The sequence below is a fragment of the Pedobacter sp. BG31 genome, assembly GCF_042464845.1.
GTDB classification, from domain to species: domain Bacteria; phylum Bacteroidota; class Bacteroidia; order Sphingobacteriales; family Sphingobacteriaceae; genus Pedobacter; species Pedobacter suwonensis.
Genome location: NZ_JBHNZK010000017.1, coordinates 1 through 115343, shown reverse-complemented (window position 1 = coordinate 115343; position 115343 = coordinate 1). Strand labels below are relative to the sequence as shown.

At 39.5% G+C, this 115343-nt stretch carries 102 protein-coding genes (1 of these 102 running past the window's edge); 54 read left to right on the top strand and 48 right to left on the bottom strand.

The window, feature by feature from the left end; all coding sequences use genetic code 11:
* The 3 genes from ACFE6N_RS18705 to ACFE6N_RS18695 form a co-directional block, all read left to right on the top strand.
* Nucleotides 1-791, top strand: partial view of a hypothetical protein gene (locus tag ACFE6N_RS18705; RefSeq protein WP_378938937.1) — the 3' portion only. It extends 217 nt beyond the left edge of the window; the window shows 791 of its 1008 coding nt (coding positions 218-1008); the start codon falls outside the window, past its left edge; its stop codon occupies nt 789-791.
* A 21-nt stretch (nt 792-812) separates the two neighbouring features.
* The gene (locus ACFE6N_RS18700; RefSeq protein WP_378938935.1) at nt 813-2342 is read left to right on the top strand and encodes an OmpP1/FadL family transporter; all 1530 of its coding nucleotides are present in this window, start codon (nt 813-815) and stop codon (nt 2340-2342) included.
* Nucleotides 2343-2513: 171 nt separating this feature from the next.
* The gene (locus ACFE6N_RS18695) at nt 2514-4154 is read left to right on the top strand and encodes a hypothetical protein (protein WP_378938933.1); all 1641 of its coding nucleotides are present in this window, start codon (nt 2514-2516) and stop codon (nt 4152-4154) included.
* 210 nt (nt 4155-4364) lie between these two features.
* Here the strand turns inward: ACFE6N_RS18695 and ACFE6N_RS18690 are convergent, their stop codons facing one another.
* From ACFE6N_RS18690 to ACFE6N_RS18670, 5 genes are all read right to left on the bottom strand, one after another.
* On the bottom strand, nt 4365-6779 hold the full coding sequence (locus ACFE6N_RS18690; protein ID WP_378938931.1) for a hypothetical protein: 2415 nt from the start codon (nt 6777-6779) through the stop codon (nt 4365-4367).
* Nucleotides 6780-6924: 145 nt separating this feature from the next.
* Nucleotides 6925-7584, bottom strand: a complete 660-nt coding sequence (locus ACFE6N_RS18685) for a response regulator (protein ID WP_378938929.1) — start codon at nt 7582-7584, stop codon at nt 6925-6927.
* Nucleotides 7577-8362: a sensor histidine kinase gene (locus ACFE6N_RS18680; protein ID WP_378938927.1), complete on the bottom strand. Its 786-nt coding sequence runs from the start codon at nt 8360-8362 to the stop codon at nt 7577-7579. The genes ACFE6N_RS18685 and ACFE6N_RS18680 overlap by 8 nt, the downstream gene beginning before the upstream one ends.
* Nucleotides 8326-8919 carry a hypothetical protein gene (locus ACFE6N_RS18675; RefSeq protein ID WP_378938925.1) on the bottom strand — a complete coding sequence of 198 codons (594 nt, stop codon included), beginning with the start codon at nt 8917-8919 and terminating at the stop codon, nt 8326-8328. The genes ACFE6N_RS18680 and ACFE6N_RS18675 overlap by 37 nt, the downstream gene beginning before the upstream one ends.
* 96 nt (nt 8920-9015) lie before the next feature.
* On the bottom strand, nt 9016-9846 hold the full coding sequence (locus tag ACFE6N_RS18670) for a hypothetical protein (RefSeq protein WP_378938922.1): 831 nt from the start codon (nt 9844-9846) through the stop codon (nt 9016-9018).
* A 351-nt stretch (nt 9847-10197) separates the two neighbouring features.
* Between ACFE6N_RS18670 and ACFE6N_RS18665 the strand changes: the two genes are divergently transcribed.
* Both ACFE6N_RS18665 and ACFE6N_RS18660 read left to right on the top strand, forming a co-directional pair.
* A complete protein-coding gene (locus ACFE6N_RS18665) occupies nt 10198-10422 on the top strand; it encodes a hypothetical protein (protein WP_378938920.1) in 225 nt (74 codons plus the stop codon).
* Between the two features lie 105 nt (nt 10423-10527).
* Nucleotides 10528-10671, top strand: a complete 144-nt coding sequence (locus ACFE6N_RS18660; RefSeq protein ID WP_378938918.1) for a hypothetical protein — start codon at nt 10528-10530, stop codon at nt 10669-10671.
* Between the two features lie 80 nt (nt 10672-10751).
* Here ACFE6N_RS18660 and ACFE6N_RS18655 read toward each other — a convergent pair whose 3' ends face one another.
* The gene (locus tag ACFE6N_RS18655) at nt 10752-12587 is read right to left on the bottom strand and encodes a UbiD family decarboxylase (RefSeq protein ID WP_378938916.1); all 1836 of its coding nucleotides are present in this window, start codon (nt 12585-12587) and stop codon (nt 10752-10754) included.
* A 106-nt stretch (nt 12588-12693) separates the two neighbouring features.
* Nucleotides 12694-13173 carry a Dps family protein gene (locus tag ACFE6N_RS18650; protein WP_090987034.1) on the bottom strand — a complete coding sequence of 160 codons (480 nt, stop codon included), beginning with the start codon at nt 13171-13173 and terminating at the stop codon, nt 12694-12696.
* 282 nt (nt 13174-13455) lie between these two features.
* On the opposite strand from ACFE6N_RS18650, the gene ACFE6N_RS18645 reads away from it, so the two are divergent.
* The gene (locus ACFE6N_RS18645; protein ID WP_378938912.1) at nt 13456-14985 is read left to right on the top strand and encodes a LysM peptidoglycan-binding domain-containing protein; all 1530 of its coding nucleotides are present in this window, start codon (nt 13456-13458) and stop codon (nt 14983-14985) included.
* Nucleotides 14982-15632 carry a uridine kinase gene (locus ACFE6N_RS18640; RefSeq protein ID WP_378938910.1) on the top strand — a complete coding sequence of 217 codons (651 nt, stop codon included), beginning with the start codon at nt 14982-14984 and terminating at the stop codon, nt 15630-15632. Before ACFE6N_RS18645 ends, ACFE6N_RS18640 begins: the two co-directional genes overlap by 4 nt.
* A 172-nt stretch (nt 15633-15804) precedes the next feature.
* Here ACFE6N_RS18640 and ACFE6N_RS18635 read toward each other — a convergent pair whose 3' ends face one another.
* The 6 genes from ACFE6N_RS18635 to ACFE6N_RS18610 all read right to left on the bottom strand — a co-directional run bounded on the left by ACFE6N_RS18635 (nt 15805) and on the right by ACFE6N_RS18610 (nt 22022).
* Complete coding sequence (locus tag ACFE6N_RS18635; RefSeq protein WP_378938908.1) at nt 15805-16467, bottom strand: CoA transferase subunit B; 663 nt, start codon at nt 16465-16467, stop codon at nt 15805-15807.
* Nucleotides 16467-16823 carry a DUF4260 domain-containing protein gene (locus ACFE6N_RS18630; protein WP_378938906.1) on the bottom strand — a complete coding sequence of 119 codons (357 nt, stop codon included), beginning with the start codon at nt 16821-16823 and terminating at the stop codon, nt 16467-16469. The genes ACFE6N_RS18635 and ACFE6N_RS18630 overlap by 1 nt, the downstream gene beginning before the upstream one ends.
* Nucleotides 16823-17524 (bottom strand): CoA transferase subunit A, encoded by a 702-nt coding sequence (locus ACFE6N_RS18625; RefSeq protein WP_378938904.1) that lies wholly within the window; start codon nt 17522-17524, stop codon nt 16823-16825. Before ACFE6N_RS18625 ends, ACFE6N_RS18630 begins: the two co-directional genes overlap by 1 nt.
* A gap of 296 nt (nt 17525-17820) precedes the next feature.
* Complete coding sequence (locus ACFE6N_RS18620; RefSeq protein WP_378938902.1) at nt 17821-18909, bottom strand: PQQ-dependent sugar dehydrogenase; 1089 nt, start codon at nt 18907-18909, stop codon at nt 17821-17823.
* Between the two features lie 199 nt (nt 18910-19108).
* Nucleotides 19109-21487, bottom strand: coding sequence for an endonuclease MutS2 (locus tag ACFE6N_RS18615; RefSeq protein WP_378938900.1), 2379 nt, complete (start codon nt 21485-21487; stop codon nt 19109-19111).
* Nucleotide 21488: 1 nt separating this feature from the next.
* Nucleotides 21489-22022, bottom strand: coding sequence for a DUF4296 domain-containing protein (locus ACFE6N_RS18610; protein ID WP_378938898.1), 534 nt, complete (start codon nt 22020-22022; stop codon nt 21489-21491).
* Between the two features lie 93 nt (nt 22023-22115).
* On the opposite strand from ACFE6N_RS18610, the gene ACFE6N_RS18605 reads away from it, so the two are divergent.
* The 4 genes from ACFE6N_RS18605 to ACFE6N_RS18590 all read left to right on the top strand — a co-directional run bounded on the left by ACFE6N_RS18605 (nt 22116) and on the right by ACFE6N_RS18590 (nt 25828).
* A complete protein-coding gene (locus ACFE6N_RS18605; RefSeq protein ID WP_134203759.1) occupies nt 22116-22817 on the top strand; it encodes a YggS family pyridoxal phosphate-dependent enzyme in 702 nt (233 codons plus the stop codon).
* A 1-nt stretch (nt 22818) separates the two neighbouring features.
* Nucleotides 22819-23286 carry a GNAT family N-acetyltransferase gene (locus tag ACFE6N_RS18600; RefSeq protein ID WP_378938896.1) on the top strand — a complete coding sequence of 156 codons (468 nt, stop codon included), beginning with the start codon at nt 22819-22821 and terminating at the stop codon, nt 23284-23286.
* Between the two features lies 1 nt (nt 23287).
* Nucleotides 23288-24562 (top strand): aspartate kinase, encoded by a 1275-nt coding sequence (locus tag ACFE6N_RS18595; protein ID WP_378938893.1) that lies wholly within the window; start codon nt 23288-23290, stop codon nt 24560-24562.
* Between the two features lie 78 nt (nt 24563-24640).
* Nucleotides 24641-25828 carry a class I SAM-dependent methyltransferase gene (locus ACFE6N_RS18590; protein ID WP_378938891.1) on the top strand — a complete coding sequence of 396 codons (1188 nt, stop codon included), beginning with the start codon at nt 24641-24643 and terminating at the stop codon, nt 25826-25828.
* Nucleotides 25829-26097: 269 nt separating this feature from the next.
* Here the strand turns inward: ACFE6N_RS18590 and argS are convergent, their stop codons facing one another.
* On the bottom strand, nt 26098-27870 hold the full coding sequence (argS, locus tag ACFE6N_RS18585; RefSeq protein ID WP_378938889.1) for an arginine--tRNA ligase: 1773 nt from the start codon (nt 27868-27870) through the stop codon (nt 26098-26100).
* Between the two features lie 344 nt (nt 27871-28214).
* Here argS and ACFE6N_RS18580 point away from each other — a divergent pair, with 344 nt between their 5' ends.
* From ACFE6N_RS18580 to kdsB, 9 genes are all read left to right on the top strand, one after another.
* Entirely contained in the window at nt 28215-29660 is a 1446-nt protein-coding gene (locus tag ACFE6N_RS18580; protein WP_378938887.1) for an arginine deiminase family protein, read from the top strand.
* 82 nt (nt 29661-29742) lie between these two features.
* Nucleotides 29743-30654, top strand: a complete 912-nt coding sequence (ctlX, locus tag ACFE6N_RS18575) for a citrulline utilization hydrolase CtlX (protein WP_378938885.1) — start codon at nt 29743-29745, stop codon at nt 30652-30654.
* A gap of 199 nt (nt 30655-30853) precedes the next feature.
* Complete coding sequence (locus ACFE6N_RS18570) at nt 30854-31432, top strand: PhnA domain-containing protein (RefSeq protein WP_378938883.1); 579 nt, start codon at nt 30854-30856, stop codon at nt 31430-31432.
* Between the two features lie 1180 nt (nt 31433-32612).
* Entirely contained in the window at nt 32613-34001 is a 1389-nt protein-coding gene (locus tag ACFE6N_RS18565) for an arginine decarboxylase (RefSeq protein WP_090496099.1), read from the top strand.
* Between the two features lie 177 nt (nt 34002-34178).
* Nucleotides 34179-35084 carry a DUF72 domain-containing protein gene (locus tag ACFE6N_RS18560; protein ID WP_378938881.1) on the top strand — a complete coding sequence of 302 codons (906 nt, stop codon included), beginning with the start codon at nt 34179-34181 and terminating at the stop codon, nt 35082-35084.
* Between the two features lie 225 nt (nt 35085-35309).
* On the top strand, nt 35310-36308 hold the full coding sequence (gene trpS, locus ACFE6N_RS18555) for a tryptophan--tRNA ligase (protein WP_145855179.1): 999 nt from the start codon (nt 35310-35312) through the stop codon (nt 36306-36308).
* A 97-nt stretch (nt 36309-36405) separates the two neighbouring features.
* Nucleotides 36406-37020 (top strand): deoxynucleoside kinase, encoded by a 615-nt coding sequence (locus ACFE6N_RS18550; protein ID WP_145855181.1) that lies wholly within the window; start codon nt 36406-36408, stop codon nt 37018-37020.
* A gap of 61 nt (nt 37021-37081) precedes the next feature.
* The gene (locus ACFE6N_RS18545) at nt 37082-37285 is read left to right on the top strand and encodes a DUF5808 domain-containing protein (RefSeq protein WP_378938878.1); all 204 of its coding nucleotides are present in this window, start codon (nt 37082-37084) and stop codon (nt 37283-37285) included.
* A complete protein-coding gene (gene kdsB / locus ACFE6N_RS18540; protein WP_378938876.1) occupies nt 37282-38070 on the top strand; it encodes a 3-deoxy-manno-octulosonate cytidylyltransferase in 789 nt (262 codons plus the stop codon). Before ACFE6N_RS18545 ends, kdsB begins: the two co-directional genes overlap by 4 nt.
* A gap of 98 nt (nt 38071-38168) precedes the next feature.
* On the opposite strand, the gene ACFE6N_RS18535 is transcribed toward kdsB, so the two are convergent.
* Nucleotides 38169-39122 carry a GNAT family N-acetyltransferase gene (locus ACFE6N_RS18535; protein WP_378938874.1) on the bottom strand — a complete coding sequence of 318 codons (954 nt, stop codon included), beginning with the start codon at nt 39120-39122 and terminating at the stop codon, nt 38169-38171.
* Between the two features lie 132 nt (nt 39123-39254).
* Between ACFE6N_RS18535 and ACFE6N_RS18530 the strand changes: the two genes are divergently transcribed.
* The 8 genes from ACFE6N_RS18530 (at nt 39255) to ACFE6N_RS18495 (ending at nt 52195) form a co-directional block, all read left to right on the top strand.
* Nucleotides 39255-39797: a hypothetical protein gene (locus tag ACFE6N_RS18530; protein ID WP_378938872.1), complete on the top strand. Its 543-nt coding sequence runs from the start codon at nt 39255-39257 to the stop codon at nt 39795-39797.
* Between the two features lie 28 nt (nt 39798-39825).
* The gene (locus tag ACFE6N_RS18525) at nt 39826-40293 is read left to right on the top strand and encodes a DinB family protein (RefSeq protein WP_378938870.1); all 468 of its coding nucleotides are present in this window, start codon (nt 39826-39828) and stop codon (nt 40291-40293) included.
* Between the two features lie 129 nt (nt 40294-40422).
* Nucleotides 40423-43197: an outer membrane beta-barrel protein gene (locus ACFE6N_RS18520; protein WP_378938868.1), complete on the top strand. Its 2775-nt coding sequence runs from the start codon at nt 40423-40425 to the stop codon at nt 43195-43197.
* Nucleotides 43184-43957: a GLPGLI family protein gene (locus tag ACFE6N_RS18515; protein ID WP_378938866.1), complete on the top strand. Its 774-nt coding sequence runs from the start codon at nt 43184-43186 to the stop codon at nt 43955-43957. The genes ACFE6N_RS18520 and ACFE6N_RS18515 overlap by 14 nt, the downstream gene beginning before the upstream one ends.
* A gap of 162 nt (nt 43958-44119) precedes the next feature.
* Nucleotides 44120-45736: a CTP synthase gene (locus ACFE6N_RS18510; RefSeq protein WP_378938864.1), complete on the top strand. Its 1617-nt coding sequence runs from the start codon at nt 44120-44122 to the stop codon at nt 45734-45736.
* 20 nt (nt 45737-45756) lie between these two features.
* Nucleotides 45757-47556 carry a membrane protein insertase YidC gene (gene yidC, locus ACFE6N_RS18505; RefSeq protein WP_378938862.1) on the top strand — a complete coding sequence of 600 codons (1800 nt, stop codon included), beginning with the start codon at nt 45757-45759 and terminating at the stop codon, nt 47554-47556.
* A gap of 241 nt (nt 47557-47797) precedes the next feature.
* Entirely contained in the window at nt 47798-50650 is a 2853-nt protein-coding gene (locus ACFE6N_RS18500) for a prolyl oligopeptidase family serine peptidase (RefSeq protein WP_378938860.1), read from the top strand.
* A gap of 273 nt (nt 50651-50923) precedes the next feature.
* Nucleotides 50924-52195 (top strand): nucleoside recognition domain-containing protein, encoded by a 1272-nt coding sequence (locus ACFE6N_RS18495; RefSeq protein WP_090985612.1) that lies wholly within the window; start codon nt 50924-50926, stop codon nt 52193-52195.
* Nucleotides 52196-52466: 271 nt separating this feature from the next.
* Here the strand turns inward: ACFE6N_RS18495 and ACFE6N_RS18490 are convergent, their stop codons facing one another.
* From ACFE6N_RS18490 to ACFE6N_RS18480, 3 genes are all read right to left on the bottom strand, one after another.
* Nucleotides 52467-52706, bottom strand: coding sequence for a hypothetical protein (locus tag ACFE6N_RS18490; RefSeq protein ID WP_090985610.1), 240 nt, complete (start codon nt 52704-52706; stop codon nt 52467-52469).
* Nucleotides 52707-52806: 100 nt separating this feature from the next.
* A complete protein-coding gene (locus ACFE6N_RS18485) occupies nt 52807-53247 on the bottom strand; it encodes a PaaI family thioesterase (RefSeq protein WP_378938857.1) in 441 nt (146 codons plus the stop codon).
* 798 nt (nt 53248-54045) lie between these two features.
* Nucleotides 54046-56502: a TonB-dependent receptor domain-containing protein gene (locus tag ACFE6N_RS18480; RefSeq protein ID WP_378938855.1), complete on the bottom strand. Its 2457-nt coding sequence runs from the start codon at nt 56500-56502 to the stop codon at nt 54046-54048.
* Nucleotides 56503-56880: 378 nt separating this feature from the next.
* On the opposite strand from ACFE6N_RS18480, the gene ACFE6N_RS18475 reads away from it, so the two are divergent.
* Together ACFE6N_RS18475 and ACFE6N_RS18470 are read left to right on the top strand one after the other, a co-directional pair.
* Nucleotides 56881-57339 carry a MaoC family dehydratase gene (locus tag ACFE6N_RS18475; RefSeq protein ID WP_378938853.1) on the top strand — a complete coding sequence of 153 codons (459 nt, stop codon included), beginning with the start codon at nt 56881-56883 and terminating at the stop codon, nt 57337-57339.
* A 158-nt stretch (nt 57340-57497) separates the two neighbouring features.
* Nucleotides 57498-57731, top strand: a complete 234-nt coding sequence (locus ACFE6N_RS18470; protein ID WP_378938851.1) for a hypothetical protein — start codon at nt 57498-57500, stop codon at nt 57729-57731.
* 306 nt (nt 57732-58037) lie between these two features.
* Here ACFE6N_RS18470 and ACFE6N_RS18465 read toward each other — a convergent pair whose 3' ends face one another.
* The 6 genes from ACFE6N_RS18465 to ACFE6N_RS18440 form a co-directional block, all read right to left on the bottom strand.
* A complete protein-coding gene (locus tag ACFE6N_RS18465; RefSeq protein ID WP_378938849.1) occupies nt 58038-58424 on the bottom strand; it encodes a hypothetical protein in 387 nt (128 codons plus the stop codon).
* A gap of 228 nt (nt 58425-58652) precedes the next feature.
* Nucleotides 58653-59369: a DUF92 domain-containing protein gene (locus ACFE6N_RS18460; RefSeq protein WP_378938847.1), complete on the bottom strand. Its 717-nt coding sequence runs from the start codon at nt 59367-59369 to the stop codon at nt 58653-58655.
* Between the two features lie 44 nt (nt 59370-59413).
* Nucleotides 59414-60112, bottom strand: a complete 699-nt coding sequence (locus ACFE6N_RS18455) for a DUF1826 domain-containing protein (RefSeq protein WP_378938845.1) — start codon at nt 60110-60112, stop codon at nt 59414-59416.
* A gap of 198 nt (nt 60113-60310) precedes the next feature.
* Nucleotides 60311-60913 carry a DNA alkylation repair protein gene (locus ACFE6N_RS18450; protein WP_378938843.1) on the bottom strand — a complete coding sequence of 201 codons (603 nt, stop codon included), beginning with the start codon at nt 60911-60913 and terminating at the stop codon, nt 60311-60313.
* A 307-nt stretch (nt 60914-61220) separates the two neighbouring features.
* Entirely contained in the window at nt 61221-61580 is a 360-nt protein-coding gene (locus ACFE6N_RS18445) for a response regulator transcription factor (protein ID WP_378938841.1), read from the bottom strand.
* Nucleotides 61581-61758: 178 nt separating this feature from the next.
* On the bottom strand, nt 61759-62097 hold the full coding sequence (locus ACFE6N_RS18440; protein WP_378938839.1) for a DUF3253 domain-containing protein: 339 nt from the start codon (nt 62095-62097) through the stop codon (nt 61759-61761).
* A gap of 111 nt (nt 62098-62208) precedes the next feature.
* On the opposite strand from ACFE6N_RS18440, the gene ACFE6N_RS18435 reads away from it, so the two are divergent.
* Both ACFE6N_RS18435 and ACFE6N_RS18430 read left to right on the top strand, forming a co-directional pair.
* Entirely contained in the window at nt 62209-63279 is a 1071-nt protein-coding gene (locus ACFE6N_RS18435; RefSeq protein ID WP_378938837.1) for a glycosyltransferase family 4 protein, read from the top strand.
* Nucleotide 63280: 1 nt separating this feature from the next.
* Nucleotides 63281-64327 carry a glycosyltransferase gene (locus ACFE6N_RS18430; RefSeq protein WP_378938835.1) on the top strand — a complete coding sequence of 349 codons (1047 nt, stop codon included), beginning with the start codon at nt 63281-63283 and terminating at the stop codon, nt 64325-64327.
* Here the strand turns inward: ACFE6N_RS18430 and ACFE6N_RS18425 are convergent.
* Complete coding sequence (locus ACFE6N_RS18425; protein WP_378938833.1) at nt 64324-65145, bottom strand: glycosyltransferase family 2 protein; 822 nt, start codon at nt 65143-65145, stop codon at nt 64324-64326. The genes ACFE6N_RS18430 and ACFE6N_RS18425 overlap by 4 nt on opposite strands.
* 237 nt (nt 65146-65382) lie before the next feature.
* On the opposite strand from ACFE6N_RS18425, the gene ACFE6N_RS18420 reads away from it, so the two are divergent.
* The gene (locus ACFE6N_RS18420; protein WP_378938831.1) at nt 65383-66177 is read left to right on the top strand and encodes a murein L,D-transpeptidase catalytic domain family protein; all 795 of its coding nucleotides are present in this window, start codon (nt 65383-65385) and stop codon (nt 66175-66177) included.
* Here the strand turns inward: ACFE6N_RS18420 and ACFE6N_RS18415 are convergent.
* Both ACFE6N_RS18415 and ACFE6N_RS18410 read right to left on the bottom strand, forming a co-directional pair.
* The gene (locus ACFE6N_RS18415) at nt 66174-67703 is read right to left on the bottom strand and encodes a L,D-transpeptidase family protein (protein WP_378938829.1); all 1530 of its coding nucleotides are present in this window, start codon (nt 67701-67703) and stop codon (nt 66174-66176) included. The two genes, ACFE6N_RS18420 and ACFE6N_RS18415, sit on opposite strands and share 4 nt — an antisense overlap.
* Nucleotides 67704-68128: 425 nt before the next feature.
* Entirely contained in the window at nt 68129-69028 is a 900-nt protein-coding gene (locus ACFE6N_RS18410) for an SDR family oxidoreductase (RefSeq protein WP_378938826.1), read from the bottom strand.
* Between the two features lie 91 nt (nt 69029-69119).
* On the opposite strand from ACFE6N_RS18410, the gene ACFE6N_RS18405 reads away from it, so the two are divergent.
* Nucleotides 69120-69245, top strand: a complete 126-nt coding sequence (locus ACFE6N_RS18405; RefSeq protein WP_378938824.1) for a hypothetical protein — start codon at nt 69120-69122, stop codon at nt 69243-69245.
* 163 nt (nt 69246-69408) lie between these two features.
* Here ACFE6N_RS18405 and ACFE6N_RS18400 read toward each other — a convergent pair whose 3' ends face one another.
* The gene (locus ACFE6N_RS18400; protein ID WP_378938822.1) at nt 69409-71079 is read right to left on the bottom strand and encodes an alpha/beta fold hydrolase; all 1671 of its coding nucleotides are present in this window, start codon (nt 71077-71079) and stop codon (nt 69409-69411) included.
* Between the two features lie 154 nt (nt 71080-71233).
* Here ACFE6N_RS18400 and ACFE6N_RS18395 point away from each other — a divergent pair, with 154 nt between their 5' ends.
* Both ACFE6N_RS18395 and ACFE6N_RS18390 read left to right on the top strand, forming a co-directional pair.
* Entirely contained in the window at nt 71234-72091 is an 858-nt protein-coding gene (locus ACFE6N_RS18395; protein WP_378938820.1) for a helix-turn-helix domain-containing protein, read from the top strand.
* Nucleotides 72092-72164: 73 nt separating this feature from the next.
* Entirely contained in the window at nt 72165-73355 is a 1191-nt protein-coding gene (locus tag ACFE6N_RS18390) for an FAD-dependent oxidoreductase (RefSeq protein ID WP_378938818.1), read from the top strand.
* A 181-nt stretch (nt 73356-73536) separates the two neighbouring features.
* Here the strand turns inward: ACFE6N_RS18390 and ACFE6N_RS18385 are convergent, their stop codons facing one another.
* Both ACFE6N_RS18385 and ACFE6N_RS18380 read right to left on the bottom strand, forming a co-directional pair.
* Nucleotides 73537-74238, bottom strand: coding sequence for a type 1 glutamine amidotransferase domain-containing protein (locus tag ACFE6N_RS18385; protein WP_378938816.1), 702 nt, complete (start codon nt 74236-74238; stop codon nt 73537-73539).
* A gap of 7 nt (nt 74239-74245) precedes the next feature.
* The gene (locus ACFE6N_RS18380; protein ID WP_378938814.1) at nt 74246-74389 is read right to left on the bottom strand and encodes a hypothetical protein; all 144 of its coding nucleotides are present in this window, start codon (nt 74387-74389) and stop codon (nt 74246-74248) included.
* A 153-nt stretch (nt 74390-74542) separates the two neighbouring features.
* Here ACFE6N_RS18380 and ACFE6N_RS18375 point away from each other — a divergent pair, with 153 nt between their 5' ends.
* Nucleotides 74543-75433: a GNAT family N-acetyltransferase gene (locus ACFE6N_RS18375; RefSeq protein WP_378938812.1), complete on the top strand. Its 891-nt coding sequence runs from the start codon at nt 74543-74545 to the stop codon at nt 75431-75433.
* A gap of 97 nt (nt 75434-75530) precedes the next feature.
* Here ACFE6N_RS18375 and ACFE6N_RS18370 read toward each other — a convergent pair whose 3' ends face one another.
* The 9 genes from ACFE6N_RS18370 to ACFE6N_RS18330 form a co-directional block, all read right to left on the bottom strand.
* On the bottom strand, nt 75531-76184 hold the full coding sequence (locus tag ACFE6N_RS18370; RefSeq protein WP_378938810.1) for a hypothetical protein: 654 nt from the start codon (nt 76182-76184) through the stop codon (nt 75531-75533).
* Between the two features lie 65 nt (nt 76185-76249).
* Complete coding sequence (locus ACFE6N_RS18365; protein WP_378938808.1) at nt 76250-76414, bottom strand: hypothetical protein; 165 nt, start codon at nt 76412-76414, stop codon at nt 76250-76252.
* A gap of 2 nt (nt 76415-76416) precedes the next feature.
* On the bottom strand, nt 76417-76833 hold the full coding sequence (locus ACFE6N_RS18360; RefSeq protein ID WP_378938806.1) for a Crp/Fnr family transcriptional regulator: 417 nt from the start codon (nt 76831-76833) through the stop codon (nt 76417-76419).
* Nucleotides 76834-77009: 176 nt separating this feature from the next.
* Nucleotides 77010-77543 carry a DUF3347 domain-containing protein gene (locus tag ACFE6N_RS18355; protein WP_378938804.1) on the bottom strand — a complete coding sequence of 178 codons (534 nt, stop codon included), beginning with the start codon at nt 77541-77543 and terminating at the stop codon, nt 77010-77012.
* A 1-nt stretch (nt 77544) separates the two neighbouring features.
* The gene (locus tag ACFE6N_RS18350) at nt 77545-79992 is read right to left on the bottom strand and encodes a zinc-dependent metalloprotease (RefSeq protein WP_378938802.1); all 2448 of its coding nucleotides are present in this window, start codon (nt 79990-79992) and stop codon (nt 77545-77547) included.
* 1 nt (nt 79993) lies between these two features.
* Complete coding sequence (locus ACFE6N_RS18345; RefSeq protein ID WP_378938800.1) at nt 79994-81424, bottom strand: RagB/SusD family nutrient uptake outer membrane protein; 1431 nt, start codon at nt 81422-81424, stop codon at nt 79994-79996.
* Nucleotides 81425-81428: 4 nt separating this feature from the next.
* Nucleotides 81429-85034: a SusC/RagA family TonB-linked outer membrane protein gene (locus ACFE6N_RS18340; protein ID WP_378938798.1), complete on the bottom strand. Its 3606-nt coding sequence runs from the start codon at nt 85032-85034 to the stop codon at nt 81429-81431.
* 47 nt (nt 85035-85081) lie between these two features.
* A complete protein-coding gene (locus ACFE6N_RS18335; protein WP_378938796.1) occupies nt 85082-86230 on the bottom strand; it encodes a FecR family protein in 1149 nt (382 codons plus the stop codon).
* A gap of 59 nt (nt 86231-86289) precedes the next feature.
* Nucleotides 86290-87066 carry an RNA polymerase sigma factor gene (locus ACFE6N_RS18330; RefSeq protein ID WP_378938794.1) on the bottom strand — a complete coding sequence of 259 codons (777 nt, stop codon included), beginning with the start codon at nt 87064-87066 and terminating at the stop codon, nt 86290-86292.
* Between the two features lie 8 nt (nt 87067-87074).
* Here ACFE6N_RS18330 and ACFE6N_RS18325 point away from each other — a divergent pair, with 8 nt between their 5' ends.
* The 3 genes from ACFE6N_RS18325 (at nt 87075) to ACFE6N_RS18315 (ending at nt 91512) form a co-directional block, all read left to right on the top strand.
* On the top strand, nt 87075-88484 hold the full coding sequence (locus ACFE6N_RS18325; RefSeq protein ID WP_378938792.1) for a serine hydrolase domain-containing protein: 1410 nt from the start codon (nt 87075-87077) through the stop codon (nt 88482-88484).
* A 412-nt stretch (nt 88485-88896) separates the two neighbouring features.
* Nucleotides 88897-90051: a M23 family metallopeptidase gene (locus ACFE6N_RS18320; RefSeq protein ID WP_378938790.1), complete on the top strand. Its 1155-nt coding sequence runs from the start codon at nt 88897-88899 to the stop codon at nt 90049-90051.
* Nucleotides 90052-90204: 153 nt separating this feature from the next.
* Nucleotides 90205-91512 carry a DUF2268 domain-containing putative Zn-dependent protease gene (locus tag ACFE6N_RS18315; RefSeq protein WP_378938788.1) on the top strand — a complete coding sequence of 436 codons (1308 nt, stop codon included), beginning with the start codon at nt 90205-90207 and terminating at the stop codon, nt 91510-91512.
* Between the two features lie 345 nt (nt 91513-91857).
* Here the strand turns inward: ACFE6N_RS18315 and ACFE6N_RS18310 are convergent, their stop codons facing one another.
* The 4 genes from ACFE6N_RS18310 to ACFE6N_RS18295 form a co-directional block, all read right to left on the bottom strand.
* The gene (locus ACFE6N_RS18310; protein ID WP_293742990.1) at nt 91858-92055 is read right to left on the bottom strand and encodes a cold-shock protein; all 198 of its coding nucleotides are present in this window, start codon (nt 92053-92055) and stop codon (nt 91858-91860) included.
* A gap of 200 nt (nt 92056-92255) precedes the next feature.
* Nucleotides 92256-92891 (bottom strand): peroxiredoxin, encoded by a 636-nt coding sequence (locus ACFE6N_RS18305; protein ID WP_090985540.1) that lies wholly within the window; start codon nt 92889-92891, stop codon nt 92256-92258.
* A gap of 162 nt (nt 92892-93053) precedes the next feature.
* Complete coding sequence (locus ACFE6N_RS18300; protein ID WP_378938786.1) at nt 93054-94148, bottom strand: trypsin-like peptidase domain-containing protein; 1095 nt, start codon at nt 94146-94148, stop codon at nt 93054-93056.
* Nucleotides 94149-94154: 6 nt separating this feature from the next.
* The gene (locus ACFE6N_RS18295; RefSeq protein ID WP_090985536.1) at nt 94155-94721 is read right to left on the bottom strand and encodes an RNA polymerase sigma factor; all 567 of its coding nucleotides are present in this window, start codon (nt 94719-94721) and stop codon (nt 94155-94157) included.
* Between the two features lie 202 nt (nt 94722-94923).
* Here ACFE6N_RS18295 and ACFE6N_RS18290 point away from each other — a divergent pair, with 202 nt between their 5' ends.
* From ACFE6N_RS18290 to ACFE6N_RS18260, 7 genes are all read left to right on the top strand, one after another.
* Nucleotides 94924-95142: a hypothetical protein gene (locus ACFE6N_RS18290; protein WP_090985534.1), complete on the top strand. Its 219-nt coding sequence runs from the start codon at nt 94924-94926 to the stop codon at nt 95140-95142.
* 147 nt (nt 95143-95289) lie between these two features.
* Nucleotides 95290-95508 (top strand): hypothetical protein, encoded by a 219-nt coding sequence (locus tag ACFE6N_RS18285; protein ID WP_121283151.1) that lies wholly within the window; start codon nt 95290-95292, stop codon nt 95506-95508.
* Nucleotides 95509-95641: 133 nt separating this feature from the next.
* The gene (locus ACFE6N_RS18280; RefSeq protein ID WP_293742993.1) at nt 95642-95863 is read left to right on the top strand and encodes a hypothetical protein; all 222 of its coding nucleotides are present in this window, start codon (nt 95642-95644) and stop codon (nt 95861-95863) included.
* A gap of 136 nt (nt 95864-95999) precedes the next feature.
* Complete coding sequence (locus ACFE6N_RS18275) at nt 96000-96197, top strand: hypothetical protein (RefSeq protein ID WP_378938783.1); 198 nt, start codon at nt 96000-96002, stop codon at nt 96195-96197.
* Between the two features lie 213 nt (nt 96198-96410).
* Entirely contained in the window at nt 96411-97757 is a 1347-nt protein-coding gene (purB, locus tag ACFE6N_RS18270; protein ID WP_378938781.1) for an adenylosuccinate lyase, read from the top strand.
* Between the two features lie 86 nt (nt 97758-97843).
* On the top strand, nt 97844-98395 hold the full coding sequence (locus ACFE6N_RS18265) for a NifU family protein (protein WP_090985525.1): 552 nt from the start codon (nt 97844-97846) through the stop codon (nt 98393-98395).
* 757 nt (nt 98396-99152) lie between these two features.
* Nucleotides 99153-99749, top strand: coding sequence for a hypothetical protein (locus ACFE6N_RS18260; RefSeq protein ID WP_378938779.1), 597 nt, complete (start codon nt 99153-99155; stop codon nt 99747-99749).
* Nucleotides 99750-100167: 418 nt separating this feature from the next.
* On the opposite strand, the gene abc-f is transcribed toward ACFE6N_RS18260, so the two are convergent.
* Complete coding sequence (abc-f, locus tag ACFE6N_RS18255) at nt 100168-101802, bottom strand: ribosomal protection-like ABC-F family protein (RefSeq protein WP_378938777.1); 1635 nt, start codon at nt 101800-101802, stop codon at nt 100168-100170.
* 367 nt (nt 101803-102169) lie between these two features.
* Between abc-f and ACFE6N_RS18250 the strand changes: the two genes are divergently transcribed.
* Nucleotides 102170-103504 (top strand): putative sensor domain DACNV-containing protein, encoded by a 1335-nt coding sequence (locus ACFE6N_RS18250; protein ID WP_378938775.1) that lies wholly within the window; start codon nt 102170-102172, stop codon nt 103502-103504.
* Between the two features lie 34 nt (nt 103505-103538).
* Nucleotides 103539-104756, top strand: a complete 1218-nt coding sequence (locus ACFE6N_RS18245; protein ID WP_378938773.1) for an ATP-binding protein — start codon at nt 103539-103541, stop codon at nt 104754-104756.
* A 153-nt stretch (nt 104757-104909) separates the two neighbouring features.
* Here the strand turns inward: ACFE6N_RS18245 and ACFE6N_RS18240 are convergent, their stop codons facing one another.
* The 4 genes from ACFE6N_RS18240 to ACFE6N_RS18225 all read right to left on the bottom strand — a co-directional run bounded on the left by ACFE6N_RS18240 (nt 104910) and on the right by ACFE6N_RS18225 (nt 108748).
* Complete coding sequence (locus tag ACFE6N_RS18240; protein ID WP_378938771.1) at nt 104910-105677, bottom strand: hypothetical protein; 768 nt, start codon at nt 105675-105677, stop codon at nt 104910-104912.
* 402 nt (nt 105678-106079) lie between these two features.
* Nucleotides 106080-107480: an MFS transporter gene (locus ACFE6N_RS18235; protein ID WP_378938769.1), complete on the bottom strand. Its 1401-nt coding sequence runs from the start codon at nt 107478-107480 to the stop codon at nt 106080-106082.
* Between the two features lie 153 nt (nt 107481-107633).
* On the bottom strand, nt 107634-108275 hold the full coding sequence (locus ACFE6N_RS18230) for an alpha-ketoglutarate-dependent dioxygenase AlkB family protein (protein WP_378938767.1): 642 nt from the start codon (nt 108273-108275) through the stop codon (nt 107634-107636).
* Nucleotides 108254-108748 (bottom strand): hypothetical protein, encoded by a 495-nt coding sequence (locus ACFE6N_RS18225; protein WP_378938765.1) that lies wholly within the window; start codon nt 108746-108748, stop codon nt 108254-108256. Before ACFE6N_RS18225 ends, ACFE6N_RS18230 begins: the two co-directional genes overlap by 22 nt.
* A 214-nt stretch (nt 108749-108962) precedes the next feature.
* On the opposite strand from ACFE6N_RS18225, the gene ACFE6N_RS18220 reads away from it, so the two are divergent.
* The 5 genes from ACFE6N_RS18220 to ACFE6N_RS18200 all read left to right on the top strand — a co-directional run.
* A complete protein-coding gene (locus ACFE6N_RS18220; RefSeq protein ID WP_378938763.1) occupies nt 108963-109691 on the top strand; it encodes an ImuA family protein in 729 nt (242 codons plus the stop codon).
* On the top strand, nt 109688-111193 hold the full coding sequence (locus ACFE6N_RS18215) for a Y-family DNA polymerase (RefSeq protein WP_378938761.1): 1506 nt from the start codon (nt 109688-109690) through the stop codon (nt 111191-111193). The genes ACFE6N_RS18220 and ACFE6N_RS18215 overlap by 4 nt, the downstream gene beginning before the upstream one ends.
* A gap of 4 nt (nt 111194-111197) precedes the next feature.
* The gene (locus tag ACFE6N_RS18210) at nt 111198-114425 is read left to right on the top strand and encodes an error-prone DNA polymerase (RefSeq protein ID WP_378938759.1); all 3228 of its coding nucleotides are present in this window, start codon (nt 111198-111200) and stop codon (nt 114423-114425) included.
* 48 nt (nt 114426-114473) lie between these two features.
* A complete protein-coding gene (locus tag ACFE6N_RS18205) occupies nt 114474-114968 on the top strand; it encodes a nucleoside deaminase (protein WP_378938757.1) in 495 nt (164 codons plus the stop codon).
* A gap of 203 nt (nt 114969-115171) precedes the next feature.
* The coding region (locus ACFE6N_RS18200; protein ID WP_378938977.1) for a helix-turn-helix domain-containing protein at nt 115172-115343 on the top strand (172 nt) is incomplete at its 3' end.

The following is a 115343-nucleotide window of genomic DNA, read 5'->3' as shown; positions in this document are numbered from 1 at the left end:
GCAATCCATATTACGACATGGATTATGCTTCCAGGATCAACCGTTTTCATAACGGATACAGCTTTCAGGGCTATTATGACCCGTATTTCGATAACTACTATTATGGCAACAGTTATGGCCCTTCCAACTATTTAGGTTTTGGTTTGGGCTGGAACAGCGGTTATGGTTTAGGCGGCTGGGGCTTTGGTGGCGGCTGGGGCTGGGGCAGTATCTGGAACAACCCCTTCTATTATGGCAACTATGGTTACGGCTGGAATAACCCCTGGGCATGGAACGCCTGGGGACCTTACTCCTATTATGACCGTTTTGGCTGGGGCGGTGGATACTACGGCGGAGGCTGGGGTATCGGCGGCGGATATTATGGTGGCGGTGTATATACCAACAACAATTTCAGACCAAGGCCAGGAAGTAATGACAGAGGTACCCCTAGATATGGCAATGGAAATGGTGGTAACTTAGGAAGGCCAAGCAGAAGTGGTATCGTGAATCAGAACGGAGGCGTATCTTACGCACCAAACAACAATGCCGGCAGGCCGGTTAGAAACCAGGGTAGCTATAGCCAAAATGACGGCATGCAAAGCGGCAGACCAACCAGAAACAGTAATTATTCACCTCAGCAAGGTTCACAAAGTGGCAGACCTACCAGAAATGAAGGTTATACCCCTCCTGCAAGAACCGAAAGCAGACCAACTTATTCTCCTCCACCATCATCATATGGCGGCGGCGGCGGTGGCTCTACTGGTGGTGGCGGCGGTGGTGGCTCAAGACCATCAAGAGCTGGAAGAGGTTAATTATAAAATCTAAACACACAAATGAAAAAAATAATCCTGGCTTCTCTAGTAGCTACAGTAGCTGCTATGGGAACAACATATGCCCAAAGTTATGCACCTGATGCATTCCGTTTCTCTCAAACCAATTATGGTAGCTCTGCCCGTTTTAAAGGAATGGGCGGCGCGCAAATCGGCGTTGGTGGAGACATCGGTTCTATTAATGCCAACCCTGCCGGATTAGGCTTATTTACCAAATCGGAATTTAGCATCACACCCGAATTTAATTCAGTTTCTAATAACAGTGCTTATCTTGGAAACAACACGAAAGCCAACAAGAACCAGATAAATCTGAATAATATTGGCGTGGTTTTTTACAGCCCCGCAGCTAAAATGAAAGGATCTGCTGTAGATAAAGGTTTAGTAAGTACGGTATTTGGCTTAAGCTATACCCGCAACAATGATTTTTTGAATAACATCAATTACAATGGTTTAAATACCAATAGCTCCATCAGGGATTCTTACGTAGATCAGGCCAATAATTTCGGTGTATCAAACAGCATTGCTGGTGATGCCTACAACAGTTTCCTGATTAATAAAAACACCCCTACTTATCCGAACCGATATTCTGCCGAGCCTTATAATAATGCCAGTTTCCAACAGAACTGGAACGAATCGAGGTTAGGTTCCACTTCGGAATTTAACGTGGCTGGTGCACTTAATTTTGGCAATAAGGTATACATTGGTGCTACAGCAAGTTTTGTTAATGTAAGGTACACCAGCGACGCGGCATTTACTGAGTCAGGTATTGTTAATTCTTATAATGATGGCGACGCTGTACCTACCTACAACGGAAATGAAAATTATACCCTTAACCATTTCAGGAACCAGGAAACCAAAGGCGGTGGATTTAACTTGAAATTAGGTGCTATTTTCAGACCGGTTAGCGAATTAAGAATCGGTTTAAATTTCCAGACACCAACCTGGATGAACATTGAAGATAATACCAGTGAGACTTTGCAAGCTACCACTGCAGGAAATGCGAATACAGGACCAACCAAATCTAACAATCCAACTCAATATTATGCATTCACATATAACCTACGTACACCACTTAAAGCTTCAGCTGGTATCAGTTATGTTATTGCAGGTACTGCCTTAATATCAGCTGATGTGGATTATGTAGATTATTCTTCTATGCGTTTCTCTGATGCTAACGGCTCAGATATTTCAACCATCAATGCCAACAATTCTTTTATCAAAAATAATTATAAAGAAACTATCAACTATAGAGCCGGCGCTGAGGTAAAAGTAACTAATGAATTAAGTCTACGTGCAGGTTATGGAGTAAATGGAAGTGGTATTAAAGATGGTGACAACAATTTCTTTAAAGGTCAATACTACACGGGTGGTATCGGATATCGTATAGATAATTATTATTTCGATGTTGCATATCAAAACTACAAAAATAATTTTTACTCAAGTCCATACGAACTAAACGATGGAACTGAACCCCTGGCAGAGGTAAAAAGTAACAGAAATAATGTATACTTCACTTTTGGGGTAAGATTTTAATTATAATTTTTAAATTCGCTAAAGCCATAAGACTTACGTTTTATGGCTTTTTTTCATTGAACACACCTTTATATTAAACTGCAAAATTTGTAAATATAAATTATGTAATAATGTATAACAATACACATATCATGTATTTTAACTATCATTACAGTTAAATATAAATTCGATATGAAATACAAAATCTGTTATTTAATAATGCTTGCACTATTATTTTCATGCAAGAAAGAAAAAAATCAAGAACGATCGACTCTTAATACAGAGCCTAGTAAAAAACAGAGTGCAAAAGTTATTTTCTCAAGAGTTTTAGCTATAGCACTAGAGAAAGAACCTAACTTAAGATTATTTATAAGAAATGAAGCTTTAAAGCAATTTGACATGGATAATGATGTTCTGTTTCAAATGGTAAAAGATGAAAAAATCACAAAAAACCAAACCTTTTATCAGATAATGTCTAAATATTCTGAATCAAAAACAACATTAGATTCAGTAATAAACAGCTTACCAACTTTGACCATTATGGTTCCCGAATTACCCAATTTTACCCCTATTAATTGGAAAACAGAATCTGAGATACCCCAAGTAGCAATTTCGCCAGAAAACAAGAATTTCAGGGATATTGATTTATATAATTCAAAAGGCGAAATAACTAAAATTGCCTATGGTGCCATACCGAACTTTCCTGTAGTAGTTGTAAAAGAAAATGAAAGGGTTAACGTTAGCATTAACAATATTGATAAGTCACCAATATCGTCTACCCTATTAAGAACATCTGTTGAATCTAATCCATCAAACTTTCTTTCGAAAGATAATATGAGCTTTAGTTTTAGCAATGAGGCATTCAATGGAATGGAAAAATCGTCCTTAAGTAAGTCCAGCTTATCCAACGCTAATAAACTGGCTTTAACTAACGAAAATAAAATCAGCAGGGTTGTGAATGTAAATTTAACAAATCAACCCAACGCACTAGATCCTTCAGTTATAGAGGCATTTAATATTAATCTAGATTGGCACCGGGATTATATATACTATGGTTTAAATCCTAACCTTGGTATCGATAAAGGAAAATTCAACAATAGGATGATTGAGCATATTGTATCAATCCGAATGAAAGATGGCAACTACACTAGAATAAGTGATCAGGCCGAAGATCCAACCGTTAGCGAGCAGTGGGTACAACCTAGACCTGAGCGAGGAGGTTATGTAACAAATTGGACTGATGGATATTTTGATATAAGAATTTCTATTTTAATCAATGCCAAAAATGGCGCAGGTACTCAATTGAATAAAGTAATATCTGCAAGAGGTTCTGACTTATATGATATCAAATATAGAACTGAAGGTGTGCCAGGACGTCCGGGAAGTACGCAACTTAGATTTGATGGACTGACACCAAAAGACTATATTCTGAATGAGCCTATAGTTGCTTGGAATCTTGAAAATTATGGAGCAGCATGGAAATTTATTGTTAGTGAATATGATCCGTCAGAAGAAATTATAACAACCTTTAATGAATCAACAAAATTTGCAACAAATTTTAACTATGAGATAGGCTTTGGAGAAAAAGTTAAGGTAGGCTATAAATTTGGTATAACTCAAGAAACAACTTCAAGCTCAACATATCAATATAAAACAACAAGAGGATCCGATGAACTTGGGGAAGGTATTTTAGAGTTTGGATCTCCAATAATCTTAAGAAAGGAGCAATATACATACACAGGTAGAAATGGCACTGTTATTGGATACAATTACATTACAAATGAAGTTAGCTGTGGAGCTATTTACCTTGCAATTGAGCCTCGAAAAATATAAATTCATCATTTAAAAATCGTAAGAATCTAGTTATCTGGTATTGATCGCATATACATTTTTGCACTACCGAGTTTTCTTTAATCCAAAATTTTCTAGTAAAAATGATAATGAATGGAAAAGAGTTAACTCCCATGAATTCTATTCTAGTCGATAAAAATGAAGTTTAGAAACGATATAAAAACGGCTTCAGCTTAAAAACTGAAGCTGTTTTTATTTACTCTTCACCAAAATCTCTTGCTCCCCATACACCACACCCCCATCCGTTACCCCCTGTACAACAATTTTAAATGCCCCGGTTAAATCGCCTGTGTTAAAGCTGACAGGTGTTTTTCCTGTATTGCTCAATTTTACTTGCTGGTTCCAATAAATAGTTGTTGCATTTATGGGTTCATCCATATTTGAAACATCGTATTTATAAAACTTTTTTGGCATTTGAATACCCTTTATGATAGAAATATTGGCATCCACCTCCTTTATTTGGCAACCAAAATAGGTAACCAGATTACCATCCTGATCACGATATCTACCGTTAGGTTTTGCTGGTCTGTTCCGAGAATCTCCAGCATGATTAACGCAATTTAAAATATTAGACTCGCATACGTAGTCGCCACACCGGTTCACTCTGGGTTGATTGGAAAAAACTCCCGTGTTGAAATTGTCTTTTTTCTTTGCAATAACAACCTCTTTCAAATTTATTCCCGCAGATACCTTTATCGCTGCATCTTGTATCATCCCCGAAACAGGTTTGTCTGGATTTCCGAAAGAAGTCTGTTGCAACTGGGTTTTGATCTGCGCTAATGGATCATCAATCTTTATCGAAAATATTGCGGGGTTTCGGGCATTCATGCTTAGCCAAACATCACTTTTATCATCGATAATGAGATTTGAAAACGGAATGGTAAACTTTCCGCTGCTATCGGTACTAAAGGAATTGATATTGGTTTTGGCAATAGTATGTAATTCCATCGGCGATTTAATCGTACTTTTTCCTTTTGACACCCAACCTTTAACTTCACTACTTGAGAAAACAATTGAGTCGTTAATTGGTGTCTGTTGCCATTGGTAGCCACGCCATCCCTTTATTAAAAAAACCTTATTTAAATAGGCTTTGTCTTTGATTTTTACAGAAGAAAAATCATAAGGCAACGTAGCTAACTCCTTTTCCAGATATACATAATCGACAATATTTTTATTATTTACACTGGAAAAGCGATTGGATTGTGCACATGAAATGGATACAAATCCATTTATACTATCTAATCCTTTTCTATGATAGTCGAGCGTTAGTTTTACGCTATCTCTTTTTTCATAAAGACTCTTATCTGTTTTCAAATTGAGACTAACCAATTGATCATGATGCGCAAAAAAGAGACGCTCAGCCAAGGGCTTAAATCCGGCGTCTAAAATCGTAATTTTGTTTAAGCCGGGTTTCACAGAATCAAGATTAAATCGTAGTTTCTGAATAAGTCCACCGCTAAGCCCGAGCTCACTTTGCAGAGATATTTCATTACCGTTGTGGATTACGGCATAAATCTTTGTGTCGTGATTTGCAAGTAAGCTTATCCTGAGATCACGATCTACTACCGCATCAGCGGCTGTCATTACCAAACCTCGATTAAGAATATTGGGAAGTTCATACTGATTTTGGTCATTTGATGAAATCAATCGAAGGGAATATCTATATCCAACCTTGGGCAAAATGCTAAATATACCTACTCCGGAAAAATCTGTAGAAAAGCTGTCAACGGGTAGGTCATTTTCAAATAAATAAGCCTTGAGCTGAGCAGGAGCATTTTTTAAATCCCGAACTTCATACCCTACCCTGCTGGGCAATCCGTTAACAAGATACCCACCCTCGGGGTAAAAGTTAACCTTATATCTGCTAATCTCAGGCGAAGGTAAATCATATTTAATATGCCTTTTATCTTTATTCTTTTTGATAGATACAGATAATATATTATTGGTGCTATCTATCTTTACAGTTGGATAAGGAATAACTGCCTCGCCTATGTTATTGGTTTTTATATGGCCATGTGATATTACTTTTGACTTTCCGAAAGCATAACCAATTTCTGCATTTTCAACAAAATGATGGTCACTGGTCAACACTTTAAGCAGCACATTATCAGCAGCGGCATGAATGCCCTTCTTTATTAAACTAAAATGCGGAACCATCATATTTACTGTATTAGATATGATGGATACAGGCTGTATAAACATAGCTTCAATCTTCCCATTAGCCTGAATATTTGTATTAACGACAAAGTTATAGGATCCGCTTAAAAGTGAATCGGGCAAATTAAAGCTCCCAAATGAAAATCCATCCTGTATCAGAAATCTTTCCTGTAATACAACAGTACTGTCTATGCTATTTACTAAAGAAATGTAAAGTGTATGATGGTTATCTAGAGGTAGCACTGATTTCAACAAATAACCCGTAAACCAAACCTGTTCACTATTGGTATAAATGTTTTTATCAAAATGTACAAACAGGCTAGATTGGAGATTACTCAAACCATAACTATTCAGGTTTGTAGCCACACTATCGAGTTGATGATTTTGTGCCTTTGCTGAAACATGAAACAACACTGATAAAAAAAGAATTAGCAAAGGTTTTAAAAGCATAATATTAGTATGCTTAAAAATCAGCTTTTTATTTTAATTATTCAAATAAATCCAAATTGGTAAACTTGATTGCTATAATTGGTGAAGATAATTAGCACACAGATATTTAAATTGTTTTGCTTTACTATGCAACATATCACTCTTTCTAAATTTTAACTATTCCATGCTTTACCGCATACAAAGCCAATCCTGTACGGCTTTTGAGCTGCAGTTTTTCACAAAGTGAATTCCTATACCCATCAATGGTACGCGGACTCACAAACATTTCTGCTGCAATTTCATTATAGGTCTTTTCTGTACAGGTATGTTTTAAAAATTCCATCTCCCGTTCAGTTAATTTTACAAAACCTGATAGCTTTGAACCAGGTGATAAAGCACTCAACGATTGCATGACCTTTCGGGTAACCAGATCATTGTAAAAGTAGCCTTTGCTTAATACCTCATCAAAAGCCATTTTAAGTTCTTCAGGTTCAGCATCTTTCAGCACATAACCTTTAGCACCATTGGTAATCATCTTAATGATGGCCGTTTCGGCATCCATTGTACTTAACGCAAGTATATTTACCTCGGGATGATTCCTGTGCAACCATGAAGCCGTGCTATAGCCATCCATTTCAGGCATATTGATATCTAACAACGCAATGTCTGGTACACCATATATTTCTAACTGTCTGATAAAATCCTGGCCGTTGGCGGCCTCAAATAAGATATTATAGCCCTGAAAATAGCTGATCAATGCGGCCAATCCTTTTCTAAATAATACATGATCATCAACCAAGGCTATCTGTTTAATCTGGTCAGACATAAGGTATAGTTAAGGTAATTTTTGTTCCATTATTAATCACACTGTCGATTGTCGCTTCTCCCATAATCAATTTAGCGCGCTTTACAATATTCAAAAGACCTAATCCGGTATCAATTTTGGCTTTTTCAACGGTGCTAAAACCGACACCGTTATCTGCAATCGTGATGTTTAGCTGTTCTGAAAAATCAAATCCGACCTCTATTTTGGTGGCCTGGGCATGCTTTAAAATATTTTGCAAACTTTCCTGTACAATCCTGAAAGTGATTATTTTCTTCTGTTCGGTAATGTGCTGCTCTTTACCGGTTACCTCAACTTTGCTTACAATTGCCCCTGCCCTGCTTATGCGTTGCAGCTCCTGCTCAATGGCCTGCACCAGGCTTAACTCCTGGATGCGGCTCGTACTCAAACTTTTCGCAATATCACGTAAATCGTTTAGCGCATTGCCCACATTCCCTTTAATCTCGGTGACCAAAACTTTATCGCTTACTTCTTTTTTTTCCAGCAAACTTAACTGCAGTTTAGCCAAGCTAAGTAACTGTCCAACATTATCATGTATTTCCTGACTTATGGTATCAAATGTCTGCTCCTGCATTTCCAAACGCGATTGCAGCAACTGCTCGCCGTACTGTTTTTCCAGTTCTCCTTTTTCTTTTGCATACTGAAATTTCTTTTTCTGAAAATAGAGCATAAAGAAAACAATCGCACTACTCAGTGCGAAAAAAATAATGATGCTGGGAATAATTACGAAGAGTACTTCTCTGTCTTGATCGTTTTGCATAAAAAAGCGTAAGCAAACAATAAATACATGATGATATTGGTGATTAGATTTAATTTTTTCAGCTTGACCGCTAACTGCTCATAATTTGCGGTTAAATAATGGAACATTCCCATATAGGGTACAACGCAGGTATAATACACAATCAAGCCGATAGCAACCCAGAATCCACCTTCGTTTAAAAGTGAAGTTGTTTCGTTTGATGTTAATTTCTCGTAGCAGTAGATAAGCGCAAAAAAAATAATCGTTGTTCCGCCAAACACAAAAGAATAGCTACTCCACTGCAAGATATTAAAGCAATAAAAACTAAATATATACCAGAGCACCGGGAATATAAACAAGAATAGGTTTATTGCTTTTAGCACGTAGGTATTTTTGACAATCTGCCTGAAGAAATAAGCATAGAACATAAATTCCACCAGAATAAAAAAATTATACTGGGGTAATATATTTCCCTGATAACCAAAATTTTGCCTGAATAAAAACACACTCAATTCCAGCAAAAAAGTATAAGTGCATAACAAAGCAACTGTTTTGAGTTGCCTTGTTATTTTGTTCATTTGGTAAATACCTGTGATGGCGGATACCCCCAGCGAGATAAGATATAGATATTTGAGATACATAAAATTTAAATACATATCTAAAATAAGTATTTCCTATTGATCTGAGACATCAAGTGCTGCCATATTATCATTTGATGGCGGTGGTGTGGGATCTCCGGTATCAAAAGTATCGCCAATAAATCTATTTACAGTTAATTCATACCTATAATTAAACTCTTCACTATCAATATCTTCAATACCAATATCCCTGTTCTTGCTCATAAAGGTAAAACCGATTGTTAGACGCTGTCTTCTATCTTCTGCGCCTGATACCGGTTTAGGAAAAGAATAGGCCAGGTTCGTGTATGATACAAAACGGATACCGAACCCAGTTACCATACTTCCCGCCTTACCTTTTTGGTATATCATTTCATCACGAGTTTGTATCATCTGCTCCGAACTAAACCACACGTGCTTTGTTTCATGGATAAAATAAGTTCGGTCATTGTCTGATAGGGTTTCAAAAAGAATTTTAAGTTTTATGTTTTGATAATTATGAACCCAAAGTCTGGCTTGATCCTCCTCAATCTTATCGAAGGTTTTTCCATTGAAAGCGTAATAAGTTTTATCATCAAGATGATTTACGCCATTGGTTTTGACAAAAATGAGTGTAAGTACGCCACATTTATCTTTATATACATTTCCATCTCTTGATGGAGAGGCAAAATATACTCTCACTCCATCATCTTTTTTAAGCCCTTCGGTTAATTTGGTAAAAAAATCAATTGCTGCATCTATATTCACAAAATCAATCTTTCTGGTTTCCTGTTCACCTTCCTGCAAAGATGTAATGACATTCAGTATTGGATACTTGTAATTATTGAACCATAGTTCTCGATAATTACTTTCCTGTTTGGTAACAAATGTTTTTGGTAATGGTTCCATAGCTTTTAATTTAGTTTGAGGTTTATAAATAACTTATACCTAAATATACAGGATGAAAATTTGAAATTGAAAATTCTCCAACCATACCCCACTCAGACAAACAGCATTTCAACGCCTTAAAAATCAAGCCATAACGCATTTAAATTGAGTATCACATTCTTTAAACCTCTTCTATTTATTTTAAAATACAGCGATTTTACGGTAGTGCATTGCGTTTTTCACGCGTACAGATTCGAGCGCTTTCACGCTTGATTTAGATATGGTTTCTATGGTAGTTTTGAATGAGCAATTGGTTTAATGGGGAAGCTGAAAACCAAAAAGAGTAGGCACTAGAATTAAAAGAATTTAAAAATGAGTTCACTTGGAGAATTAAATCAAAAATTTGACTTAGATGTATTATCAGAACAGTTAAAGGCAACTGTTGACTCAAAAGATCCGGTAGGATATATGCGAAGCAACATTAACTGGGAAATTGATAAAGATTTAGACGACAAACCGAATTTGGATATGGTTGCAAATATGATGAGCGTATCATATTCATCAAATATTGGCTATGAAATGTGGAATCCATTTTGAAGGTTCCTTGAATGGCTGGGCAGAAATAAAACGGCAAGCCAGATAAAAAAAATTCTTTGTAAAATCTATGCTGAAATACAAAAACTGATTGACGAAGAAGCGGGATTGAAAAAAATATTAACTGTTGCATTATCAGCAATAGCGGCTACAATCGGGATAGGTGCCATCAATCCGATGATCCTCACTTTGGTTGTAGGTTTTCTCGCAACAATGATTTTAAAAGGTGCAGCCAATTTTTGTGGTATTTAATTTTTATTTTATTACATCAATAGTAATAAACAACTCTTAAAACCATGTCTTATACTCGCATAATTAGTAGGATTTTCAGGTTATATCATTCCAAATAACCTTGCACCCTCTTTACCCATCTCATCTATTTTAGCCTCAACCATTGCATCTTTAATCAATTCTGGTGCGTGGTGGGGCTTTTTTCGTGCATCAATAACCAATGGTCCTTTACAGCCCCAGTGTTTATTAATGGTAAAATCATTAATGCCGTAAATATCTGCTGCAGGGTTGCTTCTTGTAAAAGTTACCCAAACAAAATTATTAACCGTTGCAGCGGTAAACAATGCGTCATCAGCCAGAATAATTAATGGTAGGCCCGATAAATCCTGATTCATTAGTGCCATGTTTAACATGGCCATTTCAGCAGCCGTTTTCTCAGCATTTTTATACTTATTGCCTTGCAGGACTAAAATCCCTGGCATCGCTATTTTTGGTTGATTAAAATCGTGACTCAGCCTTAGTCCTTCAGGAATTTTATCCCACAATTCGCGTTTTTTTTCCCCTGCTGCAGCAATAACAACCTTCGATCCACTATTTAATCCGTCGCCACTGTAATCAAGGGTATCAATGGTGGTATTAGTGTAAAAATGAATGTCTCTGCTAAAATCTACCCGTTCCAGTACGTGTTTTATAAAATCGTCGATATGGTGCGTACTTAAATGCTGATCATCTTCCTGAGCTGCAATAAAAAGATATTTAGCCAGGCTCAACTGGTTTTTACCTAAAATATGATTTGCTATGGTTAAAATCTCCTGCGGCCTTCTTTCTTTTAAATAAGGTGTATAACGCTCACTACCTATGGCAAAAAGCAAGGGATGTACACCTGCCGCATCTACTGCATGTACTTCTTTTAAACCATGTATTTCCTGCGGAATGGCCGAACCTGTAATCTCATGAATCAGTGCGCCAAAGCTGGTATCTTCCTGCGGCGGACGACCAACCACCGTAAATGACCATATGGCATCTTTTTTATGGTACACGTTGTGTACTTTCATTAAAGGAAACGGATGCGTTAAGCTATAATATCCCAAATGATCTCCAAAAGGCCCCTCCGGCTTATTTTCATTGGGATATACGGTTCCTGTGATGATGAAATCAGCATCTGCAGAAATGCAAAAACCTTCATCATCATAAAAATAACGGAAGCACCTGTTGCCAAGTGCGCCGGCAAAAGTCATTTCAGACAATCCCTCTGGCAAGGGCATTACAGCGGCCAGCGGGTGTGATGGCGGGCCGCCGACAAAAATACTCACCTTTAGGGGTTGCCCCAGCGCATTGGCTTTCGATTGATGCACGCCTATGCCCCTATGAATCTGATAGTGTAAACCGATCTCTTTGTCACGAATATAATCGTTTCCAGCCAGCTGGATCCGGTACATACCTAAATTGGCATTCATTACGCCAGGCTTTTCTATGTCTTCAGTATATACCTGCGGCATGGTAACAAAAGGTCCTCCATCCATAGGCCAGTTCACAATCTGTGGTAACTGACTGATGCTGGTTTTGATAAACTTATTTTTAGCAGAAGGTGTTTTTAGCGGCAGTGCAGATAAAGCTGACATTGCAGAACCGACATATTTGAAAGGATTTTTTAACGCCTTCATGGGGTCGTTCCTCAAGGCAACCAACTGTTGCACTTTGGGTAAGGTATCTCTGAAAATGAACTTTGATCTCTCTAAAGTTCCAAATAAATTGGAAACGGCAGGAAACGGGCTTCCTTTCACTTTTTCAAATAGAATAGCCGGACCTTTATTTTCGTAAACCCGTAAATGGATCGCGGCCATTTCCAAATAAGGATCTACTTGTTCTTTTATCCTGATCAAATGACCATGTTTTTCGAGATCTGAAACACATGCTGCTAAACTTTTGTATGCCATGTTCAAAGATAAATATTTAGACTTTCTATAAAACAAAAAAGCCTTATATAAGCATATTTTACAATAAATCTACTTATATAAGGCCAATAACCTACTATTTGTAATACTATCTCTTACCAGCGAAAGAACGTAACATCCAGGTATTTTTTTCTTTAAACTGCATAAACTTGTTTACCATGTCATTGGTTCCGTCGTCACCAGCCTGTTCAGATGCTTCCATTACTTCACGTTCCAACTCGATCAGTGTGGCCATATCGTCTAAAATGGCTTCAACCATATCTAAATCTTTCATGCCAATGGTATCCACTTCCTTAATTTTCGATTCCTTAATGTAATCGGCAAAGCGACTGTGAGGTGGCTTACCTAATGTTAATACACGTTCCGCAATCTCATCAATGGTCAACTGCGCATTAGAATATAATTCTTCGAACTTTACATGAAGCGTAAAAAAATTCTGCCCTTTAATGTTCCAGTGGCAGCCTCTTAATTTTTGATAATGAATATGGTAATTAGCCAGATAATCGTTTAACAGATCTACAACTGGTTTAACTTCTTTTTCATTCAAGCTTATTTCTTTCGCGTCCATTTTATTATGATTTATATTGTTTTTGATGTGAACGTAACAAACGGAATTTATAAAAGTTTGCTCAATTTTGTCTTTTGAACAATACGTTATTTATTCAATCGTTTAATAGCTAATAAATAGCAAAACGAAGATATTACAAATATTTGTAAATGAACAATATAACATTATTGAAAGATTAAAATCATCCTGTTATTAATCGCAAGCCAACCGTTCGACTTAAGATGTTTAGCAATATTATTCGTATAATTGCGCTCCTTGATTTAGAAATTTATATAGAAATAAATGCATAAAATATATTTATCTGCTGTTGTATTATTTGCCTTAAATATTGCAAATGCAAAAGCCAATACAGCGAGAGACTCTATCGGTGTAGAAAACAATAATGGAAAAAAACTCATCGTTCACCAGACTGTAGCAAAAGACACCTATTATTCTATTGGAAGAAGATACAATGTATCTCCGAAGGATATCATGGCTTTTAACAACAATAAATATTTACAGGTTGGGGCGATTATCAAAGTACCTACCAATATTCCTTTTACGGCTAGCGGATCATCGAATACGGAAACAACTTCTGCAACAACCGGCAACGTAATTGAACACACTATTAAGCCGAAAGAAAACCTGAACATGCTGGCCGAAAAATATGGCACCACCATCAATGAAATTAAGGCATTAAATCAGTTAAAAAGCAATAATTTAAGTATTGGGCAGGTTTTAAAAATACCGGCAAAAAACGGAACGCAGGTTACAGAAGCCGAACCGCCAGTGAGCCAGCCTGCGACAACCAATACAGCATCAACGGTAAGCAACACGCCTCCGTCCGATCAAACCATGATTGAACACACCGTTGCAGCAAAAGAGTTTTTAGGAAAAATTGCGGAGAAATATGGCACTACGGTTGAAGAAATAAAAAGGGCCAACAATTTGTCAGGCAATAACCTCCGGATTGGGCAGAAGCTTAAAATTCCCGCCACTAAAAATGTTGATGAAAATAAAGTAGTAGCGACTGCTGATGAGAAACCGGTACAGGAAAGCAAACCTACCGAGGCAGCAGGCACCCATACTGTTTTAAGAAACGAAACGATTTTTACCATTGCCAAGCAGTATGGCGTTACGGCCTACCAACTCAGAAAAATGAACAATCTTCCTGATAATGCCATTACCATCGGACAGGTTTTGAAGGTACCTGGAGGAATTATTACAGATGTTCAGGTACCAAAAGAAAAACAGGCTGAAACAACAGCAACAAAAGAAGTTCCTGCAGCCAGCAAGGAAGAAAGTTTTATCCACACGGTAGCTACTGGTGAAAACATTTTTTCCATTGCTAAAAAATATAACCTGACTGCCTATCAGATCAGAACGGCAAATAAACTGGATGACAATAATATCAAAGTTGATCAGAAACTGATTATTCCTAAGCCGCCACAGCCAAGATCGGTAAATGATTTATCAAAAGAAGAACAGGAAAATGAGCCAGATAGTACCATGGTTAAAGATCCTAAACTCCGCCGCGACCCGAGCGTATACGGCTTAAGCCAGATTGAAGAAAAAGGAACTGCAGTATGGATTGCAGACCAGGATTTAGACGGAACGAAAATGTTGGTTTTACACCGCACAGCACCTGTAGGAAGGGTAATTAAGATTACCAACCCTATGACCAACCGTACTACCTTTGCAAAAGTTGTTGGTAAATTTACAGAGAACGAATCTACAAAAGATGTTATTATTGTGATGACTAAAGCAGTAGCCGATTCGTTGGGAGCTTTAGACAAACGTTTTTTCTGCAATTTAACTTATAGTGCTCAATGAGTGTAAACAAAAAACCATTTATAATTGGTATTGCCGGTGGAAGCGGATCGGGCAAAACATTTTTCTTAAACTGCTTTCTCCATCATTTTAAACAGGATGAAGTAACCCTTGTATCGCAGGATGATTATTACATTCCGGCTGGCGATATGACACAGGAAGAAAACAAATTGTACAATTTTGACCTACCCTCAACCATTGATAGCGAACAGTTTTTAAAAGACATTAAACAGCTGATCAACGGCGAAGTGGTTTATAAAAAGGAATACAACTTCAACAATCCATTGGCTGTTGTTAAAATCCTGGAAATCAAATCAGCCCCTATCATTATTGTAGAGGGCCTTTTTATTCTTCACTTCAAAGAAATTGCAGCATTATTGGATCATACTATTTTTGTTGATGCGGATGAGCATATTGCTTTAGACCGCCGTATTAAACGTGATGGTTTAGAACGTGGTTACCCTGAAGATGATGTACTTTATAAATGGCATAACCACGTGGTGCCGGCTTATAAAGAATACCTGTTACCCTACCGCGACGAGTGCAATAAGGTAGTGATGAACAATACCAACGAACCCGATGAAATCATTGCCATCACAGAAGATATTTCAAATAATTTAAGAAATAGCGTTCTGGTTGATATACAGTAAATCAAAAAGGAGTCAGGTTTAAGAGCCTGACTCCTTTTTGATTATTATAGCTTTTGTCAGCCCGAGCGGAGTTGAAAACTTGCTGTAATATAATTGAAAGCGTTTCGGCCTGCCCCAACCTGACAAAATGGAAATCACAATCGCCGTAGCTTGTGTCTCTGCCAGCCACTAATTAATCCAGTCTCATTTCAGGGATTTCGCCCTCCACGATTAATCTTCCAGCTGTAGATTGTTGTATAAACCCGATACTTACCCCTGGTGCACGCTCTAAAAGTTTAAAACCACCTTCAGGTAAAATATCCAGCACAGCCAGTTCAGTTACAATTTTTTTGATACATTTTACCCCGGTTAAAGGCAAAGTACACTTTGGCAACAACTTGCTTTCTCCGGCCTTATTAATATGCTGCATGGCTACAATAATATTTTTGGCTGATGCCACTAAATCCATTGCTCCCCCCATTCCCTTCACCATTTTACCGGGAATTTTCCAATTGGCGATATCTCCATTTTCTGATACTTCCATGGCACCTAAAATGGTCAAGTCTACTTTTTGTGCGCGGATCATCCCGAAACTCATGGCAGAATCAAAAATAGACGACCCCGGCAAGGTAGTAATGGTTTGTTTTCCTGCATTAATTAAATCGGCATCTTCTTCCCCTTCAAAAGGGAATGGTCCCATACCCAATAAGCCGTTTTCTGATTGCAATACGACGTTAATTCCCTTTGGAATATAATTGGCCACAAGCGTAGGTATGCCGATGCCCAGGTTAACATAGTATCCGTCTTTTATTTCTTTAGCGATGCGCTGTGCGATCTCTTCTTTTGAAAATGCCATTATTTATTTTTTCCGATTAAGCCTAAATGTGTGTGATTAAATGCATCGCTATATTTTAAACCATAGCCCAGCGCCCTATCCATATTGGAATGAGCAAACAATATGATGCCCGATAACTGCAATGCCGGCACCTTATAATAAAATCCGATCAGGAAAGTTAGAATTGCAATTGTTTTATGATGAAATAAATTATAACACCACGCACCTACTTTTGAACCTGCCAGATACCCCAACATACTTAAATCGGGGACAAGTAAGAGTGCCGGAAATACCCACCATTGAAAGGATAGCTTTGAAAAGGCAAATACTGCCAGCAGAAACATGCCGATTTCTTCAATTGCAATGATTTTTTTCATTACGATTTTGCTCTTACAGTTCGTTGTTCAATTCTTTTCTCATAATCCCTACCCTGAAAAATGCGATGTACATAAATTCCAGGGGTATGAATATAATCAGGATCCAACTCACCTGCTTCTACCAGTTCTTCCACCTCAGCGATGGTAATCTTACCTGCCATAGCCATTACCGGATTAAAATTGCGGCTGGTAGATCTGAAGATCAGATTCCCTGCGGTATCTCCTTTCCAGGCTTTTACGATAGCAAAATCCGCATCAAATGCATATTCCATTAAATAATCCTTGCCATCAAAATTACGGACTTCCTTACCTTCTGCCACTTCTGTGCCTACACCTGCAGGGGTAAAAATTGCGGGCATCCCGTATCCTGCGGCCAGGCAACGGGTAGCCAAAGTACCTTGTGGAATAAGCTCTACCTCTAGTTCACCACTCAACAATTGACGTTCAAATTCTGCATTTTCGCCTACATAAGATGAAATCATTTTTTTAACCTGCCGTTGTTTCAGCATCAAACCAATACCAAAATCGTCAACACCAGCATTGTTAGAAATACAAGTGAGGTTTTTTACCTGCTTGTTTACCAGCGCCTGAATACAATTTTCCGGAATCCCACAAAGCCCGAAACCACCGAGCATAAGGGTTGTACCATCTGATATATCTTTGATAGCCTCTTCAGCACCAGATACCACTTTATTTATCATTTTATGAATTTTTGGTTAGTTCGCTAAATTACAAATTGCCATCAAAAATGTAGCATTTAAAAATTTTAAATCAATCAGGAATGCAAATTGATTGGAATTAATCTAAATAACCCTTAACTTTGTATTGAAATGATTGACGAGAGAGAAGAAAATACATTCATATTGCCCACCGACCCTGAATTTCAAAAGGGAATGGGTTTTATTTTCAGTTGCACTGCTGAGCATAAAAAATGTTGCGAAAAATTTAAAAAAGGTAAACGTTGTAAGAAGTGTCCCGGCAACAAAAAGAAATAGGTTTATTTCGCTATTTCTACAATCTTATCATCACTTCCATTACTGGTGCAGATGTAAAGTTTTCCTTCCGGTGATTGACAAACAGCCCTTACCCTGCCATAGGTGTTAACGTAAAAATCTTTAGTTTCAATAATTTTAGCCTGCGCATCATCTAATTTCAATTGCATTAATTTTGTGCCCTTTAATACCGCCAACAATAAAGAGTTTTTAAACTGCGGGATATAGTTGTTATTATAATAGGTTAAGCCACTTGGCGCAATAGTTGGTGTCCAATTGATTAACGGTTCTGCTACGTTATTAGAGCTGCAAAAAGACTGCTCTCCGCTTTCGTTACAGAATCCCTTTATATTAGGCCATCCGTAATTTCTTCCTTTTTCAATAACATTAATTTCGTCATCAGAATCAGGTCCATGTTCAGAAGAGAAAATTTTATTACCTACCTGGGTCAGTCCCTGCGGATTTCTGTGGCCTAAAGACCAAACCGGATTATTTGGATAAGGATTATCGGCGGGAATAGAGCCATCTAAATTTATTCTTAAAATTTTACCTGCTAAAGAATTAATGTTTTGGGGAAGATTAGTATCAGCAGCGTCACCCGTACTGATATACAGTTTACCTCCGCTGATCAACAAACGGGAACCGTTATGGATAGAAGCAGCAGGAATCCGATCCAGTAGAACCTGTGGACTCGTTAAATTTCCCCCGGCATAGGTATAGCGCACTACTTTAGCGCTATAGGTACTTCCATAACCATAAATTACATAAACAAAAGGATTGTTTGCAAAATCGGGATGCAATGTCATGCCAAGCAAACCGCCTTCTCCATTGGTGCGTACTTCGGTTATGGTTAGCAAAGCTGTTACCTGGCCTGTAACAGGATTTAACCGGCTGATTTTACCTGCTTTTTCCGTAAACCAGATAAAATTATCGGGACCATACACCATTTCCCAGGGCAGGTTCAGTCCTGATACAATTACCTTTGATTTTAATTCTGCATCCGGCAGGTTACCTTGATCTTCATTACCATTGTCCGTTTTCTTGCAAGTTGCGGTAAGCAATACCACAAAAAGGCAGAGTAATACTTTTTTCATAAGCGTAACATTTTAAAAACAACACAGTTACAGCTATAAAGTTTTGTGTGCTGTCAGGTGTTTTCATCTGACAGGCTAAACTGAAGAGCGAATATGACAATAATTTAGAAAGACATTGGCAAACAGGTTTTTTCCCAGTGTCGGATGGTAACATCCAACACCACTATTATCCATTTTACATCTTACATTACCCATCCAATCAATTCAAATACACATAGGTAATGCCATCACCACCCCTGTCTGCATGCTCATCTTCCATCCTGTTTACCTGGCTATACTTGCGTAAATATTCCCTGATCATTTTTCTCAAAATTCCGTCACCTTTTCCATGTATTAGTTTAATAGACGGAAAGCCGAGCATAATTGCTTTGTCTAGATACTTTTCTACTTCGAATAACGCATCTTCGGTACGTTTTCCACGAAGATCCAATTCGGCCCTGAAGCCAGAAACCGCATCATTCATCCGCCCGGCGAAAGAACTGGCGCTACTTTGAATTACTTTTTTAGCTTCGCGGTTGCTTACTTTTTGTACACGGTTCTTTTTCACCGTCGACCGTAAATCGCCAATAGCCAACACCAGTTCATTGCGGTTTATTTCCAGCACCTGACCAATGGTTTCACTATCGTTAAATTTCACCAAATCACCAATTTCAATTTCACCGCCAACTACTACAGGCAAAGGTTTAGGGCGTTCTTTTGGTAATGTATTTTTAACCAGTTCTTTTTGTAAATTCTGGCGGAGTTCTTTAGTCACCTCTTTATCAGCTTGCTTTTCCTTGATCTCGGCAATTGTATTTTCAACCAGTTTATTGGCATTTTTTATGATATTCTGGGCCTCTTGTTTGGCCTCCCTAATCAATACCTTTCTATTTTCCTCTAAAAAGCTTTTTAACTTTTCATTTTCAGCAACTAGATTTTTTGCTTTATTCTGCTGGTTGGCCAAACTTACTTTGGCATCATAAACATTTTTCTTTTCACGCTCCAGATCAACAAGCATCGTATCTATCCTATTCTGGTTTGAACCTGTCTTCTCTTTCGCAAGCTCAATAACCTCTTTAGGCAAACCAATGTTCTGTGCAATTTCAAATGCATAAGAACTGCCCGGCTTACCCATTTCGAGGACATACAGTGGTTTCATTTTGGCATTATCAAAAAGCATGGAGGCATTTTCCAAGCCTGCTGTATTCCCTGCAAACAGTTTTAAATTAGAATAATGCGTGGTGATTACTCCCCGAACCTTTTTATTATTTAACACTTCCAAAACAGCCTCAGCCATTGGTCCGCCAAATTGCGGATCGGTACCCGTACCAAATTCATCAATCAGCACCATTGTTTTCGGCGAGGCATGTTCTACGAAATAGCGCATCTTCTTTAAATGTGCGCTATAAGTACTTAGATCGCTTTCAATGGACTGATCATCGCCTATATCTGCAAAAATATTCTCAAAAATCCCTACTTCACTATTGGCGTCAACCGGAATTAACAGACCAGTTTGCAACATAATCTGTAAAAGGCCAACCGTTTTCATACAAACCGATTTACCACCGGCATTTGGCCCCGAAACCAGCACCACACGTGTTTCGGCATCTATATGAATATTTAAAGGAGTAACCGTCTTCTTTTCAGCAGCAAATGAGATGGATAGCAAAGGGTGCCTTGCGTTAATCAGCTTGGTTTTAGGCTCTTTTAAGAGACCCGGCATTTCGGCTTCAATATCCATCGCAAATAATGCTTTTGCCCGAACAAAATCCAGCTTGGTTAAAAAACCATGGTAGGAAAGCAATAATGGCGAATAAGGCCGCAGATCATCCGTTAAGGCAATTAAAATCTTAATAATTTCACGGCGTTTATCAAATTCTAAATCGCGCAGTTTATTATTTAATGTAAAAACTTCTTCAGGTTCAATATAAACCGTTTGCCCGGTTGCCGATTCATCATGCACAAAGCCTTTCAGCTTGCGTTTATTTTCTGCTAAAACCGGAATACACATCCTTCCATCACGAATGGTCAAACTACCGTCGGCAACCCAATTATTGGCTATTGCCTGCTTATAAATAGCATCCATGCGCTTACGCACATCCTGTTCTGCCTTCGAAATGGCCGAAGTAATTTCCTGCAATTCTTTTGATGCATTGGGTTTAATCTTTCCTTTTGCATCGATTACGGTTTCTATTTTCCGGAGAATGTTTTTTTCAATCGGGAGGTGTTCAAATAAAGCCTCAAGTGTAGGGTATACTTCTGCACGTTCTTCAAAAAAACGGAGTACAGAAAAAACAGTCTGCAATGAAGTGTATACCTGAAACCACTCCTCTTCTAAAAGGTACGTGCCTTCAACCCTGATTTTTTCAACCAGCGATTTAATATCAAAAAAGGTATTGATCTGTAAAGGCTCCTGATTTTGCAGGATGCTCTTAAACTCCTTGGTTTGACGTAAGAATTTATCAATTTGATCAAAACGGTTCATCACCTGCATCTTTTCCACCATTGCCTGGCCCATCGGACTCAAACAATGTTTGCTGATCAGTTGCCTGATTTCTACAAAACCTAAACGTTCTAAACAATTATCGGGATATAACATATTATTGTACTGCAACTGGTGTGGGCAATGTACTTACCACTCCGGCTTTTTTTATATTAATGAGTGAATCGGCCTCTTTTTTCTTTTTGGCAATTGCTGCCACCGCTTTAACCTTTGATAAAGAATCGGGTTTCATTTTTTTTCTGATCGCAAGAGAATCGGCCTTAAATTTCTTTGCTATCACCAACGAATCAGTTTTAAACTGTTTTTTTCTGATCATTAAATCGGCTAACTCCGTTCCTTTTTTTTGTTTAGCCAACATTTTCTGTACGTTTTTATACACGGTTTCCAATTCAACAGGGTTGGTATTATACCAGAGTAAACTTTTATTATACTGGGCAGAATCTGTTCCGAATTTTTTATAAATCCCCTTGTAATAAGCTGCGGCAACCTTTTTTGCCGAATCTACCATATAGATACTGGAAAGGTATCCGTCTACAATGTGCATATCGTATAAAATCTTTTCCATTTTATCAGGTTTGATAATGTCGTCAGGTATGCCTGGCTTACAGCCAAACCATAATATAGCTGTCATTAAAACCCATATTAATCTCTTCATCCTTAATTTAAGTATTATTTTTTGCCCAAATTGCGGCAAGGTTATTAATTTTACCAAAAATAGTTATAAATGAGCATAGCTGATAATCTTAAACAATATAAAAGCGAAGTTGAATCAGAGGGGATTAAACTCATTGCAGTTTCGAAGACACAACCGATAGCATCAATTTTAGAAGCATACAACGCCGGACAACGCATTTTTGGAGAAAACCACGTACAGGAAATGGTTGAAAAAGAGGCGCAACTTCCGAAAGATATCGAATGGCATTTGATTGGTCATTTACAGAGCAATAAGGTAAAATATATCGCTCCTTTCGTTAAACTTATCCATGGTGTTGACAGCCTTAAATTGCTGCAGGAAATCAACAAACAAGCGGCCAAAAACAAACGCATCATTGATTGCTTATTACAGGTTTATATTGCTGATGAAGACACCAAATTCGGACTTGGTTTTGACGAAGTAATCGAACTGTTACGCGCGGAAGAGTTAGCCGAATTGAAAAACATCCGTATTGTAGGTTTAATGGGAATTGCCACCAATACGAAGAACGAAAAGCAGATTGCAACAGAGTTTAACGAATTGAAAGTGTTTTTTGATGGCATTAAAGTAAGTTTTTTCCGCAAAGATGAAGCTTTTAAAGAAATATCAACCGGAATGAGTGCCGATTATAAAATCGCCATTGAAGAAGGAAGTACGATGGTGCGCATTGGTAGCAGTATTTTTGGAAAAAGGATAATCAAACATTTTAAAACAGATATTTCGGCAAATTAATATGGAGTTTAACATCAGATTTGCAACAGCACAAGATTGTCCGAGAATATTAGAGCTCATTAATGAACTGGCTGTTTATGAGCGGGCTCCTGAGGAAGTTACCGTTACTTTAGATCATTTCATAGACGCCGGTTTCGGTAAGAATCCGGTATGGAAAGCTTATGTAGCTGAGGTTGATCATACCATCGTCGGATTCGCATTATATTACACACGCTATTCTACCTGGAAAGGATGCAGGTTATATCTTGAAGATTTTATCGTTACGGAAGAATTCAGAGGAAAGGGATTAGGCAAGATATTATTTGAAAAAGTAATAGAAGAGGCAAAAAACGGCAACTATAGCGGCATGGTTTGGCAAGTTTTAGACTGGAACGAACCTGCAATAAATTTCTATCATAAATATAAAGCACAGTTGGAAAGCGGATGGATCAACGCATCGCTATCTAAAGAAAAGATCAAGGCATTTTAATATGGATATTTTTAAGTTTGGAGGTGCCTCGGTAAAAGATGCAGCAGGTGTAAAAAACCTGGCCAATATTGTACACGATTATAAAAAAGGAAATCTGCTGATCGTTATTTCTGCCATGGGCAAAATCACCAACAGATTGGAAGATCTTACCTATGCATACCTGTCGCAAAATGACGAAGCACATGCCATTTTTGAAGAAATTAAACATTTCCATTTCAGCATTATCGATGAACTTTTTCAGGGACAACACCACCCTGTTTATGATGATGTATCCAACACCTTTGTTGAAATAGAATGGTTGATTGAGGATGAGCCAGATCATAATGCCGATTATATCTACGATCAGATTGTATCTATCGGCGAGATCGTTTCTACTAAAATTGTAGCGGCCTGGTTAAATGAAACGGGCAATAAAACCCTTTGGGCAGATGCGCGCAACTATATCCAAACGGATAATACGTATAAAGAAGGTAAAGTTGACTGGGTTAAGACCAACCAAATCATACAGAAAGACCTAAAACCATTGTTAACAGACAATATCGTTGTAACACAAGGGTTTATTGGTGGAACGAGCGAAAATTATACTACAACACTGGGTCGCGAAGGCTCTGATTATTCGGCAGCAATATTTGCTTCCTGTTTAGATGCCGCGGCCTTAACCATCTGGAAGGATGTTCCGGGGGTATTAAATGCAGATCCGAAGTGGTTTGATGAAACGGAATTGATTGCACAACTTTCTTATCATGATGCGATAGAACTTACCTACTATGGCGCAACAGTAATTCACCCAAAAACCATAAAACCCCTTCAAAACAAGGGTATTCCACTTTTCGTGAGGTCCTTTATCCAGCCGGAAGGTTCAGGAACAGCCATTACCAAAGAAAATAATCCATTGCCTGTTCCATCTTTTATCTTTAAGGTAAACCAGGCGCTGATTTCTATTTTCCCAAAAGACTATTCTTTTATTATTGAAGAAAACCTGAGCAATATTTTCGAGCTATTCCATACACATAAGATCAAAATTAATACGATGCTTAACTCGGCCATTAGTTTTTCAGTGAGTATTGATGATCATCCGGTACAGATCGAAAAACTGATCAAAGATCTGTCGGAAGAGTTTACCGTAAAATATAACAAAGGACTTGAACTGGTAACCATCCGTTATTATAATCAGCAAACCATTGATCGGGTAACCATTGACAAAGATATTTTGTTGGAAGTAAAGAGTCGGCACACCTGCCAGATGGTGATGAAGAATAAAAGTAGTAGCAAGTAATCAGTATTAAAAATCAAGATCGGATACTCCCCTTAATACTTGCTGCTCGCTACCTATTACTTGATACTGTTATAAACAATGAACAATAAACTTTTAGCTCAAGCCGTACAAGATTACATCGTTGCAAATTTAAGCGCTGATGTAAACCAGATTGCTTTAGCAAAAAGTCCGTTCGAAGGTATAAGCCCTGCAGAGTTAGCTACACAAATTACCGCAAAAAAGAAATCAGAAAAGAAATTACCTTCCTGGTTTAAAACCGAAAACATTTATTATCCGCCGGTACTATCCATCGAACAAACCTCTTCTGAAGTTACTGCAGCATACAAATCAAAACTGGCTAAAGGTGATACGTTGATTGATATTACCGGAGGCTTCGGAATAGACAGTTATTACTTTTCACAAAAGGTAAAAACCGTAACGCACTGCGAAATCAATCCTGAACTATCTGCAATAGCACAGCATAATGCACAGGCTTTACATGCAATGAATATAGAATTTCAGGCAGAAGATGGCATTGCTTATATCAAAGATAAGGATGCATGTTTTGATACCATCTATGTTGATCCTGCGCGAAGAGCTGAAAAAGGCAAAGTTTTTATGCTCAAAGACTGCACGCCCGATGTGGTAAGCAATCTTGACCTATTACTGGAAAAATCTTCACGAATAATCATAAAAACTGCCCCGTTACTCGATATTTCTGCCGGATTATCAGCGTTGAGACACGTAAGCGAAATCCATATCGTAAGCGTAAGAAATGAGTGCAAAGAACTTTTATGGATAATAGATAAAGGTTACAAAAACGATATAAAAATCAAGGCCGTAACCTTAAATAATGAGATTGAAAAGGATTTTTCCTTTTACAAATCATCATCAAATGCTTCAGTGCATTTTACAGACCGTTTGAACATTGGCGAATACCTGTACGAGCCTGATGCTGCCTTATTAAAATCGGGTGCTTTTAATTTAATCGGCGCAACCTACGGGCTCTTAAAATTACATCCTCAAACGCAGCTGTTTAGTGCTGATAGCATAAAAACAGATTTCCCCGGCCGCATTTTTAAAATTGAAGCCATCCTGAACACCGGCGAACTGAAAAAAGATACCAGATTAAAAGGTAACGTTATTGTACGCAACTATCCTGCAAAGCCCGAAGATTTGGTCAGGAAATATAAAATTAAAGCCGATCAGAATCAGTTTTTAGTTTTTACCAAAATTGCAAATGGAGAAAATGTGATTCTGAAAGGATCGATTATACAATATTATTGATCGCAATACCTTTCACAGGACTAATCAATCCATCATATAGCCGATAACCAAATCAGAAACAGCTGACATTAAACCTAAATTAGATAAGCGAAATGGCGGAAGCTTACAACCCCCGCCATTTTTAATAGTATTTATCAATCTGTTAAAAAGAATCAGTTAACAAGAATCATCAAACAAAGTAAAACCAGTTCAATTGCCATACTGTTCTCATCAACGCCTCATCCATCCTACATTCTACATCATCCATCAAACCTCTTCCATCTACCATTTTACATTCTTTCCGGAGAAGTAATTCCTAAAATCAGCATGCCGGCATAAATAATATCGGCCGTTTTTTTACAAAGATTTAAGCGGAATTGTTTTAAGTCACCTTCCTCTGTTTTCACAATTGGTGGTACCTCGTGATAAAATTTGTTGAACAGCTTGGCCAGTTCATATAGATAGTTGGCTAAACTTGCCGGACTAAATGCCTTAGCCGCAATTTCTATCTCTGCAGGGTATTTGGCCAATTGTAGAATCATTTCCAATTCCACATCACTAATACCGCCAAACGCCAAACTCCCAACACCAAACCTGTAGTCAGATTTACTTAACAATGATTTGATCCTGGCGTGGGTATACTGAATAAACGGGCCGGTATTGCCTTGAAAATCGATACTCTCTGCCGGATTGAACAATAAACGTTTTTTAGGCTCTACTTTTAACAAGAAATATTTTAAAGCACCCAAGCCAATGTTTTTATAAAGTTCATCTTTATCTTCCTGAGGGAAATCGTTGGTTTTACCCAATTCTTCTGTTTTCTCCCGCGCAGTGGTAATCATGCTTTCAATCAGTTCATCAGCATCCACAACAGTTCCTTCACGGCTCTTCATCTTTCCGTTAGGCAAATCTACCATCCCGTACGACAGGTGATATAAACCTTTCGCCCAGCTTTTGCCCAGTTTCTCTAAAATGAGGAATAATACTTTAAAATGGTAATCCTGCTCGTTACCCACCACATAAATCGACTCATCCATATTGAAATCCTCGTGTTTCATTTCGGCAGTACCTAAATCCTGGGTAATGTAAACGGAAGTGCCATCTGCACGCAATACCAGTTTCTGGTCTAAGCCATCGGCGGTCAAATCAATCCAAACTGAACCATCTTCTTTTTTAAAGAAAACACCTTTGGCAAGTCCTTCGTCAACCGTACCTTTTCCCAAAAGATAGGTATTGCTTTCGTAATAGAACTTATCAAAATCTACACCCAGATTTTTATAGGTAATATTAAAACCTGCGTATACCCACTCGTTCATCGTTTTCCAAAGCGAAACCACTTCCTCATCACCCTGCTCCCATTTTAAAAGCATTTGTTGAGCTTCCTTAATCAATGGTGCATTTTTCTTGGCCTCTTCTTCCGTTTGCCCCGCTGCTTTTAAAGCATCAATCTCTTTTTTATATTCTTTATCAAATATGACGTAGTATCGGCCAACCAAATGGTCTCCCTTTTCGCCCGTACTTTCCGGGGTTTCGCCATTGCCCCATTTTTGCCAGGCCAGCATCGATTTGCAGATGTGGATACCGCGGTCGTTAACCAGGTTTACTTTTACCACATCATAGCCATAAGCTTTAAGCAATTCGGAAACAGAATAACCCAATAAATTATTACGCACATGGCCCAAATGAAGCGGTTTGTTGGTATTTGGAGATGAATATTCTACCATTACCTTTTTTCCGTTTGAGGGAAAAATACCGAAATCAGGCGCCAAAATTTCTTCGTTAAACTGCTTCAAGAAATAACTTTCAGCAATGCTGAGGTTCAAAAAGCCTTTAACTACATTAAATTTTGTAATATCTTCTACGTGAGCAACTAAATATTCACCAATTTCGGTTGCAGTTTGCTCAGGCGATTTTTTAGAGATTTTCGTGATCGGAAAAACTACGATTGTAGCCTGACCTTCAAATTCTTTACGGGTTTCCTGTATATTGATTACACTTTCAGCTATTTCTTCTTTATAAAGCTCCAAAATGGCTTTCTGTGTCTCGGTAATAATAAAATTCATGGCGTAAAAATATGTAAAAAAGGTGGAAGGTGAAAGGTTTAAGCTGGAAGGTTTTTAAGCTCCTATATGCCTGGAAAGGTGCTGTAGTGCCTGTCAGCGCCGATAGTCCTTCTTTCCGCTATAGTCCCCGTTGAAAAAACCGGGAGCTGCCGCTACAATAAGGTTTATTGATATTGGTTCTTTGCTGTAAAAAATAGGAATGTTTTTTTTTAATGGTATCAAAACATCTGACCTCTGACACCCGACTTACTGAATATAAAAGAATGTCATATCCTAACTCAAATCTATCATCCCCATTCTCATATCTGATTTTTTCTGATAGCTTTGTAACAACTAATTTATTTATGAGCGAGCAGAATCTAAACTTTAAAGTGAATGTAAACACCGAAATCGGCAGGTTACGCAAATTGTTAATTCATAGCCCGGATAGCGGTTTGGGCAAAGTGGTACCATCTAAAGCGCAAGACTGGCTTTTCGAAGATATTGTTCATTTAGATACCATCCGTAAGGGTGAATATGACTATTACATCAAACTGTTGATGTACTTTTTAGATCCGGATAAGATAAAGGGCAAACTGGCTGAAATTGATTCTGAAGAGGCCACCCGAAATTTCTATAAGCCCAATCATCCTGATTTTCACAACTCGACAGCAGTAATCGAAATACAGAATTTATTGAGCGAGATGCTGGAGGATGAATCCATCAGAAAGAAACTGGTAGCCGCAGTTTGTGCCATTGAGGGCTGTACTTATAAAGTTCAGATCGAACTTACTCAAACCCCGGCTAAAGAACTGGCAGAGATTTTTATTTCAGGCACCCTGGCCAACGATACGATGATCTTTGCGCCAATTCCAAATCTCATTTTTACCCGTGATGTGGGCACCACGATCAATAACCATATTCTCTTAAATAAGCCAGCAAAAAAAGCACGTGTACGCGAAACGCTTTTAATGCGCTATATCTTTTTTAACCACCCATTATTTGAAAGTTACCGCAACAACATCCTCGAAATTCCGGATGTTACCATGCACTTTTTACGGCCTGGTGATGAGCCTGCTTTCAGCACCACGCTTGAGGGCGGAGATGTGATGATGGTTAGTCCTAACCACGTATTGATCGGGTGTAGCGAAAGAACATCAGAACATGGTGCCAATGAAGCCATTAAACTCTTATTTGATCAAAATGTGGTAGAAAAGGTAACGGTAGTCAAAATACCGAATAAACGCGACTATATGCACCTGGATACTGTTTTCACTCAGGTTAAACGCAATACCTGGGTGATCCTAAACTCGATTGCGCACTCGCCGAAATATAATCCTTACGAGCCGATCAATTTCTTAAAAGAGCCCGAAAAACTCGAAGCCACAACTGCCATTCAGTTTACCAAAGCCAATCCACAGGAACCAAAGCATTTCGAGCATGTAGAAGCCTTGCTGAACGACATTAGCCAGAATGATTTAAAGAGTACCGAACCGACCAAAATTATTTATAGCGGAAACAATACCTTTCCTTACGATTCAAGAGAGCAATGGACCGATTCGTGCAACCTGTTGGCCATTAAAGAAGGTGTTGTTTTAGGTTACGACAGGAATGATAAAACGGTTGAAGCCTTTAAAGCGGCAGGTTTTGACGTGGTTGATGTAAAAGATTTAATCCAGGACCTGGAAAGTGGCAAGGTAAATACCGAAACCATAACCGATACATTGATTTTAATGCCATCAGCAGAACTATCGCGGGCCCGAGGAGGTTTCCATTGTATGAGTTTACCTATTTTAAGAGATAATTTATAGATATAACGTCATGCTGAATTTATTTCAGCATCTAATCAGAAAGATCCTGAAATGAATTCAGGATGACGAATAGAAAAAGAAAATGCAAACCACCAACCATATCCTCATGATCCGCCCGGTTGATTTTAAATTCAACGAGCAAACGGCAGGAAATAATAAGTTCCAGGTTGCCTCTACCGAAATCGATGTACAAACAGAAGCCTTAAAAGAGTTTGATGGTTTTGTTGAACTGTTAAGGAAAAATGATATTGATGTTACTGTAGTTGATGATACCCTGCAACCAGAAACCCCCGACTCCATTTTTCCGAATAACTGGGTATCTTTTCACGAAGATGGCTCGGTTTATCTATATCCCATGTTTTCTGAAAACCGCCGTTTAGAGCGCAGGAAGGAAATACTTGAAAGCATGAAAACCAGGTTTGAGGTAAACCATGTAAGCGACCTGAGTTTTTATGAAATGCAATATGCTTTTTTGGAAGGAACAGGGAGCATGGTGCTGGATCGTACCAATAAAATTGCCTATGCCTGCTTAAGTGTACGGACTGACGAAGAGGTCTTAAATAACTTTTGCATGCTTACCGGATACGAACCTGTGGTTTTTCAGGCGGTAGATGGCGATAATTTCCCGATTTACCACACCAACGTGATGATGTGTATTGGAGATCGTTTCGCAGTAATTTGTCTTGATTCGATCAGAAATGCTGAAGAACGTATGCAGGTGAGCATCAGTTTAAAAGGTAGCGGAAAAGAAATTATCGAAATCAGTCTGGAACAGCTGAACAAATTTGCAGGTAACATGCTACAGGTTTCCAATGCGGCCGGCGAAAGTTTGCTGGTAATGTCAGAGCAGGCGTATTTATCTTTAAACGACGAACAGGTTAAAGCATTGGAACAGTACAGCCGCATCATTTATGCACCACTTTATACCATTGAAAAAAATGGAGGTGGCAGCGCAAGATGTATGCTGGCGGAAATACATTTGCCGGTTAAGTAAATACCGTCCGTCATTTCAACTTTAGCGCAGCACTGAACTGTTGGGAAGAAATTTTTAGCCGTGGTTCGTTTCTGCTCGAACCACTTTATTTTTTTGTCACGGAAGCTTAGAACACGCGGAAAACCAACCGAAGAGAATAGGCCTTGCTATTAAATTATTCCAATTAGTTTTATTACTTTCGCGAAAAATTTAAATATCCATGTCTTTACTACAAGAATTGCAAACCCGTTCAGGAAATAAATGTGAGTTATGCACCGCTGAAAACAACTTATCGGTTTATGAAGTACCTCCTACCAGCAATGCGAACAGCGATAATAGCATTTTAGTTTGTAAAAACTGTTTAGACCAGATTGAAAAAAATGAACAGCTTAGTGGTGATCACTGGAAAATTTTAACAGAAACCATGTGGTCGGAATTTCCGCCTGTCCAGGTAGTGGCCTGGCGCATGTTAAGTCGCCTGAGAAATGAAGGTTGGGCTGCAGACAGTCTGGACATTTTATACCTGGATGATGAAACTTTGGAATGGGCTAAAAAAACCGGCGACCATGAGCAGGAAGGAACAGTAGAGTTTCATCAGGATAGCAATGGAACCCGTTTATTTGAAGGCGATACCGTAGTTTTAGTTAAAACGCTCGATGTTAAAGGTTCTACACTGAGTGCTAAACTAGGTACTGTAGTCAAGAACATCCGATTAGTACACGATAATACCGAACAAATTGAGGGTAAAGTAGAAGGCCAAACCATTGTGATTTTAACAAAATATTTAAGAAAAGGATAATTATCGAGCTGGCGCGCGTTTCAAACGCGTGCCCGTTAGCTTAAAAATTTCACCATTAGAAACCTCATTACCAACTGTATAAACCGTGGTTAGTATTTTCACAAACCATTTATTTTTTGCCACGGAAGCTCAGAACACACGGAAAACTTTCACATTAAAGCACCTTGCTATAAAACCATAAATAGCTGCACGGTATTTGCCACCTTAAACCTGATCGGAACGGGCACGAGTGCAACGAGTAAAGTGGAGCGCAGGGCCAACCCAAACCTATAAAAACAGGAACCTGCTTTTCAAATTATTGTTGAATATTAATCTCTTTCAAGATACGGAGAGTCTTAGCGAGACGCTAAGACCAGATCGTTCGCTTGCGCGCGTTTCAAACGCGTGCCTGAATAGCTTAATGATTTCGTCATTACAAACCTTATTATCAACCATATAAGCCGTGGTTCGTATCTTCACCAACCATTTATTTTTTGCCACGGAAGCTCAGAACACACGGAAAACTTTCACATTAAAGCACCTTGCTATAAAACCCTAAATAGCTGCACGGTATTTGCCACCTAAACCTGATCGGAACGGGCACGAGTGCAACGAGTAAAGTGGAGCGCAGGGCCAACCCAAACCTATAAAAACAGGAACCTGCTTTTCAAATTATTGTTAAATATTAATCTCTTTCAAGATACGGAGAGTCTTAGCGAGACGCTAAGACCAGATTGTTTGCTGGCGCCCGTTTCAAACGCGTGCATACTAGCAAAACGATTGCATCGTTTTAACCATATCCTAACTCATGGGGCTTGTTGTTTTTGCCACGGAAGCTCGAAATACACGGAAAATTATTCGCATAAAAGCAACCTCACTATGAACCCCTAAACAGTATTACAGTCTTTGCCACCTAAACCTGATCGGAACGGACGCGAGTGCAACAAGTAAAGCGGAGCGCAGGGCCAACCCAAACCTATAAAAACAGGAACCTGCTTTCCTAAAAACAAGAAGCAAATAAAACGAAATAAATAACTGAATTACAACAACTTAATTTAAAATCCAATCACATATTATTTTAAAAACATTCTATATTAAAATTTTGTAATTAAACTAAGCGTTTCCTCACAGTAAAAATATTTTTAATAGCGTTTAATTCTCGATTTAAAATTACATTTTTGCAAAAATTATTTAAAAGTAAATGCAGAGTTACTCAGAATTTCTCGATCTAAGCGTTGGCTTTCCGCAGGAAGGCTTTGATGTGATAGATGATGAATTATATTTTCAGGATTTAAACCTGATGGAAATGATTGAAACTTACGGTACTCCCCTACGTTTCACATACTTACCCATGGTAAGTAAGAAAATTCAGCAGGCGAAGATTCTTTTCCAGACTGCCATTTTAAAAAACAACTACCGCGGCGATTACAAATATTGTTATTGTACTAAAAGTTCGCATTTCAGACATATTGTAGAAGAAGCGTTAAAAAACAATATTCACCTCGAAACTTCTTCTGCTTTTGATATGCCTATGGTTGATGCACTGGAAAAAAAAGGTGCCTTAACTAAAGATACCACAATTATTTGCAACGGGTTTAAAACCTACCAATACAAACAGTATATCATTGATATGCTGCATGATGGTTACACCAATATTATCCCGGTTTTAGACAACAAAGAGGAATTTAACCTTTTTGATGACGAGGTAGATATCGATACCCCTTGTAACCTGGGTATACGCATTGCAGCTGAAGAACAACCCGATTCGCAGTTTTATACTTCGCGTTTAGGCGTACGCATGGAAGATGTAATTGATTTTTACAACAATAAAATTGTACATAATCCAAATTTCCGGGTAAAGCTTTTACACTTCTTCATCAATTCGGGTATTACTGATTCGCCATATTACTGGAACGAATTGGAAAAATATGTGACCCTTTACTGCAAATTTAAAAAAATCAATCCTGATTTAGATACGCTTGACATTGGTGGCGGTATGCCATTCAAAGATTCGTTGGTTTTTGATTTCGATTACGAATACATGGTAAACGAAATTGTAAAAAGGATTAAAGAAATCTGTGCCATCCACGAGGTAATGGAGCCAGATATTATCACCGAATTTGGTAAATATACGGTTGCTGAAGCTTCCGGAATTCTATACAAGGTTTTGGGTCGTAAACAACAAAACGACCGCGAACGCTGGTTAATGCTGGATGGTTCTTTTATCACCAACCTGCCTGACGTTTGGGCGTTAAACCAAAAATATATCCTCCTACCGATTAACAATTGGGATGCAGAATACGAACGTGTTAACTTAGGTGGTATTACCTGCGATGGACAGGATTATTACAACCAGGAAGCACATATGAACAGTGTATTTATGCCTAAAACCCGTAAAGTACAATATTTAGGATTTTTCCATACCGGTGCGTATCAGGAAGTATTGAGCGGATATGGCGGTATACACCATTGCTTATTACCAAGTCCGAAACATGTACTGATCCGTAGAAACCGCGATGAAAGTTTTAACTTTGAAGTTTTTGGCGAAGAACAGAACAGTAAGCAGGTACTGAAGATATTAGGTTACTAGTTCAGTTATCAGTTGGGAGTTTGGAGTTAAGAGTTTGGAAATTGCTTAGCAGAAACTTTCCACAATAAACTAAAGCGAAGCACAAGTTTCGTATTTTTACAATAAATACCTTAGTTGAATAAGCTAAGGTATTTTTTTGCCTTAACCCTTTTAACCCCACACCTAAAACCTTAAGAAATGCAATTCGGTAAAGTAGAAGATCCTTCAATAATAGATTATACCCTTCCGGCTGATGCGCCTGAAACAGCGGCAATTTTAGCCAAAAATAAACCTAATCAATCTTTTAAGGCCTATGTAGGTTGTGCGAAATGGAACAAGGCTGATTTAAAGGGCTTTTACCCAAAGGGAACAAAAGACGAGCTTACCTATTATACTACTCAATTTAACTCAATTGAGCTTAACGCTACCTTTTATGGTATGCCAACCAGCGAACAGGTTATTACCTGGACACAAAAAACACCTGCAGATTTTAAGTTTTTTCCGAAACTGACTAATACCATCAGTCACTTTAAAAGACTAATCAACGTTAAAGAGCCGGTAGCGCAATATTGCGATGCCATCAGTAATTTCGAAGATAAACTGGGCATGGCTTTTCTTCAATTGCACGATAACTTTAAACCCAAAGATTTTGAAAGGTTAAAAGTTGTGATCAACGAATTTCCAAAGGTTATTCCTTTGGGTGTTGAGGTCAGAAATACGGAGTGGTTTACCAACCCGGCCATTGCCAATGAATTTGCTAAACTTTTTGAAGATAACGGAATAACCAACATCATTGTTGATACTTCAGGACGAAGAGATATGCTGCACATGCGGTTAACCACGCCGACGGCTTTTATCCGTTTTGTAGGTGCCAACGACGATGAAATTGATAAAAAACGTTTAGATGACTGGATTGAAAGAATTGTGGACTGGAAAGCGCAAGGTTTAGAAAACCTATATTTTTTCGTCCATCAAAACGTTGAACTTTCCTCTCCATTATTTTCCGCTTATTTTACAGAGAAACTGAACAAAGCAGTAGGGACAGATTTAAAGATTCCGGTAATGGCGAACCAAGCTCCACCTAGTTCACCCAGTTTGTTTTAACAGTTAAAAGATGAATCACCGGTATATGCTTTCTACAAAAGAGTGAGCAGATTGGCGTATTTCTGAATTTGGAGCTAATGCGAAACAAAATATGGTCAGATCTCTGCATTATCGTTGATTTACAGTCTTCATTAAATGAATAAATCATGTCTTGAAAAAAATCTTGGAATGAAAATCGAGCTGACTTGTGGATTGCTTGCATTTTATTTTTAATTTCGTGCCATTATGAAAGAAACAGTGGTGAGCGGTATTCGCTCAACAGGAAAATTACATTTGGGTAATTATTATGGTGCAGTTAAAAACTTTGTTCAAATGCAGAACGACTACAACTGCTACTTTTTTATCGCCGATTTACATTCCTTAACTACACACCCTACCCCGGCAGATTTGCACGGAAACATTAAACATGTTTTGGTTGAATACCTGGCCAGTGGGATAGATCCGGAAACTAGCACCATATATATACAGAGTGATGTACCTGAAGTTGCAGAGCTTTATTTATACCTGAATATGAATGCTTATATGGGTGAATTGGAACGCAGCACTTCATTTAAAGATAAGGTTCGTGCCAATCCCGATAATGTAAACGCAGGTTTATTAACCTATCCGGTATTAATGGCTGCTGATATTTTAATCCACAAGGCTACCAAAGTACCGGTTGGAAAAGATCAGGAACAACATTTGGAAATGGCCCGTACTTTCGGGAACCGTTTCAACAGGTTATACCACACGGAATACTTCCCTGAGCCTTATGCTTTTAGCTATACCGATAACTTGGTTAAGGTACCCGGCTTAGATGGAAAAGGAAAAATGGGCAAATCGGAGGGCGAAGCCAATGCTGTTTACCTATCTGATGATCCTGAAACCATCCGTAAAAAAGTGATGCGTGCGGTTAGTGATGGTGGCCCGACAGAAGAAAACCAGCCAAAACCTGAGCCGATCCAGAATCTTTTTGATTTAATGAAAGTGGTATCGAGTGCTGATACACTTGCACATTTCGAAGATTTATATAGCAAAATGCAGATCCGTTACGGCGATTTCAAAAAACAACTGGCAGAAGATATGATATTGGCTACTGCACCTATGCGTGAGCGTATCCAGGATATCGCTAAAGATGATGCTTATTTAAGGCAGGTAGCCAAACATGGTGCGTTGAAGGCCCGTGAAAGCGCGCAAAAAACCATCAGAGAGGTTCGCAGTTTAATCGGGTTTAAAAGTTTTTAATTATTTTAATAGATTTGAGAGGTGAGACGATAGATTTGAGATAGATTATTTATTTCAAATCTCACATCTCATATCTCATATCTCATATCTAACAAAGATGCACATAGCAATTGTAGGAAATATAGGTGCCGGTAAAACGACCTTGACAGGCTTATTGGCCAAGAATTATGGATGGGAAGCTTTGTACGAAGCTGTGGACAATAACCCTTACCTGGAAGATTTTTACAGCGACATGAAACGCTGGAGTTTTAATCTTCAGATTTATTTCCTGAACAGCCGTTTTCAACAAATCACTGATATTGAGGTTAACAAACGCAATGTAATACAGGACAGAACCATTTATGAGGATGCCTATATTTTTGCGGAAAACCTGCACGACATGGCTTTAATGACTACCCGCGACCATGAAAATTACAGGGCTATTTTCGATAATATTACTTCATTTATTAAACCGCCCGATTTACTGGTATATCTGCGTGCATCGGTACCTACGTTAGTCAACAATATACAACGCCGTGGACGTGAGTACGAAGCGAGTATCCGGATTGACTACCTGTCTAAACTGAACGAAAAATACGAAGCCTGGATTAAAGGATATAAACTCGGCAAGTTATTGATTTTGGATAAAGACAAACTAGATTTCACCAACAATCCGGAAGATTTAGGTACGGTAATCCAGTCGATTGAAGCAGAGATCAACGGGTTATTTTAATCCCCACCCCCAAAAGGGAGTTGAGTTCATCATAAATGGTTTAAATATTAATGCCATAAATATGCAAAAAGATTTCGGGCATGAAAATCCGGAAAATTGGAAATGGGGTATTTTTTATTTCAATAAGAAAGATTCCAGATTAATTGTTCCTAAACGTGTAAAATTGCTTGGCTGGACATTTAATTTCGCTCATTCTGTATCTTTTATTATTATTGCATTGATCTTTATATTTGTTTTTTATCAATTCTATCGCAACAATATATGATCGATAAAAATTTAAAGTCTCCACTTGGGGATTTAGGGGTTATAGGCATTATTCCTGCCCGTTATGCCTCTACCCGCTTTCCGGGAAAACCCTTAGTTGATATAGCCGGAAAAACAATGATCCAGCGGGTATACGAACAGGCTTTGAAAGCAAAAAGTTTATCAAAAGTAATTGTTGCAACTGATGATGAGCGGATTGCGGATGAAGTAACGAGGTTTGGTGGAGAATTTGCATTTACGGCTTCTCACCACCAAAGCGGAACCGACAGGTGTGCTGAAGTAATTGAAAAAATGCCTGGTTTTGATATTGTTATTAATATTCAGGGAGATGAACCTTTTATAGAGCCGGCACAAATTGATTTGCTGGCCAGCTGTTTTGTAGCAGACAAGGTAGATTTGGCCACTTTAATTAAACCGATTCAAAGCCAGGAAAGCATTTATAACCCGAACAGTCCGAAAGTGGTAATTGACGTAAACGGCCGGGCCATGTATTTTAGCCGTAGCCCGATTCCTTTTATCAGAAATGGCGAACCAGGTGTATGGGCAGAAAAGCACCAGTTTTATAAACATATCGGTATTTATGGCTACCGTACCGAAGCGTTAAAAGCCATCACCCAATTACCGCCTTCGTCTTTAGAGATTGCCGAAAGCCTGGAGCAATTACGCTGGATTGAAAATGGATTTTATATCCAAACAAAAGCAACTGATTTAGAAACCGTTGCAATAGATACACCAGAGGATTTACTAAAATTGAATAAGTTATTGAAAGCTTTGAAGTTACCCTAACCATTACAGCATCTAAAAATTTCTTCACACTAAATTTATTCCAGGGTTTTATACAATTACGATACTGAAATGAATTCAGCATGACGTATGGCGTGAAACTAATTCAAATTAAGTTCCATCTGTATATTACATCTCGCGTATGGCGTAGGCTTACCTGGTACCTTTTGGAAACCCATTTTATGGTAAAGATTGATGGCCGGTTTTAGAATGGTATTGCTTTCCAGGTAGATTTTAGCTGCACCTAATGATTTTGCTTTTTCAATAATTGCCTTTGCCAATAGAAATCCTACATTTTTTCCCTGGGCCTTTGGCGATACGGCCATTTTAGCCAGTTCGAAATCGTATTCTCCGTCATTCATCTTAATTAGCGCACAAACGCCTAATGCTTCACCTCCATAAAGCGCAACCAATATAAAACCTCCATTATCTAATATGTAGCCCTGAGGATCATCCAAAGCTTTATAATCAGATCCTTCCATGGTAAAATACTTCGAAATCCATTCTACATTTAACGACCTGAAAACCTCCTGGTGTTCAGGTTTGTAATCTATAATTTCAACTTTAGCACCATCGCGTTCTTTTTTCTTTTCCATAACCCTTCTTAACAAGTTTTTTTGTTCCAATAAAAATTCCCACTCTCCTATTGCTTCCCAAAGTTTGTGTTGTGCTTGTGCCGAGATTTCTTCAATTGCGGCGTTCACATCTATAAGCTGATCCTTCAGTTCTTCTGAAATTTTCATTCCTTTTTTAGAAAGGCTTATCACATTTCTACGTCCATCAGTTTCGTCCTTATTTTCTTTAACATAACCTTTTTTAAGCATTTCACTGATGATTTTACTAACCGAAGGGTGAGAATGTCCAATGGCTTTGGCCAGCTCGGTAATCGTTTTTTCCCGCTCTCTGGTCAACGCGTAAAATACCGGAAACCATTTAGGCTGCATATCAATATGATACAATTTATAAATCTGTGTAGCATCTTCAGTCACTTTATCAGTCAACATTCTTAATCTGCTCCCTATCGCTACTTTACCTATTTCATCAAAAAATCCCATAAAAATAATTAATTACGTAACCAGTTACGCAAATTTAAATAATTATTTGAAATACCGATACAATCATTCACTTCCGGATATTATTTTAAGTAGGCTGAATTGTAATAAACTTAAAATTTGTATTTTAGGAACATGAGAAAATTACCGATCTTCATGTTTTGCTGCTTCATTGTATTTTCTGCCTGTCAATCTAAACAGGGTAAAGAATCAGGTGCCGTCGAATTCAAAAATATCAATCAAAGCGTAGCAAAATCGTTTTCCGATTTAAAAACACTAGATACCTTTAAAATAGAACTAACCGGCAGAAAACCAGAGGAAATGGTATTGAATTTTACGATCAAAAATGCTGACGGAAAAGAAATTTACAATACCAAAATCAAAGGCACTGAATTATTAGGTAGCACAGATCCAAATATTGATCTTTCAAAGGAGAAAGACCAGATTGTTTTTTTAAAAACCATCGCCGATGATTTTTTTAGCGATGAGAATTTTCTTGAGCCTGCCGTTATGCCGGAGGATAAAGCCGATAAGTATACTCCAGACAAAGCCCTTTATGAAGAGTTAAAAAAATCAGGCCTAAATGGCTTTAAATATCGTTTAGGAAAAGAAAACAACATTTACATCGCATGGAGCGAGAAAGAGCAGAAGGTAAAAGTTTACTATAATTGCTGCTAGCTAGTATCTAAGCCTCAGAAATTTAGAAATGAAAAGGCCTGGATTTATTGCAAACCGATTAAGAGAAATTTTCATAAGCGGTTATTGGATAGCCAATACCAATTATAAAGATCAATTACAAAGCATTAATTGGGAACATGCCGTTCGGCAGGTAGGTGACTTAAATACGATTGCTGCCTTAACTTATCATATCAATTATTATTTATCTGGAGTTTTAAATGTATTTAACGGCGGTCTTCTGGAAATTAAAGATCAATATAGTTTCGACCTGCCCCCTATCCATGCTGAAGCCGACTGGAAACAACTGGTTAAGAAATTGCTGGCCAATGCGGAGGCCTTTGCTGATGAAGTGGAAAAAATGCCTGACGAAAAATTAGATGAGGTATTTGTAGATGAAAAGTACAGTACCTATCTGCGAAATATAGAAGCTGTTATAGAACACAGTTATTACCATTTGGGGCAGATTGTATTGATCAGAAAATTGATTCGAAGATAAAAACCAATGTCGTAAACCGTCAAACTCAACCCTAAAAAAAATATTGCAAGTATTTTAGCTAAACTAATCAAATAGTTGTATTTTCACACACCATAGCCAAACAACTATTTATCAACGTTTTCTCTGTACATGCTCAAAAGTCTCCTCACCGTATTTATATTTTCGGTACTATTTCTTCCTGCCTTAGCTCAAAAAGCCAATATCAAAGGTGTTGTAGTCGACACTGTAGAAAAAAGAAATCTTTCAAACAGTTCAATACTGCTCATTAACAGCAAGGATTCTGTTCTGGTCAGGGATACCAGAGCCAAAGGAAACGGCGAGTTTGAACTGGCCAACCTTAAAGAAGGCACTTACACCTTGGTCATCACCTACCCTAAAATGGCCGACTATATCAGAGATATCCAACTGTCAGATTCATCAAAATTTAACCTGGGTACAATTGCAATGGATAATAAAGCCACCCTTTTGAATGAAGTAACGATTAAGGCACAAAAACAAGCCATCAGGATGAAAGGCGATACGATAACTTACCAGGCAGATAGTTTTGCTGTAAAACCACATGCCAACTTACAGGATCTGTTGAGGCGGTTACCTGGAATTGAGGTAGATAAAAACGGTGCCATCAAAGCCGGTGGTAAGGATGTAAATACCTTGCTGGTAGATGGGGAGGAATTTTTTGGGGACGATCCGCTTCTCGCCCAGAAATACCTAAAAGCCAATGCAGTAAACGAAGTGGAAGTATATGATAAAAAAAGTAAGAACGAGGAGCTGACGGGCATTAAGGAAGAAGATTCAAAGGAAAAGGTGATCAACGTGAAACTGAAGGAGAATGCTAAAAATGGCTATATCAGTACAACGGAAGCAAGCAGCGACCTAAATAAATACCGCAACTTAGGTGCCATGGCGGGAGTTTATAAGGGGAAGTTGAAAGCGGCCGCTTTCGGTTTCAACAACAACATCAGTACTGAATCTAAAACCAACAATGCCATGAGCCGCCTGAAGGGTGATGAATATGATGTGATCGAGGTTGGTGATGATGGCAGTTCTGTTATGATCAGCTATGGCAACAATGATGATGATGATTTCAGGCCTGGGGGCGGTATTCCTAATATTACAACTTATGGTGCGCATTTTTCCAATAAATGGAAGGATAATAAGCTGGGTATGAAACTGAACTTCAAAGGAGCAGATAACAGTTCATTTAACGAAAGCACCAGTCGTAATGAATCGCTGATTCCAAATGGCACCACCTTTTTAAGTCAGGGCGCAAGCCGGGAGGAAAACCGCACGACAGGGCAAAGCCTGCGTGGAAGTACAGAGTTCAAGCTCGATTCGCTATCGAACCTGAAGATTTCTTTCGGGGCACGCCAGCAACGCAGTTCGTCCGGCAGTTTCAGCAACAGCGAAACGAAAAACGGACGGGGCATTATGGTAAATAGCAACAACGAAAATGGGGATTCTAACGGCAAAAGTGAAGCCTTTAACGGTAATATCGGTTATGTGAAGAAATTTAAAACCAAAGGGCGGATTTTAACGGTAGACCTACAGCCGGAAAACAACCGGAATAATAATGAACGGAATAGCCTGAACCAGACTAATCTATTTGATTCTACGGGTGTGATGCTGACTCCGGATCGCCGAAACTACCTGAATGACGACCAATCAAGCAAAACTTCACTGGCCTCTCGGATTTCTTATACCGAGCCCCTGAGCAAAAGGCTCTCGTTACAGGCAGGATATAGTTTTAAAACCATCCGCTCCAGCAGCAAGAAGTACACCTACAACCGCGATCTGGGTAACCAGAAAATCGATTCATTAAGTAATTTTTTCGAATTCAATAACTTTTCCAATGTCGGGAATGCGGTATTGCAATACAAGGGCAAAAAGTTTACGCTACGTGGCGGAACACAGGCCATTCAAACCACTTTCCACCTGGACGATTTAGACAGGAACCGCCAGGTGAACCGCTCCTATATCAACTGGGCACCCGAAACAAGCCTGAGTTATAAACTGGGCCGGAGCGGCAGCATCTCCGCCGGTTATAACGGGAGCACCAATCAGCCTGATATTGAGCAGCTGCAGCCACTAAGACAGGTGAATAGTCCTTTGTATACACTAATCGGAAACCCTAACCTTAGGCCATCATTCAACAATAACTTCAACCTCAACATCAATACCTATCGGCAGAAATCTGAAATTTTTGCCTACAGTTATCTGGGTTATAATTTTGTGCAAAATGCGGTAGCTTCCAGCACTACAGTTGATCAATCTAACAAAACTGTGACCACTTTTGTCAACCTGAATGGCGGAAAAAGCCTCTATGCCGGCGGTAGTATCGGGAAAAGTTTCAGCAAGATCCACCTGAATACAAATATGGGTTTCAATTATAACTATAACCAGGACGTTTCTATCCTGAATAAAGAATTAAATAAAACCAGCCGGAGCAGCATGTCCTTAAGACCGCGGATCAGCATCTATCATGATAAGTTTAGCCTGGAATACAATGTTTCCCTAAATTTCTCCAAAAGCCGTTCTACCATCGGCACGGTTAATGATGGGAAGAACTTCCGTCATGATCATGAGATTTCAGGGAACATCAATCTACCCTACAGTACGGAATTCAATACTTCCGTATCCTTATCTTACCAACCGGCCAATGCATCATTTGCCCGCCCGGTAAACATTGCTATATGGAATGCCTATCTATCTAAAAGGATGCTAAAGGCTGAAGAAATGGAGATCAGGGCTTCAATTTCCGATATCCTGGGCCAAAGGGTTGGCTATAACCGTTATGTAAACGGGAACAGTATAGGAGAAAGCACTAACAGCTTTATTCCAAGATATGTATTGATAGGTGTGGTTTATAATTTAAACGGCAATTTTGTTAAAAATGAAAAGAAATAATTTAGCTGCGTTCTGGCTGATCTTCAGTCTACTTTTAGGTTTGCAGATGGTTCATGCACAAACAGTATTCATCAGAAGTGCGAAAATTACTTTTGAGAAAAAGGTGAACATTAAAGAGCAACTCGCCAATAACCAGTGGCTGACTGATGAGGCCAGAGAGAAAATGGGTAAATACCGCACCACCAACTGGGAATACAGTTTCAATGACAGCACCTCGGTTTACCGGGCTAAACCAAAGGAGAGTTTAGGCGACAATGCCTTCTTCTTCAGTTCTGACAATACGGATGAACTGTTTACAGATCTGGCGAAAAGCAAACGTGTGAAGAGAAAAAGTATTATGGGCGATGATTTTATCCTGAAGGATACCATCCCGGGTCTGAAGTGGAAAATTATGCACGACCTGCGTAACATTGCCGGTTATGAATGCAGAAAAGCTATCGCAAAGATCAATGATACGGTTACCGTAGTGGCCTTTTATACGGATGAAATTTTATTAAAGGGCGGCCCGGAAGGTTTTACCGGTTTACCCGGAATGATATTGGGTTTAGCCATACCACGTTACAATACCACCTGGTTTGCCACCAGGATAGAAGCGAAAAACGTCCCGATCTTAAACATCAGTCCACCAACAAAAGGAAAGAAAACCGATTCGGAAAAAGATTTAAAAAAATTGATTGATCTTTATACCCGTTATGATGATAAAAAGAACCCGAGAAAGACAGAAGATATTAAAAAGGAACTTTATTCATTATTTCTTTAAATCAGCATTTTTTGTTAAAACTTTCAATATCAAACAAATAATAGCCACAAAAAATATTCTAATCACAGCCTAAAAGCCGTATTTTTTTTCTTACCTTTGTATCCCGTACAAAAACAATCAAGCAGGCCTCAAAAGCCTGCTTGATATCACAAATTATCAATCATGACAAAGTATATTTTTGTTACGGGCGGTGTAACTTCCTCTTTAGGTAAGGGCATCATTTCCGCATCTTTAGCTAAACTTTTACAGGCACGTGGCTACCGTGTAACCATTCAGAAATTCGATCCGTACATTAATATCGATCCAGGAACATTGAATCCATACGAACATGGCGAATGCTTTGTGACAGAAGATGGTGCCGAAACCGACCTGGATCTTGGTCATTACGAACGTTTTCTTAACGTTCCGACTTCACAGGCCAATAACATCACTACCGGCCGCATCTACCAAAATGTAATCAGTAAAGAACGCAAAGGTGAATACCTGGGCAAAACGGTACAGGTTGTTCCACATATTACCGATGAGATAAAACGCAACATGCGTATTCTGGGCGAAAGTGGCGAATACGATATTGTGATTACTGAGTTGGGTGGTACAGTTGGCGATATCGAATCTTTGCCATTTATCGAAGCTGTTCGTCAGTTTAAATGGGAAGAAGGCAGTACCAATGCCATTGTAATCCACTTAACCCTGGTTCCTTATCTGGCTGCTGCAGGTGAGTTAAAAACAAAACCTACCCAACACTCTGTTAAAGCATTACTGGAATATGGTATACAACCAGATATTTTGGTTTGCCGTACCGAACACCACTTGAGTGCTGACCTGAGAAAAAAAATAGCCTTATTCTGTAACGTTAACATCAATGCCGTAATCGAATCAATGGATGCATCTACCATTTACGATGTACCTTTACTGATGTTAAAAGAACAACTGGATAAAACGGTTTTATCGAAATTAAAACTGCCAACAAAAAACGATCCGGATATGGAAAGCTGGAAAGATTTCCTTGGCCGTTTGAAAAACCCGACTGCTGAGGTAAAAATCGGCTTGATTGGTAAATATGTAGAGCTACCGGATGCATACAAATCAATTATCGAATCTTTTGTACACGCAGGTTCGAAAAATGAATGTAAAGTCAGGGTAGAATATATTCACTCTGAGGGTATTTTCCCTGATAACGTAAAAGAAAAACTAGGTCATTTACAAGGCGTTTTAGTGGCGCCTGGTTTTGGTAGCCGCGGTATAGAAGGTAAAATCGATGCCATAAAATACGTTCGTGAAAATAATGTGCCTTTCTTTGGAATCTGTTTAGGTATGCAATGTGCCGTTATCGAATTTGGGCGTAATGTTTTAGGCTTGAAAGATGCGCATACTACCGAAATAGAAGAAAATTCGGCAAATCCGGTTATCAATATGATGGAAGAGCAGAAAAAAGTAACCAATAAAGGTGGTACCATGCGTTTAGGTTCATACCCTTGCGATATCAAAAAAGGTACAAAAGCTTATTCTATTTACGGCAAATCACATATCAATGAGCGTCATCGTCACCGTTACGAATTTAATAATGCTTACTTAAAGCAGTATGAAGATGCGGGTATGACGGCATCCGGCATCAATCCTCAAACCAATTTAGTTGAAATTGTAGAGCTTAAAAACCATCCGTTTTTCGTTGGCGGACAGTTTCACCCAGAATTAAAATCAACAGTTGCTAATCCTCACCCACTTTTTGTTAAATTTGTCGCCGCTGCAATGGAGTTTGCAAAAAAGAAAACGAATTAAAAGCAGTACATACATAAATAATGGATAGAAATACCTTTACAGGACTGTTCCTGATTATGATCATTTTGGCAGGATCATTCTACTTTTTGAAGCCGAACGAGGCCGAAATAAAAAAAGCCAAAGAAACAGAGCGTTTAGATTCTTTGAAAAAAGCAGGTATTGCACCTGCACAAAAAGACACCACTAAAACAGCTGCACTGACTAACCCTGCAGTAGATTCTGCAGCTTTAAAAGGTCCTTTTGGTACGGCCTTAAACGGCACGGAAGCCAACACTGTGCTGGAAAACGAAAATTTATTAATTACTTTAAGTAATAAAGGTGGTAAAATTACCTCAGTTGAAGTTAAAGGACAGAAAACCTTTACCGGCAAACCGGTTATTTTATTTGATGGTAACCAGAATAAATTTGGTTTAAATCTTAACGCTGCCGGTAAGGTAATCAATACTAACGATTTATACTTTACACCAACCAAAACCGGCAGTACGGTTACCATGCGCGCCAACTATGGTTCAAATGCTTATATAGAGTATGTTTACGATTTAAAAGCATTAAGTAACAAAGTTGCTTTCAACATCAATCTGGTTGGCTTACAGCAGGTAATTGCTGGCAATAGCATCGGTTTAAACTGGCAGACTACTTTACTGCAACAAGAAAAATCCATCGAAAGCGAACACCGTTATTCTGCACCATATTATAAATATTTAGATGGCGATGTAAACCATTTAAGTGTTTCTAAAGATGAAAAAGAAGAACTATCGAAAGGTAAAATCCAGTGGTTCTCTTTCAAACAGCACTTTTTCTCGGCATCATTAATAGCCAAACAAGCTTTCGAAAAAGGAAGTTTAGAGGTTAAAATTCCAACCGCTCCGGGCCAGGTAAAATTCTACGATGCCAATATGCAACTGCCATATACGCACAGTGCAAACCAGGTTTATGAAATGGAGTTTTATTTTGGCACCAACAAATTCTCTGCGCTAAAAGCACAGGGATATGATCTGGAACAGCAGGTTGATATGGGCTACTGGCCTTTAAAGTACATTAACCGCTTTATTGTATTACCGGTATTCAATTTCTTAAACAGCTTTGGCTGGAACTACGGTTTAATCATCCTGGTACTGACTATTTTGTTAAAAGTGGCCTTATCGCCGCTTACCTACAAGTCATACCTATCAATGGCTAAAATGAGGGTATTGAAACCAGAAATGGACGAAATTAAAGCTAAAGTAGGTGAAGATAACCCAACATTGGTTCAGCAGGAGTATTTAAAACTGTACAAAAAAGCAGGTGTAAACCCACTTGGCGGTTGTTTGCCAATGGTACTACAGTTGCCTTTGGTAATGGCGTTCTTCTTCTTCTTCCCTAACCTGTTTGAGTTGAGAGGCGAAAGTTTCCTTTGGATGAAAGATTTATCAACCTATGATGAGTTTATCAAATTTGGCGTAAAAATCCCTTTCATTGGTGATCACTTAAGCTTAATGTGTGTATTGATGACGGTATCAACGCTGATCATGACGTATTTCAACAACCAGGTTTCTGGTGCTACGGGTCAGATGAAATATATCGGTTACATCATGCCAATCATTTTCTTAGGGGTATTGAACAGCTATCCAGCAGGGTTAAACTATTATTATTTCTTAGCCAACTTAATGACTTTCGGACAGCAGTTCCTGATCCGCAAAATGGTTGATGATGAAAAAATCCATGCTTTAATCCAGCAGAACAAAGCCAGACCAGTTGATGAGAAAAAGAAAAAATCTAAATTCCAACAGCGTTTAGATGACTACATGCGTCAGCAGCAACAGCAACAAACCAAGAAATAATCTTGTTTTATTCCAAAACAGAAATCCCCGGTTACTTTTACGGTAATCGGGGATTTCTGTTTTGGGCTGAGCGATAAGTGCATGGCGTTAGGCGCTTGTGCCCACACCGCCTAATCTTCTCCCCTTTAACCTTTGCCTTTCCAATTAATGCCTTAAATTGTAATATTTGATATACAAGTTTCAGAATAAGCTAAAATTTTCCAATTTTAGAAGATTAAATCAACAAACTAATTAATTTAAAATGCAAAAGAGACTAACTGTTATTCTGTTTTTCGTTGTCAGCTTTGCCTACGCACAAAAGAAACCTTTAGATCATTCGGTGTACGATACCTGGGAATCAATAGGCACAAAGCAATTATCAAATAATGGCCAATGGGCGATGTACAGCATCTTACAGCAGGAAGGAGATGCGCAGTTATACCTTGCCAATATCAAAACAAATATCAAAATCAATGTTCCCAGAGGGATGAATGCACAATTTAGCAATGATTCCAAATTTGCGGCTTTCAACATCCGTCCGCTAAATAAAGAGCTGCGTCAGGCCAAAATCAAAAAGAAAAAGTCAGACGAATTACCAAAAGATTCATTAGGGATTGCCAATCTTACCAATAATGCGGTAACAAAAGTAGCCAGGGTAAAATCTTTCAAATTCCCGGAAGAAGGTACTGGTGTATTGGCCTATTTAACTGAAAAACCAGATACTGCGCAAAAAGCCATGAAACCTGTTGAAAAAAAAGATGGCGAAACTGATTTTGCTGATGATGAGCCTGCCGGAAAAGGTAAAACCGAAGAAGGAACAGATCTGGTGGTAAAAAATCTTACAACAGGAACTGACAAGACCTATAAGTATGTTACTGATTACTACTTCAGCAAAGATGGCAAACAATTGGTTTTTGCCTGCAGTGGATCTAAAAAAGACAAAACGGCTCCACAGGGCGTATTCTTGCTTAACACCGAAAAAGGCACCTTAAAAACGCTGATTAAAGGTAAAGGAAGTTTTAAGAATTTCACTTTCGATGAAGAAAGCGAACACGTGGCATTTGTAGGTGAACAAAGTCCGGAAAAAAAGGAAATAAAAGACTACAATATTTATTATAGCTCGTTAACACTTGACACGGCGCAGATCCTGGTTGATTTTGATATGCCCGGACTACCAGCGAAATGGTCGGTTAATGGTGATGGCAAAATTTCTTTTAGCAAAGATGGGAAGAAGTTATATTTTGGCATATCGCCTGTTAAAAAACCAAAAGACACTACAATAGTAGATTTTGAAGTGGCTAAAGTTGATGTGTGGAATTATAAAGATGATTATTTGCAACCCATGCAGCTTAAAAATGCAGAAAGGGACAGCAAAAAAAGCTATTTATCGGTTATTGATGTTTACAGCAGTGATCCAAAAGTAATTCCGCTAACCGATGTAAAACTACCTGATGCCAGTATCATCGCTGAAGGTGATGCAGCGCAGGTTTTGGCTTCTACCGATTACGGGAGGCGGATCGAATCGCAATGGAGCGGTTCAACTTCAAAAGATTATTACCTGGTTGACACCAAAAACGGCCAGAGAAAGAAAATCATCGAAAACCTGAACGGTTACGCTTTGGCATCACCCGCGGGGAATTATATCCTTTACTTCGATCGGAAACTAGGCAGCTGGAACACTTATCAGGTAGCCAGCGGAAAGGTTACCGTTTTAACCGCAGGCCTAACTGAAAAATTTGTTGATGAAGAAAACGATGTACCAGACCTTCCTTCTGCTTATGGTTTAGCCACCTGGACCGAGGGCGATAAAGCGGTCCTGATTAACGATAAATATGATATATGGTCGTTTTCGCCAGATGGAAAATCGGCACCAAAAAATATCACTGCAGGCTTTGGAAGAGCGAACAACATCACCTTCCGTTACGAGAACGTACGGACAGACAGAACAGAAAGAAACGCCAGTAAGTTTGTTAAAGCAAATGAATTGGTTTGGTTAGCTGCCTTTAATAATCTGACCAAAGAAAACGGCTTTTACCGCACTAACGTAGGCACTGCTAAGGCACCCGAACCAATTATAATGGCAAAATTTAAGTATTCCGGCCTCACAAAAGCTAAAGATGCTGATGTTTACATCTACGATAAAGCCAATTATGTGGAATCGCCAAATGTTTACATCACCACTGATTTCAAAACCGAAACCAAATTGAGCAATACCAATCCGCAACAAAAAAACTACAATTGGGGTACTGCAGAATTGGTGAAGTGGACTACACCGAAAGGTTATAAAGCTGAAGGGATTTTGTACAAACCGGAAAATTTCGATCCAAATAAAAAATATCCGATGATTGCTTATTTCTACGAAAAATTAACGGATGGTTTATACACTTACCAGGCACCAGCACCTACCCCATCCCGCTTAAATATTTCCTACTTTGTAAGTAACGGCTACCTGGTGTTTGCACCAGATATTAGCTATGAAACCGGACACCCGGGAAAATCGGCAGTTGAGTTTATCAATTCAGGTGTAGAAAGCCTGAAGAAAAACAGTTGGGTAGATGGCAGCAAAATTGGTATTCAAGGTCAAAGCTGGGGCGGTTACCAGGTGGCTTACCTCATTACGCAAAACAATATGTATGCTGCTGCCTGGGCAGGTGCACCTGTAGTGAACATGACTTCTGCTTATGGTGGTATCCGTTGGGAAACCGGTATGAACCGCCAGTTTCAGTACGAGAAAACACAAAGCCGCATTGGTGCAACACTTTGGGAAAAACCAGAATTATATATCGAAAACTCTCCGTTATTTATGCTTCCTAAAGTTAATACGCCTGTTGTGATTATGGCTAATGATGCAGATGGTGCTGTGCCCTGGTACCAGGGTATTGAAATGTTCACCGCCCTGCGCCGTTTAGGTAAACCGGTTTGGATGCTAAACTATAATGGTGAAGCGCATAACCTGGTTCAACGCCAGAACCGGAAAGATATTCAGATCCGTGAACAACAATTTTTCGATTATTATTTAAAAGGTGCCAAAGCTCCGGCCTGGATGACAATTGGAATTCCGGCTACCGAAAAAGGAAAAACATGGGGTTTTGAGTTAACAGATGATAAACCGTAGTTAATCGGAGGTTAGAAGACCGAAGTCCATGGTTGATAGTATATTTATTATTTTCCATGGATTTTCTGTTTAGGGGTATGATGGATCAGTCTGATGTATACCTGCAATCGTCCCCCTGATCCGATAACTCCTATCGGATTTATTTCAGGGTCTATTCAGCGGGAAGATGCTGGAAACAAGTTCAGCATGAAGATCGTAAATAGAACAACGATTCTTATGAATTTCAGCTTAAAAAAACTATTTTCACGCATCAAATAAAACTAAACACTCCCAATGGCATTAAGCAGAATCTGGTCGGCATTTATTATTATAGCTATTGTTGTAGCAAGTATTAAGTGTTTCTTCTTCGGACACAGCGATATCTTCAACTGGATGGTAATCGGCAAATCTTCCGACCCTTTAAATCCTTTAAAATTAGACGGCATTATCGAAACCTGCTGGATTGCGGTAGACCTTTGCATTAAACTTGTAGGAACATTAGCTTTATTTATGGGACTAATGAGCATCGCTGAAAAGGCAGGCGGCATCCGTTTATTATCCCGAATTATAGGTCCTTTTTTTTCGAAACTTTTTCCGGAGATTCCGAAAGGACACCCTTCTATGGGACATATGATCATGAATTTCTCTGCCAATTTGTTAGGCTTAGATAATGCAGCCACACCATTCGGTATAAAGGCGATGGAAAGTTTGCAGGAGCTGAATCCCAACAAGGAAGTGGCCAGCAACTCACAGATTATGTTTTTATGCCTGCACGCCGCCGGTTTATGTTTAATTCCGGTCAGTGTAATTGCCATTAGGTCTACCCAAAATGCGCAAGACCCTACCGATATTTTTATCCCCTGTTTAATTGTAACCTTTGTAGGTACCATGGCTGCGATGCTTATTGTATCGTTTAGGCAGAAGATAAATTTACTTCAACCTGTTATCATTACCTGGGTACTTGGTATATCAGCTATAATAGGTTTGCTGGTTTGGTATGTGAGCAAGTTAAATGCAGAAAGTATAAAATCATTTTCGGGCTTATTGAGCGGAGGTATAATTTTACTGATTTTCTTATTGATTGTATTGGGTGCCCTGTATAAAAAAATAGATGTTTTTGATGCTTTTATTGATGGCGCTAAGGGTGGATTTGAAACGGCGTTGAAAATTATCCCTTATCTGGTGGGTATTTTGGTAGCCGTTAGCATGCTGAGAACCAGCGGAACTTTTGATGTGGTGATGAGTGGGATTAAAAGTTTGTTCGTATTCTTTGGAGCCGACACCAAATTTGTCGACGCCCTGCCTACAGCCTTAATCAGGCCTTTAAGTGGCGGTGCAGCCCGCGGTATGATGGTGAGTACAATGATTTCAAGCGGACCTGATTCATTTGCCAGTAAGCTTTCGGGAGTCTTTCAGGGCGCTTCAGATACGACCTTTTATGTGGTAGCGGTTTACTTTGGCGCTGTTGGAATAAAAAATACGCGTTATGCCATAGGCTCGATGTTACTGGCTGATCTGGTTGGCGTTTGTACGGCAATTGCACTCAGTTACATGTTTTTTGCTTAGTTTGGATGAATTGGTCATTGGTCATTAGTGAATTGGCGCTCAAGTCATGATTTATCGGGCCGGTTTTTTACCTGTTGACGCCATCCAACATTGGCTTCGCTATCAGGATTATAGCTTTCAGGTTTAGCTTTTGATAAAGATTCTTCATTGCATTCAGCATGACAACATAGGAAAATACTAAAAAAAATCCCTGTCAGAAATTCATCTGACAGGGATGTTAATATCTTAAAATAAACAGAAGCGTTATGCCTCAAATGTTTATTATGCAATACTAGCAGGGAGTTTGGGGAGATATTCTATTGATAATTTCATCAATCGCGTCTGGATCAATCACCGCATTTTTCGAAGCACACCATTTTTCCGACTTATTATCTAACCAGATACAGAAAGAATGGTAACCGTCTAAAATTACAGCATAAGTTTCATGAAAATCATCTTGAATACGCATGCAAAATCCCTTAAAAATTTTGCCTCTCACGTTAAACTGCAGAGTGGAATAATTTTCTAACATGGCTCATTATATTTTAGGTTAATTTACAACAATATATAGACGAGAATGTTTTGTTAATATAAAGGAATTAACAACTTATTCTTAAGCGTTGTAACTTAATTTAACCTATGTTTAACATGTTCGAATAACCTTTCGCAATCAACCGTTTTTTTGAAGGCAAAGATACTTCACATTGCAGATTTAGAATCGTACGTCCTCTTTTCACGATTGACGTTTCTGCAACCACTTCGTCACCCTCACCTGCCGTTGCAAAATAGTCGATGTAATTATTTACAGTGGTATACCGGTCGTTTAATCCCATCGTAAAAACCGTTGCACCAATCAGATCATCAATAATACCGGCGGTTACACCGCCATGCAAAATCTGATATGGATTGGTCATTTCTTTTCGGACTTTATATTGGCACACCAAAATCCCATATTCTGCTTTAATTAAAACTGGTGCCAGCCAGTTCATAAAGTTAGACGGCGAATCTGTAATGACTTTGCCAATTGATTGTCTTAAAAAATTTAGTCGCTGCTCGCTCAATGAGGCTTCCATAAATGTAGCTGTTTTTAATGTTTGATGCTTAAAGATAAAGATAGGTAAATGAGGTACAGTCGTCCAAATAAAACGGTTAATACCCCATACAATTATTGATATAAAGTGATATTGAAAATATATTTAAAAAATTGGAGCGCAAAGCTTGTACAAAACAATAAGCATCTTCCCGTTTTCCGCTTATACGCTTCGCTGCCTCGTAACCTCGTTGCTGCAGGGTATCGCTGCAACCGGGGCTAAGGGGCTAACGCAGTATTTCATTTGCGAAGTTGCAGGGGCGCAGAAACCTTTGTTCTTAAACCCGATTGCAATGTAAAGCCCGTATCCCGATTTTTTCAATCGGGAGAGGACTTGAAATGAAAAGCGGGACCAGCGACCGCCAAGAATCACTTAACGTTCATTTCCTGATTAAAGAGGTAATATTTCTTTGGAGCGCAAAACCTATACGAAACAATAAGCATCCTCCCGTTTCCGCTTATACGCTTCGCTGCCTCGTAACCTCGTTGCTGCAGGGTATCGCTGCAACCGGGGCTAAGTGGCTTATGCAGTATTTCATTTGCAAAGTTGCAGGGTGCAGAAACCTCCTGTTTATAAACCTAAGGGATTGAGCGGAATAGCCCGGAGCGCTGTGAGGACTATGAGCGAAAGCGGGACTAGCGGCCTCCAAGAACCACAAACGCTCATTTCATATAACATATCTTCAATTAAAAAGATTGCTTCGTCATTCCTTCTCGCAATGACGGATAAAAGAAATGCGGTAAATCTATTGATCTGTAGCAAAAGCATTTTTTTTAACTCTTAAAGTGGAATTATCACTTTAAAACTTAAATTCCTGCCCATATTGTAAATCCCCGACCGGCCGTTGGGCGAGCTGTTATAATATTCAAAATACTTCAATCGGTTTAAATTAGACTGATAAGCCACATTAAAAATATTATCGGCCTGAAGAAATATATCGCAGATGGTTTTTCCTTTTTTTGTTATCAGCGTTGAGCCGATTCCTCCGTTAATTAAGGTATAGCCTGCCGTAAAGCTTTCTGTATTGTCAAGCGCATAAAATTTGTCCTGATCGGCGAAGAGGGCAGCATCGATTTTGATATAAGGTTTATCAAAAATGCCTATAGGTTTTTGAGCGGTTGCCTCGATTTCCGTCCTCACCTGCAAAGGCGGAATAAAAGGCAGGTATCTGGCCTCATCACCATAATGATCCAATAGTTCCCGGTTTTGATTCAATCCTACGGTATAAGCTAAACTATTATTAAAACTCAGCCATTTTAAAGCGTTGGGATGCAGATTAATAGAAATTTCCGCACCGTATAGCCTGGCTTTTGATTGCTGGTATTGATAAGTGAGGTTTCCCGGAACAATAACCACCGGATTCCCACTGGCATCGGTTAAGCGTGATTGATAAATGTAGTTTTGGATATGGTTATTAAACAGTTCCAGGCTGATATCGGCATCTTTTAAATAGGCGATCATACCAAGATCTTGCTGAAGGTTAAATTCTGGTTTAAATGTCCTGTTCCCTAAATATACAATGTGCGCACCCGGATCCAGTCCGTTGGAACCGATTTCTGTAATGTTTGGAGCCCGGTAACCCCTTGCAATGTTGGCCTTAACCAAAAACCTTTCTGAAATGTTGTAAGTTAAGCCCAGACTGCCAGATAAACCATAATAATTTTTAGTAAAAGATGGAAATTGCAGTTTTCCAGTTAGGTCGCCAGCACTTACCTGTTTATCAAAACCCGTTAGCACATTAGTACCCACATAAAAATCATCCCAATTGATGTTTCTCCTGTCGATCCTGATTCCTCCTGAAACATCTACCTTACCCATTGATTTTTTTGCAAAATAGAATGCACCAATATCAAAGAGGTTATAATCCGGAATTGGAAAATCGGTAGCATCCTTACTCTTGTTAACCTGGTACATGCCATTTAGTCCAACAGTACTTTCGATACCTGCAAAATCGGGCAGGTTGTACTTAAGATCATAATTAAAAGTATTCAATACCACGTAAAGCCCGGGCTGATCTGGCCTTGTAGGGTGATTATATTCTCTTCTTACACTCTGTTGGCCGCCAACCAATACATTTAAATCACTGGTTCCGAATTTGAACTGACTCGTGTTATAAAAACGGAAGTGTTGAATGTGTTGATGTAAGGGGTTAATGACATAGGTATTCAGATCGTGTTTTGCCACAACAGGCCTGTTTTTGATATCGTCCCCTTCATCCAACACCTGCCTTGTAAATCTTCTTGATAAAGAATCTCTACTGCCGTCCGGGATTTCCATTACATTATCGTAATAGGTAACGGCTGTTTTAGAGAAACCCCAGCTTTTATCTAACCTGGCACTGGCAGATAGATTGTACTCTCTAAAAGCGGTTCCATACACCAATCCATCAATCTTATTCCGGTAATTATGTGCCGTTTTTCCCGTAGCCCTAAAGGTATATTTCCAATCATTTCTGACGTAAGCCAGTCCGATCGATGAACCGATCATTCCGTTATTGCTTTGATAATTTGCGGTAAAATCGCCTTTTAACTTCCCGTTTTCAAAACCAGGCGTGTAGGGGATCATATTAATTACACCAGCTAAAGCATCGGACCCATAGGTTAAACTGGCCGGACCTTTTACCACCTCTACCCTGGTAATGGCGTATTCATCTACCTCAATTCCATGTTCGTCGCCCCACTGCTGTCCCTCCTGCCTTAAACCATCATACAAAGTTAGCACGCGATTATAGCCTAAGCCCCTGATAAATGGTTTAGAAACGTTTGGACCGGTAGTAACTGCTGTAATACCCGGCACGCCTTTCACAATCGCATCTATTAAATTGGTATTTACGTTTTGGTCCATTGTTTTTCTGGAAAGTACGGCAATGGGTACCGGGCTTTTCCGTAGTTGTGTGGCCCGGTTTACCCCGGTAATAACCACATCGTTTAAGTTGGAAGCCAGGCTTAACAAATCGGCATTAACTGTAACAGTATCTGCTTTCAAGGTTACCCTGACTGTTTGAGCCTGATAACCAATACCTGAAAACACCAGATCACAAATACCGTAAGGAACTTCCCTTAACTGATAACTTCCTGTATGGTTTGATTTTGTTGAACTTTTACTACCTGAAACCTTAATGGTGATATTTTCCAGAACTTCGCCCTTTGATGTAACAATACCTTTAACTGTCGCATTTTGGGCAATAGCATTTAGCGATATCAATAAAAAGCAAAAACAAATGAATAGCAATCTCATAAAAAAATGATTTATCTAAATATAATTTTAGACAAATCTAAATTTTAATTTAAATATATCAAATAAAATGTTTAGCCAACATGTAATTTCATTTCGAATTTTATCGCTATCTAGGGGAAGTGTTAGTGTGCTAAGCTTAAGGCAAAGCCTGACTTGTGCTTTTAAATTATTGGTTGCTGACGGGAAGTCTGTAAGAATATATCCTTTCCTGGCCTATTCCTATCCAAAAAAAACCTATCGAAGTGTTGTTATCCTGGTATCGTCGCAAACCTTGTTTTATCATGGGCGATTGGTCATAGAAAAGTAATTGAAACTAAACAGCAAAAGGATTGTTGTGCCTAAGAATTTAAAACAATACAAACTTTTTAACTAAAATATATGTTGGTGATCAATAATTTCGAGGAGTACGAATCCTATCTGGGTAAAGAACTAGGCATTTCGCAATGGCACACTATAGACCAGGAGCAGATCAATAAATTTGCGGATGCGACTTTAGATCATCAATGGATTCACACTGATACCGAACGGGCTAAAAATGAAGGGCCATTCAAAGCAACGATTGCACACGGCTACCTAACCCTGTCCTTAATCCCCTATTTATGGAAACAGATTGCCGATGTGCGCAATATTAAAATGGAAATCAATTATGGTATTGAACGCTTTAAATTTGGCCAGGCTGTTTTAGTTAATAATGAAGTACAGTTAAAAGCTAAACTTATGTGCATCAGCAATTTAAGAGGCATTACTAAAGTAACCATCCAGGCTACGCTTGTGATTAAAGACCAGCCTAAACCGGCTTACGTAGGCGACGTGGTATTCTTATACCATTTTATATAGATGCCTGGTAGATATGAAAACCTGAAGAATTTCATTTTTTATTCTACCGATGATTTAACTCGATAGGCACCCTTACGTTTTCATGATTGTTACATTGAGGTGGAAACAATCCGGCTGGCCAGTCGTTAATTTATAGAGAAGATCAATAAAATTAAGATATGGAAAACATCATCACTCCTGTTCAGTTAATCAACAACCATGCAAATAACTGTAATAAAGCGACTTTAAAAATCGGAAGTAAGTTTCAATGGGACCCTAAATATGCCTCCAAAGAAACACCTTCTTTTGATTCGTTTAAAAGTGAAATCGAAAATTTTTACGAATACAAACTGGTATTTGGTTATGAAGGTGCAGTTGGCCAAAGTATTTACATGGTAACCGGTGTGAAATAAATACTGCAATCAGTTCTTAACTATCATTATAGCTGGCACCTGACTACTCAAACGTGACCAAAATGATTAGATCAATAAGAAGTTTAGCGTAAAGTTTAATATATAAAAAGCCCGGATATCCATCCGGGCTTTTCTTATCAACTAACCTAAACTTATAAATACTAACCAAATATTTATAATGCAAAACTAGTTATCGATTATTAATCCAGTGTTAAATATTTATCATCTGTTAAGTGCGTTTGATGCTTAATCGTGATCGATACTCATGGTCGGGTCTGATTACAAGAAATTGAAGAACTTCAATACTTATTTCGCAGCCCGGGTTGCCTTATCGAAAGATAATATCAGGTTCTTTTGATCAATCTGATTTAATGGCATTTCATGCACATTTTTACCCAGGCCGGTCGTAAAGTAAACATTGGCTTTAACCGTCTCTCCTTTCTCAATACCATCTTCAAATAGCGCGATCCCAAACAGGCTGCTGTCTACTTTTGATGAGGCCTTAATACTCACTGTACCCAGCGCATACTTGCCATTATTCTTCAGGGTAACAACGCCCTGTTTATAGGTGTAACTTACTCCTTTCAATGTTTCCAGGTAGGTTTTATTTTTACTGGTAATCGGTTGATAGGTTTGGCCGTAACCTGAAAATCCACAGGCTGCCAGCACTGAAACAAAAATGATTTTTTTCATGATCTTATAAGAACTAAACAATACTTAAATATCACAAAAAAGCTTATTATAAAATCAGCTACAACAAATTTCGAACCGGATAAATGAGGGATTTTACAAATTAATGAAGAAAGGCGTAAAAACACTGATATTCAAGGCATTTTAATACATTTCAATCTGAAAACCACGAGTAAATGATAACACATCACTTCATTGATTTTCACCAAATACCTTTGGATCAAAAAAACTCTAAATAAAAATAATTTTCATCACCAAAGCCAGCAAGGCTGCTGTTAATGTATTTAAAAAATTAACCATATTATTGCCAATTATGCCTCTGCGCTCCAGCACAGCGCCCAAAATAGAATCAGTCAGGTTTCCCGCCGTGCCGGCAATAATGATCAAACAAAAATTCATATTCCATCGAGATCCAAGCGCCTCAATAGCTGCGATAATAATACTGCCTGCCACACCGATCAATGTTCCTTCCAAACTGATTACCCCATCGTTTCCACAGCGGTCAGGTCTGAAAGACATCACATTAAAGAAACGCCTTCCATAAAGCATCCCCAGTTCAGATGATAAGGTATCTGATGTGGCTGAGGCAAAAGCGGCCGCCATTGCCGTAAGCATTAAATAGTTCAGCGAAGGATAAAACAGCATCACCACAGCCGCTATACCGGCAACCCCGGCATTAGCCAGTACCTGGAGTGCCGTACGGCCATTCCTGGTTTCGGTTATCGTAGCAGAAATCTGTTTTTTATTTCGCTGCCATGAAGTGGCAGCAGAACCCAAAATAAAAAACGTGGTCATCATCGCCAGGCCGGTGTAACCAGCCGCAAAATAAATCAAACAAGCCAGTATAGCTCCGGCAAACGCCGCTATAACGGTAAGTTTTTTAGCTAAGATACTGTAAGCCATACCCGCCAGAACAATAACAGGCAAAAAGATAATGCTGTTGAACATCCGTCAAATATATTCGAATTATTTGTGAAACTTAAGCTAACCAATTAGCAGATGAGCAACAACCTCCACTCTCCTTCTTTTTCCAGCGGTGCCCGGTGGATACAGGGTAAACATTGTTGATCAGGATGAGCTACGGCCAGTCTCCACAAATGGCCTACTCCCAATTTTACAGGCCTTGCACCTGTTTTAGCCTGGTAATGCAAGTCAAAATAATGCTCCGTCAAAAAGCTTTCAAATCCGTCCTCTGAACCCTCGTGCAATTCGCTAAGCTTTTGTCTGATTTCCGGCACCCGCACTTTTTGTTCAGCTTGGTCGTTAGGTAAGATTTCACTCGCAGCCCCATAATAAGTACATAAAAAAGTATCAGTACCAACAGGCGAACGATCTACATGAAAAGAATATACATCTGTTGATATGAAATCGAATTCTTCGTCACGCTCGTAACTTTTAATTAAATTTAACGAAGGTGATGCACCAGCGTCTGTTAAGCGTTCAAAATCGTGCATAATCTGCGTTCTCGCTGTATTTCCCGGCTCTGAAAGTTTGAGCCCCCGGAGATCATCCATCGAAATTTCCGTGAGATTTGTCTTTAGTTCGAGCTTAGATACAATTTCTTTAAAATCGCCTGATAGGTCTCGCTGCCAGCATACTGCATTCAGATCGCCTTTAAAAGCTATATCCATCAGTTGAGAAAAAGTGGAGACTACTGTAACGTGCGTACTTTCAGAAAATTTGTTTTCCATTTATATTTAAATCACACAACCATTTAGTGCAAAAGTAAGGATTACGTTAAAAGACCAGGTGAAAATGACCTTATTTTTAGAAAGAATAACTGAGCAAGGCATTTTAAACGTTTGACTATCGTCCAATCTTAACAATTGATACAATATCATTATAAGATTATGGTAAACCTAAAGACAGGCTTTATTAGATTTGATACTTTATTTTCTCATAACAAGCCGGTAGGTAAATGCAGTTTTTTTATCTGTCAAATCCCATTTCGAAACTTCATCCAAAACGGCTTGCTTATGCTTCTTGCTGATATCGCGAAGGGCATTGCCTACTGACTTTCTCAGATATTCGCTGTCATCAGATTTGTTTGTACCGATCAGCTCAATGGCAATTTGCGGATAATCTTTAAAGTAAGGACGGCCTGTCCAGATGCGGAGACCTTCAGTCACGGCTCTTTTTACATTCGGGTTAGGCGCTGAAAGCCATTTTTTAATCACAGGAATACTTTTCCCGTAACCTATAACTTTGCAATATTGGTCGAAAGCTTTTGCCAGCATTTCCTGTACCCGCCAGTTTTGATCATCTGCCACGCGTGTTTCAAGGAGCAAAAGTGCTTCCGGGTGGGTTGGCGAGAGTATCCCTAAAATATAGGTGGCCAGCATCCTTACCTGATAACTATCATCGGCTAAAAACTGAAGCGCAAGGTCGAAATGCGATTCATCCTGATTTGCCAAAATCTGGTCGCCCGCATCGATAATGTGCCTGAAGCCATGTTCGATTTGCTTGATATGGTCAATGATTAATGGTATCATTCCTCAAGGCATAGGTTATTATTGTACTTCTTATCCGTCCCTGGCCGGTGGATCCGATATTTAAACCCGAGATCAAGACCAGATCTGTCACTCAAATATACGATCTTAAATACGTCCCTGGTAAATTTTTAGGCCAAAAATCAAGCTATTTAGTAATAGAAAAAAATGAGCCTAAAAGTAAAACGGGCTGAACTTCAAAGGCATCAGTTATATGCTACCGATAACAAACTCCGGTTCGAAGCCTGAGCAATAGCTTTATTATGATCCGATCAATAGCCAATTCATCTGTTCAAGCTATTACAAATGCTTAGTTTACCACAGCGTTCACTCTGGCTACAAAATCGTCGATACTGAAAGGCTTCGCAATAAAATCGTCTGGATGACATTTTCTATTCGCATCCGCTACAGAACAATGTGCAGACATCATCAGTACTGGAACATCAAGTGTACGCTGATCATTTTTTACCTCCCTGCAAAGGTCGTGACCACTTCCGTCAGGCAGGCGAACATCCAAAATCATCAGACTTGGATCAGTAAAAAGCAAATCTTTTCTAAAGCTCCGTATATCAGGATATAATTTAACCTCATAATTCTCTTCATCCAATAACAACCCTATGATCTCCCTGATATCACGATCGTCCTCTAAAACCATTATTTTCTTTTTCATCATCGTTCCATGTGTATTAATATAACCATTTGGATGCCATTTGGTTTTATTAATTTAGAAACAACTCAACCTCCGCGTAAAAGACACTCATTTATTCAAGTCAGGCTGGTGATTACCAATCCTGCAAATTATTGGATTGATTTAGAGAGAAGAATGATATCTCAATCAGGAAAAGGGTTCAACGCACCACTTGTTTAATTCGGACAGGTCCCTTAATCTTTTTAACATCTACTTCCTTACCTTTCTGGGTAATTGAAATTTTTCCATTATTGCAAAGGTCTATCGCCACCTCCATAACGGCCACCATTTGTTCCCTCCAGTGACCGGGGAAGAGCATTCTGGCAATTTCTGATGGGCAGGTGCTTTTATCAGCCCCCCGCTGCTCCGCAACAGCCAATATGCGTTCTGCTATTTCTTTCTTTCCTTGCATCACCACTAAAACGCAAGCCATCTCTAATTGGTTTTGAAGAATAACAGCACCAGACCAGTAAATGGTAAAACAACATGTTGTAGACACATTATCGAGATTTAAAATATACAAATTCACAGAATAAGCATTCGGCTTTAGAATTACTCAAAACTTTCAGCGTTTTATCAAGTTCTTATTGTAGCAACTTTAAAAATCCAAATGAATATCGGAATAATAGCACATCTAAAACATCCCATCCGCAAGCCATATATGGGCGGACTGGAGGCTTTCACTTACGAAATTACCAAAAGACTCATTGACAGGGGGCATACGGTTACCTTATATGCAAGCGAACTGAGCGATCCTGAGCTCAATGTTAATGTGATACTTACCGATGTGGATTACGACAGGGAAACGCTAAGCAGGTTCAGGGCTCATGAACTTAGTGAAGATTTTATATCTACACACCATGCTTATCTGGAACTGATGCAGGATATAGACGGTCGCAAACATGATGTGATCTTTAACAACAGCCTTAATTATGTTCCGCTTACCATGTCTACCATTACAACCACGCCAATGGTTACCGTACTACATACGCCTCCTATTTTTGAAATGAAGCGGGCCATGTTACAGGAACGTAAAACAGGACGAATACGTTACGTGAGTGTTTCTAAACCCAATGCACTTGCGTGGCAACCTTTTCTTAATCATTGTGAGGTGATTTGTAATGGTGTGGATATTTCATTATGGAAGTTTTATGCCAAACCTACTGGAAATTACGTGGTCTGGTTTGGAAGAATCCATCCTGATAAAGGCACACACATTGCTATACAAGCCGCAAAAATGGCAGGATATCCAATTAAACTGGCCGGCAGTATTGCCGATACACATTATTTTCAGACTTATGTTGAGCCGCTGATTGGTGAGGGCGTGGAACTGCTTGGAAACTGCAGCCATGAAACACTTAATGAATTAATAGGTAATGCCAGATGCGCGCTCATTACTCCTTGCTGGGATGAACCATTTGGTCTTGTTGTGGCAGAAAGCCTTGCCTGCGGTACACCCGTAGCGGGGATCTCGCGTGGAGCGCTTCCCTATCTGGTAACTGCCGGAACGGGTTGTTTAACGAGCAGCAACGATCCTGAAGAACTGGCAAACTGCATAACCAAGGCTGTCGATATGGATCGGGCAACCTGCCGACGCCAGGCAGAAGAAAACCTGGATATCGAACGGATGATCGATGCTTACGAAACATTGTTAACGGAAACCGTAAAAAGCGTAGCCTGATATGGAAATCGCTTTTTACGTCCATCACCATGGATCAGGCCATTTGATGCGGTGCCTGGCGATTGCCTCTGCACTTAAAAATTGTCACATCACTTTTTTGGGAAGCAGGCTTGAACAGTATAGATCACTGATTCCTAATAACATAAAGCTCATTTCCCTACCGATGGATACGCCTGGCGATCAGGATCTTGACGTTGTGAATCAAAGTCCGGACGGGCTGCATTATGCACCACTAAATGTTAACGGACAACTGCAACGGGTAAACACAATCACCAGTTTTTTGGCCAGTAATCCCAATTTGCTGTTTATTGTAGATGTCTCGGTTGAAGTGGCTATGCTGTCGAAGCTCTGCGGCGTACCCACAATCGTGGTTAGGCAGCATGGCCTGCGAGATGATTTACCACATCAAATCTGCTACCGCAATGCGATTGGATTATTAGCCCCGTTTGATGAGCGGATGTCTGGCCAGGTGCCGGAATGGATCAGCAACAAAACCTTTTACACTGGCGGGCTTAGCCGGTTTGCACCAAGTGCAGATTTGTCTGATGCCAGCAAACGGAATGTAGCCGTACTGATCGGAAGTGGTGGCACAAGTATAAACAATGATTTTTTGGAACATCTGTCTGTTCAATGCCCGCGATGGATATTCCATATTGTAGGCAATATCCACAGTTCGAAAAACATCAATAATTTACATTTCTACGGAAAGCTGGAAGATCCCCGCACTGTTCTGGCAAACTGCTGCCTTGTAATAGGCAATGCCGGCCATAACACGGTGATGGAATGTGCTTCGCTCAACAAACGTTTCATTGCCATATCCGAAGAACGTCCGTTTAAAGAACAGGAAGAAAAAGCACGTATTATCGAAGACCTTGCGCTCGCAGTACACATCCCCGCCTCTGAAATATTCCGTGTTGATTGGGAAGAAATACTTGAAAACTATTTAGCCAGTCGCCCCAACTGGAATGGATTAATCAGCAGTGATGCAGCTGAACGTGCTGCAGCCTATTTAATGCATACTCACCGCACTGTTTTTCAGCACAATTAAGTTAATTTAAGCGCAGTTTCAATTTCCGGGGCTGAAGGCATGCGCTTTAATTCAAGACTATCTTTAGACCATCTAATTAATCCTGCGCGTTCAAACTTGCTTAGCCAGCCCTCCATAGGCCAGAGACCCCATTTTTCCCGAAAAGCCCTTGCATTACTGATGATGTCTAAAAGATGGTTCATTGGAGGGTCGTAACTTGGATGATATTGATGGAAGGCTGTTGCGCTTATAGTAATCATCGGTATTGCTTTTGCTTTAGCGGAAAAAGCGAAGTCGGTATCTTCTGCCCCATAACCGATAAACAGCTCATCAAATCCGCCAATTTCCTTAAAAGTGGTTTTCCTACAGCCAAAATTAAGCGACCAAAAAAGTTCATAAGGATATTGATCAATATTTTCACGTATGGGATCTGCTATGCTATATTCCATCAGACGTTCGAAAAGGTCATTTTTTTCCATCGCCTTAGCGGTTAAATAACGTACACGACCGGAAATAAGTGAATCGGCGCTGGCAAAAGCTTCAATATAAAGAGAAAGAAAATCTGGTGCCGGGATACAGTCAGCATCGAGAAATATTACCTGATCACAAGATGCTAATGAAACCGCAGCATTTCTTGCCGCCGCCAGCGGTAGTTGATGCACACTGTTCACCACTTGCTGTTTGACAGGAAAAGTTGAGGATGGCATTTGATAGGGTTCCTCATTCATATGTATAACTACGAGTTCAATGGGTTTTGGTGTGCAGCGTTCCAATCCACGAACCATATTAACGAGCGCAGTACGTCGGTTTTTAACAATCGTAACCAGTGAAATATCCATATGATAGTTAACCATTACGAAGGTCAAAAAGTTTAGCAGAATCTGGTCGTAAACATTATTTAAATAATAGACAGGAGGTATTTTAACACACCAGACCGATTTTTATCATCATCATATGATTGTCAGCATTTTGCTTATTTTGGTAAATCACTTACCAATGTCGTATATTTGTTACATATCAAATCCAAACAGCCTATAGCAAAAAAGCCCTACTTAAATCATTTCAACTAGTTATCTATGAGAAAATATATTCTGGGCATCTTCTGCATCATTTTATCATTAAGCTTTTTCTTATTGGCTACAAGTGGTAAAAAAACAGGGCATCTAAAAACTGTTGCCAGGGTTTCAACCCCAATTAAACCGAGTTATGCTGCGTATGCAAAATCACTTTATAACCAGGTTCATTTAAAGGATTCTGGTTTGACCTACCCTGTTTTTGAGAAAGCACTTACAGGATATTATAACCTTAAGGAAGCTGGTAGATTGTCTGAGCATGCACTTTTAAGTATTGCAGATTTTGATCAAAAAAGCACCAGAAAAAGGCTTTATGTGTTAGACTTAAGTAAAAAGCAAATTGTATTAAATACATGGGTGGCACATGGGCAGCGCAGTGGTGAAGATGAAACGGTAACATTTTCCAACCAAAACGATTCGTATAGCAGCAGTATCGGCTTTTACGTTACCGGTGAAGAATACGTAGGCGCCCATGGAAGATCGCTTCGCTTAGATGGTATGGATGCGGGCTATAATGATAATGCCAGGATGCGTTCCATTGTTATTCACGGTGCACCATATGTAAGCCAGGGTACCATTGAGGCCTTAGGGCGTTTAGGCCGCAGCCAGGGTTGTCCGGCGGTGAATCCTAAACTATCCGATCAATTGATCAGTGCAATGGGTGAAGGAAGTGTGCTTTTTATCAATAAAAGTGCAGAAAAATATGCTTCCCGTTACCTGGATGAAAAGCAGGCCGCACTGGCTGCGCTACCAGCCCTGAACAATAATACTGATCAGGGCCAGTTCCACATGGACTAAGCCTTATTCAAGTGCGTATAAAGTACAGCATCCTGACCATAAATATCGTTGGCAAACATCAGCTTACCGCTATTTGAATCTTTCCAGCAGGTAAAGTAGACCAGGTATACCGCAACCTGTTTGGGAAGAGAAATGTTTTCTGCTTTTGGATCTTTGCTTTGCATACCTTCTTTAATTTTATCGAATTTTCCGCCTGGGCCAAAAAGCACCCTGGCAAGTTCCAGAGGTTTTTCCAGCCTGACACAACCGTGGCTTACCGCCCTCACAGCCAGGTTAAAGGCAGCTTGGGCCGGTGTATCATGCAGGTAGACACTGCTTTGATTATTAAAAAGAAATTTGATTTTACCCAACGAATTGTCGGCGCCCGGCTGCTGCTTGAAGGTATAGGTTTTTCCTACATCAGGTGCAGACCAGTCGATAGTTTCCGTATCCTCAACCTTTTTTCCTTTATAAAAAACATCAATATTTTTGTTGCTTAAATAATAACGGTCTTGAGAGGCATACTTCACAATTTCATTACTGGCTATACTTTCAGGGATATTCCAAACCGGATTAACCTGCACACTATGAATCATACTTTTCAGTTGAGGAGTTTCCCGGTTAAATGCACGGTCTTTTTTCAGGTCATTTTCATCATATTCAGTTAAAGAGGTTGACTTTCCGGTATTGCGACCTTCCCCCACACATACTTTCATGCTTAAAACCGGTTTTTGTTTTTCCATTACCTGAAGTTCAAAAGCCGGGATATTTACCCATACATATCTATCTTCCTGTTGGGCAGTGTGCCATCTCAGGCGTTCCATATTTACTTCTATAATTCGCTTCGTTTCTTCAGCAGAATGACCAGGAGCGGTAATTTTTTGACTCAGCGCAGTCTGGAGCATTTTATAGGCTTCAGATTTGGGTTGGATACTATCTAAAAAAGCTGTGATGTTACTGGTTTGATATGGCTTTTTAAACGAAATGGAATCTGGTCTGAGTACCTTGGTGTAAAATTGTGCAAATATTTTTCTGGGGCTTACTATTCCATATTGCATAGCCGCCGCATAATCGGTAATAGCGCCACATGCAATCAATTCGAGATCAATAACCGCATCATAAGCTTTATCAATCGTATTAACCTCTGTTTTGGAGTAAATTTTCTCTAACGCGGCGTTTAATTTAGCGGCCTGGAAGTTTTCAGCCGAAAGACCGTGTTCTTCTGCCGCACTAATCTTTTTCGCTGCATTTTTTAATCCACTGTCGGGAAGAAATTTAGCAATTAAAACCGGTTGGTAATCTGCCTGCTCATAAATTTGTTCCGTAAATTTTGGGTTCGACATCGATTTCCCTCTTTTGCTTAACGCCGCTTTCAATTTATCGCTCAACACCTCAGCATCGAGGTCTTTATATAATTTAATGCCGGTAATTTTGGTTAGTTCGGCACCAGTTTTTGATTTAGGCTTATTACAGGCCTCCATTAGTATCAAACATGGTAAAAGCATCAATAGGCTTCTCAAAAGTTTAGGTACATGTGTATTATTCATGCTCATATAATTCGTTTTTCGTCAAATTGTTTTTACAAACCAGATAATCACCTGTTAATTAATAATTTATTTTTTTTTAAGAAATTAAGATTAAGACGTTTACAAAAGCGCGGCATTCCACTTCTGATAAAATGTATTTGGGAGAAAATAAGTTTGTAACTTAAATTGTTCAGGCTGAGCCAGGCCCATACTAGGCTTAACGAAATCAAAACCTCTTAAAACATTTTAAAAAAATTGCTCTAAGCGACCATTGACAGCCCCAACAAAAGAATCGTCATCTCCGTAGCAACGCGAAGTGGAAAGATCTTTGGATTAAGTGGCCGAAATCAAATTAAAAGATCTCTCCAATGCGGTAGAGATGACGATCATATCATTTACATTAATGTTTATGCAATAATTTATCCCTCAGGATGAGCATTGATTGATTAAGGATGCCCGCTTCCACCAGCGGCACCGTAAATCTGTCCGGTTGCGTAACTTGCGCTATCATCTGCCAATTGCACATAAATTGATGCCAACTCTGCTGGCTGGCCTGGCCGCGCCAAAGGTGTTTGTTCGCCAAACTTTTCAATTGCATCCTGTGGTTGGCCGCCACTGGTTTGCAGCGGAGTCCATACGGGGCCCGGTGCTACGCCATTTACACGAATGCCTTTAGGGCCAAGTTGTTTTGATAAAGATTTTACGAAAGCCACATTGGCTGCTTTTGTCTGTGCATAGTCAAAGAGGTTTTCTGAAGGGTCGTATGCCTGTACTGAACTGGTTGATATAATCACCGATCCAGGTTTTAAATGTGGTAATGCAGCTTTGGTAATCCAGAACGGAGCGTAAATATTGGTTTTCATCGTGGCATCAAATTGCTCTTCACTTAATTCGGAAAGTGAGTCAACCGCCTGTTGTTTACCAGCGTTATTTACCAATATATCCAGACCGCCCAGTTTTTCTACCGCGTCATTGACCAATTGCTTGCAAAATTCGCTGCTGGTAATATCACCAGGGATAGCGTATGCTTTTTGCCCGGCATCGGTAATAAGCTGAACTACTTCATCGGCATCAGTCTGCTCTTCAGGCAGGTAATTGATTACCACATCAGCACCTTCACGTGCATAGGCTATGGCTGCTGCCCGGCCAATACCAGAATCTCCGCCTGTGATTAAAGCTTTTCTGCCCTTCAACCTGCCCGAACCACGGTAACTTTCCTCACCATGATCTGGCTGAGGGCTCATTTTACTGGCCAGCCCGGGAGGTTGCTGTGGCTGGCGCTGAAAAGGAGGTTTAGGATATTGCTCCAACGGATTCTTCAATGTTGTATTTTGTTCATTTTTCATAGTAAAATATTTTGATGTTTGCTTAAAGCAACAAGGCTAAAATGGCCTTTGTTCAAATTATTTTCATTTAAGTTCGTTAATCCTGTGAAGAATGGACTTAATAGTTACCACTGTAAACGTTTTCCTGCCCGATAATAACCTGCACCATCGGATTTTTAGCGAACTGCCCGGCGTGATCCCTGTTGTTGTTCAGGTAGCGGAAAAAAAAGCCTGGTAAACCTGCGTAATTTGATAATCAAGATGTTGTTTTTGCCACATCAGAGTATTGGGTTTTACACTAGTTTCCTATAGTTCTCCTCTATACCTAACTGTGCTTCTTTGTACATGAAAACAAAATACAAAAAGCCAATAACTGCATTTTAATGACCAATCAATTGATATTACTTATCCTTTTTGAACGAAAGAGCTAAAAAGTTAAAAATAAGTCTGTTCAAGTAATCTGGTCGCTCAAATGGCACATAATGTGTGGCATTCGGCACGATTTCCAGCTGGGATTTAGCAATGCTGGCTGCAATGAGCTTAGTATGCTCGGCTTTAATTACATCGTTACTTCCAGCAACAACTAATACAGGATTTTCGATTTGCTGCAATTGTTCAGGAGTCATGTTAGGTTGCGCCAACATTAGCTGAATCAATCTGGGGTTTTGACCTGGGGCTTTCGCCAGTAACTGATGTTTAAAAGAGGCCATCAAACTATCTGAAACACCAGACGGATAAAGGTTGGCGCCTATGGTTACCATTTTGCTGACCATATCCGGATGTGCCAGATTAAAACTTAATGCGGTATTCCCTCCATCGCTCCAGCCAATGATATTCACTTTTTTTAAATCCAACGCGGTAAGCACTTTGTGTAAATCGTTAGCAAATTTGTCATAACTATATGGCTCTTCAGATAAATCAGAACTTCTTCCCTGGCTTCTGGTATCAATGGCGATAACCCTGAAGTGCTTTGCAAAAAAGGGTATTTGACGATAAAAATCTGCTATGCTTCCATTATTTCCATGTAAAAGTATCAACGGTTCTCCTTTACCATACTGTTCAGTGTAAATTCTTGCATCGCCAAGATCAATATAACTACCTCTATTCCTTCCGTAGCCGCTTTTAATGGATTCCTGCCTGTGCTGATAGTAATCTGCTAACATCGCAATATCCGGACTGTTATCAGCCAATGAATTTCCCTGCCGCTTTAGGTTTTCCCCTCCTTTCTGGTATCGGATATCCAGATTAGCAATAAACGTTCCCGCACTGGTTTCCCAGTTTCCCTGTTTTTGATATCGGAAAAGAAGATCCTTAGCCAGGGTCTTTTTTGCTGAAACCCCAAAACTAAAATTTCCACTACTGTCTGGCACATAATCAACAAGCTGCAGGGTTACGGCAATCTGATCCAAACCGTCAAAATTCAGATGATATGGTGCAAGATCTATTTTTTGCCAGCCTACAGAAGTAGTCCGATAGGTAATAAGTTTTCTTAAAAGATTGCTGTCTGGTAAATTATTTTTTACCGCATATAGATTAAACTTTAAGGTAATAGAAGCGTATTTTGAGCTGGGGATAATGTAAAAGTTATAAGCTTTAAGTACAGTCTGATTATAGATCTCAAAAATATTTCCCTGTTCAATACTTGGAACATTTTTGTCAAACATTCTGGAAAAAGTTATCATCGGTCTGGATCGCTGCCCTATAAGCTGCTCCTTCATTTTGTTCCCTTTTATAACCACTTCAGCCATATCAAAAACCTTTTCTTTAAGGGTAACCAACATCCCGGGTTTGAGTTCTGAACGCACAACTTGCCGGTCATTAAAACCAACGGCGCTGAAGATTACAGGACTTTGTGCTAAGCTATCCGGGATAACCAGTTTAAACATACCGTCGCTACTGGCTACAGTACCGACTTTACTATTTTTAATACCTATTGAGCAATGCGGAACGGGTTGCTGGTTGGAATCTTTTACAACACCGGTTAATATGTATTGTGCGTTTGCATTAATGAAGATAAACAGCGCTAGCAACGTGAAATATAGTTTTTTTAAAAGATGTATTGTTATTTCCATATTAACGAGATGATAAACCAATCAGATTGGTTGCATCAATACACCTAAAAAATAACTTCACCCGATGGATTCCACAACATTTACCTATACCAATCAACAATGCCAGCATAAAGCTTTTGATCTAAATTTCTAATATCTTTGTTTTATTCTGGCTATGGCAAAAAAAGCACAAGACATCCCGGTTAACGTTTTACCAAATGGCACCAGCCGGGGCATCATGATGTTAAGAAAACACTTTGATGGGTCCCCTGACAATGAGCAGGTTAGCAGGCCCCATCGTGATGATGGCTATACCTTTATATTGCAGGAAAAAGGAATCACCAATATTGAGATAGATTTTCAAATCTACAGCATTCAGGCTCCGGCAATCATCTACCTCCATCCGAGTCAGGTTCACCGACTCATCGCATTTGAAAAAGCCGAACTCAGTACCTGGATTATTGCGGAGGAAAACCTCCATCCTAAGTACCTAAGGATTTTAAACGAGCTGATGCCGGCAAGTGCATTAGCGCTGAGCAATGAAACACTTGCCATTTTTTTGCAGGTGGCTAGTCTATCTCATAACCTTTACACGAAGCCTGACGAAAACTTATACCGTTCCACACTGATAGAGAGCATTAATAGCCTGGCCGCACTCACCAGCTCACTATATCAGGCCCAATCCAGCCTTACTGAAAACCGCACCAGGTTTAATATCGTAGCCAGAGCCTTCAGAAAGGAATTAGATCTTCGTTACAAAACCGTAAAGCGTCCGGCATTGTATGCAGATTTCCTAAACATCTCTGTTTCATATCTCAATGAATGTGTAAAGACTGCTACAGGGCAATCGCTTTCAAACAATATCCAACAACGCGTAATGCTGGAAGCTAAAAGGCTTCTTTATCATTCAGACAAATCAGTAAAAGAAATCGCAAATGAACTCGGTTATGATGATTATTCCTATTTCATAAGGCTGTTTGTAAAAGTAACCGGATCAAAACCGTTATACTTCCGGAATAAAAACCGCGAATAGTCCTATACTTACGCCGTATAGACATTCTTTAAACGCATTACATGACGTTCCTTTGTGCTGTTAAACAAGCCATATGGAAACTTCAAAAAAAATAAATTTAATAACCGGACTCGATATCGCAATTGTTGGTGGAGGACCTGGCGGACTCGCCCTTGCGCGATTATTACAGCTTAAAGGTGCTCGTGTGAAAGTATATGAAAGAGATCTTAATCAAAAGGCACGCGTACAGGGTGCAATTGTGGACCTGCACTATCATTCAGGACTGAAAGTGCTTGAAGCAGCGGGACTGATGGATGCATTTAAGGCCCGGTATATGCGCGGGGCAGACAGCTTCAGGTTAGTAGATGAAAACGCGAATGTATTAGCGGATGATTATTTTCAAAGTGGCCGATATACGTTCGGCGACGAACATTTTCGTCCCGAAATTGACAGGGGTGCCCTTAGGGATATCCTGATCGATTCGTTACTACCGGGTACGGTGGTCTGGGACAGTCAGCTGATTCACCTGTCTCTCAGGGGCGGCCGATGGGAAATGCAATTCAAAAATGGCACTCATGCCAGCTCGGATCTGGTCATCGGCTGTGACGGGCATCGCTCCAGGGTCAGGGAATACCTAACAGATATCCAGTCAGTGTATTCGGGTGCCAGCATCATTCAGGGAGAGATTGATGCCCCCCAAACAGCTTGTTCTGAACTGTACTCCATGATCAACAATGGAAGCCTTATGGCAGCAGGACAGGGAAAGATGCTGATGGTACAGCCAAGGGGCGACGGCGGCCTGACCTTCTATGCAGCATCAATGTACCCGGAAAACTGGGAAAAAGTTAGTGGTATAGATTTCCGTATTCCGAGGGAAGTATGTGATTATCTCGATAATTTTTATGATGGCTGGCATCTGGCATTTCATACAATGTTTAGCGCCTGTAAACACTTCACTTACCGTCCACTCCATTACCATCCGTTACCACTACGTTGGCAAACCAGACCAAACATGACAGTTTTGGGAGATGCCGCTCATCTGATGCCGCCAAACGGCGAAGGTGTAAATCTGGCGATGCTGGATGCACTTGACCTCAGCGATTGCCTGACCAACAGCGCGTATCAAAATATTGAAGACGCATTAATGGCTTATGAAAAATTGATGTTTGCAAGAGCTTTACCTATCTGCTGGGAGACCGTAGAAGGCATTAAGGATTTTGCTTCACCCGGCAAAGAATCTATCCGTAAACTCATACAGATTTTTGGGAATGATGAAAACATTTGAGATAAAACATGGTGAAAATGCAAAAATGTCCTGGTGTTATTCCCCATTTAAAATGATAATGTTAACACCGCCATCATGAGATAGCGGTGTTATTAACCTAATCAGATTAAGCCGAAAGTGAACCCAACCTTATTAAAGGTTCGGACTGCATGTTACTAGAATATAAACTGATATAATTCAACTAATTATTCGCCTTTTCGATCTGATTTAACATATCGATAAGTGCTTTCGCCACCGGACCAGCTGACAAGGGATTTTGACCGGTAATGAGTAAACCATCCTTTTCCACATGGGATAAAAATGGCACAAGGGCGGTTTTCACCATTGCACCAAACTCTTCCAGCCTGGTTTGAAGCAGATAGGGTACATTACCACTTCGGCCCACCAAAGTTTCCTCGGCATTACTGAAAGCAGAGATGATTTTTCCCTTTAAAAAACCCGGACGTTGCCCTTCAGCACTGATCAATGCCGCTGGTCCATGACATACTGCAGCAACCGGTTTATCAGCATCCAGGAAATCCAGGATTAAAATTCCGCTGTTATTGTCTTTTGCAAGATCCCATATTGGGCCATGGCCTCCAGGATAGAAAACCGCATCGTAATCATCAGACCTGATCTGATCTAAAACCTGGGTGTGTGAAAAGGCCGCTTTCGCTGCCTCATCGTCATTGTACCTACGGTTAGCGCCGGTTACATGTTCAGTTAATTCACTCATCGGATCTACAGGAGGCCTCCCTCCTTTCGGACTGGCTAACGTTACCTGATAACCTGCATCTATAAATTCATAATAGGGATCTGTAAACTCACCCAACCAAACACCTGTTTTTCCATCAGTATTTTCCATCCCGCTATGTGATGTTAATACCATCAATATCTTCTTCATAAAAGTCTTATTTAATATCATCAGGTTCTAGTTCATTTCCTTCCTCATCAACACGCTGGTGTTCGTTCCAGTTTGAATTCTGGTCGGTTTTATCCTGCTGCTCCACATTTTCCTCCTGTGGTTGCAATTCCTTTTCTTTAGGGTCTGCCATAACAATGATTTTAGTTTAAATAACAACAGCGTCGGACAGAAATAGTTCAGTAAAATGAATAATATGCGTAAATTCCAGGTTGCTTAACCCCACAGCCTGTTATTTATAATTGATTAAAAATTAATAACCTATATTTATCTTAAGAGACTTATCATGATCAAAAAAGAAATTTTAATAGACAGGCTGATATTGCGTGAACTGGAGACACATGACCATTCGTTTATCTTTCAGCTGGTTAATTCTGCAGGCTGGCTGGAATTTATTGGCGACAGGAAGATAAAGACAGATGAAGATGCGCTGGCCTATGTTGAAAAGATCATAGCTAATCCCTTAGTCAAATATTGGATAGTGAAACTGAAGGCAAATGATCTGCCGCTGGGAATTATCACACTTATTAAAAGAGACGATCTGAAATATTATGATATTGGTTTTGCATTTTTACCGGGCCATACAGGAGTAGGATATGCCTATGAAGCTACAAGCGCCGTACTTGATATGCTTCCGGATTCGATTCTGACAAATAAAATACTGGCCATTACAACAGCGCGAAACAGCCGCTCAGTAAAGCTACTGGAAAAATTGAAATTTAAATATGAGCGCCAGGTGGACATTGCAGGAAAAACGATGTTGCAATATGCTTTAAGCGCAGATGAGATACAGATCGGCAAAATTACCCGTTCGTTTTTTAAACTATTTGATAATACTTTGAATGAACCTGATTTTGAACCGGTTTATCAGCTATGCACTACTTCTGCAAGCATCATCAGAAAATCTGCTATCCATGCAGATGTTTACGGGCTGGAATCTTTTATTGAACCACGAAGAAAAATATTAACAGATGGTACATTACAACAATTCACAGAATTCGAAACAGATGAAGAAACCAGGATTATCGGAAATATCGCGCAGCGATACTCAAAATACCGCAAACATGGAATGCTAAACGGCGTTTATTTTGAGGGCCGCGGGCATAAGTTCTTTCATTTTATTAAAGAGGCAGGCGAATGGAAAATTGCACACGTTATCTGGGAGGATGAAGTTTAGATCTAAATAAGAAAGCTATAAATGTATCCAATTTCCAAAACCAGTTCCAGCTACTTTTGAGCCTAACCGGGAGGTATCGGATATTGCTGATTTTAAATCATTGCGTTTTCCTGATCAGTAAACGATAAATGGCCAGGCAACCCGGAATCATCGGAAGAATTGCGGTCCACATGCCCGGAAAGTAATACTGCCCGGTGGTTTTAACACAAAAATTGGGCATCGTCGGGATTGTGGTACCTTTAATTGATGCTGTCAATGAATGCGGATCATGTGGAAGCAATTCAGGGGAAATCAGCGGAAAAATAAAATGGGTAAATTCTGCTACACCCAGACCGATAAATATAAACCAGGCTACAAATCCGGCAATCGGTACTTTATAATACAGCCCAAGTGAAGTAAGGGTATAAATAACCGGACCGATTAGCGCAAACACCATCAAAAAACTCCTTTCGCTCCATGGAATACCAAATAGCCTGCTCATGGCCGGCGCAAAGCCCATGAGGTATTCCTCAACAATGTGAATCTGTAAAGCAGCAACGGTAAGGATAAAAAGCGGTAGGATAATGTTGGGTTCCACCGGCTTTTTCAGATACGTAAAATACCAGCAGCACAGGCCAACAAGTGCCGAGCCTCCTACAATGATAACAGGCGGAAGCCCGATAGTATGGTATCCTATAATGGGTGCTACAACCGTAAACGTACAGGCTGCCATAAAGCTTAACTTTTGGGATAATGATAACGGATTTTTCATAACAGATGAATTTTAACCCGAAAGTACAACCCTGTCACGCCCCTGCATTTATCATATGATAAAAACTATTTCATAGCCCTGATTCTGCTTAACGATACCTGTGTAATACCGAGGTAAGAAGCCAGATCGGCCAGACTGATGCGTTGCAAAAGTGGTCCGTGTGCTTGAAGAAATTTATGGTAAGCGATCTGAGCTTTTTCTTCAAGGGTACCGCCAATTCTTTCCATCATATTCACCGCAGCAATTGCGAGAAGTTTCCGGTAAAAGGTTTCCATGGAATGATACCGCAAAGCATTTCCATGTCATCGTAATTGAGACAGGTAATCTCAGTATCTTCAAGCGCCTGTACAGCATAGGCAGAAGGCCGTTGAGCTAAAAAACTGTCAAGAACCGTAAACATACTTCCTTCTGCGAAAAAGCGCATAATAAATTCCCGGGTATGGGTATAAAAGAAAGTTTTAACCAAGCCGCTGTCTATAAAGTAAATCCGCTTACATACCGTCCCGGTTTCGAGGATCAGCTCTCCTTTACGATATTTCTTTTGATAAAGTTTTGATCGCATACTTTCGTTTGCTTCGCTTTCGAGAGGGGAAAGTGATGAGACAAAAGCTAAAAAGTTAGTTGCATCGGCAAAGTGATCGGTGATCATGACCACAAATTACAAAAATAGCGGTAAAATCTGGTTCAACATTATATTTAAATCTGCAAGAAATGAAATAACCGGTTTGATCTGATGGAAGTAATAATGATAACCTTTTTAATAAAAAAAAGCTGCGGGAAACCTCCGTAATCCCACAGCCGTCATTGACTAACTAAATTGTCTTTTTATTTCTCCCCTATTACTTCCCCGCAGGTTAGCATATTTTTTGGGTAATAAGGATTTTCAATTTTCTTGTCGTTACTTACCCAGGTCACACCTGTCATTGGGCATTTCTGCTGGTAAACGGTTGTGTTTTCTGGTTTCAACTTATCAATGATTACCCAAAGCTGTTCAGATAACTTTTCCATAATTTTTCGCTGCTCATCCAACGATAAAGACGCAGCGATTTGATCAGCCAATGCTTTAATGCTTATACGGGTAGTTGTGGCCACGTTCATTTGCTGCAAAGTGAGCTTTTTAAATTTGAACTGACCAAGTGCTGCTGAAAATTCAGTAGCGGAACCAGCCGTTTTTTTGGCGTCGGAAATCACCAAACCGTCCTTTATACCTAAGTAACTGGCAATAATAGTATTTTTTTGTGTTTCCCTTTGCTTCACCAATTCGGGTGTTACTTCCTGCGAAGACGTTTTCACCTGTGCTTTTGCGTTAAAAATCAAGCCAGTTACTACCATAACCGCGGCTAATGTATATTTTTTCATATTAAGGGTTTAAAGTTGTTTTTTTGATAATTTTATCGGCTTCTGTTTGCATATCTGCCAGATGTGTTGCTTCAATCCCTGTAGCCTGGGGCATTAACGCGGTAATTTTTTTTCTGATTGCATGAATATGGGCAATGGCTTCGAGCCTTACATCACTACGCTGCGCACTGCTCATCATCTTGCCATCTGCAACATCTTTTGGATTAATCAACATGCCCACCTTTTCCAGATAGGAACGCTGCAGGCTTCTTAAGTAGAAATCCTGTAAAGGTTGATTGGATTCCTTTTTCCATACCAAAGGCAGCAGATCATTTAGAAACTCGCTTACCGGATAAGGATCTTTTGCATTTAAAGCTTTCTGACTCAGGTTGAACAATAAACCCTGACTTAAGAAAATATTCAACATCTGCGTTTGCTGATCGGAAATATCTTCCATTGGCTTCAGGTTGATATAATCGGAAATTTCTTTCGGATATAACCATAGTGGAGCGTCAAATACCTGGCGACCAACATAGTCAACCGCATTTTTAACCTTTTGCTTTGGGATTTCTGCATATACCACACCTTTTTCATCCACGCTTCTTTTGGTTACGTATCGGTTGCCCACGCTTTTGAGCACATGGTAAAGGTAGCGGCTATACTGGGCAACAACTCCCTTGTGCAATTCTGCTAAATTATCATATTGATCGCCAGACTCATAAGTCCACTGTTTCAGATTAGCAACCACGCGTTTGAGGTTTTTTATCCCATAATCGCTTGCGGCAACAGCATCATCACCTAAATCTTCAGACTGACTCCTCGGATCTTCATCCTTTCCTTCTCCGCCAAACCATAATCTCGGGTTTTTAGTCAGCGTATCGGTCGTCATTTTACTAAGTAGTTTTTCTTCGGCAAATTCATCCTTTTCACCGTCGAAATAGCGGTAACCCCAGTTGATCGCCCATTCATCATAAATACCAATTCTCGGATAAATGCCTTTTGGCCCGATGTGATCTTCTGGTTGTGCCACGTAATTAAAACGTGCATAATCCATTATGGAAACCGTATGTCCGTTTTTCTCTACCCAGGCCTTATCCCGCAATTTTTCAACTGGCGTTTGGCTGCTGGCGCCCATGTTATGCCGAAGTCCTAACGTATGCCCCAGCTCGTGCGAAGAAACAAAACGGATCAATTGTCCCATTAGCTCATCATCGAACTGCATTTTTTGTGCCCGCTTATCCAGCGGACCAGCTTGTATCATGTACCAGTTGTGCACCAGCTTCATTACATTATGATACCAGCCAACATGGCTTTCCATAATTTCGCCGCTGCGTGGGTCACTGATTCGCGGTCCATAAGCATTTGGCGTTTCTGAAGCATAGTAACGGATAACAGAGAATCGGGCATCTTCCAAACTCATGGTGGTATCGGCCTCAGGCCATTCCTTACCTATTATTGCATTTTTAAAGCCAGCCTGCTCAAAAGCTTTCTGCCAATCGTTTATTCCGGCAATAAGATAAGGGCGCCATTTTTTTGGCGTAGCCGGATCGATGTAATAAACAATTTGCTTTTTGGGTTCAACCAGAATACCTTTTTTGTATTTTGCCAGGTCTTCCTTTTTAGGTTCTAAACGGTAGCGTTGTACAATGTATTTGGTTTGTGTGCGCTGATAATCTTCATCAAAAAGAATATATTTATTAGCAAAAAAGCCAACTCTTTCATCCAAAAGACGTTTGCGCATCGGCACTTTCGGCAATAGAATAATCGAAGTATTTAACCTCAAAGTAGTAGCACCGGTTATGGCGCCAACCGTAAAACCCAGACCAGAGGTTGCATAGGTTTTAGTGGTTTTGATTTCTGTATTGATTGGATAGCAGGAAATGCGCTCGATAAAAGACCGGTCATCTGCCAGGGCACTTAGCTTTTTTTCACTTTTTTCTTCTGCAGGGATGGCTACAACCGAGACATCTTTTTTGAAGAAATCGGTAACATCAATTACATAATTTCCTGTTAAAGGGTTTTTAGCTTTGATATCGAAACTGGCAATAATCGGGCTCTCCTGCGACTGCATTACTGCCTGAAAAATAGGCCCTTCTGTAGTTTTACTTTCCTGGCGGTAAACAACCCCTTTTAAAAAGAGGTTGTTATTATTTCCTTTTTGAAAAAATAAGGTTTGTTCATTTACTTTTTCACCACCGAAACTTCCATAACCCTGCGGAGTAGTCACATACCGTGTTACGGCCAACAGGTATCTTCCAAGCAAAGTATCAGGCACTTCAAAATACCATTTTTGATCTACCTGGCGAACATTAAAAAGTCCGTTCTGGGCAATAGCAGTTGAAGGAATAACTTTACTATAATCTAAAGGCGCTTTTTTAGCTGCGCTATCTGCTTTAACCATAGGTTTTTGAGCAAATGCTGTAATAGAGAGTGTATAGGCGAGTGGAAATAAAATTTGTTTAAAATTCATTTTAGAATGGAAGTTTTTCGTCGGTATTTAATGTAAGATTTGGGTTTTTCTTTAGGATGTTCAGTGGAAAAGGAATAACATATAACCTGGAATTTGGCAGTAACGTATAGGTTTTCTGAGGAACCGTTTTATTTACCAAAGGATAGGTACGTACAATTGTTTTCGCATATTCAGGTTCGGTATTTAATCTTTTCAAATCAAAAAAGCGGTTAAAACCTAAAACCATTTCTTTCCTGCGCTCATTGATAATGATTTCCATAGTCTCTTTTCTGGTATCGGGTATGGGTAATTTAATTGTACCTGACAGAATACGTTTTTCCCTCAGCGTATTCACAACAGCCATTGCACCTGCCAGGTCATTTTCGCGGGCTAAACATTCAGCTTGCATTAAATATACTTCAGTAGTTTTTAAACCAACTGTTGGATAGAAGAAGCGTGTATAAGCAACATTATAATAGGCTGCGTTTGAACCTATGTCTAAAAAACTGGCATTGGTTGTATTGAAAAACATATTAAAGCGGGCATCATTATTTCCGAACAAAGACCTAAGCTCGGGGCTGATTAACCAGGTAAAACCAAAATTGGTTTCATTATAACCTTGAATATATTGATAACTCAACACCTCTGGATTATTGGGTGCGATAATAGGTGTTACCGTTGGTCCACCTTGTGTGGTGGTATATTTTACTAAATCAAAAATCTGATTATTGTATGAAAGTGATTTTTCGCATGCGGCTTTAGCTTGAGCAATTTCCCTTTTAAATAAATGAATTTTCGCCTTTAATGCCCAGGCAAAGGCCAGTGAAGGATGATAAGGATCTACAGGTTGTGCTTGCAGATAAGGAATGGCTTCATCAATATCTTTTTGAATGAATTCATAAACCTGTGCTACAGTTGATTTAGTCGGCTGCGCCTCCAGATCGTATTTATCCATGATACAAACTCCACCATCAGTAGCCGCGGTAACTGGATCATATGCTTTGGCATAAACGTTTACCAGTAGAAAATGATCGAATGCGCGCAAAGCTTTTGCTTCTGCTTTAGCCAGCGCTTTGATGTTTTCATCGCCCTTACTGGCATCAACTGAAGATATAATGGTATTCCATCGATTAATATAAAGATAGGCCCGATCATAGAAATTAGACGAAGGGATCATCGATACCCGATCGACACTTTCGTCAAAACTGAAATGTACCGTATTAATATTGGGGGTCATTCCAATAAAATTAGATTCCTTTAGCCACATATCGTCGACAAGATACTGGAAATTGGAAATCAGATATGCTCTGTTAGGGTAGGAAACCAATTCATAATAATCTTGAGTTGTTTCCACGATTTGCGATCCTCTCGGTGTGATATCAGTATATTTTTCACATCCGGAAATTGCAAAAGCAATTAGAAGGGATGCTAGTACTGCTATATTTTTTTTCATGATTTTAAAAGGTTAGGTTAATGCCTAATACAAATGATTTAGGATTTTGTAATGTTCTTGTCCCACTATTTAGCGAGTATGATTCCGGATCAATGTCATCGCCGGCAGCGCTCGCATACCATAAATTATTCGCCTGTGCAGTAAACTTTGCCGAAGGAATGTTAAACTTTTTAATAAATGATTTTGGAAGATTGTACCCTAAAGAAATAGTTCTAAGCTTAATATAATCGGCCTTTACTACATTCACATCAGCCTTTTGCCACATGGTGGAAATGGATGATGCCCTGTTAATCATCGCCTCAGAATAATCCACGAAAAGTCTCGGCAATTCCGGAGTAATTCCGTTTTTGTAACGTTGAGTAATATCCAGATCAGAAATATCATTAGCGCCTAATGGTGTAATGTCTTTTCTCATTACATTACCGCCCGAAAATATAAGTAAGGCATTAAGCTCAAAGTTCTTATAGGAAATCCTTTGAGAAAACGAACCATTATAGGTTGGTATTAAACTACCCATATCAATCAAAGCAGCATAATTATTAATATCACGGCTGCTTGCTACTATAGGATTGCCATTTGCATCAAAATCCAGCGTTGACTTTCCATTTTCATCTAAAAAGTATGGGTAGCCATTGATCATTCCGCCATAACGGTAGGCATAAAGGGTATTATAATCTGTTCCCTCCGTATAATAAGTTGAAGGCGAACCCACATAATTTGCTGCTATAGATAAAGCTCTGTTTACTTTCCCAATTTTACTTCTGTTAAAACCCAGCACAAATGTCGAGCTAAGCATCAAATCACCTGATTTAAGCCAATCGCCATTCACAGTAAATTCAATTCCCTTATTTCTTAAAACACCATTATTAATTACTAAAGATGCAGCCCCTACTGTTGGATCTAAATCGGTAGTGACCATTAAATCGGTACTTTTTCGGTCATAAAAATCAATCGTACCTCTTAACCGGTTGCCTAAAAAGGCCATATCCAATCCTAAGTTGTAGGTCTCCGTTTTCTCCCAACGTAGTTTTGGGTTTGGTAATCCTACAATATTTAAATATTGAAGTGATGTGAAGAGATTATCATTTACTCTTCTTGCAGTCAAAAATTTTGTAGTTTCCGTATTTTGATTGCCGTTAACCCCATAAGTAGCACGAAGTTTTAGCAGGTTTATCCAGCCCAAAGATTCGATAAATTTTTCATTGCTGGCATTCCAACCTAAACCAACAGACCATAATGGTCTGTATTTGAATTCTGGATCAACTCCAAAAAAATCCGCCTGATCTATCCTCAAACTTCCGGTAACGTTGTATCTATTTAAGTAGGTGTAACTCGCATTTGAAAAATAAGAAAGATTACGGTGTTTTGTTTCCTGAAATGAACGGGGAGCAATACCTAATGTTAAGTTTCGGCCAAAAATATAACTGGGCAAACCTGTTTGACTTACCGTTGCATTGTTAATTACCGTAGATGTTAATGTTACAGGATCATATCCATATCTAATATCATTCATGCCCATTGGTAGAAAGGTTTGACGCATCTCTGTACCTACGATAGCTGCTATGGAGTGTTTGCCTTCGTCAAAAGATTTATCGAAACTCAATTGGTTTCTGAACGTATATGAATTTCGTTGCTGCATATTCTGGCTAATTCTTCCCCCCGCTGGTAATCCGAAGGTATAAGCGTTTGTAGCTGGCGTAAAAGCGACCAATGCATTGTACGCCGCTCTCATTTTGTAAGAATTTACGTCATATATCTGTTCACTTTTGGTGGTGCCCATTTCATATTGAAATTGACTGGAAAAATTCAGCCCCTCCATAATTTTAGCCTGAACATTCGTAAAAGCCCTCAATGCAATAGTATTAGCATTAGTCAAACCTTCATTTAAAGATTCTAAAATATTAAACCGGTATGGTTTATATTGCGGGGTATTGAGCAAGGCACCCGCAACCGCGCCGTTAATGGGTGAACCCGCTATTCCATCAGCAAGATTTACATAATTGGAGTACAGCAAACTTCCATCAGGATTTACTATAGAAGCGTAACGAGGTGAGATGGTGTTGTAATAATTATAACTATCGTCAGTCGATGTAGATGTAGAATAAGCACCATTAAAACCAATATTTGTAGAAAGCCATTTTTTGATATTATAGGTGTTTTTAAAATATAAAGTGATTTTTTGGTCATGATTCCCGATTACTCTCTCTGTAGAACGGTCGTAGTTAATGGATGCGAAAGTATTTGATTTCGAACTTGCCGAACTTAATGATAAGTTATAACGTTGACGAAAAGCCTTTTGCCACACATTGTCACGATACTGCTCATAGTAATCTGTATTTTTAAAGTTATTTAGCTGCTGATTAAATTGATCAGTTGTAACCTTTCCAGCATCCCGATCGCGAAACAATTGGTAAAGCGGACTATAATATTTAATGCTACCATTTGCTACCGTTCCATAAGCAGCAAACATAGTTTCAGTATTGGCGTATCGGGCACGCTCTTTATTATATACATCTGTTTCAAAATCAACAATGTCAGCAGTAGATGCATAATGCATGCTGCCGAAGGTGGGCTTGGTATCAATAAAAAAATCTGTATTCAATGATATTTTTAAAGGCGTATTCCCTTTTTTAGTGGTTATAACTATCACGCCATTTGCCGATCTGGATCCATAGATAGAAGCTCCAGCGCCATCCTTTAATACGGTTACCGATTCAACATCATAAGGATTAATATCTTCCAGTGCTGTTTCAGTGGGCAAACCATCAAGTACTACCAAGGGAGCACTGCCTCCCAAAAGATTGAATGTAGCCTGCCCTCTCAACACAGGCTGATCAGCTCCAATCCTATTGGGATTTTTATTGTAAACCAATCCAGCCACACGCCCCTCCAGTGCAGTTAGAATGTCAGAATTTATATTTTCATTTAGCTTATCATTGTTAATTATAGTTGCTGCACCGGTTGATCGCTCTTTACTTATCGTCTGGAAACCATTTACTACCACATCAGCTAATAAGGATGAATTCGGTTTTAAACGTATAGTCAAAATATTTGATGCAGCAGCTTTATCAATCTTTTGTGTTTGTGACAAATACCCCATATAACTGATTTCCAATACATTATAAATATCAGACATACCAATATTAAAATGCCCGTTACCATCTGTCATGGTATATCTTGTAGTTCCTCTTAGTTTTACAGAAGCGCCTGGAAGCGGTCCGCCTAGGCTATCGGTTACCATTCCATGTAAAGTGTATTCAGAAACATTTTCACTTCTGGTTTTTAAAACGATAGTTCTTCCGTTGCTGATTTCGTAAGTAAAATCCTGGCCCTTAGTTACTGCATCCATCAAGGTCCTGATGTCGGGTGTCGCCAAATTGAAGGTTATGGGTTTGGCCTTTTTCACCAGGTCTGCGTCATACACAAACTCGTAAGAAGTTTTCTTTGAAATTTCGGCGATTACCGTATTCAACGGTGCCTGAAAAAATTTGTACTGGTTGTTTTGCGCATTTACATTCAACGAAAAAAATAGTGCTAAACACAATAATGCCAGCCAGTTCAATAAATTGCTGCGTCCCGTCCGGACGAAGCGAAAGTAAAGGTTTGTCATAAAAAATTAGTTTGGTTGGTTGTTAATTGACGACGATGGATAAAAACCTATTCTTTTTTTAAAACAATCTGATTGCCCTTTAAATCAAACTCAAGATCAGTAGCCTTGGCGATCATTTCAAGCACCTCTTTAATATCTGCCTTACGCGATATACGCATATAAAGGTTTTTTGATGGCATTGATGCGGGCTGAACCTCCAGATTATACCACCTGGCCAACCTTTGCATTACTACGGCTAGCGGAACATCATTGAAAAGAAACTCTCCCTTCGTCCAGGCATTAAAATCTGCAGCAGAAACATCCTTTAGCGACAAATGACCATAAGCAGAAAACACTTGCTGATTGGGTTTAAGCAGCACATTTCCCCCCTCTGTATTGCTGAAGCTTACACTTCCTTCTAACAGGGTAGCCTCAACGCCACCGGTTTCCGGGTAACTGTTCACATTAAACCGGGTACCCAAAACTTTAATCTCGTTTCCACTTACATTAACGATAAAGGGTTTATCTGCATTTTTGGTTACGCTGAAAAATGCTTCGCCTTCAACATAAACTTTTCTTTCTGGTCCGCGGAAACCTGTTGGAAAAGTAAGTTTCGAGCCTGCGTTCAATAGCACCATAGAGCCATCGCTCAAAGTTACCTGGAACTCTCCCCCTCTCGGCGTAATGATGGTGTTCAGTTTCGCTGCCGTTGCCGAATCGGCGTTTACCGCCTTAAATACAACTGTGCCATTGCGTTGTGTGCTTACCGTTACGCCACCATTCCGATAAAGCAGTCCTGCTTTTTGAGCTGTTAAAGTGTCGTTTTTACCATTGAAACTCAAATAGGCTTTGGCACTTCCGGGTACAACCTGTGTACCATTTGAGAAATGGCGGCTCAATAATAATCCGGCAGATAAGATGGCCGCCACCGCAGCAGCATTCCTGATAAACCGGGCGGAGCCGATCAGTTTCAATACCCTGCTTGTCGGTTTCGCGAAAATTTTATCTGTCAAACGGGAATGGACGGCATCAAGACGTGCCATATCTACCTGATCAACAGCATGATTTTCAAGGTCAAATCCATTTTTGATTAAACTTTCAAGATCGGCCTGCTCGGCCTCTTCAAAATAAGCAAAAAGCATTTCAAGCTCCCCGGCATTACTTTTATTTGCGATAAAGCGGTCGAATAATTGTTTGTTTGAAGGTCGTTTTTCCATCGTTGTCTATATATATTATGCACGAGATGGACAAACACACTATTCGCCCTTAATTTTTTTTATTTTTTTAGATATGCTGCAATACAAAGCATAATAAACTCCTTGGAGTGAAAGAAAACATATCGCTTGATGTATCTGGTAGCATTGACCAACTGATTGCTCACTGTTGAAGAACTGAGTGATAGGATTTCTGCTGCTTCCTGATAACTTTTCCCCTCTATTTTACAAAGCTTAAATATTTCCTTTCGCTGTGGAGGTAGTTTTTCGATCGCCTGATTCAACAATTCAACCCGCTCTTTATTGAAAATATAATCTTCCGTTTGCTCATAGAATTCGGCAAAAGTTTCCAGCAAATGGCGCTGCATTTTTACATCAAGGGCAACGCGCCTGTAATAACCATAAATAGTATGTTGAGCAATAGTAAAAATCCATCCTGAAAATGAGCGGCTTAAATCTATTTCTGCCCGGTTTAACCAAACTTTCAGGAAAACATCCTGCATCAGTTCATCAACCACCTCATTAACTTTAACCATGCGCTGCATTTTGGGCAAAAGCAGCCTGCTGTATTTCGCATAAACAAAATCAAAGCCCTCTCGATTGCCTTTTATCAGGCTCTCGAGTTGCCGTAGTTCTTCATGATCGTTGGGATGGCCGGTTGACATTTTGCCAAAAATACACATTAAGCGTTTAAAATTGAAGACATTAACATCCTTAGGCAGGCTTTTGACAAAATAAACCGGTTTGGAATACCTGATTGATTGGCTGATACAGGAATGTAAAAATTCATGCTGAGATGCAACGCGCCTATAAATCTGGTGTCTTATTCTTAAATACATTAACATCTATGAATAAAACCGGAATTATTGCGCTGCTATTGCTTACCTACACCAACATTTTTGCCCAGAAGACTTTTCGTGACAAGCTCGATAGCGTGTTTACCGTCATGTACAATCAAAATCAGTTTAACGGTTCTGTATTGGTAGCCGAAAAAGGTAAAATATTGCTGGCAAAAGGTTATGGTTTCCGCGATACTTTATCCAGGTATCAAACAAATGAAAATACCATCTACGAACTGGGATCTTGCTCAAAACAGTTTACGGCTACAGCCATTGTACTGCTGCACCGGCAGGGCCTGCTGCAGTATGATGATCCGGTAACCAAATACATTCCCGAACTGGGCAGATGGCAAAATGTTACAATATATGATCTGCTTAGGCATACAAGTGGCCTTCCTGAATATATTGGAGACATGGCCAAAGGATGGGACCACAGCAAAATTGCCACCAATAAAGATCTGATCAGATTTTATGCAGCCCGGAAAGATACTTTGAGTTTTAAACCAGGCAGCATGCACCGATACAATAATACCAACTATGCGCTTCTGGCCGGCATCATTGAACGCATTTCTGGCAAAACTTACGCCGATTACCTGAGGGACAACATTTTCAGGCCACTAAAGATGAAATCTACATTCGTATATAACAGAAGACAAAATCCTAAAAAGATAAAGAATTATGCTACCGGCTATGTTTGGAAGCACAAGTCATTTGATAAAATTACGTCCGAAAACCCGGATTACGGAGATAGTGTAGTGTATTACCTGGATGGCATTGTAGGTAGCGCCAAAGTCAATTCTACTATCCTCGACCTGTATAAATGGTTGAATGCATTAAAATCAAATACCTTTCTTACTCCCAGCGAATTTGAACTGATGACTGAGGTGACCAAAACCTCAAAAGGAAAAAACATTCCTTATGGTTTCGGACTTGAACTTTCCGGAGGGAAAAACAACCTTTCATTTGGCCATACAGGTAGCTGGGATGGTTATGCTTCTTTTATTTATCATAAGGCAGGTAAAGACAGAACCATTATTACACTTCAGAATTTTAAAATGGGCGCTTACCCTTTTGAGACCATTAACCAGATTTTGGATAATCGCAAAATCGAGATAGAATACCCTAAAAAAATCACCTTACCAGCTCCGCAGATCACACAATATGAGGGGACTTACATCAGCAAGGATGATGGGGAAGAACAGCTGATTACTTACTTAGATGGCCACCTGGTCCATAACACCAACCGGATTAAATGGGATATGCGTTTTTTCCCCATTGCTGAAAACGAATTTCAGGGCATCAGGCAAGGTGGTGCAGATGGCGTACTTAGATTTACGCAATTGCCTGACCAGGAGATAAAACTCGAAATGCTGGAGTATGGCAAAGTGATAGGAACCGCCTTCAGGAAAAAACAATAATTAAAACATAAGTGATTTTAATAAGAAATCACTTAATAACCTGAGTTCGATTATTAATATTGTCTCTCGTTAGCTTATATCGGTTATTTGATTAAGAGGCCGTCACCCTGACCTGTAGCGAAGCGGAAAGCTACGCAGTAAACCGAGCCTTCGGCGAGCTCACCGAAGGTAATTCATTTCAGGGTCTTTCCTGCTAAAAAGATGCTGACCACGGAGTAGCTACAAGTCCATTGAAAATATTATTTCTACTTGTAAAACAAGTTCAGCATGACGAATCGGCCAGGGATGGGGCGTTTATAAGGCAGTATTTTAATTAAATAATTTATCAAGTTCAGGTTAATATTAAAATCATTTATCGTAAAAGTGTAACCGCGACACGTTTAGTTACATCTAACAGGAAAATATTTATCGAATGAAAAGTAAAGGCCTGCGTTTATCCTATTTAATTTTGCTATTCTGCTTTGTTTTTTTGAGTCGTTCAACTGCACAGGATGTACCAGCGAAGAACAGGTCGAAACCGTTTTCATTTCCGCTTCAATTGGAAATGCGTGTACCATTTGGCCCTACTGCTTTTCCAAACGGATCAAATTTTTATCTGATCTATGAGCTTTATCTCACAAACTTCGGTGCTTCACCCATTCATTTAAAAAGGATGGAACTGCTTAACGGAGACCGGAGCGGCAACGCCCCACTCCTATCTTCTGACTCGCTTGAACTCAAAACCATGGTGAGAATTTTGGGTAACAACAATCTAAAAGAGGCCTTAAATATTGAAGCCGGGCAGAGTGCGGTCGTATACATAGAGGCAAAAACGAGTAACAAGACAGGATTTCCCAATAATATCATACACCGGATCATTACCTCAACTGATTCTTTAGATGGAGCGGCAATAAACACACATACTACTAAAATCCAAACGCTTAAACCTCCTGTATCGGGTTCGGATTGGATTGCAGCCGATGGCCCCGGCAACAGTATTGATAATCATCACCGACGGGGGAACATCATTCTTAGCGGACACACCGTAAATTCAAGGCGTTTCGCCATTGACTGGAAAAAGGTCAAAGACAGCGTATCTTTTTCCGGTGATGCGTCAAATGTACATTCGTATTTCTGTTACGGAGAAAAAATCTTTGCAGTGGCGGATGGCACAATCATCTCTGCTACAGATGGATTACCGGATAACATTCCGGGTCATGGAAAAGCCTTCCACCCGGCAATGCCACTCACCTTTGAAAAACTGCCCGGTAACAATATCGTAATTGATCTTGGCGACGGACACTATGCCCACTATATGCACATGCAGCCAGGGAGCTTGCATGTTAAAAAGGGCGATCGTGTACGCAAAGGGCAATTATTGGGCAACATCGGTAATTCCGGAGATGCGCGCGAACCACATCTGCATTTTGAGGTGACTACTTCTGCAAAGCTCCTTTATGGTGAAGGTATTCCTTACATCATTGACCATTACCAGCTGGGCTACCAAAATGGTTTCGATGAGGTGCACCATAATGAATTACCTAAAGAAAAACAAATTGTAGATTTTGGAAACGCAAGGGGAAGATAACCAGCAAAGACTTTTATCATTAACTATTCATCTTCGTTAAATGTTATAAATGATCTGCCATAGTTTTTAACTTAATACCGGTTGCCACCGCTTTACTTATAGTTGCTTATGTTTATTTCAAACTTTTATTGTATAATTAAAATGTTAAATCATTTGAGAACATCTATATTATTATTACTGCTATCATTATATTTTTTAAAAGCAAATAGCCAGGACATACATCAACGGATCATCACCTCTGACATTAAAAATTTTTGGACAGCTTATGATAAGATTAAGGAGACCAGCGATAGCACTTTACAGGTAGGCTACATTAATGATCTGTTTATTAAACGCGGTACTGACGGCCTGAAGTCTATTATGAAAGCAAGAGGATATACTGCTAAATCTTATATTGATGCGATCCACAATTATCCACTCTTCTGGCATTCAGTAAGGGCTAATACCCTACGCGCAGATGAATTTGCAGACAGTATCGCCACAGAAATTGATAAATTGGCCGGGATTTACAACAAGCTTAAACCTGCCCGTATTTATTTTACTATTGGTGCCCTACGTACCAACGGGACAACATTGGATGGGAACGTATTAATAGGAAGTGAACTTGCGCTCGCTGATGCGCATACTGTATCTTCTGAATTTCTGAAAGCGCTATCACACCTGAAAGCGTTTTTTAGCAGCAACCCGATCCGCTCAACCGTATTCTTAAATGTGCATGAATATGTACATACCCAGCAGAAGAGCAGTATTGGCTATAATCTCCTTTCTCAATGCGTTATTGAAGGCGTAGCAGAATTTTTAGCAGTTACGGTTACCGGTAAACCATCAACAACCCCAGCTATTCAGTTTGGATCACAGAATTTTGAAAAAATAAGAAGCGTATTTGCCAAACAAATGTTTTTTGAAGATAGTGGATTCTGGTTATACAGCAATGCCGACAATGAATTCAAAATGCGCGATCTGGGCTATTATGTAGGATATGAAATCTGCAAAAAATATTATCAAAATGCTAAAGATAAAAATCTGGCCATAAGTGAAATGATTACGCTCGATTACAATAATCCATCGGCTTTACATCAATTTGTTGATCGCTCTGGTTATTTTGAAAAACCGGTATCAAAATTTTACCGGCAATATGATAAAAGCAGGCCAACTGTTACGGGCATTAAAGAGTTTAAAAACGGAAGCAAAAAAGTTGATTCTGGTTTATCCCAGATTACGATCAAATTTGCTGATAAAATGGATAAACGGTACCGGAATTTTGAACTTGGACCGCTGGGAGAAACACATATATTAAAGATTAAAGAATTTAAAGGCTTTTCTGCTGACGGATATTCTGCTTCATTCGATGTCGTTTTAAAACCCAATCACAAATACCAGCTAATGGTAGGGAGCGGTTTCCGCAATGAGAATGGAATACCACTTAAACCATATCTGATCGAATTTACCACTGCAAAATAGTTTGCCTGTGTGATCCGGTATTATTCGGTATCAATGAGGCATTCCTGACTCTACTCCGATTTACATCAGCCGTCAACCTGAACCGGGATCACTTGATGGATTAAATTCAGCATCATCAACTTGTCCACTTATTGTTAATCCAGCAGGGTCTCCCGACTAAATAAAGCCGCACGACTCACGTTAAATTATCTATTCACCAGGCCACCTGCGTGTAATCATTACAACTTATGGTTTCTCTATTTTATGCTATTTTTAAGTGAGTTCGACGTGACAACAGGTTATGAACACAAAAAGCCTTTCTCCTGAAAAGCTTTTTGTAGTCTGGATAAACCTGTTATTTCTTGTTTAAACTTTTTTCACGTTTACGGCCTGTAAACCCTTTCTGCCTTCGGCTACTTCAAATTCTACTTTGTCGTTTTCTTTCAAACTTTCAATTCCGCCTAAAACATCTTTAAAATGCACAAATAAGTCTTTATTGTCTTCTTGTACAATAAATCCAAAGCCTTTTTCCGTATTAAACCATTTAACTTTTCCGGTTGCCATAAAAAAAATAAAAATTGTATAAATAAATAAACCTTTTACGCCTTGATCAGCATTTAATTTAAACAATTGCGTATTAATTCAAATAAAACAACCAGTTTAAAGCATTAATATTGAAACAAAACTATCAAATATAATAACTTACTCATATAACACAAGTCATTTTGGCCTGTTCAACAAGAATGTTGCGTTTAAAAAATAAATTATTTATTTGGCTGAGGTGTTGTACGTAAATAAGGTTTAATAACCTGGTGTCCTTTTGGAAATTTAGCCGGAATATCTTCTGTCTTAATGCTGTTTACCACAATTACGTCTTCCCCATCTTTCCAATCAGCCGGAGTAGCTACGCTGTAATTTGCAGTAAGCTGCAAAGAATCAATTACACGCAATACTTCATTAAAATTACGTCCGGTTGATGCCGGATAAGTAATGATCAATTTTACTTTTTTATCGGGACTGATGACGAACAATGACCTTACCGTTAATGTTTCAGAAGCATTCGGGTGGATCATGTCATATAGATTGGCAACAGTTTTATCCGGATCGGCGATAATTGGAAACTCTACAGAGGTATTTTGAGTTTCGTTGATATCATTTATCCATCCTTTATGCGAATCGGCAGAATCTACACTCAGGGCTAAAACTTTAACATTTCTTTTTTCAAACTCATCTTTCAATGCAGCCGTTCTACCTAATTCAGTAGTGCAAACCGGTGTATAATCCGCAGGATGTGAAAACAGTACGCCCCAGCTATCGCCTAAATACTCGTAAAAATCTATTTCGCCAATAGAGGTATCGGCTTTAAAATTTGGTGCGGTATCGCCTAATCTTATACTCATGATCTTATTAATTTAATTTTTGACTAACACAAATCTAAACAATACCATAGTAAATACATAGATTTTATATTAATTTTAGACTTCCAAATTACAAATCCAACAAAAAGCCCTGAAGAAATAATCTACAGGGCCTAAAAGTATTAATTTGTTTGGGGTATTGTCTTAATATGCTTTGATCATAAATACATAATCTTGTATTTTTTCAATCTGCTTGGTACGCTTTAAACCAGAAAGCAAGCTTTTTTTATTGGCTGAAAGTTTATTTGTCCCCAGCGAATCCTGAGGGATAGCCCTCATGGCCTCAAGGATATATTTTGATTTTATGGCAAAGGCTGCACCTTCTGTCTGATCTGGCTTGCCGCTTATGATACCGACCAAATTTCCGTTATTATCCAAAACCGGCCCCCCACTATTACCCGGATTAACCGAAATGGCTACCTGATATTGGGTGGTGTCCCCTACAAAACCATTTTTAGAACTTACATAACCTTCGCCAAGTACGGCATCATCTTTCGGATAACCTAAGGTGTAAACAATTTCACCAATGTTACTGGTATTTCTTTTGATGGTATATGGAATAGAAGATAAGTTACTGAAATGTTTGTCGCTTATTTTAAGAATGGCAATATCATTTTGAGGATCTGTGTAAACAGATTTTACTTTAAATGATTCTCCTTTACTGTTTTGTACATATAAAGAATCGGCACCGTTAATAATATGCAGGTTTGTTAAAATGTAACCATTTGTAGAAATGGCAAAACCAGTACCGCCAAAACTATTTTGACTATTTGGTTTATCAGCAGTTGCGCTACTGTGCCTGATGTTTCTGATTAAGCTATTTTGTGTTTTAATGGCATTATTTACCCGGTTACTTAACTGCCTGTAACGCTCGGCCTGTTGAGTACTATGCTGAATAGAGTAAATGGAAACCAGAGAAAGTACAACAAAAGATGCGGCAACTGCAATGGCAGATTTATGTTTCCGCCATAGTTGAACCACGCGTGAAGGATGCGGCCTCAGTGTAGCGGCCAAACCTTCCACATCAATTTCTGAATGGATATGATTTAACTGTTCTTTTAAACGCAACTGTTCTGCAAATGTATCCATAGAAGCTAAAAAGAACTTATGCGAAACCACCTTATGATCTACTGTAGCATCGCTAAGACGTAATTTTTCAAAAGCTTCCATTTCCTGTGCATTAAGTTTACCTAACAGATAATCTTCAATAATTGCATCTAACTCCAAATCGTTTCTCATTTCAAATTATGGTTGAAAAAATATTTTCTTTAACCGCTGCAGGCATTTATATTTCTGCGTTTTTGCATTATCGGCATTGGTATAACCGAATTTTTCGCAGATATCCTGCATGGATAAATTGTGGATATAAAAATCCTGAATAATGGTTTTACAAGGTTCACCCAGATGATTAAGTGCTGATTGCATTTTCATAAATGAAGCATCTTTCTCTTCATGGTTTTCTACATCTTCCTCTACAGCAAAAACATCCTCATAATCAGTAATACTTCCGGTTTTTTTACTGTTCAGACTAAGTTTTTTTAACCAGATACGCCTGCAAACTGAATAAATATATGTTTTCAATTTGCTGCTCAGCTCAAAATTACCAGTCTTAATTTTGTTATATAAGATTATTATGCCTTCCTGGTATACATCTTTTGCATCATCTTCATCACCGTTGTTATTCAGAATAAACTGCAAAACCATTGCATAATACGCTTTATATAACTTGTTAAGTATATCTTCTGAGTTATTTAGGATACCTAAAATAACCTCTCTATCTGTTGGAACTGAACCCTTTAAACTGTTATTCACTAGTTAATACATTTTTCTGTAAATAGTAACCCAATATTAGACAAAAAAATATTTATCGCCACTATAATTGATTAATACAAACATCAGGCAAACGGTAACCCAAATTCAGCGTAAAAAAATATTTTAAATTTCTGTAAATTTTCGGGTTACCTTTTTACCTTTGCGGCATTAACAAGAAATTAATTACTAAAAAAATTCAAAAATGAAAAATGCATTCAAATTAGGCTTTTTAGCTTTAGCTTTATCTTTATCAGTTGTTGCTTGTAACTCAGAGAAAAAAGCTGAAGGTGCTGATACTACTTTAACTGATTCTTCTACTATCGTAACTGATACTACTGCAAAAGATACTTCAGTAAAAGATTCTACTGTAAAAGATACAACTGTAAAAACTACTACAGAAAAAACTGAAGTTAAACACTAGTCTAACTTTACCATATAAAAAAGCGCCCTGAAGTTAACTTCAGGGCGCTTTTTTATTTTTATTCACTTTTTTTATTTTTTTTGGGTTACCTTTTTAAATCTTCGGTATTAACAGGTAAATTAATTAATTACTTAAAAAATATTCAAAATGAAAAATGCATTCAAATTAGGCTTCTTAGCTTTAGCTTTATCTTTATCAGTTGTTGCTTGTAACTCAGAGAAAAAAGCAGAAGGTGCTGATACTACAGCTACTGATTCTTCAACTGTAATCACTGATACTACAGCTAAAGATACTACAGTTAAAGATTCTACAGTAAAAGATACAACTGTAAAAACTACTACAGAAAAAACTGAAGTTAAACACTAGTCTAACTTACTCATAAAAAAAGCCTTTGAAATTCATTTTTCAAGGGCTTTTTTATTTTTCCACGTCAAACATCGGTTACCTTTTTAAATTTTTAGTATTAATGGTATATATTAACCCTAAAACATATACCAAGATGAAAAATGCATTCAAATTAGGCTTTTTAGCCATGGCTTTATCACTAACCGTAGCTGCTTGTGGCGAGTCAGGTAAAAAAGCAGATGGCGCTGATACAACAGTTACAGATTCGTCGACAATTATTACAGATACAACCAAGGTTGACACAGTAGTAAAAGACTCTACCGTAAAAGATACTTCTGTTAAGGCCACAACCGAAAAAACCGAAGTAAAACACTAATTTCCATCAATTGATTGAAATAAAAAGGTCTCAATTTTAATAATTGAGACCTTTTTTTTATTAATAAACCGGGTTACTTTTTGAATATTCCGGCATTAACTTGTAATTAATTTTTAAAACCAAACCAGACAAAAAAATGAAAAATGTATTCAAAATGAGCTTTTTAGCATTAGCTTTATCGTTATCTGTTGCAGCTTGTAAATCAGAAAAAAAAGATGGCGGAACAGATTCGTCTAAAGTTGACTCGACAGTTGTAGATACTACAGTTAAAGATACAACTGTAAAAGATACAACCGTTAAAGACACTTTAAAAGCTGACACGACTAAAAAGTAGTTGCTGGCATTAATTTTCACCCTGAGCTTGCCGAAGCCTTTCAGCATGTTTTGAAGTTTTGATACTTCGTCAAGCTCAGTATGAACAAAGCTGAACATGATAAAGGTTAGCGTTGAAGCTACAGCTTACAACACAACCTCTTTTTATTTTAGCGATCAAGGCCTTAAAATCCATCAATTGTAGTAAATTTGCGGCAAAAATATAATCTGCATAATGAATTTAACATCACTACAAGCTATTTCACCTGTTGATGGCCGTTACAGAAAAACTACAGAAGGTTTAGCCGCTTACTTTTCTGAAGAGGCTTTAATTAAATACCGGGTTTTTGTAGAAATCGAATATTTTATCGCGCTTTGCGAAATCAACTTGCCTGGCTTGGAGAATTTTGATCGAAATCTTTATGTTGAATTACGCAAAATCCATGAAAATTTTTCAGAAGCTGACGCTTTAGAAATTAAGGAAACCGAAAAAGTAACCAATCATGACGTTAAAGCAGTAGAATATTTTATCAAAAATAAATTTGATGCTTTATCTCTTCAAAACTATAAAGAGTTTATCCATTTTGGTTTAACCTCTCAGGATATCAATAATACTGCTATTCCCTATTCCATCAAACTGGCCTTAAATGAGTGTTATTATCCGGCTATTGATGCTTTAATCGAAAAAATAACTGCGCTGGCAACAGAATGGAAAGATATTCCGATGTTGGCGCATACACACGGTCAGCCAGCCTCACCTACTAAATTAGGAAAAGAGTTTTTGGTTTTTGCTGAGCGTTTGGCCATCCAGGTAGAAAGTTTAAAAAGTATCCCTAATAGTGCTAAATTCGGTGGGGCAACCGGCAATTTCAATGCACACCACATTGCTTACCCACAGGTAAACTGGGTTGATTTTTCGAATCAATTCGTGAATGAGACATTAGGTTTATCACGTGCACAACACACTACGCAGATTGAGCACTATGATCAGTTTGCCGCACAATGTGATGCCTTGAAACGAATCAATAACATTATTATCGATTTGGACAGAGATATCTGGACTTATATTTCAAAAAATTATTTCAAACAGAAGATCAAAGCCGGAGAGATCGGTTCATCAGCAATGCCACATAAGGTTAACCCGATTGATTTTGAAAACGCAGAAGGAAACGCTGGGATTGCAAACGCACTTTTCGAATTCTTTGCTGCCAAACTACCGATTTCACGCTTGCAAAGAGATTTAACAGACTCTACCGTTTTAAGGAATATTGGCGTTCCTTTCGGACATACGTTAATTGCCATTCAAGCTACTTTGCGTGGATTAAATAAGATTTTGTTAAACGAAATGGCTTTACATGCAGATTTAGATGAAAACTGGGCAGTTGTGGCAGAGGCTATTCAAACTGTTTTAAGAAGAGAAAACTATCCTAACCCTTACGAAGCCCTGAAAGAATTAACCAGAACAAATGCTAAAATCAATGCAGCAAGTATTGCCGAATTTATTGAAGGTTTAAATATTGCAGAAGATATAAAAGCACAATTAAGAACCATATCTCCTTTTAATTATACCGGCGTTTTTTAGTTAAATTAAATTGACGTTAAGCAGACAGCCGATAAAGGTTTTATTTAGGAGTAATTGTTAATTTTGTTTATTCAAATAGATAAGACATGACGATTAACGTATATACAGAACAGACTCCGAATCCGGCTACCATGAAATTTATGGTAAACAAACTGTTAATAAACGGCAGTGAGGATTTTGCGACTAAAGAGAGTGCTGAACATTCGCCTTTTGCTAAAGAGTTGTTTAAGTTCAACTTTGTTTCTGGCGTTTTTTTCGCCAGTAATTTTGTTACCATCACCAAAACAGATGATGCAGAATGGGCAGATATTGAGGCGATCTTAAAAGAATTTGTTAAAGGCGCTGTAGAATCTGAATTAAAAATCAAAGAAGCAGCTGCTGAAGAAACGCCGACGTTTGAAGGTACAGAAACTGAAATTAAAATTCAACAGATTTTACACGATTATGTACGCCCTGCTGTTGAACAGGATGGTGGTGCTATTACATACAAATCTTTTGATGAAGGTGTAGTAACTGTAGAATTACGTGGCTCTTGCAGTGGTTGTCCATCTTCTACCATTACACTTAAATCAGGCATTCAGAACTTATTGCAAAGAATGGTGCCGGAAGTTACCGAAGTAGTTTCTGAAGCGCTTTAAAATGGTGCATTTTTCATAGTATATATAGTGAAAAGGTCGCAATGAGAATCGCGACTTTTTTTTATGCCTTTTTCGTTAATCCATTCTGATAAAGCATAAATTCGTCTATTCACATTTCCTGACGAGGTTAATCAATTATTTTTTTACCGCGTTGTCCTGTATAATTCTACCCAAAAAAGACACAAAAGCTGTAGAACATATTAAATTCCATCATTGCGATGATTTTCAACGAAAACCTTTGCAGAATTCTCAGATCACTTCTGTTTGATTACTTTGAACCACCAACCTTGAATATTGCAATTGAGCATTAAATAATAGCATTGACCTGATTTCGATCATCCAGTCTTATGCTAAACGCCCTTATCAGTAAGTACAAATATGCTTCCCTCTCCTACCCGCCTTTGTTTAAAGCCATCAAAAATTAATTAAAGCACAAACCAGCAGGGACAAACGACTGGTTCATCCTGACGCGAATTATATCTTTCGCTAATCTGCTACACTAGACGATAATTTTCATTGTATTTTCTTGCCGGTTGATTTCATAAGTACACTGTTCGCTGCCGCACATTTACTGTCCGGAAATGAACAGGCCTAAACTAAGATTAGGCAAAAAACCACCTCAAATGGCTGTTAAAGCCATATTTCTATTCTGGCATAAGCTTAGTTAAGTATGCTGCAGAATAATACTGGTGCAGATTGATTCCATGAATTGACCACCTTAACCAAAAAGTTTAACATATAATTTAATAAACAGACAATGAAAACTTCAATTAAATCGCTCATCGCTATGGTATGTACAACAATGACTCTAACAGCTACCTACCCAAATAATTTATGTGCAGCAGAAAAAAGCAAAACTACTTTTCTTAAGATCCAAAACTTCAGAAGGATTGTGATAAATGGAAATGTAGAAGTGATGTTGGTTCAACAACCAAGAGTTGGCGTATCTTATGCAGATGATAATAAAGGAACTGTAAAAGTTATTCAACAAGGTGAGGTATTACGCGTTACCAACTCCGATACAGAAAAGTGTAAACTTATTATTTATGTAAATGATATCTACCGCATTGAGGCAAGCCAAAATGTTGTACTGAAAACCGAAGCGAAGCTCAGTACGAAATTTCTCCAGGTTATCCTTAAAGACAATGCCATTGCAGATATTAATACCAGTAGTGAGGGATTATATACTGAAATTCTGGATAACAGTACGTTAAAACTAAAAGGCAATACTAACCACCACGCTTTGGTTATGGGTAAAACGCCTAATTTAACCATAAATGGTTTTGTGTCAGTTCAAACAGATGTTAGGCGTGTAGAAACAACTGACGAAAAAATTGCTGCACTTGCGCTTTAAGTTAAACACCTTTTACAAAACAACTAAAATACTGATATTAAATACATTGCAATCATTTTTTATTTTAATTTACTTTAAAATAAAAAAAAGAAAATGTATCATAAGTATATTTTATCATACTGGCGAATAATTTATGGTGTAGAAATTGATCTGATTGACAGCTAAAATTAATTAGATATTATCTTTGGAGAAATCGTCATTCCCAACTTGATTGGGAATCTTAAGCTAAGCGCTTTAAAATTCTCGCACACGCGGGAATGACGTTTTTTTTGAAGAGTATGCCAAAATGCCGGTTTCCCGAAGTATCGGACCAAATAGTAAAAAGAATTTTATCTGAATGCATTAGTAACATTTAGCTACCCCATAAGCTAAACAAAGGCTAAGCTCAATGTGACGAATTCAAAGTAGTTAGAATTATTTAACTCTGTTCAATTTCCTTCAGGCTATTCATTTTTTTATAGGCTAAAAATCCTTTGATATCTTCGAAATGTTCACGAACACGTTTATTGCCAAATTCAAATACTTTTTGCACCAATCCGTCAAGGAAATCGCGATCGTGCGATACCAAAATCAAAGTGCCATCAAAATCCTTCAGTGCGTCTTTAATGATATCTTTGGTTTTCATATCCAAATGGTTGGTAGGCTCATCCAGTATCAATACATTAACAGGTTCTAACAACAGTTTAATCATTGCTAAACGCGTTTTCTCACCACCCGAAAGTACTTTAACTTTTTTGGTGGTATCATCGCCACTGAACATAAAGGCACCTAACAGGTCCTTGATTTTAATGGAACCGTCGCTCAACGGAATTTGATCAATGGTTTCAAACACGGTGAGGTTCTCATCAAGTAAAGCCGCCTGGTTCTGCGCAAAATAACCAATTTTAGCATTGTGTCCTACTTTTAAGCTGCCTTCAAAATCAATTTCCCCCATAATGGCTTTGATCATAGTCGATTTACCTTCACCGTTTTTACCTACAAATGCAACTTTTTCTCCGCGCTCAATTACCATTGATGCCTTTTCGAAAACCACATGATCTCCATAAGTTTTGGTAAGCTCCTCTACCATTACCGGATACTGACCCGAACGTGGAGACGGTGGAAACTTTAGCCTTAAAGCCGATGTATCTACTTCATCAATTTCGATTACTTCCAGTTTCTCAAGCATTTTCACGCGAGATTGCACTTGTAATGTTTTAGAATAAGTACCCCTAAAACGGTCAATAAATTCCTGGTTATCGGCGATAAAACGCTGTTGTTCTTCGTAAGCCTTCAATTGATGAATACGACGATCAGCACGCAGCTGGAGATAATGGCTGTATTTTGCTTTATAATCGTAAATCCTTCCCATCGTCACTTCAATAGTACGGTTGGTAATGTTATCCACAAAAGTACGATCATGTGAAATCACCATTACGGCCTTTGCCGAATTGATCAGGAAATCTTCCAGCCATTGAATACTTTCGATATCCATGTGGTTGGTAGGCTCGTCCAATAGAATCAAATCAGGTTTTTTCAATAAAATCTTGGCTAATTCAATGCGCATACGCCATCCACCCGAAAACTCAGCGGTTTGGCGGCTAAAGTCTTTACGTTCAAAACCTAAACCTTTTAATACTTTTTCTACTTCAGCATCGTAATTGGTTTCTTCAATTGAATAAAATTTCTCACTTAATTCTGATACGCGCTCGATCAGCTTCATGTAATCATCACTTTCGTAATCAGTACGGATCGTCAGCTGTTCATTCAGTTCATCAAGCTCTTTCTGCATCTGGTTTACCTCCGCAAAGGCTTTCATGGTTTCCTCAAAAACAGTAACATGATCCTGGGTGAGTAAATGCTGTGGCAAATAGGCAATTACGGCTTCTTTCGGACCGGTTACGCTACCGGAAGTAGGCTTGGCTACATCAGCAATTATTTTTAGTATGGTAGACTTGCCAGCGCCATTTTTACCCATAAGGGCGATTTTGTCGTTCTCGTTTATGGAAAAGGTTACATCGCTAAAAAGGGTGGTTCCGCCAAATGATACGGAGATATTATTTACATTGATCACAAATCGGGAATATTAATTAGCGGCAAAGATAAAGGAAAGCAGTTAAATTCTTGTCAAACTAAAACACATAAAAAGAATCTCTTAGGATTCCAATATTTACTCAAAACAAAATAGCAATTACATCTGCACTGTTTAGATTTTATATCAAAAACAGAAAATTACCCCGCATGATGACAGATTTCCAGCTCAAAGCCTGAAAGATTGGTTTGAAAGTTTAATAATCGAATTTTATTGCCTCTATAAGGCTAAAGCAAGAAAGCACACAGCAAAACAATAACATTAAAAAAAAGTGTCAGAAAAAAAACACATTACATCCATTTGCTGTTGTATACCCTAAATTCGACCACATAACGAGCGCTATCAGGCAATGATTGAGGAAAAATCAAAAACAACGGACCTTGCGGCGCATATCCATACCAAGCTGAATCACAGCAGACTGGCACTGGCTACTCCTCCCTTAACTGTTCTCGAAGAACTTTTCGAGTGCCTTTTTTACACCTCGATGAGAACAGAAGAAGGTGAACTGACCAAAGTAGCCGTAACGCTCATTGATCCTGCCAACCCAGATCCGGCTCCACCAAGAAAAATCGTTTCCGAACGATGGAGCTGCGTAGAATTTGCTCAACGCATTCCACTTGATATCAGGTCGCTGGCCAAGCTTTCAAAGGCAGCCGACCCATCTGGCACCTCTCTTGCTGTTTATTATGATCAGGATGGAAAACTCTTTATCTGGGGAATGATCGATCAGGCCATGCACTACCAGAGTTTTCTGAACTATGAATCTGAATCAGGATCTGAACAGCCTGGGCTGTTTCAGGTATTTATAGACGATATTGCCACGCTTAAGGTCATGTTTGACTATGAACTGCTGGCCACCTTAAAACAAAATATACTGGTTACCCGCTACCTGGACGTATTTACCATTGGACCAGTATCTAAAATTATCAGGAAAAATGCCGGTGCCATCAGGGCTGAAATCAAAAATTTCCTGGCCGCATCGCACCCCGGGGAAGATTTTGCAGACTGGGAGGAATTTGTAGACAGTATATGGACCCAGACCCTATCGAGGTTATTGCTAAAAATCCAAAACTACCATCATGGCGGGGCAGTGCTGATCTCAGAAGATAGCAGCGATGTTGACATCAAATACGCAGTAAATTATAAAAGATTGCTGCTGGCCATCAGCGGCTACCTAAAGCAGGCCATCAATAGCTATATTACAGAAAACAGGATTGACCAAAGGTTGGCGTCGGGCAAGCAAACGGTCACTAAATTACTTTACGAGCAGGAAACTATTGCCCTGCATGCCAAAACAGAGGTGGCCAACGAAATTAAGGGTTCGGTGAGTTTCATCGCCTCTCAAAGCTGTGTTGACGGCGTCGTGTTATTTGGCCAGGATATGGTGGCAAGGGGATTTGGAGGTGTGATCCGTTCTAAAAAAATGCCAAGAAAAATCTACATTTCTGCTACGGCCACTGCAACTGCTAAATCACTGCTACCAACAGACCCGAAACACTTTGGTACAAGACACCGCTCCATGATCGCCTATTGCTGGGAGCACCCTGGCAGCTTAGGTATTGTGGTTTCACAAGATGGAGATATCCGTGTGTTTTCAAGAATCGAAGATAAGCTGATCATGTGGGAGAACATCAAAACACAGCAATATCAAAAGAGTGGAAAGCTCAAAGCAACAAGAAGCTAAACATAGATAAAATTAACGCTACAATTAATATAATTTGAATAATATAGCAATACTTCCCCAGAACGAAAAGCAGCGGCTACAGGCACTTGATTCTTATCAGATTATGGATAGCCTGCCTGAAGAAGATTTCGATGAGCTGACAAAAATGGCTTCACAAATCTGTGGAACGCCCATTGCGCTGATTACCCTGTTAGATAGCTCTCGACAGTGGTTTAAGAGTAAATTAGGCATTGATGTTCAACAGACCCCAAGAGCGCATGCTTTTTGCGCACATACCATTATTGATCCAAGTGGGGTGATGGTAGTTAGCAATGCCAGGGAAGACCAGCGGTTTGCAGAAAACCCTTTGGTTACCGGCGATCCGAACATTGCATTCTATGCCGGAATTTCACTACTGACACCGGAAGGAATGGCGCTAGGTTCGCTCTGTGTAATAGATACTGTTCCAAGAAAGCTCGATGAGCAGCAGATCTGGTCGCTCAAGGTACTGGGAAAACAGGTGATTGCCCAAATGGAACTGAGAAAAAAACTGCTGCTGCTTTGTGAAACGAACAGACGCCTTGCTGAGACCAACCAGTTTATGCAGCAGTTCGCCACAACTGCCGCCCACGATATCAAAAATCCATTGACTACCATTTCAATGAGTGCCGAATTATTAACCAGACACCTTGACAATAACGGTGATAAAAAAGGCCATAAATTAGCATTGGCGTGCCTGAATGGCATAAAAGCCCTTAGGAAACTTATTAACGACATGCTAGACTACTCCATTAGGCCAGAAATTCTAACAGCACAGCATGAAACCATTGAACTTGGTAGCTTCTTACGCAAAACAGTATCGATGCTCAGCATTCCTGAAAATGTACAGATCAGTTACCCGGAAGCCAAAATCGAGATCAGCACCTCAGCCATTGCACTGCAGCAGATTATGATTAACCTATTAACCAACTCTGTGCGGTACAATGATAAACAGACCTGCCTGATTCAGATAGATTGCGTTATTATTGACGACCTGGCCAACATTACCGTTCGCGATAATGGAATAGGCATTAGAAAAGAAGAGCTGGAGCGTATCTTCCAAAGAAATGTTACCTTGAACACTTCAGACCGTTTTGCTCAGAGTGGAACAGGGATTGGACTTGCTACAGTAAAACTTTTAGTAGAAAAGTTAGGCGGTGAGATCAGCGTCCAATCAACCCCATACATCGGCAGCGCATTTACCTTTACAATCAGATCAAAAAAAACAGCATAAATACAAGTTTAAAAGCATTATATATTTGAAAATTATAGTTAAGCAGCAAAAAACCAACGCTTAGTAAGTATTCAGGTCATCTGTTTGATGAGATCATTTGCTGAATAATTATCCTTTTTCTGCTCAACTGGCGATGCGCACAGATCTGTCGGTTTATCTCTTAGCAGTTAAACTTTTGAGGCCTTTAAGTAAATAATGTTCACCGTCTGACCAAAGAGTCTGACCTTTTGTTAGCCAGGACAGCCCGAACGCTTCTACGGCAATGGATTCAAATACGTAGATTACCGGAAAGCCTTTCAGGTCGGGTTTGAATATAAAGTACAGGCCTAAAATAACCAGGCAAGCAATGATGATCCAACCGCAAACCTTGAAAACAATATTCCGTTTACCTTTCTGGCTTAGTTTCCCATCGGTATTAAAACAATTTTCTTTTCTGCCTTTGGTAAAAAATACCAGTGAAAGAATAGCCAGTACAAACAGAAAAGTTGCCGCAAATATAAAGTGAACAGCAGTGCCGGCAAGTTTTGGGAAAACGCCTCCGCTATTGGTATGAACACTGTTAAGACAGTCTTTGCACCGCTGGATGGTAGGTACAAATGCTACACCTATGCTGCCAATTCCTGCAATAAAAGTAAGCAGACGTTCTTTCCAGTTGTAACCGGAATAAGTGATTAAAAATGCGCCAAGTACACAAAGGATAACCACCAGAATGTCGCCTCTATCGGTGTAAAAATAATCACTGATAGAGGGTTCAAAGCCATAATATTCTGAATCACGGCTGGGAAAAATGGCCAGGGCAATTGGTAGTGACACGCCACCGAAGCCAATTAAATTACGCAATGTAAGGTAGGAGAAAACCAATTCATTATTGTCTTCTTTAAGCTTATCGACCGAAGTAACTTCATTTTTTAGTGTTTTCATTTTAATTATGGATTTATAATTCTTTAATACTGCTGATTGAATGTTAGCCAAAACGACAATAACTTTCGAACGGTGATTCATTGAAAAACTGATCTCCGGTTGATTCCTGTGGAAAATTATTATCATTCATCTGATATTCCTTTATATCAGCGCCTTCATCACTGCTAAATACAGTTTTAGCGTATCATCATACGCTTTCATGATTTTTTGAGTTCACCATTTGGCGCAACAATCATTAAATATCTGGATAACTGAATCTTTAAGGGCTTTTGATAAGATATTAACAGATACTTAAATATAAACAGATAAGCACTCCAATAAAATACTCAATACCAGGTATTTAAAAGAAAATATTTTAAAATCCAGATAGTATTAAAACCGTAGCAAATTCGCTTATTGCAATCATTTTAAATTTTCACCATCCTTAAAATGTAAGCGCCTAAATACAAGGCCTGATAGTATAGTCAGGGCACCTACTACAAGAAAGGTATACCTGAATGCATTATGGATATCATCATGGATGAGTTTTACATCTCCCTGAAATATTTTTAAAATAATCAGCCCGAAGGCAACACCAAAGCCGATTGCCAGCTGCTGATTAACGGAGATTAAAGAATTGCCACTACTGGTATGATACTCACGCAGATCAGCAATAGAAATGGTGTTCATGGCCGTAAATTGAATGGAGTTAAAAAAGCCCATCATCACGATGATGGGTACATAGTAGTAAATAGACGAACTGATGGCGGGTATCGCCATTGTACAGATCAGACAGCCAATGATAAAAGTATTGGCCATTAATGTGGTTCGGTAACCAAACCTGTTCAGGATTTTAATGACCTGCGATTTTGCAAGAATAGCGGTTAGTGCCATAGGGGCGATGATCCAGCCAGAAACTACTGCAGATTGGCCGTAAGCAATCTGAATCATCATGGGCAATAATAAAGGTATAGCACTGATACCCAAACGTGTGGCAAGGTTACCGAGTATACCCACCCTAAATGTTCTCACCTGAAACAGGTTCAGTGGAAAAATAGGATTATTGTCTGTTACGGCATGCCGGTAATAAAAATAAAGCATCAATACACCAAGTGATAAAATAGCCAGGGCGGGCGTAGTGTAAACCTCGTCTCCCAGGAGTTCCAGCGCAATAGAGAGCAACAATGATGCTGCAGCAAATATCAGAAAACCACGCAAATCAAAATCAATCACATCAGATCGATAATCAGGCATGTACCGCAGGCTAAGCACAATACCCAAAACACCCATCGGTATATTAATCAAAAATATCCAGTGCCATGACAGGTAGTCTACCATATACCCTCCAACAAGCGGGCCTAAAACGGGGCCAATGAGCGCTGGTATAATTGCAAAGTTCATCGCTTTCAATAAATCTTTTTTTGGAAAACTCTTAACCAAGGCTAATTTACCAACCGGTGTCATCAGACTTCCCCCCACCCCCTGTATGATTCTTGACATGACCAGTTGAGTGAGGTTTCCGGAGAGCGAACAAAACAGAGATCCTGCGCTGAAAAGTACCAATGACAGAATAAAAACCCTCTTGGTTCCAAACTTATCAGATAAAAAACCACTTACCGGCATAAACACTGCAAGTGTTAATACATAACCGATAATGGCATTTTGCATATTCAAGGGAGATTGATGAAGATCTTTCGCAATAGCCGGAAGCGAGGTATTGAGTATCGTCGAATCGAGCATTTGCATAAAAATAGCGGTAGCCAATATCATTGGCAGCACACGTTTTGTAGCCTCTATATTTTTTGATGGTAAATGTTGCGGCATGGCTAAATTGGTCTGTTTTGATGATATAACGTTCGGTATTTTTAAATTATCTTACCCAGGCACAATATTAAGTGACTGTAAATATATAGGCAATAACACCTCACCTACAAATTTGGTTGTTTAATTTTAAACTTAACTACCCATATCATCATATCATACAGATGGATTAATGATTCGCCTAAAAGTCAGGTTTACCCTAGGCCCAATAGGTTGAGCGGTCTTGGCAATCCGGTGTTCCCATCTTGCCTGCAAATCACCTTTCATAATTAAAAGAGATCCGTGTTCCAACCTGACGGCATATTTTTCCCGTTGATTTTCTTTTTTCCGGATATCAAAACTGCGTACAGCGCCAAAGGAAACAGAGGCGATAACCGGATGCGATCCCATTACCGTTTCCTTATCACTATGCCAGGCCACCGAATCATTGCCGTTACGATAATAATTGAGCAATACACTATTAAAGGTAATTCCGGCAATAGGTTCCACCCATCTTTTAAGTTCCAAAAGTGGGGTTGTCCATTCCATTAGTGCTGACTTGCCTAGGACTCCATAGTCAATGTCCTCAATATCTCCATACCAGGCGGTAAGCCGGGGTGTAAGTACTTCCCGGTCGTACATTTTTACAAGCCTTTGCTGCCAGGGCGTGTTCTGAACAAAGGTTTTGAGCAACAGATCGCTTTGATCCTGATCGATAAAACCAGCGTGGTATTCGAGCACATCTCTTGGTAGTCCTGCAGATTGCCCGCCAGGAGCAAAAAAACTCAATTGTTCCATTACCTGTTCACCTCTTCCCATCCAAATGATTCTTTTTTATAAACCAGCGGCTTTGCAAGCAACGAAAAATCATCCGAAAAATCATGGTTGAATACCTGGAAGTTCACCGACCATTCATCTTTGAGCAAACCTGGCACAAACTTCGAAAATATGCCTTGAAAGCTTTTAAAATTAATCCCTTCTTTGCAGATGATCATATAGGCAGCATCAGACCTTAACACCACTTTTTCGACCAGATTCGGCCAACGCGAACAGATTTCATGGGGAAGGCAGTTAAAATACTGTGCATCAATATGACCGGTAAGACCAATCAGAAGATCCTTGCTAAGTTCATCACAATTTTGAAGCTTCCAGGTACCTTGCCATTTTTGCATACTGCCAATCAGTTCACCATCCAGCACGATCTTCCAAGGTTCTCCAACCCCAAAACGGATCAATTGATAAATCACTGATATTCCCCTTTCATCCTCAAAAAAATATTCCAACTCCGTCATAAAAAAGATCCTTTTTCTATTTTTTAAGATCAAATATAAATATTTTTACTAAATAAATTAGTATTTATTAACATTTTTAACGTTCAAACGTTCAATAATATGACTTAAAACCATAATTAAATATTTTTGTTCACAATTTAATAATACTAATATTTTTAGTATTATTTTTGCAAGGGTGATATCGAAATTATTTTCCCTGCTCTCGCAAAAGGATATGGCGGCTGTTAAAAAGGATATTATAGGCAAACTTCAGGAACAAATACTGAATCTTCAGGGCTTTAAGCCTGAAAGGAATGCTCATGGGATAGACTTTGGACTGGGCATAATTTCCAATGCTTTCCCGGGTAATGCATTTCCATTGGCTGCCCTGCACGAATTTTTAGCGACAAATCTGGAAGATGCAGCGGCAAGTGGCGGCTTTATTTCTGTCCTGCTTTCTACCCTGATGAAAAAAGGTGGTCTTTGCCTGTGGATCAGTACGCAACGCAAAATCTTCCCTCCTTCACTCATCACTTTTGGTCTATCGCCAGAACGCATCATTTTTATTGACCTGCAAAACGAAAGGGATGTATTATGGGCAAGTGAGGAAGCATTAAAGTGCGAAAGCCTCACTGCAGTAGTAACTGAACTGGATGAGATCAGTTTTGCGCAGAGCAGAAGACTCCAACTGGTAATCGAAAAAAGCAGGGTTACCGCTTTTGTAATCCGAAAAAATGCAGAAAAACTCAGTTCTACCCTGGCGGCCGCCAGGTGGCGCATATCTGCCATGCCAAGCGGGGCCATTGATGGATTACCCGGACTAGGCTTCGCCAGTTGGCATGTTGAACTGCTGAAGGTTAAAAACGGAATACCGGGCAACTGGATGATCGAATATGCAGCCGGAGTTTTTAAACCAGTAAAACAGGTACCTTTTAACGATCTGAAAATCAGGAAAGCGGTATGATGCAAAAAAGATATATGTCTATATGGTTTTCTACCCTGCTTACCGACTGGATCCGCATCAAGCGGCCAGCTTTGAAGGATTTGCCGCTTGTTTTTTCAGATAAAGCCGGTAACCGAATGGTGATTACCGCTGCCAGTAAAGAAGCGGCTTCGCTCGGTATCCACCTGGGAATGCCGCTGGCGGATGCCAGGGCGATCGTACCCGATTTGGAAGTCATCGAAAACCAATGCCATAAATCCAAAAAATTATTAACCGCACTTGGCAGGTGGTGCATCCGTTACACACCTTTGGTGGCTTTAGAGGAAGATCAGGGCCTGATTTTAGATATCAGCGGCTGTGCTCATCTGTGGGGAGGTGAAAAAGCCTATCTCCGCGAAATCGTTAACCGCTTACGTGAGATAGGCTATCAGGTCAGGGCTGCGATTTCAGATACTATGGGTACTGCCTGGGCCGTATCGCGTTATGGAAGGGTTTCCCCCATTATTAAAAGTGGTGAAGAGCTGAATGCGCTTCTGCCTCTGCCGCCAATGGCGCTCCACATTTCGCCCATAGCCAGTCAAAAATTGATCAAGCTTGGGCTAAAGACCATCGGCAATTTTATTTCTATGCCACGATCAGTATTGCGCAGAAGGATCGGCGAAGACAGTATGGAAAGAATTGAGCAGGTATTGGGACAAAAAGAAGATTTTTTTTTACCGATTACTGTTCCTGAAGTTTATAGCGAAAGATTGGCCAGTATGGAGCCGATCAGAACACGGAAAGGGATTGAAATCGCCATCGAAAAACTGCTGTTTCAGCTTTGCGCCAAACTGCAAATTGATGGAATGGGCCTCCGTTCGGCCCTGTTGCAAAGCTACCGGATAGATGGCCAGGTAATTAAAACCCAAATTGGTACCAATAGCCCAAGTATCAATACGAGCCATCTTTTCAAGCTGTTTTCACTCCAGATCGATAAGATTGAGCCCAAAATGGGTATTGAACTTTTCACTATGGATGCGGTTAGGTTTGACCGGATGGATCCAGGTCAGGAATCTTTATGGATGACAGAAAAAAGTATGAGCAACCAGAAGGTCATTGAACTTTTGGATAGGCTGGCCGGAAAACTGGGTGCCCAGGTCATTCAACGCTATCTGCCACAGCCTCATCACTGGCCGGAGCGATCCATCAAAAAGGTGGATTCCATTACCGAGCCGCTTTCTTTACCCTGGCGCACTGACCGCTTGCGCCCGGTACAGCTACTTAAAGTACCAGAGCCTGTACAGGTTACTGCCCCTATCCCCGATTATCCACCCATGCTGTTTCGCTATCAGGGCGTTACCCATCAGGTAAAAAAAGCAGACGGGCCGGAACGCATTGAACGTGAATGGTGGCTGGAAAAGGGTGAGCATCGGGATTACTATCAATTGGAAGATGCAGAGGGAAAACGCTACTGGCTTTTCAGATCAGGTCATTATAGTCCGGAGAAACCCTCTCAATGGTTTATACACGGTTTTTTTGCTTAGTGAAATGGAATATATAGAACTTCAGGTAACGAGTAATTTTAGTTTCCTCAGGGGGGCTTCACACCCGGAAGAATTGATCGATCAGGCGGCAGTTATGGGCTACCGCAAGCTGGCCATTACCGATCGCAATACCCTGGCAGGGATTGTGCGTGCACATGTAGCGGCGAGAAACCACGCTATCGAACTGATACCTGCCTGCAGGCTCGACTTAATGGATGGGCCATCGATATTGGCTTATCCAACAGGCAAGGCCGCCTATTGCCGTCTTTCTGCTTTGCTTAGCCTGGGCAATAGCCGGGCAGAAAAAGGCAGTTGCCACCTTTATCAGGCTGATTTGTTTGAATATAGCGAGGGTATAAAGTTTATTGTAATCCCCCCAGATGAAATGAACTCCATTTTTGATTACCAGGAGAATTTTAAAGCTCAACTGTCAGATTTCAGAAAAAAATTCGGCAATAATCTGTTTTTAGCTGCAACAATGGGTTATACCGGAGCTGACCACAAAAAACTGTTCAGGCTAAACCAGTTATCGCAGGTGCTGGACATTCCGCTTATTGCCACAAACGATGTACATTACCATCATCCAGACCGGCGGGAGCTGCAGGATATACTCACCTGTACGCGCGAAAAATGCACGGTTCAAAACGCCGGTTTTTTGCTCCACCAGAATGCAGAGCGGCATTTAAAGGACCAGGCAGAAATGACCAGGCTCTTTAGGCAGTATCCACAAGCCATAAAAAACAGCATCTTATTGGCTGAGTCCTGCCAGTTTTCGCTGGACAGTTTAGAATATGTGTATCCTGAAGAAATTACTACCGATGGGAGATCGCCACAGGAGGAACTCAGCTATCTTTCCTGGAAAGGCGCCAAAGGGATGTTTGGTGAAGAAATCCCGGAAAAAATTACGGCCAACATTCGGTATGAACTTAAATTTATGGAAGAAATGAACTATGCTTCCTATTTTCTTACTGTATATGATATTGTCAGGTTTGCGCGTTCAAAAGGAATTTTATGCCAGGGGCGCGGCTCTGCAGCCAATTCTACGGTATGCTACTGCCTGGGCATAACTTCGGTCAACCCCACCAAATTCGACCTTCTTTTTGAGCGTTTTATCTCTTCAGCCAGAAATGAGCCGCCGGATATTGATGTGGATTTTGAACATGAACGCAGAGAAGAGGTGATCCAGTATATTTATCAGAAATATGGCCGCGACCGGGCGGCCATTGTGGCTACCGTAACCCAGCAGCATCAAAAAGGTGCAATACGGGATGTGGGTAAGGCCATGGGACTTTCGGCAGACACCGTGGCCAAGTTATCAGGGGCAATCTGGGAATTTACCGACGAATGGTTTGAAGAGGCGCGGATACTGGAAGCCGGACTCAACCCAAAGGATCCGCTATTAAAAAAGGTATTGCAACTTACCGGGCAAATGATGGGTTTTCCCCGCCAGCTGGGCCAGCATACAGGTGGATTTGTGATTACCCAGGGTAAACTGACCGACCTCTGCCCCATTATAAATGCCCGTATGGCAGACCGCACCAATATAGAATGGAACAAAGATGATATCGATGCATTGGGTTTTCTAAAAATTGATGTGCTGGGATTGGGTATGCTCACCTGCATCCGGAAAGGATTTGAGCTGGCCAAAAAACATTACGACCTTGATTTAACATTGGCCAATATCAATGAAGAGGAAGATCCAAAGGTATATGAGATGATCAGCAATGCAGATACTATTGGCGTTTTTCAGATCGAAAGCCGGGCACAGCAGTCGATGCTGCCACGTTTACGCCCCAAATGTTTTTACGACCTGGTAATCGAAGTAGCCATTGTACGTCCGGGGCCTATTCAGGGAGATATGGTGCACCCCTATCTGAGGAGAAGGAATAATGAAGAAGCTGTTGAATATCCTTCGCCAGAGCTGAAAGAAATATTGGAGAGAACGAAAGGTGTGCCTTTGTTCCAGGAGCAGGCGATGAAAATTGCCATAGTAGCGGCGGGTTTCTCTCCGGCCGAGGCAGATGCTTTAAGGCGCAGCATGGCCACTTTCAAATTTAAGGGGCTGGTCAACCAGTTTGAAAAAAAACTCATTGATGGGATGTTGGAACGCGGCTATAGTGAAGATTTTGCCAAACGTATCTTCAAACAGCTGGAGGGGTTTGGAAGTTACGGTTTCCCTGAAAGCCATGCCGCGAGCTTTGCGCTCCTGGTATATGTGTCGTGCTGGCTGAAATGTTACTATCCCGATGTTTTTGCGGCAGCATTGATCAACAGTATGCCCATGGGCTTTTATCAACCGGCACAGATTGTAATTGATGCCAGGAACCATGGCGTGGAGGTGCGTGCGATAGACGTTAACCATTCGGCCTGGGACAATATACTGGAGGAAAAAATCGGAAAATATCATGCCATTCGCTTGGGCTTTCGCCAGATCAAGGGGATTGCACTGGAAGAAATGGAATTACTTGTTAAAGGAAGAGCAGCTTCCTATAAAATGATACATGAGCTTATGGATGCCGGTGTATCACAACACACGCTGGAAATTTTGGCTGATGCTGATGCTTTCCGCTCACTGGGAATGGATAGGCGGCAGGCACTTTGGGAGGTTTCGGCACTGGCAGACCGCCCGGTTGGCATATTCGAAAAACAAGCCTCTGAAAGTGAAAAAGAACCACAGTTATCACTGCCGTTGATGCGTGATTCTGAACATGTTGTACACGATTATGCCACTACGGCGCTGTCGCTCAAAGCACATCCCGTAAGTTTTGTGCGCGAAAAGCTCAGTTTGCTTAAAATCCTTTCTACCAAAGAGGCAGCAGCATCCTGGGATGGCAGATTGGTAAAAGTTGCAGGGCTGGTGCTGGTACGCCAGCGTCCTGGAACTGCCGGCGGAGTCTGTTTTATCACTGTTGAAGATGAAACAGGTGTAGCGAACCTGGTTGTTTTTCAACATCTTTTTGAAAAGTACCGAAAGGAGATCCTGGGTGCAAGGCTTCTGATGGTAGAAGGAAAACTACAGCGTGAGGGTGAGGTGGTGCATGTTATTGTTAAACGCTGTTTTGATCTGACCAGGCTGTTGAAAGGGCTTACTGATACGGGGCATGAAGAACTGCCTTTATTAACGCTTTCAAGGTCAGACGAACGCGTGCCTTACCCCACTGAAAACAAACGTACACAAAAAAGAGAGCAGGCAGATGGAACAGTATTCCCTCCAGCCAGGAACTTTAAATAGTTTCGGGTTGATGCCAAAACCAATAGCCAAAATCAATGTTGTTTTAGCATGGAAATACACGAAAAGTTTATGGCAAAAGCCATTGCATTATCAGAGCAGAATCTGCGGACGTTAAATGGCGGACCGTTTGGGGCTTTAATTGTGCGCGACGGTAAGATACTGAGTGCTGAAGCCAATTCAGTTACGCAGGACTGTGACCCGACGGCCCATGCAGAAATAAATGCAATCAGGCAGGCAGCAAAAAAAATCGGCAAAGCCGATCTGTCAGGCTGTACAATTTATACCAGTGCAGAACCCTGCCCAATGTGCTTAAGTGCCATATACTGGTCCAATATTAAGCTGGTATACTATGGAAATACCAGAACAGATGCGGAATGGGCAGGCTTTGGTGATCAATTTATTTTAGATGCCTTACAGGAACCGATAGAAAAACAGCCAATAGCATTTGAAAGGATTATGCCCGGAGAAGCCATAAAAGCGTTTGAGCAGTGGCGTGCGGGAGGCCAAATGCTGGAAGACAAAGTTAAAGATGGATCGTTATAATTGCTTCGTAATGTAGCAGTAACAATCGATAGATTACAGTTTACCAGATGATCAGCTGCGCTAAAACAGAATATAACCACCCCGCCCTACGGGCACCCCTCCTTAATAAGGAGGGGAGTAACCATTATATGCTGTAATCTGAATTAGTCAAAACTTAATCTGACAGTTACGATAAATTAAACAACGTAACAGAGATTAGTATTATGACTACACAATCAAAGATCATTAAGAACAAATTAGGTATCCTAGAGCTTGCTCAGCATTTGGGCAATGTCTCGCAAGCCTGCAAAGTAATGGGTTATTCACGCGATAGCTTTTATCGTTTCAAAGAACTTTATGAACAGGGTGGTGAGCTTGCCCTTCAGGAAATCAGCA

Bases quoted from the DNA above. Each gene is read 5' to 3' on its own strand.
- ACFE6N_RS18700 (WP_378938935.1), top strand. From the start codon at position 813: ATGAAAAAAATAATCCTGGCTTCTCTAGTAGCTACAGTAGCTGCTATG.
- ACFE6N_RS18695 (WP_378938933.1), top strand. From the start codon at position 2,514: ATGAAATACAAAATCTGTTATTTAATAATGCTTGCACTATTATTTTCA.
- ACFE6N_RS18690 (WP_378938931.1), bottom strand. From the start codon at position 6,779: ATGCTTTTAAAACCTTTGCTAATTCTTTTTTTATCAGTGTTGTTTCAT.
- ACFE6N_RS18685 (WP_378938929.1), bottom strand. From the start codon at position 7,584: ATGTCTGACCAGATTAAACAGATAGCCTTGGTTGATGATCATGTATTA.
- ACFE6N_RS18680 (WP_378938927.1), bottom strand. From the start codon at position 8,362: ATGCAAAACGATCAAGACAGAGAAGTACTCTTCGTAATTATTCCCAGC.
- ACFE6N_RS18675 (WP_378938925.1), bottom strand. From the start codon at position 8,919: ATGAACAAAATAACAAGGCAACTCAAAACAGTTGCTTTGTTATGCACT.
- ACFE6N_RS18670 (WP_378938922.1), bottom strand. From the start codon at position 9,846: ATGGAACCATTACCAAAAACATTTGTTACCAAACAGGAAAGTAATTAT.
- ACFE6N_RS18665 (WP_378938920.1), top strand. From the start codon at position 10,198: ATGAGTTCACTTGGAGAATTAAATCAAAAATTTGACTTAGATGTATTA.
- ACFE6N_RS18655 (WP_378938916.1), bottom strand. From the start codon at position 12,587: ATGGCATACAAAAGTTTAGCAGCATGTGTTTCAGATCTCGAAAAACAT.
- ACFE6N_RS18650 (WP_090987034.1), bottom strand. From the start codon at position 13,173: ATGGACGCGAAAGAAATAAGCTTGAATGAAAAAGAAGTTAAACCAGTT.
- ACFE6N_RS18645 (WP_378938912.1), top strand. From the start codon at position 13,456: ATGCATAAAATATATTTATCTGCTGTTGTATTATTTGCCTTAAATATT.
- ACFE6N_RS18640 (WP_378938910.1), top strand. From the start codon at position 14,982: ATGAGTGTAAACAAAAAACCATTTATAATTGGTATTGCCGGTGGAAGC.
- ACFE6N_RS18635 (WP_378938908.1), bottom strand. From the start codon at position 16,467: ATGGCATTTTCAAAAGAAGAGATCGCACAGCGCATCGCTAAAGAAATA.
- ACFE6N_RS18630 (WP_378938906.1), bottom strand. From the start codon at position 16,823: ATGAAAAAAATCATTGCAATTGAAGAAATCGGCATGTTTCTGCTGGCA.
- ACFE6N_RS18625 (WP_378938904.1), bottom strand. From the start codon at position 17,524: ATGATAAATAAAGTGGTATCTGGTGCTGAAGAGGCTATCAAAGATATA.
- ACFE6N_RS18620 (WP_378938902.1), bottom strand. From the start codon at position 18,909: ATGAAAAAAGTATTACTCTGCCTTTTTGTGGTATTGCTTACCGCAACT.
- ACFE6N_RS18615 (WP_378938900.1), bottom strand. From the start codon at position 21,487: ATGTTATATCCCGATAATTGTTTAGAACGTTTAGGTTTTGTAGAAATC.
- ACFE6N_RS18610 (WP_378938898.1), bottom strand. From the start codon at position 22,022: ATGACAGCTATATTATGGTTTGGCTGTAAGCCAGGCATACCTGACGAC.
- ACFE6N_RS18605 (WP_134203759.1), top strand. From the start codon at position 22,116: ATGAGCATAGCTGATAATCTTAAACAATATAAAAGCGAAGTTGAATCA.
- ACFE6N_RS18600 (WP_378938896.1), top strand. From the start codon at position 22,819: ATGGAGTTTAACATCAGATTTGCAACAGCACAAGATTGTCCGAGAATA.
- ACFE6N_RS18595 (WP_378938893.1), top strand. From the start codon at position 23,288: ATGGATATTTTTAAGTTTGGAGGTGCCTCGGTAAAAGATGCAGCAGGT.
- ACFE6N_RS18590 (WP_378938891.1), top strand. From the start codon at position 24,641: ATGAACAATAAACTTTTAGCTCAAGCCGTACAAGATTACATCGTTGCA.
- argS (WP_378938889.1), bottom strand. From the start codon at position 27,870: ATGAATTTTATTATTACCGAGACACAGAAAGCCATTTTGGAGCTTTAT.
- ACFE6N_RS18580 (WP_378938887.1), top strand. From the start codon at position 28,215: ATGAGCGAGCAGAATCTAAACTTTAAAGTGAATGTAAACACCGAAATC.
- ctlX (WP_378938885.1), top strand. From the start codon at position 29,743: ATGCAAACCACCAACCATATCCTCATGATCCGCCCGGTTGATTTTAAA.
- ACFE6N_RS18570 (WP_378938883.1), top strand. From the start codon at position 30,854: ATGTCTTTACTACAAGAATTGCAAACCCGTTCAGGAAATAAATGTGAG.
- ACFE6N_RS18565 (WP_090496099.1), top strand. From the start codon at position 32,613: ATGCAGAGTTACTCAGAATTTCTCGATCTAAGCGTTGGCTTTCCGCAG.
- ACFE6N_RS18560 (WP_378938881.1), top strand. From the start codon at position 34,179: ATGCAATTCGGTAAAGTAGAAGATCCTTCAATAATAGATTATACCCTT.
- trpS (WP_145855179.1), top strand. From the start codon at position 35,310: ATGAAAGAAACAGTGGTGAGCGGTATTCGCTCAACAGGAAAATTACAT.
- ACFE6N_RS18550 (WP_145855181.1), top strand. From the start codon at position 36,406: ATGCACATAGCAATTGTAGGAAATATAGGTGCCGGTAAAACGACCTTG.
- ACFE6N_RS18545 (WP_378938878.1), top strand. From the start codon at position 37,082: ATGCAAAAAGATTTCGGGCATGAAAATCCGGAAAATTGGAAATGGGGT.
- kdsB (WP_378938876.1), top strand. From the start codon at position 37,282: ATGATCGATAAAAATTTAAAGTCTCCACTTGGGGATTTAGGGGTTATA.
- ACFE6N_RS18535 (WP_378938874.1), bottom strand. From the start codon at position 39,122: ATGGGATTTTTTGATGAAATAGGTAAAGTAGCGATAGGGAGCAGATTA.
- ACFE6N_RS18530 (WP_378938872.1), top strand. From the start codon at position 39,255: ATGAGAAAATTACCGATCTTCATGTTTTGCTGCTTCATTGTATTTTCT.
- ACFE6N_RS18525 (WP_378938870.1), top strand. From the start codon at position 39,826: ATGAAAAGGCCTGGATTTATTGCAAACCGATTAAGAGAAATTTTCATA.
- ACFE6N_RS18520 (WP_378938868.1), top strand. From the start codon at position 40,423: ATGCTCAAAAGTCTCCTCACCGTATTTATATTTTCGGTACTATTTCTT.
- ACFE6N_RS18515 (WP_378938866.1), top strand. From the start codon at position 43,184: ATGAAAAGAAATAATTTAGCTGCGTTCTGGCTGATCTTCAGTCTACTT.
- ACFE6N_RS18510 (WP_378938864.1), top strand. From the start codon at position 44,120: ATGACAAAGTATATTTTTGTTACGGGCGGTGTAACTTCCTCTTTAGGT.
- yidC (WP_378938862.1), top strand. From the start codon at position 45,757: ATGGATAGAAATACCTTTACAGGACTGTTCCTGATTATGATCATTTTG.
- ACFE6N_RS18500 (WP_378938860.1), top strand. From the start codon at position 47,798: ATGCAAAAGAGACTAACTGTTATTCTGTTTTTCGTTGTCAGCTTTGCC.
- ACFE6N_RS18495 (WP_090985612.1), top strand. From the start codon at position 50,924: ATGGCATTAAGCAGAATCTGGTCGGCATTTATTATTATAGCTATTGTT.
- ACFE6N_RS18490 (WP_090985610.1), bottom strand. From the start codon at position 52,706: ATGTTAGAAAATTATTCCACTCTGCAGTTTAACGTGAGAGGCAAAATT.
- ACFE6N_RS18485 (WP_378938857.1), bottom strand. From the start codon at position 53,247: ATGGAAGCCTCATTGAGCGAGCAGCGACTAAATTTTTTAAGACAATCA.
- ACFE6N_RS18480 (WP_378938855.1), bottom strand. From the start codon at position 56,502: ATGAGATTGCTATTCATTTGTTTTTGCTTTTTATTGATATCGCTAAAT.
- ACFE6N_RS18475 (WP_378938853.1), top strand. From the start codon at position 56,881: ATGTTGGTGATCAATAATTTCGAGGAGTACGAATCCTATCTGGGTAAA.
- ACFE6N_RS18470 (WP_378938851.1), top strand. From the start codon at position 57,498: ATGGAAAACATCATCACTCCTGTTCAGTTAATCAACAACCATGCAAAT.
- ACFE6N_RS18465 (WP_378938849.1), bottom strand. From the start codon at position 58,424: ATGAAAAAAATCATTTTTGTTTCAGTGCTGGCAGCCTGTGGATTTTCA.
- ACFE6N_RS18460 (WP_378938847.1), bottom strand. From the start codon at position 59,369: ATGTTCAACAGCATTATCTTTTTGCCTGTTATTGTTCTGGCGGGTATG.
- ACFE6N_RS18455 (WP_378938845.1), bottom strand. From the start codon at position 60,112: ATGGAAAACAAATTTTCTGAAAGTACGCACGTTACAGTAGTCTCCACT.
- ACFE6N_RS18450 (WP_378938843.1), bottom strand. From the start codon at position 60,913: ATGATACCATTAATCATTGACCATATCAAGCAAATCGAACATGGCTTC.
- ACFE6N_RS18445 (WP_378938841.1), bottom strand. From the start codon at position 61,580: ATGAAAAAGAAAATAATGGTTTTAGAGGACGATCGTGATATCAGGGAG.
- ACFE6N_RS18435 (WP_378938837.1), top strand. From the start codon at position 62,209: ATGAATATCGGAATAATAGCACATCTAAAACATCCCATCCGCAAGCCA.
- ACFE6N_RS18430 (WP_378938835.1), top strand. From the start codon at position 63,281: ATGGAAATCGCTTTTTACGTCCATCACCATGGATCAGGCCATTTGATG.
- ACFE6N_RS18425 (WP_378938833.1), bottom strand. From the start codon at position 65,145: ATGGATATTTCACTGGTTACGATTGTTAAAAACCGACGTACTGCGCTC.
- ACFE6N_RS18420 (WP_378938831.1), top strand. From the start codon at position 65,383: ATGAGAAAATATATTCTGGGCATCTTCTGCATCATTTTATCATTAAGC.
- ACFE6N_RS18415 (WP_378938829.1), bottom strand. From the start codon at position 67,703: ATGAATAATACACATGTACCTAAACTTTTGAGAAGCCTATTGATGCTT.
- ACFE6N_RS18410 (WP_378938826.1), bottom strand. From the start codon at position 69,028: ATGAAAAATGAACAAAATACAACATTGAAGAATCCGTTGGAGCAATAT.
- ACFE6N_RS18405 (WP_378938824.1), top strand. From the start codon at position 69,120: ATGGACTTAATAGTTACCACTGTAAACGTTTTCCTGCCCGATAATAAC.
- ACFE6N_RS18400 (WP_378938822.1), bottom strand. From the start codon at position 71,079: ATGGAAATAACAATACATCTTTTAAAAAAACTATATTTCACGTTGCTA.
- ACFE6N_RS18395 (WP_378938820.1), top strand. From the start codon at position 71,234: ATGGCAAAAAAAGCACAAGACATCCCGGTTAACGTTTTACCAAATGGC.
- ACFE6N_RS18390 (WP_378938818.1), top strand. From the start codon at position 72,165: ATGGAAACTTCAAAAAAAATAAATTTAATAACCGGACTCGATATCGCA.
- ACFE6N_RS18385 (WP_378938816.1), bottom strand. From the start codon at position 74,238: ATGAAGAAGATATTGATGGTATTAACATCACATAGCGGGATGGAAAAT.
- ACFE6N_RS18380 (WP_378938814.1), bottom strand. From the start codon at position 74,389: ATGGCAGACCCTAAAGAAAAGGAATTGCAACCACAGGAGGAAAATGTG.
- ACFE6N_RS18375 (WP_378938812.1), top strand. From the start codon at position 74,543: ATGATCAAAAAAGAAATTTTAATAGACAGGCTGATATTGCGTGAACTG.
- ACFE6N_RS18370 (WP_378938810.1), bottom strand. From the start codon at position 76,184: ATGAAAAATCCGTTATCATTATCCCAAAAGTTAAGCTTTATGGCAGCC.
- ACFE6N_RS18365 (WP_378938808.1), bottom strand. From the start codon at position 76,414: ATGATGGAAAGAATTGGCGGTACCCTTGAAGAAAAAGCTCAGATCGCT.
- ACFE6N_RS18360 (WP_378938806.1), bottom strand. From the start codon at position 76,833: ATGATCACCGATCACTTTGCCGATGCAACTAACTTTTTAGCTTTTGTC.
- ACFE6N_RS18355 (WP_378938804.1), bottom strand. From the start codon at position 77,543: ATGAAAAAATATACATTAGCCGCGGTTATGGTAGTAACTGGCTTGATT.
- ACFE6N_RS18350 (WP_378938802.1), bottom strand. From the start codon at position 79,992: ATGAATTTTAAACAAATTTTATTTCCACTCGCCTATACACTCTCTATT.
- ACFE6N_RS18345 (WP_378938800.1), bottom strand. From the start codon at position 81,424: ATGAAAAAAAATATAGCAGTACTAGCATCCCTTCTAATTGCTTTTGCA.
- ACFE6N_RS18340 (WP_378938798.1), bottom strand. From the start codon at position 85,034: ATGACAAACCTTTACTTTCGCTTCGTCCGGACGGGACGCAGCAATTTA.
- ACFE6N_RS18335 (WP_378938796.1), bottom strand. From the start codon at position 86,230: ATGGAAAAACGACCTTCAAACAAACAATTATTCGACCGCTTTATCGCA.
- ACFE6N_RS18330 (WP_378938794.1), bottom strand. From the start codon at position 87,066: ATGTATTTAAGAATAAGACACCAGATTTATAGGCGCGTTGCATCTCAG.
- ACFE6N_RS18325 (WP_378938792.1), top strand. From the start codon at position 87,075: ATGAATAAAACCGGAATTATTGCGCTGCTATTGCTTACCTACACCAAC.
- ACFE6N_RS18320 (WP_378938790.1), top strand. From the start codon at position 88,897: ATGAAAAGTAAAGGCCTGCGTTTATCCTATTTAATTTTGCTATTCTGC.
- ACFE6N_RS18310 (WP_293742990.1), bottom strand. From the start codon at position 92,055: ATGGCAACCGGAAAAGTTAAATGGTTTAATACGGAAAAAGGCTTTGGA.
- ACFE6N_RS18305 (WP_090985540.1), bottom strand. From the start codon at position 92,891: ATGAGTATAAGATTAGGCGATACCGCACCAAATTTTAAAGCCGATACC.
- ACFE6N_RS18300 (WP_378938786.1), bottom strand. From the start codon at position 94,148: ATGAGAAACGATTTGGAGTTAGATGCAATTATTGAAGATTATCTGTTA.
- ACFE6N_RS18290 (WP_090985534.1), top strand. From the start codon at position 94,924: ATGAAAAATGCATTCAAATTAGGCTTTTTAGCTTTAGCTTTATCTTTA.
- ACFE6N_RS18285 (WP_121283151.1), top strand. From the start codon at position 95,290: ATGAAAAATGCATTCAAATTAGGCTTCTTAGCTTTAGCTTTATCTTTA.
- ACFE6N_RS18280 (WP_293742993.1), top strand. From the start codon at position 95,642: ATGAAAAATGCATTCAAATTAGGCTTTTTAGCCATGGCTTTATCACTA.
- ACFE6N_RS18275 (WP_378938783.1), top strand. From the start codon at position 96,000: ATGAAAAATGTATTCAAAATGAGCTTTTTAGCATTAGCTTTATCGTTA.
- purB (WP_378938781.1), top strand. From the start codon at position 96,411: ATGAATTTAACATCACTACAAGCTATTTCACCTGTTGATGGCCGTTAC.
- ACFE6N_RS18265 (WP_090985525.1), top strand. From the start codon at position 97,844: ATGACGATTAACGTATATACAGAACAGACTCCGAATCCGGCTACCATG.
- ACFE6N_RS18260 (WP_378938779.1), top strand. From the start codon at position 99,153: ATGAAAACTTCAATTAAATCGCTCATCGCTATGGTATGTACAACAATG.
- ACFE6N_RS18250 (WP_378938775.1), top strand. From the start codon at position 102,170: ATGATTGAGGAAAAATCAAAAACAACGGACCTTGCGGCGCATATCCAT.
- ACFE6N_RS18240 (WP_378938771.1), bottom strand. From the start codon at position 105,677: ATGAAAACACTAAAAAATGAAGTTACTTCGGTCGATAAGCTTAAAGAA.
- ACFE6N_RS18235 (WP_378938769.1), bottom strand. From the start codon at position 107,480: ATGCCGCAACATTTACCATCAAAAAATATAGAGGCTACAAAACGTGTG.
- ACFE6N_RS18230 (WP_378938767.1), bottom strand. From the start codon at position 108,275: ATGGGAAGAGGTGAACAGGTAATGGAACAATTGAGTTTTTTTGCTCCT.
- ACFE6N_RS18225 (WP_378938765.1), bottom strand. From the start codon at position 108,748: ATGACGGAGTTGGAATATTTTTTTGAGGATGAAAGGGGAATATCAGTG.
- ACFE6N_RS18220 (WP_378938763.1), top strand. From the start codon at position 108,963: ATGGCGGCTGTTAAAAAGGATATTATAGGCAAACTTCAGGAACAAATA.
- ACFE6N_RS18215 (WP_378938761.1), top strand. From the start codon at position 109,688: ATGATGCAAAAAAGATATATGTCTATATGGTTTTCTACCCTGCTTACC.
- ACFE6N_RS18210 (WP_378938759.1), top strand. From the start codon at position 111,198: ATGGAATATATAGAACTTCAGGTAACGAGTAATTTTAGTTTCCTCAGG.
- ACFE6N_RS18205 (WP_378938757.1), top strand. From the start codon at position 114,474: ATGGAAATACACGAAAAGTTTATGGCAAAAGCCATTGCATTATCAGAG.